At 42.1% G+C, this 115,343-nt stretch carries 117 protein-coding genes, 1 tRNA gene, 1 other RNA gene and 1 pseudogene (1 of these 120 running past the window's edge); 20 read left to right on the top strand and 100 right to left on the bottom strand.

The genetic code is table 11. The features are described 5' to 3' along the window. From ACTJJQ_RS07790 to ACTJJQ_RS07760, 7 genes are all read right to left on the bottom strand, one after another. Window positions 1-1,017: the 5' portion of a cation:dicarboxylate symporter family transporter gene (locus tag ACTJJQ_RS07790; protein ID WP_007500222.1), read on the bottom strand. It extends 261 nt beyond the left edge of the window; only the first 1,017 of its 1,278 coding nucleotides appear in the window; the start codon lies at window positions 1,015-1,017; its stop codon lies beyond the left edge, outside the window. A 241-nt stretch (window positions 1,018-1,258) separates the two neighbouring features. Further along, window positions 1,259-1,456 carry a hypothetical protein gene (locus ACTJJQ_RS07785; protein WP_056702742.1) on the bottom strand — a complete coding sequence of 66 codons (198 nt, stop codon included), beginning with the start codon at window positions 1,454-1,456 and terminating at the stop codon, window positions 1,259-1,261. Beyond that, a complete protein-coding gene (locus ACTJJQ_RS07780) occupies window positions 1,453-3,888 on the bottom strand; it encodes a heavy metal translocating P-type ATPase (protein WP_440600095.1) in 2,436 nt (811 codons plus the stop codon). The genes ACTJJQ_RS07785 and ACTJJQ_RS07780 overlap by 4 nt, the downstream gene beginning before the upstream one ends. A gap of 84 nt (window positions 3,889-3,972) precedes the next feature. After that, window positions 3,973-4,179 (bottom strand): copper chaperone CopZ, encoded by a 207-nt coding sequence (gene copZ / locus ACTJJQ_RS07775; protein ID WP_017368060.1) that lies wholly within the window; start codon window positions 4,177-4,179, stop codon window positions 3,973-3,975. Between the two features lie 82 nt (window positions 4,180-4,261). Further along, window positions 4,262-4,567 (bottom strand): metal-sensing transcriptional repressor, encoded by a 306-nt coding sequence (locus tag ACTJJQ_RS07770; protein WP_017359234.1) that lies wholly within the window; start codon window positions 4,565-4,567, stop codon window positions 4,262-4,264. A gap of 97 nt (window positions 4,568-4,664) precedes the next feature. Further along, on the bottom strand, window positions 4,665-5,120 hold the full coding sequence (locus ACTJJQ_RS07765) for a DUF6376 family protein (RefSeq protein ID WP_440600094.1): 456 nt from the start codon (window positions 5,118-5,120) through the stop codon (window positions 4,665-4,667). 255 nt (window positions 5,121-5,375) lie between these two features. Beyond that, window positions 5,376-6,974, bottom strand: coding sequence for a histidine kinase N-terminal 7TM domain-containing diguanylate cyclase (locus tag ACTJJQ_RS07760; RefSeq protein ID WP_058336929.1), 1,599 nt, complete (start codon window positions 6,972-6,974; stop codon window positions 5,376-5,378). Between the two features lie 239 nt (window positions 6,975-7,213). Here ACTJJQ_RS07760 and ACTJJQ_RS07755 point away from each other — a divergent pair, with 239 nt between their 5' ends. After that, a complete protein-coding gene (locus tag ACTJJQ_RS07755) occupies window positions 7,214-7,450 on the top strand; it encodes a hypothetical protein (protein WP_440600093.1) in 237 nt (78 codons plus the stop codon). A gap of 52 nt (window positions 7,451-7,502) precedes the next feature. On the opposite strand, the gene ACTJJQ_RS07750 is transcribed toward ACTJJQ_RS07755, so the two are convergent. From ACTJJQ_RS07750 to ACTJJQ_RS07715, 8 genes are all read right to left on the bottom strand, one after another. Continuing rightward, window positions 7,503-9,776, bottom strand: coding sequence for a CDP-glycerol glycerophosphotransferase family protein (locus tag ACTJJQ_RS07750; RefSeq protein WP_440600092.1), 2,274 nt, complete (start codon window positions 9,774-9,776; stop codon window positions 7,503-7,505). Window positions 9,777-10,206: 430 nt separating this feature from the next. Continuing rightward, window positions 10,207-10,569, bottom strand: a transfer-messenger RNA (tmRNA) gene (gene ssrA, locus ACTJJQ_RS07745). Between the two features lie 181 nt (window positions 10,570-10,750). Further along, a complete protein-coding gene (gene smpB / locus ACTJJQ_RS07740; RefSeq protein WP_008347658.1) occupies window positions 10,751-11,221 on the bottom strand; it encodes an SsrA-binding protein SmpB in 471 nt (156 codons plus the stop codon). A gap of 139 nt (window positions 11,222-11,360) precedes the next feature. Beyond that, window positions 11,361-13,700, bottom strand: a complete 2,340-nt coding sequence (gene rnr / locus ACTJJQ_RS07735) for a ribonuclease R (protein ID WP_046527453.1) — start codon at window positions 13,698-13,700, stop codon at window positions 11,361-11,363. 19 nt (window positions 13,701-13,719) lie between these two features. Beyond that, the gene (locus ACTJJQ_RS07730; protein WP_008347663.1) at window positions 13,720-14,466 is read right to left on the bottom strand and encodes an alpha/beta hydrolase; all 747 of its coding nucleotides are present in this window, start codon (window positions 14,464-14,466) and stop codon (window positions 13,720-13,722) included. Between the two features lie 123 nt (window positions 14,467-14,589). Continuing rightward, entirely contained in the window at window positions 14,590-14,823 is a 234-nt protein-coding gene (secG, locus tag ACTJJQ_RS07725; RefSeq protein ID WP_003212746.1) for a preprotein translocase subunit SecG, read from the bottom strand. Window positions 14,824-15,010: 187 nt separating this feature from the next. Continuing rightward, on the bottom strand, window positions 15,011-15,301 hold the full coding sequence (locus ACTJJQ_RS07720; protein ID WP_008347666.1) for an AbrB/MazE/SpoVT family DNA-binding domain-containing protein: 291 nt from the start codon (window positions 15,299-15,301) through the stop codon (window positions 15,011-15,013). Between the two features lie 37 nt (window positions 15,302-15,338). After that, window positions 15,339-15,572, bottom strand: a complete 234-nt coding sequence (locus tag ACTJJQ_RS07715; protein ID WP_008347669.1) for a helix-turn-helix domain-containing protein — start codon at window positions 15,570-15,572, stop codon at window positions 15,339-15,341. Window positions 15,573-15,726: 154 nt separating this feature from the next. Between ACTJJQ_RS07715 and ACTJJQ_RS07710 the strand changes: the two genes are divergently transcribed. From ACTJJQ_RS07710 to ACTJJQ_RS07700, 3 genes are all read left to right on the top strand, one after another. Continuing rightward, window positions 15,727-16,131, top strand: coding sequence for a helix-turn-helix domain-containing protein (locus ACTJJQ_RS07710; RefSeq protein WP_007500204.1), 405 nt, complete (start codon window positions 15,727-15,729; stop codon window positions 16,129-16,131). 130 nt (window positions 16,132-16,261) lie between these two features. Continuing rightward, window positions 16,262-16,663, top strand: a complete 402-nt coding sequence (locus tag ACTJJQ_RS07705; protein ID WP_008347673.1) for a helix-turn-helix domain-containing protein — start codon at window positions 16,262-16,264, stop codon at window positions 16,661-16,663. A gap of 82 nt (window positions 16,664-16,745) precedes the next feature. After that, window positions 16,746-17,066, top strand: a complete 321-nt coding sequence (locus ACTJJQ_RS07700; RefSeq protein WP_242731075.1) for a winged helix-turn-helix transcriptional regulator — start codon at window positions 16,746-16,748, stop codon at window positions 17,064-17,066. Between the two features lie 81 nt (window positions 17,067-17,147). Here the strand turns inward: ACTJJQ_RS07700 and ACTJJQ_RS07695 are convergent, their stop codons facing one another. Genes ACTJJQ_RS07695 through ACTJJQ_RS07680 form a run of 4 tightly spaced genes read right to left on the bottom strand, consistent with a single transcriptional unit; the run spans window position 17,148 to window position 20,605 of the window. After that, window positions 17,148-17,837 carry an ABC transporter permease gene (locus tag ACTJJQ_RS07695; RefSeq protein ID WP_008347676.1) on the bottom strand — a complete coding sequence of 230 codons (690 nt, stop codon included), beginning with the start codon at window positions 17,835-17,837 and terminating at the stop codon, window positions 17,148-17,150. Window positions 17,838-17,858: 21 nt separating this feature from the next. Beyond that, a complete protein-coding gene (locus tag ACTJJQ_RS07690; protein WP_008347678.1) occupies window positions 17,859-18,776 on the bottom strand; it encodes an osmoprotectant ABC transporter substrate-binding protein in 918 nt (305 codons plus the stop codon). A gap of 13 nt (window positions 18,777-18,789) precedes the next feature. Further along, window positions 18,790-19,443, bottom strand: a complete 654-nt coding sequence (locus tag ACTJJQ_RS07685; RefSeq protein WP_024719832.1) for an ABC transporter permease — start codon at window positions 19,441-19,443, stop codon at window positions 18,790-18,792. 13 nt (window positions 19,444-19,456) lie between these two features. Then, on the bottom strand, window positions 19,457-20,605 hold the full coding sequence (locus tag ACTJJQ_RS07680; RefSeq protein WP_113746972.1) for a betaine/proline/choline family ABC transporter ATP-binding protein: 1,149 nt from the start codon (window positions 20,603-20,605) through the stop codon (window positions 19,457-19,459). Window positions 20,606-20,874: 269 nt separating this feature from the next. On the opposite strand from ACTJJQ_RS07680, the gene ACTJJQ_RS07675 reads away from it, so the two are divergent. Continuing rightward, window positions 20,875-21,411, top strand: coding sequence for a GbsR/MarR family transcriptional regulator (locus ACTJJQ_RS07675; protein ID WP_017359221.1), 537 nt, complete (start codon window positions 20,875-20,877; stop codon window positions 21,409-21,411). Window positions 21,412-21,465: 54 nt separating this feature from the next. Here ACTJJQ_RS07675 and ACTJJQ_RS07670 read toward each other — a convergent pair whose 3' ends face one another. Beyond that, the gene (locus tag ACTJJQ_RS07670; protein WP_035389414.1) at window positions 21,466-22,101 is read right to left on the bottom strand and encodes a MarC family protein; all 636 of its coding nucleotides are present in this window, start codon (window positions 22,099-22,101) and stop codon (window positions 21,466-21,468) included. 118 nt (window positions 22,102-22,219) lie between these two features. On the opposite strand from ACTJJQ_RS07670, the gene ACTJJQ_RS07665 reads away from it, so the two are divergent. Then, the gene (locus ACTJJQ_RS07665; protein ID WP_025207987.1) at window positions 22,220-22,684 is read left to right on the top strand and encodes a hypothetical protein; all 465 of its coding nucleotides are present in this window, start codon (window positions 22,220-22,222) and stop codon (window positions 22,682-22,684) included. 15 nt (window positions 22,685-22,699) lie between these two features. After that, window positions 22,700-23,164: a GNAT family N-acetyltransferase gene (locus tag ACTJJQ_RS07660; protein WP_008347690.1), complete on the top strand. Its 465-nt coding sequence runs from the start codon at window positions 22,700-22,702 to the stop codon at window positions 23,162-23,164. Window positions 23,165-23,185: 21 nt separating this feature from the next. Here ACTJJQ_RS07660 and ACTJJQ_RS07655 read toward each other — a convergent pair whose 3' ends face one another. The 13 genes from ACTJJQ_RS07655 to ACTJJQ_RS07595 all read right to left on the bottom strand — a co-directional run bounded on the left by ACTJJQ_RS07655 (window position 23,186) and on the right by ACTJJQ_RS07595 (window position 36,698). Continuing rightward, window positions 23,186-23,467 (bottom strand): hypothetical protein, encoded by a 282-nt coding sequence (locus ACTJJQ_RS07655; RefSeq protein WP_008347692.1) that lies wholly within the window; start codon window positions 23,465-23,467, stop codon window positions 23,186-23,188. Further along, window positions 23,468-23,833, bottom strand: a complete 366-nt coding sequence (locus tag ACTJJQ_RS07650) for a hypothetical protein (protein WP_017368070.1) — start codon at window positions 23,831-23,833, stop codon at window positions 23,468-23,470. Beyond that, entirely contained in the window at window positions 23,830-25,227 is a 1,398-nt protein-coding gene (locus ACTJJQ_RS07645; RefSeq protein WP_242731077.1) for a hypothetical protein, read from the bottom strand. The genes ACTJJQ_RS07650 and ACTJJQ_RS07645 overlap by 4 nt, the downstream gene beginning before the upstream one ends. Then, window positions 25,199-25,966 (bottom strand): ATP-binding cassette domain-containing protein, encoded by a 768-nt coding sequence (locus ACTJJQ_RS07640; protein ID WP_242731079.1) that lies wholly within the window; start codon window positions 25,964-25,966, stop codon window positions 25,199-25,201. The genes ACTJJQ_RS07645 and ACTJJQ_RS07640 overlap by 29 nt, the downstream gene beginning before the upstream one ends. A gap of 59 nt (window positions 25,967-26,025) precedes the next feature. Continuing rightward, the gene (locus tag ACTJJQ_RS07635; protein ID WP_008347702.1) at window positions 26,026-26,295 is read right to left on the bottom strand and encodes a hypothetical protein; all 270 of its coding nucleotides are present in this window, start codon (window positions 26,293-26,295) and stop codon (window positions 26,026-26,028) included. Between the two features lie 280 nt (window positions 26,296-26,575). Next, on the bottom strand, window positions 26,576-27,868 hold the full coding sequence (gene eno, locus ACTJJQ_RS07630; protein WP_003212752.1) for a phosphopyruvate hydratase: 1,293 nt from the start codon (window positions 27,866-27,868) through the stop codon (window positions 26,576-26,578). Between the two features lie 29 nt (window positions 27,869-27,897). After that, window positions 27,898-29,433: a 2,3-bisphosphoglycerate-independent phosphoglycerate mutase gene (gpmI, locus tag ACTJJQ_RS07625; RefSeq protein WP_017359214.1), complete on the bottom strand. Its 1,536-nt coding sequence runs from the start codon at window positions 29,431-29,433 to the stop codon at window positions 27,898-27,900. Beyond that, window positions 29,426-30,187: a triose-phosphate isomerase gene (gene tpiA, locus ACTJJQ_RS07620; RefSeq protein ID WP_017359213.1), complete on the bottom strand. Its 762-nt coding sequence runs from the start codon at window positions 30,185-30,187 to the stop codon at window positions 29,426-29,428. The genes gpmI and tpiA overlap by 8 nt, the downstream gene beginning before the upstream one ends. 30 nt (window positions 30,188-30,217) lie before the next feature. Beyond that, window positions 30,218-31,402 carry a phosphoglycerate kinase gene (locus tag ACTJJQ_RS07615; protein ID WP_017359212.1) on the bottom strand — a complete coding sequence of 395 codons (1,185 nt, stop codon included), beginning with the start codon at window positions 31,400-31,402 and terminating at the stop codon, window positions 30,218-30,220. A gap of 213 nt (window positions 31,403-31,615) precedes the next feature. Further along, window positions 31,616-32,623 carry a type I glyceraldehyde-3-phosphate dehydrogenase gene (gene gap / locus ACTJJQ_RS07610; RefSeq protein ID WP_007500174.1) on the bottom strand — a complete coding sequence of 336 codons (1,008 nt, stop codon included), beginning with the start codon at window positions 32,621-32,623 and terminating at the stop codon, window positions 31,616-31,618. Window positions 32,624-32,654: 31 nt separating this feature from the next. Continuing rightward, window positions 32,655-33,692 carry a sugar-binding transcriptional regulator gene (locus ACTJJQ_RS07605; protein ID WP_008347711.1) on the bottom strand — a complete coding sequence of 346 codons (1,038 nt, stop codon included), beginning with the start codon at window positions 33,690-33,692 and terminating at the stop codon, window positions 32,655-32,657. Between the two features lie 288 nt (window positions 33,693-33,980). Beyond that, window positions 33,981-35,366 (bottom strand): amino acid permease, encoded by a 1,386-nt coding sequence (locus ACTJJQ_RS07600; RefSeq protein ID WP_052463368.1) that lies wholly within the window; start codon window positions 35,364-35,366, stop codon window positions 33,981-33,983. Window positions 35,367-35,504: 138 nt separating this feature from the next. Continuing rightward, window positions 35,505-36,698, bottom strand: coding sequence for an ornithine--oxo-acid transaminase (locus tag ACTJJQ_RS07595; RefSeq protein ID WP_008347715.1), 1,194 nt, complete (start codon window positions 36,696-36,698; stop codon window positions 35,505-35,507). Between the two features lie 209 nt (window positions 36,699-36,907). Here ACTJJQ_RS07595 and ACTJJQ_RS07590 point away from each other — a divergent pair, with 209 nt between their 5' ends. Further along, entirely contained in the window at window positions 36,908-38,350 is a 1,443-nt protein-coding gene (locus tag ACTJJQ_RS07590; RefSeq protein ID WP_278193010.1) for a sigma-54 interaction domain-containing protein, read from the top strand. Window positions 38,351-38,377: 27 nt separating this feature from the next. Here the strand turns inward: ACTJJQ_RS07590 and ACTJJQ_RS07585 are convergent, their stop codons facing one another. Continuing rightward, window positions 38,378-39,115, bottom strand: coding sequence for a FadR/GntR family transcriptional regulator (locus tag ACTJJQ_RS07585; RefSeq protein WP_242731081.1), 738 nt, complete (start codon window positions 39,113-39,115; stop codon window positions 38,378-38,380). A 173-nt stretch (window positions 39,116-39,288) separates the two neighbouring features. Next, entirely contained in the window at window positions 39,289-40,587 is a 1,299-nt protein-coding gene (gene rpoN, locus ACTJJQ_RS07580; protein WP_440600091.1) for an RNA polymerase factor sigma-54, read from the bottom strand. Window positions 40,588-40,657: 70 nt separating this feature from the next. Here rpoN and yvfG point away from each other — a divergent pair, with 70 nt between their 5' ends. Then, window positions 40,658-40,873, top strand: a complete 216-nt coding sequence (gene yvfG, locus ACTJJQ_RS07575; protein ID WP_017359206.1) for a protein YvfG — start codon at window positions 40,658-40,660, stop codon at window positions 40,871-40,873. Window positions 40,874-40,897: 24 nt separating this feature from the next. On the opposite strand, the gene ACTJJQ_RS07570 is transcribed toward yvfG, so the two are convergent. The 19 genes from ACTJJQ_RS07570 to ACTJJQ_RS07480 all read right to left on the bottom strand — a co-directional run bounded on the left by ACTJJQ_RS07570 (window position 40,898) and on the right by ACTJJQ_RS07480 (window position 61,217). Beyond that, a complete protein-coding gene (locus ACTJJQ_RS07570) occupies window positions 40,898-42,223 on the bottom strand; it encodes an MATE family efflux transporter (RefSeq protein WP_281215698.1) in 1,326 nt (441 codons plus the stop codon). 63 nt (window positions 42,224-42,286) lie between these two features. After that, window positions 42,287-43,102, bottom strand: coding sequence for an ABC transporter ATP-binding protein (locus ACTJJQ_RS07565; protein WP_281215699.1), 816 nt, complete (start codon window positions 43,100-43,102; stop codon window positions 42,287-42,289). 13 nt (window positions 43,103-43,115) lie between these two features. Further along, window positions 43,116-43,922: a nickel import ATP-binding protein NikD gene (gene nikD, locus ACTJJQ_RS07560; RefSeq protein WP_125589619.1), complete on the bottom strand. Its 807-nt coding sequence runs from the start codon at window positions 43,920-43,922 to the stop codon at window positions 43,116-43,118. A gap of 13 nt (window positions 43,923-43,935) precedes the next feature. Beyond that, window positions 43,936-44,769, bottom strand: a complete 834-nt coding sequence (gene nikC / locus ACTJJQ_RS07555) for a nickel ABC transporter permease subunit NikC (protein WP_060781433.1) — start codon at window positions 44,767-44,769, stop codon at window positions 43,936-43,938. Continuing rightward, window positions 44,766-45,710 carry a nickel ABC transporter permease subunit NikB gene (gene nikB, locus ACTJJQ_RS07550; protein ID WP_035389444.1) on the bottom strand — a complete coding sequence of 315 codons (945 nt, stop codon included), beginning with the start codon at window positions 45,708-45,710 and terminating at the stop codon, window positions 44,766-44,768. Before nikB ends, nikC begins: the two co-directional genes overlap by 4 nt. Window positions 45,711-45,728: 18 nt before the next feature. After that, the gene (nikA, locus tag ACTJJQ_RS07545) at window positions 45,729-47,348 is read right to left on the bottom strand and encodes a nickel ABC transporter substrate-binding protein (RefSeq protein ID WP_048002931.1); all 1,620 of its coding nucleotides are present in this window, start codon (window positions 47,346-47,348) and stop codon (window positions 45,729-45,731) included. A gap of 168 nt (window positions 47,349-47,516) precedes the next feature. Then, window positions 47,517-48,680: a DegT/DnrJ/EryC1/StrS family aminotransferase gene (locus ACTJJQ_RS07540; RefSeq protein WP_165379137.1), complete on the bottom strand. Its 1,164-nt coding sequence runs from the start codon at window positions 48,678-48,680 to the stop codon at window positions 47,517-47,519. Beyond that, window positions 48,677-49,366 (bottom strand): acetyltransferase, encoded by a 690-nt coding sequence (locus ACTJJQ_RS07535; protein ID WP_440600090.1) that lies wholly within the window; start codon window positions 49,364-49,366, stop codon window positions 48,677-48,679. The genes ACTJJQ_RS07540 and ACTJJQ_RS07535 overlap by 4 nt, the downstream gene beginning before the upstream one ends. Beyond that, on the bottom strand, window positions 49,329-49,922 hold the full coding sequence (locus ACTJJQ_RS07530; RefSeq protein ID WP_017359198.1) for a sugar transferase: 594 nt from the start codon (window positions 49,920-49,922) through the stop codon (window positions 49,329-49,331). The genes ACTJJQ_RS07535 and ACTJJQ_RS07530 overlap by 38 nt, the downstream gene beginning before the upstream one ends. 20 nt (window positions 49,923-49,942) lie before the next feature. Beyond that, on the bottom strand, window positions 49,943-51,472 hold the full coding sequence (locus ACTJJQ_RS07525; RefSeq protein WP_440600089.1) for an MATE family efflux transporter: 1,530 nt from the start codon (window positions 51,470-51,472) through the stop codon (window positions 49,943-49,945). 28 nt (window positions 51,473-51,500) lie between these two features. Further along, window positions 51,501-52,529: a polysaccharide pyruvyl transferase family protein gene (locus ACTJJQ_RS07520; RefSeq protein ID WP_440600088.1), complete on the bottom strand. Its 1,029-nt coding sequence runs from the start codon at window positions 52,527-52,529 to the stop codon at window positions 51,501-51,503. Next, window positions 52,529-53,557, bottom strand: coding sequence for a glycosyltransferase family 2 protein (locus tag ACTJJQ_RS07515; protein WP_440600087.1), 1,029 nt, complete (start codon window positions 53,555-53,557; stop codon window positions 52,529-52,531). The genes ACTJJQ_RS07520 and ACTJJQ_RS07515 overlap by 1 nt, the downstream gene beginning before the upstream one ends. A 27-nt stretch (window positions 53,558-53,584) precedes the next feature. After that, the gene (locus tag ACTJJQ_RS07510) at window positions 53,585-54,688 is read right to left on the bottom strand and encodes an EpsG family protein (RefSeq protein WP_008347751.1); all 1,104 of its coding nucleotides are present in this window, start codon (window positions 54,686-54,688) and stop codon (window positions 53,585-53,587) included. 14 nt (window positions 54,689-54,702) lie between these two features. Further along, on the bottom strand, window positions 54,703-55,833 hold the full coding sequence (locus ACTJJQ_RS07505) for a glycosyltransferase family 1 protein (protein ID WP_440600086.1): 1,131 nt from the start codon (window positions 55,831-55,833) through the stop codon (window positions 54,703-54,705). Further along, on the bottom strand, window positions 55,826-56,665 hold the full coding sequence (locus ACTJJQ_RS07500) for a glycosyltransferase family 2 protein (protein ID WP_440600085.1): 840 nt from the start codon (window positions 56,663-56,665) through the stop codon (window positions 55,826-55,828). Before ACTJJQ_RS07500 ends, ACTJJQ_RS07505 begins: the two co-directional genes overlap by 8 nt. Window positions 56,666-56,667: 2 nt before the next feature. Continuing rightward, window positions 56,668-57,807, bottom strand: a complete 1,140-nt coding sequence (locus tag ACTJJQ_RS07495; RefSeq protein WP_440600084.1) for a glycosyltransferase family 4 protein — start codon at window positions 57,805-57,807, stop codon at window positions 56,668-56,670. Further along, window positions 57,773-59,647, bottom strand: a complete 1,875-nt coding sequence (locus ACTJJQ_RS07490) for a polysaccharide biosynthesis protein (protein ID WP_268382114.1) — start codon at window positions 59,645-59,647, stop codon at window positions 57,773-57,775. The genes ACTJJQ_RS07495 and ACTJJQ_RS07490 overlap by 35 nt, the downstream gene beginning before the upstream one ends. A gap of 165 nt (window positions 59,648-59,812) precedes the next feature. Then, on the bottom strand, window positions 59,813-60,496 hold the full coding sequence (locus tag ACTJJQ_RS07485) for a CpsD/CapB family tyrosine-protein kinase (RefSeq protein WP_008347761.1): 684 nt from the start codon (window positions 60,494-60,496) through the stop codon (window positions 59,813-59,815). Beyond that, on the bottom strand, window positions 60,486-61,217 hold the full coding sequence (locus ACTJJQ_RS07480; protein ID WP_025208009.1) for a YveK family protein: 732 nt from the start codon (window positions 61,215-61,217) through the stop codon (window positions 60,486-60,488). The genes ACTJJQ_RS07485 and ACTJJQ_RS07480 overlap by 11 nt, the downstream gene beginning before the upstream one ends. A 257-nt stretch (window positions 61,218-61,474) precedes the next feature. Between ACTJJQ_RS07480 and slrR the strand changes: the two genes are divergently transcribed. After that, entirely contained in the window at window positions 61,475-61,945 is a 471-nt protein-coding gene (gene slrR / locus ACTJJQ_RS07475; protein WP_007500131.1) for an HTH-type transcriptional regulator SlrR, read from the top strand. Window positions 61,946-62,204: 259 nt separating this feature from the next. Here the strand turns inward: slrR and ACTJJQ_RS07470 are convergent, their stop codons facing one another. From ACTJJQ_RS07470 to ACTJJQ_RS07455, 4 genes are all read right to left on the bottom strand, one after another. Further along, on the bottom strand, window positions 62,205-62,429 hold the full coding sequence (locus tag ACTJJQ_RS07470; protein ID WP_008347764.1) for a phage holin: 225 nt from the start codon (window positions 62,427-62,429) through the stop codon (window positions 62,205-62,207). A 145-nt stretch (window positions 62,430-62,574) separates the two neighbouring features. After that, on the bottom strand, window positions 62,575-63,471 hold the full coding sequence (locus tag ACTJJQ_RS07465; protein ID WP_007500130.1) for an iron-hydroxamate ABC transporter substrate-binding protein: 897 nt from the start codon (window positions 63,469-63,471) through the stop codon (window positions 62,575-62,577). Between the two features lie 16 nt (window positions 63,472-63,487). Further along, complete coding sequence (locus tag ACTJJQ_RS07460; protein WP_025208010.1) at window positions 63,488-64,489, bottom strand: FecCD family ABC transporter permease; 1,002 nt, start codon at window positions 64,487-64,489, stop codon at window positions 63,488-63,490. After that, window positions 64,486-65,538, bottom strand: a complete 1,053-nt coding sequence (locus ACTJJQ_RS07455; protein ID WP_038475387.1) for a FecCD family ABC transporter permease — start codon at window positions 65,536-65,538, stop codon at window positions 64,486-64,488. The genes ACTJJQ_RS07460 and ACTJJQ_RS07455 overlap by 4 nt, the downstream gene beginning before the upstream one ends. Window positions 65,539-65,848: 310 nt before the next feature. Here ACTJJQ_RS07455 and ACTJJQ_RS07450 point away from each other — a divergent pair, with 310 nt between their 5' ends. Then, window positions 65,849-67,258: a polysaccharide deacetylase family protein gene (locus tag ACTJJQ_RS07450; RefSeq protein WP_440600083.1), complete on the top strand. Its 1,410-nt coding sequence runs from the start codon at window positions 65,849-65,851 to the stop codon at window positions 67,256-67,258. A gap of 16 nt (window positions 67,259-67,274) precedes the next feature. On the opposite strand, the gene abc-f is transcribed toward ACTJJQ_RS07450, so the two are convergent. From abc-f to ACTJJQ_RS07400, 10 genes are all read right to left on the bottom strand, one after another. Continuing rightward, window positions 67,275-68,834 (bottom strand): ribosomal protection-like ABC-F family protein, encoded by a 1,560-nt coding sequence (gene abc-f / locus ACTJJQ_RS07445; protein WP_440600082.1) that lies wholly within the window; start codon window positions 68,832-68,834, stop codon window positions 67,275-67,277. Between the two features lie 334 nt (window positions 68,835-69,168). Next, the gene (locus ACTJJQ_RS07440; protein WP_008347777.1) at window positions 69,169-69,939 is read right to left on the bottom strand and encodes an ABC transporter ATP-binding protein; all 771 of its coding nucleotides are present in this window, start codon (window positions 69,937-69,939) and stop codon (window positions 69,169-69,171) included. Beyond that, on the bottom strand, window positions 69,933-70,751 hold the full coding sequence (locus ACTJJQ_RS07435; RefSeq protein ID WP_008347779.1) for an ABC transporter ATP-binding protein: 819 nt from the start codon (window positions 70,749-70,751) through the stop codon (window positions 69,933-69,935). The genes ACTJJQ_RS07440 and ACTJJQ_RS07435 overlap by 7 nt, the downstream gene beginning before the upstream one ends. Continuing rightward, window positions 70,714-71,601 (bottom strand): nickel/cobalt ABC transporter permease, encoded by an 888-nt coding sequence (gene opp1C / locus ACTJJQ_RS07430; RefSeq protein WP_008347781.1) that lies wholly within the window; start codon window positions 71,599-71,601, stop codon window positions 70,714-70,716. Before opp1C ends, ACTJJQ_RS07435 begins: the two co-directional genes overlap by 38 nt. Window positions 71,602-71,606: 5 nt before the next feature. Next, window positions 71,607-72,536 (bottom strand): nickel/cobalt ABC transporter permease, encoded by a 930-nt coding sequence (gene opp1B, locus ACTJJQ_RS07425; RefSeq protein ID WP_008347783.1) that lies wholly within the window; start codon window positions 72,534-72,536, stop codon window positions 71,607-71,609. Window positions 72,537-72,551: 15 nt separating this feature from the next. Then, a complete protein-coding gene (gene nikA / locus ACTJJQ_RS07420; RefSeq protein WP_113746955.1) occupies window positions 72,552-74,195 on the bottom strand; it encodes a nickel ABC transporter substrate-binding protein in 1,644 nt (547 codons plus the stop codon). A 124-nt stretch (window positions 74,196-74,319) separates the two neighbouring features. Beyond that, complete coding sequence (locus ACTJJQ_RS07415; protein WP_129547833.1) at window positions 74,320-75,489, bottom strand: macrolide family glycosyltransferase; 1,170 nt, start codon at window positions 75,487-75,489, stop codon at window positions 74,320-74,322. A 167-nt stretch (window positions 75,490-75,656) separates the two neighbouring features. Continuing rightward, window positions 75,657-76,547 carry an ABC transporter substrate-binding protein gene (locus ACTJJQ_RS07410; protein WP_034657816.1) on the bottom strand — a complete coding sequence of 297 codons (891 nt, stop codon included), beginning with the start codon at window positions 76,545-76,547 and terminating at the stop codon, window positions 75,657-75,659. A gap of 233 nt (window positions 76,548-76,780) precedes the next feature. Then, window positions 76,781-77,245 (bottom strand): DinB family protein, encoded by a 465-nt coding sequence (locus ACTJJQ_RS07405; protein WP_440600081.1) that lies wholly within the window; start codon window positions 77,243-77,245, stop codon window positions 76,781-76,783. 293 nt (window positions 77,246-77,538) lie between these two features. Then, window positions 77,539-77,614: transfer RNA gene (locus ACTJJQ_RS07400), tRNA-Arg, on the bottom strand. Window positions 77,615-77,867: 253 nt separating this feature from the next. On the opposite strand from ACTJJQ_RS07400, the gene clpP reads away from it, so the two are divergent. After that, a complete protein-coding gene (clpP, locus tag ACTJJQ_RS07395) occupies window positions 77,868-78,464 on the top strand; it encodes an ATP-dependent Clp endopeptidase proteolytic subunit ClpP (RefSeq protein WP_007500118.1) in 597 nt (198 codons plus the stop codon). A gap of 55 nt (window positions 78,465-78,519) precedes the next feature. On the opposite strand, the gene ACTJJQ_RS07390 is transcribed toward clpP, so the two are convergent. Beyond that, entirely contained in the window at window positions 78,520-79,098 is a 579-nt protein-coding gene (locus ACTJJQ_RS07390) for a TIGR00730 family Rossman fold protein (RefSeq protein WP_440600080.1), read from the bottom strand. Between the two features lie 136 nt (window positions 79,099-79,234). Between ACTJJQ_RS07390 and ACTJJQ_RS07385 the strand changes: the two genes are divergently transcribed. Next, window positions 79,235-79,576 carry a MazG-like family protein gene (locus ACTJJQ_RS07385; protein ID WP_265153795.1) on the top strand — a complete coding sequence of 114 codons (342 nt, stop codon included), beginning with the start codon at window positions 79,235-79,237 and terminating at the stop codon, window positions 79,574-79,576. A gap of 29 nt (window positions 79,577-79,605) precedes the next feature. On the opposite strand, the gene ACTJJQ_RS07380 is transcribed toward ACTJJQ_RS07385, so the two are convergent. Continuing rightward, window positions 79,606-81,228 (bottom strand): SulP family inorganic anion transporter, encoded by a 1,623-nt coding sequence (locus ACTJJQ_RS07380; protein ID WP_440600079.1) that lies wholly within the window; start codon window positions 81,226-81,228, stop codon window positions 79,606-79,608. 37 nt (window positions 81,229-81,265) lie between these two features. Continuing rightward, entirely contained in the window at window positions 81,266-81,847 is a 582-nt protein-coding gene (locus ACTJJQ_RS07375; RefSeq protein WP_025208023.1) for a beta-class carbonic anhydrase, read from the bottom strand. 546 nt (window positions 81,848-82,393) lie between these two features. Here ACTJJQ_RS07375 and ACTJJQ_RS07370 point away from each other — a divergent pair. After that, window positions 82,394-83,371, top strand: coding sequence for a 2-hydroxyacid dehydrogenase (locus tag ACTJJQ_RS07370; RefSeq protein ID WP_440600078.1), 978 nt, complete (start codon window positions 82,394-82,396; stop codon window positions 83,369-83,371). A 342-nt stretch (window positions 83,372-83,713) separates the two neighbouring features. Continuing rightward, window positions 83,714-84,040, top strand: a pseudogene (locus ACTJJQ_RS07365) (ribonuclease); the annotation flags it as partial. 52 nt (window positions 84,041-84,092) lie between these two features. Here ACTJJQ_RS07365 and ACTJJQ_RS07360 read toward each other — a convergent pair. The 17 genes from ACTJJQ_RS07360 to ACTJJQ_RS07280 form a co-directional block, all read right to left on the bottom strand. Continuing rightward, window positions 84,093-84,836: an arylamine N-acetyltransferase family protein gene (locus ACTJJQ_RS07360; protein ID WP_046527626.1), complete on the bottom strand. Its 744-nt coding sequence runs from the start codon at window positions 84,834-84,836 to the stop codon at window positions 84,093-84,095. 39 nt (window positions 84,837-84,875) lie between these two features. Next, entirely contained in the window at window positions 84,876-85,133 is a 258-nt protein-coding gene (locus ACTJJQ_RS07355) for an HPr family phosphocarrier protein (protein ID WP_008348124.1), read from the bottom strand. A gap of 26 nt (window positions 85,134-85,159) precedes the next feature. Further along, entirely contained in the window at window positions 85,160-86,110 is a 951-nt protein-coding gene (gene whiA / locus ACTJJQ_RS07350; protein WP_008348125.1) for a DNA-binding protein WhiA, read from the bottom strand. Window positions 86,111-86,127: 17 nt separating this feature from the next. Next, window positions 86,128-87,087 carry a gluconeogenesis factor YvcK family protein gene (locus ACTJJQ_RS07345; RefSeq protein ID WP_008348128.1) on the bottom strand — a complete coding sequence of 320 codons (960 nt, stop codon included), beginning with the start codon at window positions 87,085-87,087 and terminating at the stop codon, window positions 86,128-86,130. Next, window positions 87,088-87,975, bottom strand: coding sequence for an RNase adapter RapZ (gene rapZ / locus ACTJJQ_RS07340; protein WP_024719879.1), 888 nt, complete (start codon window positions 87,973-87,975; stop codon window positions 87,088-87,090). A gap of 39 nt (window positions 87,976-88,014) precedes the next feature. Continuing rightward, entirely contained in the window at window positions 88,015-88,479 is a 465-nt protein-coding gene (locus ACTJJQ_RS07335) for an 8-oxo-dGTP diphosphatase (RefSeq protein ID WP_008348133.1), read from the bottom strand. A 358-nt stretch (window positions 88,480-88,837) separates the two neighbouring features. Next, window positions 88,838-89,788: a thioredoxin-disulfide reductase gene (trxB, locus tag ACTJJQ_RS07330; RefSeq protein ID WP_029575420.1), complete on the bottom strand. Its 951-nt coding sequence runs from the start codon at window positions 89,786-89,788 to the stop codon at window positions 88,838-88,840. Window positions 89,789-90,022: 234 nt separating this feature from the next. Beyond that, window positions 90,023-91,396, bottom strand: coding sequence for a C40 family peptidase (locus ACTJJQ_RS07325; RefSeq protein WP_024719881.1), 1,374 nt, complete (start codon window positions 91,394-91,396; stop codon window positions 90,023-90,025). Window positions 91,397-91,760: 364 nt separating this feature from the next. Then, a complete protein-coding gene (locus tag ACTJJQ_RS07320) occupies window positions 91,761-93,221 on the bottom strand; it encodes a tetratricopeptide repeat protein (protein ID WP_440600077.1) in 1,461 nt (486 codons plus the stop codon). A gap of 130 nt (window positions 93,222-93,351) precedes the next feature. After that, window positions 93,352-93,981, bottom strand: a complete 630-nt coding sequence (gene hisIE / locus ACTJJQ_RS07315) for a bifunctional phosphoribosyl-AMP cyclohydrolase/phosphoribosyl-ATP diphosphatase HisIE (protein WP_427213340.1) — start codon at window positions 93,979-93,981, stop codon at window positions 93,352-93,354. Next, window positions 93,978-94,736, bottom strand: a complete 759-nt coding sequence (hisF, locus tag ACTJJQ_RS07310; RefSeq protein ID WP_008348145.1) for an imidazole glycerol phosphate synthase subunit HisF — start codon at window positions 94,734-94,736, stop codon at window positions 93,978-93,980. The genes hisIE and hisF overlap by 4 nt, the downstream gene beginning before the upstream one ends. Beyond that, window positions 94,733-95,470: a 1-(5-phosphoribosyl)-5-[(5-phosphoribosylamino)methylideneamino]imidazole-4-carboxamide isomerase gene (gene hisA, locus ACTJJQ_RS07305; protein ID WP_041507813.1), complete on the bottom strand. Its 738-nt coding sequence runs from the start codon at window positions 95,468-95,470 to the stop codon at window positions 94,733-94,735. Before hisA ends, hisF begins: the two co-directional genes overlap by 4 nt. Next, on the bottom strand, window positions 95,467-96,105 hold the full coding sequence (gene hisH, locus ACTJJQ_RS07300; protein ID WP_440600076.1) for an imidazole glycerol phosphate synthase subunit HisH: 639 nt from the start codon (window positions 96,103-96,105) through the stop codon (window positions 95,467-95,469). The genes hisA and hisH overlap by 4 nt, the downstream gene beginning before the upstream one ends. Then, window positions 96,105-96,689: an imidazoleglycerol-phosphate dehydratase HisB gene (gene hisB, locus ACTJJQ_RS07295; RefSeq protein ID WP_017368110.1), complete on the bottom strand. Its 585-nt coding sequence runs from the start codon at window positions 96,687-96,689 to the stop codon at window positions 96,105-96,107. Before hisB ends, hisH begins: the two co-directional genes overlap by 1 nt. Further along, window positions 96,686-97,975: a histidinol dehydrogenase gene (gene hisD, locus ACTJJQ_RS07290; RefSeq protein WP_440600075.1), complete on the bottom strand. Its 1,290-nt coding sequence runs from the start codon at window positions 97,973-97,975 to the stop codon at window positions 96,686-96,688. The genes hisB and hisD overlap by 4 nt, the downstream gene beginning before the upstream one ends. After that, the gene (gene hisG / locus ACTJJQ_RS07285) at window positions 97,972-98,619 is read right to left on the bottom strand and encodes an ATP phosphoribosyltransferase (RefSeq protein ID WP_007500071.1); all 648 of its coding nucleotides are present in this window, start codon (window positions 98,617-98,619) and stop codon (window positions 97,972-97,974) included. Before hisG ends, hisD begins: the two co-directional genes overlap by 4 nt. After that, window positions 98,612-99,787: an ATP phosphoribosyltransferase regulatory subunit gene (locus ACTJJQ_RS07280; protein ID WP_017368113.1), complete on the bottom strand. Its 1,176-nt coding sequence runs from the start codon at window positions 99,785-99,787 to the stop codon at window positions 98,612-98,614. Before ACTJJQ_RS07280 ends, hisG begins: the two co-directional genes overlap by 8 nt. A gap of 230 nt (window positions 99,788-100,017) precedes the next feature. On the opposite strand from ACTJJQ_RS07280, the gene ACTJJQ_RS07275 reads away from it, so the two are divergent. Next, window positions 100,018-100,809 (top strand): C39 family peptidase, encoded by a 792-nt coding sequence (locus ACTJJQ_RS07275; RefSeq protein WP_024719888.1) that lies wholly within the window; start codon window positions 100,018-100,020, stop codon window positions 100,807-100,809. A gap of 31 nt (window positions 100,810-100,840) precedes the next feature. Here the strand turns inward: ACTJJQ_RS07275 and ACTJJQ_RS07270 are convergent, their stop codons facing one another. The 7 genes from ACTJJQ_RS07270 to hprK form a co-directional block, all read right to left on the bottom strand. Beyond that, window positions 100,841-101,482 carry an NAD(P)-dependent oxidoreductase gene (locus tag ACTJJQ_RS07270; protein ID WP_047945645.1) on the bottom strand — a complete coding sequence of 214 codons (642 nt, stop codon included), beginning with the start codon at window positions 101,480-101,482 and terminating at the stop codon, window positions 100,841-100,843. 87 nt (window positions 101,483-101,569) lie between these two features. Beyond that, window positions 101,570-101,998, bottom strand: coding sequence for an Rrf2 family transcriptional regulator (locus ACTJJQ_RS07265; RefSeq protein ID WP_024719891.1), 429 nt, complete (start codon window positions 101,996-101,998; stop codon window positions 101,570-101,572). A gap of 69 nt (window positions 101,999-102,067) precedes the next feature. Further along, window positions 102,068-102,586 carry an acyltransferase gene (locus ACTJJQ_RS07260; protein ID WP_024719892.1) on the bottom strand — a complete coding sequence of 173 codons (519 nt, stop codon included), beginning with the start codon at window positions 102,584-102,586 and terminating at the stop codon, window positions 102,068-102,070. 1 nt (window position 102,587) lies between these two features. Then, window positions 102,588-103,238: a pyrophosphatase PpaX gene (ppaX, locus tag ACTJJQ_RS07255; protein WP_007500058.1), complete on the bottom strand. Its 651-nt coding sequence runs from the start codon at window positions 103,236-103,238 to the stop codon at window positions 102,588-102,590. Next, window positions 103,235-104,179, bottom strand: a complete 945-nt coding sequence (locus ACTJJQ_RS07250) for a nucleoside recognition domain-containing protein (protein WP_440600074.1) — start codon at window positions 104,177-104,179, stop codon at window positions 103,235-103,237. The genes ppaX and ACTJJQ_RS07250 overlap by 4 nt, the downstream gene beginning before the upstream one ends. A 16-nt stretch (window positions 104,180-104,195) precedes the next feature. Next, window positions 104,196-105,020, bottom strand: a complete 825-nt coding sequence (gene lgt / locus ACTJJQ_RS07245; protein ID WP_440600073.1) for a prolipoprotein diacylglyceryl transferase — start codon at window positions 105,018-105,020, stop codon at window positions 104,196-104,198. An 11-nt stretch (window positions 105,021-105,031) separates the two neighbouring features. Beyond that, the gene (gene hprK, locus ACTJJQ_RS07240) at window positions 105,032-105,964 is read right to left on the bottom strand and encodes an HPr(Ser) kinase/phosphatase (RefSeq protein WP_003212943.1); all 933 of its coding nucleotides are present in this window, start codon (window positions 105,962-105,964) and stop codon (window positions 105,032-105,034) included. 176 nt (window positions 105,965-106,140) lie between these two features. On the opposite strand from hprK, the gene nagA reads away from it, so the two are divergent. From nagA to ACTJJQ_RS07225, 3 genes are read left to right on the top strand one after another with little or no spacing between them, the layout of a single operon-like run. Beyond that, a complete protein-coding gene (gene nagA, locus ACTJJQ_RS07235) occupies window positions 106,141-107,331 on the top strand; it encodes an N-acetylglucosamine-6-phosphate deacetylase (protein ID WP_440600072.1) in 1,191 nt (396 codons plus the stop codon). Continuing rightward, window positions 107,331-108,056: a glucosamine-6-phosphate deaminase gene (gene nagB, locus ACTJJQ_RS07230; RefSeq protein ID WP_100324740.1), complete on the top strand. Its 726-nt coding sequence runs from the start codon at window positions 107,331-107,333 to the stop codon at window positions 108,054-108,056. Before nagA ends, nagB begins: the two co-directional genes overlap by 1 nt. Before the next feature lie 18 nt (window positions 108,057-108,074). Further along, entirely contained in the window at window positions 108,075-108,800 is a 726-nt protein-coding gene (locus ACTJJQ_RS07225; protein WP_340958956.1) for a GntR family transcriptional regulator, read from the top strand. A 26-nt stretch (window positions 108,801-108,826) separates the two neighbouring features. On the opposite strand, the gene ACTJJQ_RS07220 is transcribed toward ACTJJQ_RS07225, so the two are convergent. The 5 genes from ACTJJQ_RS07220 to ACTJJQ_RS07200 form a co-directional block, all read right to left on the bottom strand. Further along, window positions 108,827-112,681, bottom strand: a complete 3,855-nt coding sequence (locus ACTJJQ_RS07220; RefSeq protein WP_440600071.1) for a metallophosphoesterase — start codon at window positions 112,679-112,681, stop codon at window positions 108,827-108,829. Between the two features lie 94 nt (window positions 112,682-112,775). After that, window positions 112,776-113,162 carry a phage holin family protein gene (locus ACTJJQ_RS07215; protein WP_007500042.1) on the bottom strand — a complete coding sequence of 129 codons (387 nt, stop codon included), beginning with the start codon at window positions 113,160-113,162 and terminating at the stop codon, window positions 112,776-112,778. Next, on the bottom strand, window positions 113,163-113,357 hold the full coding sequence (locus ACTJJQ_RS07210) for a PspC domain-containing protein (RefSeq protein ID WP_008348183.1): 195 nt from the start codon (window positions 113,355-113,357) through the stop codon (window positions 113,163-113,165). 6 nt (window positions 113,358-113,363) lie between these two features. Beyond that, entirely contained in the window at window positions 113,364-114,455 is a 1,092-nt protein-coding gene (locus ACTJJQ_RS07205; RefSeq protein WP_007500040.1) for a DUF4097 family beta strand repeat-containing protein, read from the bottom strand. An 11-nt stretch (window positions 114,456-114,466) separates the two neighbouring features. After that, window positions 114,467-114,802 carry a hypothetical protein gene (locus ACTJJQ_RS07200; protein ID WP_024719900.1) on the bottom strand — a complete coding sequence of 112 codons (336 nt, stop codon included), beginning with the start codon at window positions 114,800-114,802 and terminating at the stop codon, window positions 114,467-114,469. A 197-nt stretch (window positions 114,803-114,999) separates the two neighbouring features. Between ACTJJQ_RS07200 and ACTJJQ_RS07195 the strand changes: the two genes are divergently transcribed. Beyond that, window positions 115,000-115,230 carry a hypothetical protein gene (locus ACTJJQ_RS07195; protein WP_008348188.1) on the top strand — a complete coding sequence of 77 codons (231 nt, stop codon included), beginning with the start codon at window positions 115,000-115,002 and terminating at the stop codon, window positions 115,228-115,230. Window positions 115,231-115,343 lie beyond the last annotated feature (113 nt).

Below are 115,343 nucleotides of genomic sequence, written 5' to 3'. Positions count from 1 at the left end.
CATTAAGATTAATAGTAACGTAATTTGCTCATAGATGGAAAGAGGCATGCCGTACATTTGTGCAACAAATATGGCGGCAATGGATTGATAGATGGCACTTCCATCTAAGTTAAAGGTATAGCCTGTTGGGATAACGAACGACGTGATCGCTTTCGGGCAGCCGAACTTCTCCATTTTATCCATTAGTCTAGGCAGTACAGCTTCTGAACTTGCTGTTGAGAATGCAAGAATGATTTCTTCTTTTAACACTCTAAATAGTGTAAAGACGCTTGTTCCAGCTAATTTTGCGATAATGCCAAGTACGACAATAACGAAGAATGCCATTGTGCCGTAAACGACAAGTACCAGTTTACCTAGCGGGAGAAGCGCTCCGACCCCGAATTTGATCACCGTCACACTGATGAGCGCGAATACACCAAATGGTGCAAACTTCATCACTTTATTGGTCACCCAGAACATCGCTTCGAGGATGCCCTCAAAAAATCCCAACACTGGTTTTCCTTTGTCTCCAACTGCTGCAATTCCTAATCCGAATAACACTGTAAAGAAGATTGTTGGTAATAGATCACCTTCTGCAATGGATTGGAACACGTTTGTTGGCACAAGATGCACAATCGTTTCAGAGAAACTAGCTTTTTCGGCAGAAGACTTAGATGTCTCTTCATATTTAGAGATATCGCCTTTCTCCATGTTGCTCATATCAATTCCTGTACCAGGATGGAAAACGTTTGCTGCAAGCAGTCCAACTGCTAATGCAATCGTTGTCACAATTTCGAAGTAAAGAATCGTTTTCCCACCGAGTCTTCCGATGGTTTTCATATCGCCTACACCTGCAACGGCTACAATCAATGCAGCAATAACAATTGGAAGAACGATCATTTTAATTAAGTGGATGAATATATCGCCAATCGGCGTTAACACATTAATAACGGTTTCATTTTGATAAAATAGTGCTCCTACGACAACACCCAAAACAAGTGCGATGAGTATTTGAGAAGCTAACCCTAACTTTTTCATACGTGGACCCCCTTTTTTTGATAACGCTTTCTTTGTTGCCTAATCGCATCTTAACGATGAACCTACAAAAAACGACAAAAAGGAACAAAAAGAAGTGAATTTTTTATGAAAAATCTTTTAAAAGGTGGGTTTTTCCACAAAATTGTTAAAAAAAGACTTCGCTTTTGGCGAAGTCTCAGGTTGTTGAGAAGAGCTAAAATGAACTTTATGTTAGCTCTTTGTGACAGAAATCCATTGAAGTCTAGAAAGGACGAGCACCAAAGCGCAGGACTGACACCGAATGCGAGGACTTCGCTTCTGATGAAGTCTCATGTTGCATATGATCAGCTGGCGGCTCTTGAAGAGGAGAAAGTTCGACATAAATCGCATAGCCTATCAGTACAAAGGCTACATAAATCACAGCACTCAACGTCCACACCCATTTGACATTCAGCTTCATTTTGCCACACCCTCTCTGACAGGTTTCAATCGCTGTAATCTTAGTGCGTTCAGCACAACCGATACAGAACTAAAGGCCATTGCCGCTCCTGCAAGCCATGGTGCCAGGAACCCAAATGCGGCGACTGGTATGCCAATACAATTGTAAGCAAGTGCCCAAAATAGATTCTGTTTAATGTTTCTCATCGTTTTTCTGCTAAATTCAAGTGCATCTGCAATGGCATGGAGATCTCCTGTCATGAGCGTAATATCTGCCGCTTCCATGGCAACATCTGTACCTGTTCCGACAGCCATCCCGATATTTGCTGTTGCAAGGGCAGGGGCATCATTGATGCCGTCTCCAACCATCGCCACTTTTTTTCCTTGTTTCTGAAGCGCTGCAATATGAGCCGCTTTTTCCTCGGGAAGAACTTCAGCAATGACATGATCTATGCCTGCCTCACTCGCAATCGCTTCTGCTGTGCGTTTGTTATCTCCTGTCATCATCACGACGTGAATCCCTTGCTCTTTGAGACGAGCGACCGCTTGAGAAGAAGACGATTTGATTGTATCAGCAACGGCGACAATACCTGCTGGCTCGCTGTCAATGGCAATGAGCATCGCCGTTTTTCCTTGTTCTTCAAGCTCAGTCACAACTGCTTCTAGTGCTTCGCAGCTGATATGATGTTTCTTTAGGAGCTTCCGTGTGCCAATCAAAAGCTCATGTCCTGCAGCTCTTGCTTCAATTCCATGACCAGGATCTGCTTGAAAGGCTTCTACCTCGACCGCTTGGAGACCCCGATTCTTCATGCCTTCTGTAATCGCTCTGGCAAGTGGATGCTCTGACTGCTGTTCTGCCGATCCTGCTAACTGAAGCAGCGTATCTTCTGTCCAATTGGCAGACGCGATCACATCTGTAAGACTCGGCTCCCCTTTTGTCACAGTCCCTGTTTTATCTAGCACTACTGTATCTAGTGATTGGGTTACCTCTAAGTGTTCTCCGCCTTTAAACAAAATCCCTGATTCAGCTGCCCGGCCGCTGCCTGCCATAATAGAGGTCGGTGTAGCAAGGCCAAGCGCACAAGGACATGCGATGACGATGACTGCTATAAAGGTTTCAAGGGATGCTGTCACATTTCCTGGATCAACAAAGATATACCAAATCAGAAAAGTGAGCACAGCCAATCCTACAACAATGGGGACAAATATCCCTGAAATTTGATCTGCCATTCTTTGAATTGGTGCTTTTGAGCCTTGCGCTTGTTCGACGACTCGAATGATTTGTGAAAGAGCCGTTTCTTTTCCTACTTTTGTTGCTTTCACTTTCACAAATCCATTTTTATTGATGGTTGCCCCGATGACTGTATCTCCTGTGGTTTTATCAACCGGCAGACTTTCTCCTGTAATCATCGATTCGTCGATCGCTGTTGTTCCTTCGATGATTTCTCCGTCTATCGGGACTTTTTCACCCGGCTTGACGAACACAAGATCATTCACTTTCACTTCAGAAATAGGAACGGTCATTTCTTTCCCATCTCGCTCTATCACAGCTTCTTTCGCTTGTAAGCCCATCAGTTTTTGAATCGCTTCTGATGATCTCCCTTTCGCTCTTGCTTCCATTAACTTTCCGAGCACAATCAACGTAATCAGCACAGCACTCGTTTCATAATAGAGGGCCGCTTCATGTGTGCCTTGAACCGCTGACTGAATACTTTCATATAAACTATAGAAAAAAGCAGCCGATGTCCCTAGTGCCACAAGGACATCCATATTGGCACTTTTATTTTTCAACGCTTTATAAGCACCTACATAAAAAGGCCAGCCGACAATGAACTGGACGGGCGCTGCTAATGCGAGCTGAACCCATGGATTCATAAACGCTTGTGGCAACCAAATAAACGATGTGAAAGAAAAATGACTGACCATTGCCCAAAGAAGAGGCAATGACAAAATCATCGAGAACAAAAAGCGTGCCGTTTGTTTCTCAATCGCTACTTGGCGATGGTCTTTTTTCCCTTCCTCTGCATGCTCCTCGGCTGGTTCAATTAATGAATACCCAATGGATTTCACAGCCTCTTTTATGTCACTTGGAGATATTTTCCCTGGATGATATGTCACCTGAAGTGACTCAAGCGCAAAGTTCACTGATCCTTTATCAATACCATCCATCCGGTTGACTTTTTTCTCAATTCGGTTTGCACAAGCCGCACATGTCATTCCCTCTATATCAAATTCTGCTTGCTCCACCACCACATCATAGCCAAGAGATTGAATTTTTTGTTTTAGATCCTCTGTTGTGAGTTGTTCTGTTTCATACACAATGTGGGATGTTTCAAGTGCAAAGTTCACACTGGCGTCGTCCACACCTTCCAACCTGTTCAAGCCCTTTTCAATGCGGCCTGCACAGGCGGCGCAAGTCATTCCCGTAATTTGAAAATCAATTTCTTTTTTCATTTATCTCACCTCTCCACATACTCCATGGGGGTATTGTTATTTTTAAAAAAATACGTGCTGTCTTATGCAGCACGTATGCTCATTTTATACGACATCATATCCCTGTTCTTCAATGACATCAGAGATCTGGTGTAACGTGATTTGATCTGGGTGAAAGGAAACCTCCACCTGACCCTTATCTAAATGGACTTTCACAGATTCAACACCTGCTAATTCTCCTACATTTCCTTCGACTGCTTTCACACAATGTCCGCAAGACATGCCTTGCACTTGTAGTGTTGCTTGTTCCACTTCTCATCGCCTCCATCAATCATTTTATATTTTTACTATACCCTAGTAGGGTATCATTGTAAACATAAATGATCCGCTTTTGCTACGATTTTGTCAGCTTCGTGAAGACATTCATTAACTCCTCAATGGCTTCATCCCCATTACCGCTCTTAATGGCATCCGCTACGCAGTGATGTGTATGCTTTTCCATTAATTGAAGACTCACTTTTTTTAAAGCTGCATTGACAGCAGAAATTTGATTCACGACATCTATGCAGTAACGATCGTTTTCAATCATTTGCTGAATCCCTCGCACTTGGCCTTCCACTCGTTTTAAGCGATTGATTAATTGCTCTTTTTCCTTCTCAGCTCTAGGCGAAGCGATATGTCTTTCTTCATGTTCTGTCATCTGATCACCTTTTTTCTATCATACTTGTGTTACATTCAATTAAAGCATATCTTCACCTGAAAAGGCAAAGATATGCTGTGATCACCGTTTGCTTATCCTAGTTTGTTAGTTGTTCAATATCTTGCAAAAGGCTGACCGATTGCTGAAGCTGCTTCATGAGGCCTTGCTGATCCTCTAAAATAGCTGCAGCATCGAAGTTGTCCATTTTCAATTGCTGTAAATAGGTTTGAATCTCCTCTGACAGCACTTTATTTTTCTCCATGATTTGTGCATGCAGGTCTTCTGCTATTGATGGGGCTGTGAGTTCATTAAATTCTTGAATGTCTGCTTTCAATGATTCAAGTTGCTGCGTCAAATCTGCTCTTTTGGCAGCATCTTGTACAGCTTCTTCCGCAAGCTGTGGAAAATCCTCTGTGAATTGCTGAATATCCGTCACATACTCATTTGCCTCTGTGACATATGTCGTTGTATCGTTTACTTGGTCTAACAGTCCTGAACATCCACTTAACAAAAACGTACCGGTTAATAGAAACGCCATCACATATTGTTTCAAGATCCATCATCCTTTCATCTGCTATGTTGAAACCCCTCATTTGTCCAGCTTCCAACCACACAGATGCAAAAAGACCTTAAAAAAAGCCAGATCTTTGCCTCATGTGTGATAGGCAAAGGTCTGGCTAACATGTTCATGCCGGAATGGCCGAGAAACAAAGGATGTTTCTGTAATGACGACCAAACCGTAAAAGCTACTCCCCTTTAGGAAACCGTTCAAATGTTATGTTTATCATATCTAAATGAAGGACAACAGTCAATGAGAAGCAGGCGGAAGATCCTGCTTTTGGTACAGCATATAGTCCGAACCAGTTGATGCATAAATCCGATTACGTCCTTGGCGTTTTGACATATACAAGGCTTGATCTGCCTCAAATAGAAGCGTTTCTAATATAGAGGGATCATTCGCTGTATGGGCGACGCCAAAGCTTGCTGTCACTCTTACTTTTTTCTCATCTGTCTGAAAGAAACTCACTTCAAATGAATGTCTCATCTGTTCCGCAATATGACATGCCTCTTCAAATGAATGATGCGGCAGACAAATGGCGAACTCTTCTCCACCATATCGGCCAAATAAATCATCCATCTTCAAATGCTGCTGACAAATGGACACAACATGACGCAACGCCTCGTCTCCAATATGATGTCCATGCGTATCATTGATTTGTTTAAAGAAATCAATATCAAATAGCAATATCGCAGTATCCTGCGCATCCTCTTCCAATAACATCTGCGTTCGTTCAATAAAGGAAGACCGATTGAAGATATTCGTCAAACCATCAATATATGCTCGGCGCTCCAGCTCTTCCTGCAATAGTCGCTGCTCCGTAACATCGCTGATCACAATTTGCCTGCCCTCGACTTCGCCTCTTCTATTAAAAAGAGAAGAAGCAGTGAGATGATAATAGAAGGGCTGCTCTTTTTCCCACATTAAATCATACTGTGAATGATCCTGCGGAGAACGCAGCCACTGTATAAACGCTGGCTCTTTGATGATCCCTGAGAATATATCATCGATTTTATAGCCGATTCCCTTTTTAGCGAGCACAGGAATGATCAATGCAGCCGCAGGGTTATAATCAATCAGTGTTCGGTATCGATCCAATAGAAGAACACCTTCTGACATATGTTCAAACACACGCTCCATCGCAATGGGAGAGAGCTTAAAGAGATGAAAAGACATAATCGCCCATAAGTAGAGTGCGTTGGTTAAAAACATCACCACTGGTACTGGGTCAATGTGAAAAGGCGTGACACCTAATAAATAGATAAAAGAGGTCGTGATCGGCAATAATATTCCAACGAGCAAGATCAGAACCTGTTTCAAATATTCTTTCTTCACACGTAAAAACCAAAGCAGCATAAAAATAGCGAGCATAGAACAGCCAAATGTATAGACCCCATGAATGATATACCAATAACCAATGGTAAAATCAGCTAATAAAAACCCGTCTACTGTATTCATCGTGATGCTTCGGTAAAAGAGTGAATGAAAAGAGTTGGTGAACACCAGAATGGTGGTTAAAATTGGAATCAGTAAGAAGAGAAGCACGCGGCGCTTTGTTACATATTGATGGAAACCAGTAAACTGCAGCACAATCATCAGGCTGAACGGTGCAATAAACGGAAGACCTATGTATTGAAAACTAACCCAGAATGTAATTTCTTGAGGGGTGCGCGCCAATAATTCAAATGTATGTCCAAAAATATAAATCGCAGTTGCTCCAGACATATACATAAACAATTGACAGCCAATATACCGATGGCGATTTGCATGAGCAATGATTGATAATATTACGGACAGAATGCCAGAAACACTCATGATCACAATAAAATGTAAAACAATCGAATCCATGTAAACGCCCCAATTTCAGTTATTTAGAACTAGTCTAATCTTACTATATATGAGGACGTCTCAAATGGGAAGATGTGATTTTGATTTGGTTGGCGGTTTTTTGGAAAGCGTTCGTCATTTTACTAGTCGTGGCGCCCCATCTATTCATTACTTCTTACTTAATTTAAGGATAAAGCATATTGTTGCAAGTGAAATATCTGTACAATGTGGAGATGAATGAAAAGGAGGCTTGATAGGAGATGACTTTTTTGATCATCATGGCAGGTTTGTTTATGCTGATTCTTTTAGAGAAGCCATTTCAAAAGAAACGATCTGGGCTGTTATTTTTGATGAGTTATTTGCTGCTGCTTGCGGTTTATGTGATTCAGACAACATTTGTGGAGATCATGTCGGATGAGCTTTTGATGATGATGGCGTTGATTGTGGTTTGTCCTTTGTTTGTTCGAATGATCCAGTCTTTTCAGAAGAACGCTTGACTTAGTAATAGAAAAAACCTCTACTTGTCCCATCGCAAGTAGAGGTTTAACTTTAATGATTACGAGTAAATACTTCCTTCACCACTCGTTCACTTGCTTTTCCATCTTCTAGTGAACAGAATCTTTCATGGAATACATCGTATTTTTCCTTGTAAGCATCTTTTACGCTTTCAATGTTCTGAATGCTATGAAGCACTTCTTCAGACGTATACAATAACGGACCTGGCAGATCTTTTTCGACATCAATATAAAAACCTCTCAGCACATCTTTGTATTTATCAATATCATACGTAAAGAAAAGAATCGGCTGCCTTAGGTTTGCAAAATCAAAGAATACAGACGAGTAATCCGTGATAAGGATGTCACTTGAAATATATAAATCATTGATATCATTATATTTAGAATAGTCAAAGGCAAACCCTTCAAACCCTGTTAAATCAATATTATCTGAAATGAAATAATGCATTCGTAAAATGATGACATATTCTTCGCCTAACTTTTCTTTTAACAAATTTAAATCTAAAGTGAGATTAAATTTGTATTGCCCCGCTTTATGAAATTCATCATCTCTCCATGTTGGAGCATATAAAATGACTTTTTTATCAGCAGGTATACCAAGCTTCGATTTAATCTTCACTTTATCTGCATCTGTAAAGTTTTTCAGAATATCATTTCTTGGATAGCCATATGTTAATATTTTTTCTTTCGGATACATAAATGCACTTTCGAAGATTTTTTCAGAATATGGGTTTGCTGCAATTAGGTAATCCCATTTTCGAGATTGTAAATAAAATTCTTTTTTGTAATCTGGATTTGCAGATACTACATTATCCATATCAAATACTAATTTCTTAAGTGGTGTACCATGCCATGTAGATAAGATAATTTGTTCATCTTTTTTATAAAGTGACTTGGGCTGTCTCATGTTTAAAACAAAATATTTTGCCACTGTGACATAGTAAAAATAGCTCCAGCTAAATCGCTTAATTACTTTAACGTTCTTGTGCTGAAATTCTTCTTCATTTGCCACCATTTCTTTATCATTCAGAATCCAAACATGCTTCCATTGATTTGGCTCATGCTCAAGAAGATATTTAAATATCGCCTTAGGGCTATCCGAATAGTTTCTTCCTAAAAAGCTTTCATAGACAATGGTGTTAGGTTTAATAGGTAATCTTGAGAAGAATAATTGTTGAACGATTCTTTGTCTCGCTCTCTTCTTTTTCGGTTTTATGCCCTGATACAGATTATAATAGAGAACTCTCTTTTTACTCAGACGATATGCCTTATGATAATTCCCGACCTTAATTGCATTAATTTCTTTTGAATGTCTTTTCTTCAATTTGATTGGATTTGACTCTGCATTCAAAATGGTTTGACAGGACTGATAAATAGGCGTTAAACGTTGAATGCCCTCTTTAAACAATGGGCTTTTTACAACCTTATATAAATATTGGCTGATCGCTTCAAGCTTCACTTGTTTCACTAAAGCCAAATCGTCACATTGTTCGATTGATTTGCTTAATGTTCGGAACATTTCTTCAAATCGATGATCCTGTTCTTCCTGGGAAAGTGAAGGGAAATTGATAGGATCATTATGGATCAGCTTATAGTATAGACAAATTGATGTTTCCAAAATAGAGAATGCATCTTGATAAATTTTCATTAAGAACGGAATATCACTATACAATGGTGCGCTTTCATCAAACTGTATTTGATTGTTCAACAAATATTTCTTTTGAACAACGAACCCATGTGATTTTAATTGATAAGAAATCTTCTTAAAGAACTTTTCTTTTGCAATTTCATGATAATGAGCTGATACAACATTCTCCTCAAAAAGCATCTGCATGACTTCGTTTTCATTTGCATCCACATTTAATTTTTTCAAAACATGACTTAAGTTATCCAACGTATCATGCTGATACAAAGCCTGCTTCTTTTCCTTTAATGTTGTGTTTCTGTCTACAATTGTCTTTTTCACTTTCAGCTTAAAAACATTCAATTGTTCTTGATCAATGATTTGCTTCGCATATATCAGCGCATTGGGATGTAAGAAATCATCAGCATCTAAAAATAAGATGTACTCTCCTTGAGCTTCTTCTATGCCTTTATTTCTACTAATGCCTGCATTTGTATGAGGTCCCATATTGATTGTTCTATAATTAAAAGTATAAGGCGCTAAAATTTCTTCTAGGTGTTGACTATCTTGATGGACCAAAAGTACTTCGAAATCTTTAAAAATTTGATCATCTAAACTTTTCATGCAGTTATCAGTATACTTTTTATTGGTATCCTTATAAGGAATAACAATAGTAAATAACATAAGATCCCTCTTCCAAATTTTATATAAACAACAATGTTTGATCTTTTCATCACTTAATATGATTTAAAAAACAATAAATATTATAACAAAAACGTGTTTTTATTCAAAAAAAAGATTCGTCTAAAAAGACGACTCACTAGAAATTCGTTTATCCAAAATGTTTTCATCTATACTTCTATGATACAACAATTTATCATACTTAACATAAAAAAACCACTGTTCTAGCCGACTTGAAATAAAAATAATAAGAACGTATTTTGTCTGTATGATAACATCCAGTTTTGTTTAAAATTCAGATTGTTTAAGTTTCTAATAGCAAAGAAAAATGACGCTGTGATAGCGTCATTTCATATAACCATTCATTTTTTAAAGATGCCAGACCCGCACCAAGGGCTTTCAAACCCTTGATACGACTGCATTCTAAAAGTTTTGATGGAGACGGTGGGAGTCGAACCCACGTCCAGAGACATCGATTACTTAAGCGTCTACGAGCGTAGTCAACATATTTCGTGTTCACTCATCCTCATGCCTGCTGACGGGCGCTTGGAGAGCTAGTCTGATGGATCTCTTCTTACGTCCTCAGACGAAAACGTAAGCGTAGCCTACTTCATTGGGCTCCTCACAGACACATAGGCGATGTCAGGAAGAGCTCGCTGCGCTTATTAGGCAGCTAGTGCTAAGTTTTGGTTAAAACTTTTAGTTTTGCCAGTTACATTTAGGTGCGTGTTAACGAGATCGCCTCTCGGCTCGCAGCCTAAGCTCGAACCATCCCTGTCGAATCCGTAACGTCCCCTTGTAAAAGGGATATACGGGATGGAAACGTTCTTTAGCTTAACTGCTTCCGTATATGACTATTATAACAATCTCATCGCTCGAAACAACTGGTGGTTTCTGTAAAAAGACGACAATGATTGTTTACTGCATAACATATTGTAGCATAATGCTTCCGCTCTCAGCAAGCCATCTGCATGCGTCTAGAATTGCTTTTGCCGGTCACGGAAAGCACGCTCGATTTCACGTTTCGCATCTTTTTTCTTCAGATCTTCACGTTTATCATATTTTTTCTTCCCTTTACCGACTCCAATTAGCACTTTGGCAAAGCCATTTTTCAAATAGAGTTTAATGGGAACAAGTGAATAGCCCTCTTCCTTTGTCGCACCAATCAATTTACTGATTTGTTTGCGGTGAAGTAGCAGCTTTCTCGTTCTGAGCGGATCATGGTTATAACGGTTCCCCTGCTCGTATGGGCTTACGTGCATATTGTGAAGAAACACTTCTCCTCGTTCGATTTTGGCAAAGGAATCTTTTAAATTCACTTTTCCTGCTCGAATGGATTTGATTTCAGTTCCTTGTAATACAAGGCCGGCTTCGTATGTTTCTTCTATAAAATAATCATGATTGGCTTTTTTGTTTTGGGAAACAACCTTTCCCTCTCCCTTTGGCATTGGCGTACACCCTCCTTTTGACACAGACACGGTCCAAATCGTACGGATTATTTTATCAAACAATCCAGCTTTCGACAATGCTGATGCCACGTGGTCAAAAAGCAAATAGAGCATGGTGCCCTATTTGCTTTTTGTCACGTTACTTTTTCTTTTTGCGCTTTTGTTTCGGTGCGTTATCAAAAACGCGTTTTTTCTTTTTCTTCTTTTTACGACCTGTGAACCAGTCGCCGCCTTTATCCTCTTTGCCTTTTTCCCCAGAGGCCTTTTGACCTCCGCGTCCTTTTTTGGCTGGTGGATCTGTCCGTTTTTTGAACTTGAAGTCTTTTGGTGATTTACGGCGAGTGCCTTTCATCCCGACGATTTCAAAATCAATGGAATGCTCATCTTTATTCACACTCACCACTTTCACAGTGATTTCGTCACCGATACGGTAGACATTCCCTGTACGTTCACCGATCATCGCAAAGTGCTGTTCATCAAAACGATAGTAGTCGTCAGTCATGTAGCTCACATGGACAAGACCTTCTATCGTATTCGGCAGTTCAACGAATAGTCCGAAATTCGTGACGGAACTAATCATACCATCAAACTCTTCACCGATTTTATCAAGCATATACTCTGCCTTTTTCAGGTCATCTGTTTCGCGCTCAGCATCAACAGAGCGGCGCTCCATTGTAGATGCATGATCTGCGATTTCTGGCAGCAATTGACCCCATTTTTCAAGGGTCGCTTCGTCTGTCTTTTTCTCTATTAAATAGGTTCTGATCAGCCTATGCACGATTAAATCCGGGTAACGGCGGATCGGTGATGTGAAGTGTGTATAGAATTCCGTTGATAATCCAAAATGGCCAATGCTTTCTGGATCATACTTCGCCTGTTTCATTGAGCGAAGCATCACAGTTTGAATCACGACTTCTTCCGGCTGATCACGGACGGCATCAAGTACACTTTGAAGAGCACGCGGGTGAATATTCGTTGACGTCCCTTTCACAATGTAACCAAACGTCGTCACGAACTCTAAAAAGCGCTGAAGCTTCTCAGGATTTGGTTCTTCGTGAATTCGGTAAATGAACGGAACATTCATCCAGTGGAAATGCTCGGCAACTGTTTCGTTTGCCACCAGCATGAATTCTTCAATTAATTTCTCTGCAACGGAACGCTCACGAATGACTACGTCTTTCGCTGCGCCTTCATCATCTACAAGCACCTTTGCTTCCTTGAAATCAAAGTCGACTGCTCCGCGCTCCATTCGCTTGTCACGCAGAATTTCTGCAAGCTTCTCCATCTCTTGGAACATTGGTACTAACGGCTCGTATTTGTCTAAAAGCTCTTCATCTTGGTCAACTAAAATCTTATTCACATCGGAATAGGTCATTCTTTCCGTCGTTTTGATCACACTTTGGAAAATTTCGTGTTTGACGACTTTCCCACTACGATCAATGATCATTTCACAAGAGAGTGTGAGACGATCAACCTTCGGATTCAATGAGCAAATGCCATTTGACAGGCGATGAGGAATCATTGGAATGACGCGGTCGACAAGATACACACTCGTTCCGCGCTCATAGGCTTCCTGATCAATCGGCGAATTCTCTGTAACATAATGAGAAACGTCTGCAATGTGCACGCCGAGCTTATATTTGCCATCATCGAGCTTTTGCACGGTTACAGCATCATCTAAGTCCTTTGCATCTGCACCGTCAATCGTCACGATCGTTTCATTGCGCAGATCACGTCTGCCTTCTAAGTCTTTTTCATCAATCGTTTCAGGTGTGTCTGCTGCCTGCTGGAGCGCTTCTTCCGGAAACTCACCTGGTAGACCGTGTTTATGAATAATCGATAAAATATCGATGCCAGGGTCATTTTTGTGACCGAGAATTTCCGTCACTTCACCTTCTGCGCTCATTCTACCTTCTGGATAGCTTGTCAGCGTGACAACGACTTTATGACCTTCAACCGCTCCGTTTTTAGCGGATTTCGGAATGAAGATATCGTTTGTGATTTTTTTATCATCAGGAATGACAAAACCAAAGCTTTTCGTTTCTGTATAGGTACCGACAACCGTCTGAGTATTACGCTCCAGAATACGGATGACCGTTCCTTCTTTTTTGGTGCCATTTGATTTGTGGCTGACACGAACCATGACGGTGTCTCCATTCATTGCTGTGCCTAGCTCATTTGGCGGAATGAAAATATCATCCTGTCCAAACTCTTCTGGTGTCACAAATGCAAATCCTTTTGCATGCGCAGACAGCTTCCCTTTTACCAAGTTCATTTTTTCCGGTACACCATAGCGGTCGCTGCGGGTACGGACGATCAGTCCCTGATCCTCTAATATCACAAGTGCTTTGACGAGCTCTTTATAATCATCTGGATTGGTAATTTCCATCATGACTTCTAATTCCTGTACCGTTAATGGTTTGTACGCCTCTTCTTGCATAAACGCAAGTAATTCATCCATAAATTCTTCTTTTTGCACACTCTAACCCCCTATATATTTAAATTGACCAATCGAGTGATTCTAAGAATGCATATACATCCTGATGAACCTTCTCCCGCTCTTTATCAAGCGTGATAACATGGCCCGATTCTTCATACCACTTTAAATGTTTTTCATCTGTCTCTACTTCGTTATAAATAATGTTTGCACTGTCTGTATTAATCATATGATCATGACGTGCCTGAACAACAAAAGTAGGTGAATAAATCATGTCAACATTGTTTCTGACATCTGCAATGAGTTCTTGAAGAGCCTTGAGTGTACCCATTGGTGTTTTCTTGAACTCTTCCATCTCTTGCTCAATTTGATCCTCTGACTTACCCTCGAATTTTTTATAGTTACGGGCATAATCTAGTACACCCTGGTACATGACTTCTTCACTTTTTATGTACATAGGTGCACACATAGGTACAATTCCCTTTACAGGTACAGTGTAACCTAATTTCAATGAAAAAACTCCTCCGAGGGATAGTCCGCAGACCGCAATTTCCTCATAACCTTCGTCTTTTAAAAATTGATAGCCTTCTTCTACATCTTTCCACCAATCTGTAGGACCTGTATGAACAAGCTCCTCTGGCGGTACACCGTGTCCTTTGTATTGAGGTGCATGGCATGTATAGCCTCTTTCATTCAAATAACGCCCAAGCATACGAACATCGGCTGTATTCCCAGTAAAACCGTGAAGAAGAAGCACCGCCTTTTCTCCACCTTTAAACGTAAATGGTTTTGGTGTAACAACTTTCATGATGTGACTTCCTTTCCTTCTGATATGGTTTATATTTTCCACTTGTATGTATGAACCAAACACAAAAGAGTGCTGATAATAAAAAAAGGTCTGAAAAAAGATCAGACCTTCTGTTACTCGCGCCTACACGCCTAAATATGCCAATGCAAGTGTTAAGATGAAGAAAAGCACTGACAAAATGACAGTTAATCGGTGAAGAATCAAGTCAAGACCTCTCGCTTTTTGCTTACCGAAAAGCTGCTCGGCTCCACCTGAAATAGCGCCTGACAGTCCTGCACTTTTACTTGATTGTAATAATACAACGATGATAAGTGCGATACTGACAATTACGAGTAATGTGATAACAAATGCGTGCATGAAAACACCTCCAGACAAACTGGTACACATAACTTTATTTTACATGAAAACAAGGTGCATGTCACGAAACATCAAAATAAAGATTTCCTATATATTGTCGACTTTATTTGTCATTTTGATTCAATTTCGCTCCAATGGATTGTATGCAGCATTTTTTATATGCAATTTTTGAGGTTAAAAAACGTTTTTAGCGAGTTGCTTCTTCTTTTAAGAGCTGTTTTAATTCTACTAACAACCGTTCAGCTCCTTCAGGACTCAGCACGACGTTACCATTTCCATAGCTTTTGTTGTATTTCGTTATTTGGCCAGTTAATAAGCAGCTCTTATCTGCATCATATTTTTTCAGCATAATGGTTTGATCTTCGATGAAAATTTCTAACAGCTGCTCTTCTTTTATATTGAGTACCTTTCGCATTTCTGAAGGCAGAACAATTCTGCCAAGCGAATCGATGTGTCTTACCATTCCAGTTCTTTTCAATGAAGCCGCCTCCTTAATGATCATACAATGATTTCATTCATTGACTTTTGTCAACATCTTCATAGTAAAATAAATCTTCAAATTTTTTATCAAAGTAATGAATCATTTTACCAATGACAAGCTGTCCTGGCTTCCGGTGACCATTCAATACCCTGCTGAGTGTGGCAGGAGAGATGCCAATTTCATCTGCGAGCTGATTTAAAGACATATCGTTTTCAATCATATACTGCATCACAAAAGCCCGCCTGATCTGAATCTTTTCGACCATCATTACAACCTCCTATAGGATCAATATGTACAACATGTAGGATTCTCACATCTCCCGGATTCATTAACTTATGTCAACACTTTTACGCCCTTTCTATTTCCTTTGGTCAATGATCATACTAAAATAAGTCATATACTGAAATGTGAGGTTCGATGACATGAATCACTTTGGTGAACAATTACGCATTTTAAGAGAGAATAGAAAGATGTCTGTCAATCAACTCGCCATGTATTCAGGCGTAAGCGCTGCCGGTATTTCTCGGATTGAGAATGGAAAGCGTGGTGTGCCAAAGCCTTTAACCATAAAAAAATTAGCACGCGCTTTGAAGGTGCCTTATGAGGATTTAATGCTGCTTGCCGGTTATATTGAACAGGAAAAAGTGCATGAAATGAAACCGAAATATGAATCCATATTAAAAATCTATCAAACGGCGCTTCAAAAGGATGTAGAACATCTCCCTATTTTCGATGGAGACCAATGGGAAACACTCACCGCACAAGACATCAGCCAGCTGAATCAATACTTTCTCACGCTCATTAACCAAAAAAAGGCGAACAAATAGCGGGGCATAAACATAAGATACATCCACCATTAACTAATGTCAATATTTTCATGGTACACTTATTGCCAATAGTCAACAAATCGAGTACACTAGAGATAACTAATCTTTAACCATGTGAGGTTTTGAGTTGATGAACTTCGGTGCATATTTAAGAGCATTACGTGAGAAAAGGAAACTATCGGTGAACCAATTAGCGATGTATTCAGAGGTCAGCGCTGCTGGTATTTCTCGGATTGAAAACGGGAAACGCGGCATTCCGAAACCTCCTACAATTAAAAAACTAGCAGGTGCATTAAAAGTACCTTATGAGGACATGATGCAGGCTGCAGGGTATATTGAAGAAGCATCTTCTGCCTATGTCATAAAGGAAGAAGAAACGGCTTTTACCCAAATAAAAGAAGCAGCAGAGCAATATGAACTTGATGATCTTGAAATATTTAATGGCGACATATGGTCCACCCTTTCTAAACATGAAATAGAGGATTTAAACCGCTATTTGTTATTTCTACTAAACAGCCGTTCGTCATCGTAAAATGTTTTGATCATTGACAAGCTTTTTGCGCCGATTTTTGACAGAATTACGGTATAATGGGTTCAGATTGGAGTGAAGAAAGATGAATCAATCTGATATGTGCCCACGGTTTGAAAAAGCAGTTGAGTTATTAAGTAAACGCTGGGTGGCACTGATTGTTTTTCAGCTTCTCTCAGGTTCGCAGCGCTTTAGTGAAATCGAAGCAGCTCTGACCAATTTAAGCGGAAGGGTTTTATCTGAGAGATTAAAAGAGCTGGAAGCAGCAGGCATTGTAAAACGGGAGGTTTTTGCTGAAACACCCGTGCGTATTGAGTATTCATTAACTGATATGGGGCGCTCACTTGCACCCGTTTTTGAGGAAATTACGAAGTGGTCCTCTGAATGGATCACACTTGAATCATAAATGTCTCCTGATGTGAGCCGCCTAATCATGATAAAAAAACCTCCCCTACAGATGTAGAGGAGGTTTTGTCTTTTCAAGCATTTATGCGGACGTCATGTTTTTTTCAGCTAACGCCTTGCTTTCTTTTTTCTTGTTGGTTGGGCTTAAATAGCGTTCAAGCCAGCCCATGACAAGGTCGGCAATAATGGCCATGAGCGCAGTTGGAATAGCACCTGCTAAAATAATGGCTGTTCCGTTTGTCGCGTTTGATCCTCTGATGATAATATCACCAAGTCCTCCAGCACCAACAAATGTCCCAATCGCTGTAATACCGATTGCGATCACAAGTGCGGTTCTTAAACCAGCCATAATGACAGATAAAGCAAGCGGTAATTCAACCATTCTCAGCACTTGCCATTTCGTCATACCCATCGCTTTCCCCGATTCTAAATAGGCATGCTCAATGCTGACAATACCTGTGTACGTGTTACGGATAATCGGCAGAAGCGAATACAAAAAGAGTGATAAGATGACTGTATTTGCGCCAAGTCCTAATACAAGCATCAACACAGAAAGCATCGCTAACGCTGGAATGGTTTGAATGACATTGGTTATTGCGAACACCCAATTGCTCAGTTTGCGGTAATGCGCCACAAAGATGCCGACTGGTATTCCGACAATTGCCGCAAATAATACCCCATACGCTGACATGAGGAAATGCCGGTAAAATTCTTCTAACACATATGAACCGTTCTGTTGATAATACGCCCATAATTGCTGCAGTGTGTCCATCAGCTCTGACACCTCCCAATCTTACTCAAAGTAATTGTGTTTCTTTAAAAAATCTCTCGCAACAGTCGCTGGTTCTTTTAGTTCTCCATCGACTTGATAATTGAGCTCTTGCATTTGTTCGGTATCGATTTTTCCAATCAACCTGTTGATCACCTTGTCCAGTCCTGGATTTTCTTTTAATACCTTCTCAGGGACAACTGGTGATGCATCGTATGGTGGGAAGAATCGTTTATCATCTTTTAAGATTTTGAGATTATACGCTTTGATCCGGCCATCTGTTGAATAGGCAAGCACAATATCCATTTTTTCATTTTTCAATGCGTCATAGACTAGACCGATCTGCATCGGAAAAGTGCTTCCAAATTCAATTCCGTATGTTTTCACAAACCCTTCGTAACCGTCACCTTTCTTTTTCAGCCAAATATTATCTACACCGAAGCGATAATTTTTGGCATTCTTTTTTAAATCAGAGACTGTTTCTAGGTTGTTTTCCTTCGCCATCTTCTGCGTCACAGCAAAGGCATACGTATTATCAAACCCATAGGAATCAAACCATTTGTAATCATAGCGTTTTTTGAATTCTTTCTGGACGATTTCCATTGCACGCTTTGGATCTTTTTCTGCATCCATTCCTAGCGTACTTGTTAAATCCGTGCCTGTATATCGTGTTGCCGAAATGTCGACATCACCGTTTTCCATTGCTTTTTGCTGCACCGTATTTGAGCCTAAATTCTTCACAATGGTTGTCTTTTTATCTGTGTAATGCTCAATGATGTCTCCCACCATATAGGCCATAATTTCTGATTCTGTAAAGTTTTGTGCACCGATTCGCAGCGTGCTCCCTGAAGAGCCGGCTAGTCCAGGAAGTGAACAGCCACTTATGAATAGCAAGCATCCGGCAAGCAGTGCACTGATCCATTTTGTTTTTCGATTCTTCACATGAGCCAACTCCTTATGAAACTTCCTTCAATCCTTTTAAGCCTTCTGGTGTTACTTTTTTCTCAAGCTTCATCAATGTAAGGTCAATGATGACTGCTAAAATAGTGACAGGGATCGCACCCGCAATAATGTATTCCGGCTGGTAAAGCTGAAGCCCAATTAAAATGTAGTCACCAAGACCGCCTCCACCGATAAAAGCAGCAAGTGTTGTCCACCCAATTAAATAAATCGTTGAGGTTCTGACCCCTGCCATAATGACCGGAACAGCAAGCGGCAGTTCCACAAGACGAATTTGTTCCCATGTCGTCATGCCAATCCCTTTACCAGATTCAAGCAAGTTTTTGTTCACACCTTGAACACCGGCATACGTATTTCTTAAAATAGGCAAAACGGAATAGAAAAATAGCGCAACGATCGCAGGTATTTTTCCAACTCCCAAAATAGGAATAAAAAATGCAAGAATCGCTAAACTAGGGAGTGTTTGAAAGATATTCACGATGCCGATGACAAAACCGGCGCCTCTTTTCATTCGTGTAAGAATGACGCCTAAAGGAACGGCCACGATAATGCCTAACACAACGGCAATTAAAGAAATGTATAAATGCTCCCACATTTTTGTGAGGAGTTCCCCACCATTTTTCTCAAGAAAATCGATGATTTGATCCATGTGTACACCTCCCTTAGTTCATTTCAGTGACAGCCTCCGGGGTATCTTCTCCCCAAATAGAGTCATATACGACATCTACAAGACTTGCACGTGTGACGATACCTTTTAAGTGCCCTTTTGCATCGACAACCGGTACATATTTAATGCCGCGTATTAAGATCTTTCGGACAGTATCTCTAAGAAGCGCACCTTCTTGTACTGTATAAAATTCTGTATTTAAAATATCGCCAACGAAGGCTGCTTTTCTGCGGTTTGCATCGATGGTTTCAATATCGATATAGCCTTTCAGCACATGATTTTCATCAACGACAAGCAGGGAATCAACCCGCTTTTCTCTCATAATAAAGATGGCATCTGTCAATGTTTTTTCGACGGTAATTGTGACTGGAGACGTGTTCATCATTTGTTCCACACGTTCCATATTCGGGTTTGACTGAAGTAGACGTTCTTTCCCGATGAATTCTTCTACGAATTCGTTCACAGGGTTACGTAAAATGTCATCTGGTGTGCCCACTTGGACAATCTCTCCATCTTTTAAAATGACAATGCGGTCTGCAAGTTTAATCGCTTCATCCATGTCATGTGTGACGAATACGATTGTTTTATTTAACGTTTTTTGCAGTTTCTTAAATTCTTCCTGCAATGAATCTCTTGTGATCGGGTCAAGTGCTCCAAATGGTTCATCCATCAGGATTAAAGGGGGTTCTGCTGCGAGTGCGCGAAGAACGCCGATACGCTGCTGCTGTCCTCCACTGAGTTCATGCGGGTAACGCTCTAAGTATTCCGGCCCCATGTCGACGAGTTTGAGCAATTCACGCGCTCGTTCTTTTCGTTTTTCTTCCGGCCACTTCAGCAGCTTCGGCACAAGGGAAATGTTTTGTTCGATGGTCATATGAGGGAAAAGTCCAATTTGCTGAATCACATAACCAATTTCTCTTCTTAATTGGACTGGATCTTTTTTCATAATGTTTTCTCCCTCGATCAATATGTTTCCTGAGGAAGGTTCAATCAGTCGGTTAATCATCTTCATGGTTGTCGTTTTACCACAGCCACTCGGTCCAATAAAACAAATAAATTCTCCTTTTGCTATTTCTAAATCAATATTTTTGACAGCTTTTTTTCCGCCTTTATACGTCTTAGATACATTCTCTAGTTTCAGCAAATGAGACACCTCCAATTAGTCGGATATATATTTTCAGAAAATTTACACCTTATTTATTATAGTGCAAACTTTATAAAATAAAAAGTTTACAATGTGTTTGTATTGCATAAGATTTATTTAAAATTTTCAGTTAACGGCCTGATATGTAGCGATCCCTCCTTTTTCCTCCAACTTACGAGCAAATACTCAATATTTATTGTTTTCATCAACAAACAGGTATATGATATATTGTGTTACAAATTGTCAGTCGTGAAGGGATGAAGCGGGGAATGGACAAGCAAGCGTTAGGCGCCATTCAAAAAGCACAGGATCATTATATTGAAAAAGCTGCCGAGAACATGAATGCCTTTGGTCTTTCTGCCACAGTGGGTAGAGTGCTTGGTATCATTCATATGAACCGTAAACCAATGACACTCGGTGAGCTCTCAGAGGCGACCGGCATGAGCAAAACAAGAATGAGTCAAGTCGTTCGAGAAATGCTTGATCTGAATATTGCTGAAAAGGTTTATGAAAAAGGAATACGCAAAGATTTATATGACGTTGAGCAAGATCAATATCAAACCTTTATTTCATTGTTTGCAGCCAATTGGTCACGTGTTGTCAGCAAAAATCGCAAGGCACATAAGAAGACATGCAAAGAATTGCTGGAGCTGCTTGAACAAGATGACCTGCCAGAAGAAACAGTAGATAAAATCAATCTTCTTCTTTCAGAAATCAAGGAAAGTCTCGATTATTATGACTGGATTAGCCGTTTAATTGAGTTCTTTGAAAGTGAAGAAGTATTTCAACATGTGCCAAAACCTTAAAAAAGCTGTTTTATTTTACAATTTTGTAGAAAAAAACAGCTTTTTTATATACACTTATGACATCAGCATTGGGAACATCCCTTTGATCCCTGCGCCAATCATCTCAACTGCCACAACAGCTAGAATCAATCCCATTAATCGTGTCACGACATTCATCTCTGTTTTCCCCATTTTTCGCATAATGAAACTTGAATAATGAAATGCATAATAGGTCATGGCAAGTACAACCACAATGCCAATAAGAATCGCAAGCAGATGAAGCGTTACTTGGTGGCTTCCTGGCGTTAAGCTCATGACAGTCGCAATTGTACCAGGTCCGGCAATGATCGGAATGGCGAGCGGGGTCACCGAAACATCGGCCTTCTCTTTGCTCTCTGCCTTTTCATCCGAATGAGGGTTTTGAACATGTGATTCTTTTGCATTCAGTAAATTGTAAGCGATACCAAAAATAAAAATACCTCCGGCGATACGGAGTGCATGGATATCAATGCCAAACAATTTGAAAATGAGCCTGCCTGCCAAAAGAAAGGCAATCAAAATCATAAAAGACACAACAATCGCTTTTTTGGCCGTCTGGGCGCGTTCTTTTTCTGAGTAGCCTTCTGTTAAAGTGATGAAAAGAGGCACGTTTCCAATGGGGTTTGAGACAGCAAATAGTGACACAATGACATGAATCATAAAGGAAATCAACAGACACCCTCCTTTTTTCATAGTGTCTGCTAATCTGATGCGAATATTCCCTTGTTCTGTTAAAACCTGGTTTGTTTTAACCGATGATAATAGAGGTTTAACGAAAGGGGAATAGAACATGAAAAAAAACATCACGATCATTGTCTTGTCTGTGATCATCCTAGGTGCAACTGGCTGGATTGTGTGGCAGCAGCAGTCGCTCACCGCATCAGAGAATAAACACCAGCAAGAAATGAGAAAGAATGATGAGCAGCTGACACAATTAAAGTCAGAAGGAACGGATATGAAAGATGAAATGGATGGTCAAAAAAAGGAATTGTCCACCGTCACAAACAAGCTGAAGAAAGAAAAGAAGGCGCATCAAAAAGAAATCAAACAACGTAAAGCGCTTGAATTGAAAATAGACCAGCTTCAAAAAGAACTGGCAGCAGCGAAAGCAACGGCTCAAGCGAATAAGCAGGCAGCACAAACGACTAGGAAAGCAACTGTCAAAAAAGACCCAAATGTCACCCATCATCCTCCTTCTCAATGGGTGCAGGATCAATATGATTGGGGTGTTAAACAAGGGTATATCAAAGAATAGAGAGGATGAAATGATTTGATACAGATTCGGACATTGTCTCATGATCAATCTGTTCCTATGGATCTTTTACTATTAGCTGACCCTTCAACTGAAAAAGTCCTTGCCTATGTACAATCTGGTTCTTGTTATGTTGCTTTTCATAAACAGGACATGATTGGTGTGTATGTTCTGACGCCTCTGTCTCAGCAGACAGTGGAAATCATGAATGTCGCCGTGAAGGAGTCATGGCAAGGTAGAGGAATTGGGAAGCAGCTGATCCGCCATGCTATTTCAGAAGCCAAGGCAGCTGGCTTTCATACAATTGAAATTGGCACAGGCAACTCTAGTATTCAGCAGCTCGCCCTTTATCAAAAATGCGGTTTTCGTATGGCGTCTATCGATCACGATTTCTTTCTGAAGCACTATGATGAACCGATTTATGAGAACGGTATTCAGTGTATGGATATGGTGCGGTTGTCACTCGTTCTTCAAGCAGACTGACTTCATTCAGCCTGCTTTTTTTTATGTTCTGCTCTTTTTCACTGCATGAATCACATATTGAATCAAGAAGTAGAGAGCGGCACCCGCTAAAAAACAGACCACGCACCCAAAGAGCGTTGCCTCTGAGCTGAATTGATACTGTTCAATTTTCATGATATAAAATGGCATACCAAAGAGAGTTGGACTTGATTCAACATGATGAACCTCTAGCAGCATTAAAAATACTGGCGTCATAAACACAGCAAACACATAAAGCATCGCAAGCGTTAAGCCGCTAGAAAACGAATGAAATACTTTAACCATTTAGTTCTCTCCTTTCATCTCTTTTAAACTGGTGATGATATTTTTCCCGTCTGGGCAAGCTGGATGCAGCATCACTGTATTTAATAAAGAAAAAAGCAGCAATGGATGCGTCAATGGATGCCTCCACATGAAGAAAAGCACACCCGAGCAGATCACTGGAAACACAGGACCTGCAAGTGCCACCATCACATTAAAACCCGGCCGTGAAAATTTCTCATGGACAATCGACACGTGCTTCCAATCGATCATCACCACATAATCAAAGATGGGTCTTTTTTGAATTTTGTTGCACACCATCACCATCAGGATATGACCGAGTTCATGAATGAGCACAACTGCTATTAAGCAAAATAAAAGCGTCATCATCGCACAATCGGCCTCTTTAGCATGGCAGCATATATGAAGATGAAGAATGCGGCTGAACAAGCCATATAGGCAGTTGAGAGCCGCTGGATATTTGCTGAAAGCCACTGGACTAAAAGCATATCCAACATACTGAACACAGCAATCATCATCACGATCACAAACAGTTTATTAAATTCACTAATCTTCACGACAAACCCGACACATGCCGCCATGACAGTGATCAATAAAATGGACAAACTCGCCAAACCGTGCCCTTCACTTTCGACCCCTATCATGAAATAAGCAAGCCCGATATAGACAAAATAAATCAATATATTCATTGTGTAATAAAATAAAATTCTTGATAATAAATAGGCACCCTTTGATGTATTTAACATAAAAATGGCTCGCTGATGGAGATGATATTCCCTGCCAATCATCAGAGGAAGCATAATAAGGATCTCCTTTAAGGCAAACTGCACAATAAAAGCATACAGCCAGCCAGTCTCTGCCGGAGTAAAGATCAATGGGAGACCTATCGTGAAACAGACAAGAAACAGGAACAAAATACCTTGTTCTTTAAACACAGCTGATCGGCTAAAATAAACAAGCTCCTGCCGCAGATGTGTGAAAAATGAAGAATCCGATCTGATTTTTTGGTAAGAAAACGACTTCACCTCTACCTTTAGCTGCAAAAACATCCGATTGACATAACAAGCCGCCAAGCCCTTCAGCCAAAACCACCCTGCACATAGAAAGATCATCAGAAATACAAGATAGATAGACGGCCATACGTGAATCATCTCAACCGCTTTTTGAAAAAGGAGAAACACGAAAGCACCAAGCGTCACAAATCCGAGCGTTTGTAGCAGTAAATGCTCTTTTGTTTTTGATATAAAATGGCTCACACCAATGCGTATCAGCATCCAAGAAGCAAGCGTACAGAGCGCCAATCCACAGCAAGTGATCCCTACCACAATGATCCAATACAAAGATAGTGTAACGCCGCTAATGATCAGTCCTAATAGGATGGGTAAAAAAAGCAGACCAAGCATGATGAAACAAAACAGCACTGGAAAGAAATACACACAAAGGACAAATGAGACACTTTGCATCGCACTATTCAAAAAGAAGAACTGATACTCTTGACGCTTCATTTTATGACGGGAAAAGACAATACCTGCTCCCAAAAGCAGCAGGGTCATTTTCACAAATTGAAGGTATAAAGCAACTGGTTCGTTCTCCCCTACTTGCATAAAAAAACGCAGGCTCATGACAACGTATATGGCGTAGATCAGCAACATAAAAACGGCTGCGGCGAGAAGCTGCAAAGGATATTTTTTGCCGAGCTGCTTGATTTTCGTTGTGAGCATGCCCCATTCTATTTTATGAAGAACGTGTCGTGTCCAAGTCATTGAGCAACCTCTCCACCTGCATATAGTAATCTTGATTCACTTCTTTATAAATATCCTCAAGTGCTTGATGAGGAAATGTTTTGTTTGTTTCTTGACGTGACATATCCAGCTTGATATCACCGTTTCTTAAGATCATGAGGTGATCATACAATGTCTCACCAAAGCTCAAATGATGGGTTGAAATGAGGATGCCTGCCCCTTGATCTCTCAGCTTCATGAGCACCTTTTTTAAGATGATCATCATATCTGGATCAAGTCCATTTGTTGGCTCGTCGAATACATAATAATCACAAGGCCTAAGGAGCTGTGAAATGATTTGGGTTTTCTTTTGATTGCCATGAGACAGCTGGGCAATTGGCTGATCCATATAAGGTCTCAGCTCAAAAAGATCGATGAATGTCTCTTCTCGAGGTCCATTTAATTTATCTGGAAGCTGGAGTAAATGGAAATATTCTCTCGGCGTTAAATAATCAAACAAAGCATGATCATCAGGAATATAGGAAACATGTTCTTTCAAAAAGGAGATATGTGCTGAGGATTGAAAATTCAGCTGTTTACCATCTAAAGAGACAACCCCCTTAAATGGTGTCAGTCCAAACATAGACTGAATCATCGTGGTTTTTCCTGCACCATTATGCCCCAAAAGCAGAAGCATACGTCCTTTCTCTACATTTAACTGAATATCGCGGAGAGAAAAGGTGCGGCTATACGTTTTTTCTGTTAAGTGTAATGTCAGCATCATGTCCCTCCATTTATTTTAGATAGAACAGATGACCCCGCATCTGTTCTCACCATTTGTTAGAAGCCGCATTTGATTTTAATATACAGGCCTAAAAACTTGAACTCTCCTAAAAATTTCGAGCCTTTTCCAAATGTTTTGCATGCCCAAATCAAAGCGGCAGCTGTCACAATGCCTAAGATAGCGGCAAGGACATAAATCCAAAATGCATTTTTCTGTACGTTCTTAGAAGTTAGAATTCGTTGCTTCCTTTCATCATATGCCGCCAGTAGGTGAAGGACATACATGTACACGCCTACTGGAAAACGAAGGCTAAAAGGATTCAGCATCTCATCACCCCCTAATATATGTAAAATGATACCACCCCCATGCAAATAGCATAAGTTCAATTCAGATCATATTTTTAGTAGAGTTTTCATGATTTATTGCTTATAAATCGTCAAGTTCATCGTTTTTCCTCTGACTGAAGGATGATTTTTTACAAAAATAGGATATGACAAAGGAAGCAGAGCCTATTCGCTTGAGCCAGCTTTGCGTCTTTTTTTCAACATAAAAAAAGCGCTGCGATACGCTCTTTTCAAAAGAGCGCACGCAGCGCGTTACTTTACATTACTTATTCAAGTTGTAGAATGTAGCAATGCCGTGGTATTGAGCTGTTTCAGCCAATTGATCTTCGATGCGAAGTAATTGGTTGTATTTCGCCACACGGTCCGTACGAGACGGAGCACCTGTTTTGATTTGTCCAGCGTTAGTTGCAACAGCGATGTCTGCAATTGTGCTGTCTTCTGTTTCACCAGAACGGTGAGAGATAACAGCTGTATAGCCTGCACGTTTCGCCATTTCGATTGCATCAAATGTTTCAGTTAATGTACCGATTTGGTTTACTTTGATGAGGATTGAGTTACCAACGCCGTTTTTGATTCCTTCAGAAAGCTTCTTCGTATTTGTTACGAACAAGTCGTCTCCTACTAGCTGAACCTTGCTGCCAAGACGCTCAGTTAATAGTTTGTGACCTTCCCAGTCGTTTTCATCAAGACCGTCTTCGATTGAGATGATTGGGTATTTCGATACCATATCTTCATACCAGTCAACCATTTCAGCAGATGTTTTCACAACACCTTCACCTGATAAATGATATTTACCGTCTTCTTTGTTATAGAACTCAGAAGATGCAGCATCCATCGCAAGTTTCACTTCTTCACCTGGTTTGAAACCAGCTTTTTCAATCGCTTCTACGATTGTTTGAAGTGCTTCTTCGTTAGAACCAAGGTTTGGAGCGAATCCACCTTCGTCACCTACAGCTGTGTTTAAGCCTTTTGCGCTTAATACAGATTTCAGGCTATGGAAGATTTGTGCGCCCATGCGAAGTGCTTCACGGAAGTTTGGAGCACCTACAGGCATAATCATGAATTCTTGAATGTCTACGTTGTTATCCGCATGCTCTCCACCGTTGACGATGTTCATCATCGGTACTGGAAGCGTTTTGGAGTTGAATCCACCAAGGTATTGATAAAGTGGAATTTGTAAGAAATCAGCAGCCGCACGTGCTACAGCGATAGATACGCCAAGGATTGCGTTTGCACCTAATTTCCCTTTGTTTTCTGTTCCGTCAAGTTCGATTAACATTTTGTCGATCGCTACTTGTTCTGTTACATCAAAGCCTAAAAGCTCTGGTGCAATGATTTCGTTTACGTTGTTTACAGCTGTCAAAACACCTTTTCCAAGGTAACGGTCTTTGTCTCCGTCACGTAGTTCTACTGCTTCATATTCACCAGTAGAAGCACCACTTGGTACTAGTGCACGGCCAAAGCCGCCAGATTCTGTGTAAACTTCTACTTCAACTGTTGGGTTACCGCGAGAGTCTAATACTTCGCGTGCATATACGTCAACAATGTATGGCATCGTTATTTCTCTCCTTTTGAATCAATTTGTTATTTTTGAATCAATGATGTTCCTGTCATCTCTTTTGGTTTTTCAAGTCCAAGTAAGTCTAAAAGCGTTGGAGATAGATCAGCTAAAATGCCGCCTTCTCTAAGCGTCGCACCTTTTTTCGTTACGATGACTGGCACAGGATTCGTTGTATGTGCAGTATGCGGCTTTCCTTCTTCGGTAATGAGCACGTCTGCGTTACCGTGGTCTGCCGTGATGATGGCGTGTCCGCCTTTTGCAAGGATTGCGTCGACTACAGCTCCTAAGCACTCATCTACTGCTTCAATGGCTTTGATTGTTGGCTCAAGCATACCTGAATGCCCCACCATATCTGGGTTAGCAAAGTTCAGAATGATCGCATCATGCTTATCCGCATTGATGTCTGCAACAAGCGCATCCTTTACCTCATAAGCGCTCATTTCTGGCTTGAGGTCATAGGTTGCGACATCTGGTGAATTGATTAAGATGCGGTCTTCTCCAGGAAATTCTTCTTCACGTCCACCACTCATAAAGAACGTCACGTGAGGATATTTCTCTGTTTCAGCAATCCGCAGCTGCTTCAATCCATTTTGAGAAAGTACTTCTCCTACTGTGTTATCCAAATTCACTGGTTTGAAAGCCACATAGCCATCTACCGTTTCACTGAAGTGTGTAAAGCAGACGAAGTGTAAATCCTTCGGATGTGCTTCCCCGCGGTCAAACGAGCGGAAATCTTCATTTGTGAATGTGTTTGAAATTTGAATCGCACGGTCTGGACGGAAGTTATAGAAAATCACAGAGTCGCCGTCGTTTACTTTTGCAACCGGCTCACCATTTTCTCTCGTAATGACAGATGGAATAACAAACTCATCGTAGATTCCATTTTCATAGGAGTCATCAACGACATCATAGATGTTTTGATAACTTGGGCCTTCACCATACGCCATCGCGCGATATGCTTTCTCCACACGATCCCAGCGCTTGTCACGGTCCATTGAGTAATAGCGTCCAGAAAGTGTTGCCACTTCTCCGACACCGATTTCTTTGATTTGTTCTTCAAGCTGTTTTAAGTACACTTTCGCTGTCTTCTGACCAACATCACGTCCGTCTAAGAAGCCGTGAATGTATACTTTTGTTAAGCCTTCTTTTTTCGCTAGTTTCAGCAAGGCAAAAAGATGCTGGATGTGGCTATGCACACCGCCGTCTGACAAGAGACCGAATAGATGAAGGGCCTTGTCATTTTCTTTTGCATAAGTCATTGCATCTAGGAACGTTTCGTTTTTCTCAAATTCCCCATCACGAATGGCCACATTCACTCTTGTTAAGCTTTGGTACACGATGCGTCCTGCACCGATGTTCAAATGCCCAACTTCAGAGTTCCCCATTTGACCTTCTGGGAGGCCCACTGCCTCACCTGAAGCCGTTAAGGTTTGATGCGGGAATTCGTTCCAGTAGCGGTCGAAGTTCGGTTTCTTTGCTTGGGCAACAGCGTTACCGACTGTTTCGCCTCTTAAACCGAATCCATCTAAGATGATTAATGCAGCTGGTTTCTTACTCATATTGACCTTCCTCCAATAATTGAACGAAAGACTGAGGTTCTAAGCTTGCGCCGCCTACCAAAGCACCGTCAATATCGGATTCTGCCATATATTCTTTAATATTCGCAGGTTTCACGCTTCCGCCATACTGAATGCGAAGGCTGTCTGCCGCTTCTTGACCAAATTCGCTTGCAACCGTTTGGCGAATGTGCGCACAAACATCGTTTGCATCTTTCGCTGTAGAAGATTTACCTGTACCGATCGCCCAGATTGGCTCATAGGCAATGACAGATTCAGCGACTTGCTGCTTCGTTAAACCAGCTAGTGCTTTCTTCACTTGATCAGCGACAAGTTCGTTTGTTTTGCCTGCTTCACGTTCTTCAAGCGTTTCACCTACACAGATGATTGGAACGATGCCATGCTTGAATGCAGCATGTGCTTTTTTGTTCACTGTTTCATCTGTTTCAGCGAAGAATTCGCGGCGCTCTGAATGACCGATCACTGAGTAGCCGATGCCAAGATCTTTAAGCGCAGCAGGGCTGATTTCGCCAGTGAATGCACCGTTTTCTTCAAAGTGCATGTTTTGCGCACCAATTTTAAGGTCTGTTCCGTTAGAAAGACTGTTCAGCTTTTCAAGGAAAAGGGCTGGTGCACAGACAATAGATTCCACTTTGTCAGGAGATGGAATAGATGACTTGACTTCTTCAACGAAGCTTACAGCTTCACCAAGTGTTTTGTTCATCTTCCAGTTCCCAGCTATAATTGGTTTTCTCATGATTGACACTTCCTTATAGCAGTTTTGGTCTTATTTATCGTTTAATGCAGTCACACCTGGAAGTTCTTTGCCTTCCATAAATTCAAGTGAAGCGCCGCCGCCTGTAGAAATATGGCTCATCTGATCGGCAAGACCAAATTTCTCAACAGCTGCTGCTGAATCTCCACCGCCAATGACAGAATATGTATCTTTCGCTTCTGCCAGTGCTTCTGCGATTGCTTTTGTTCCTTTAGCGAATGCATCGATTTCAAATACACCCATTGGTCCGTTCCAGACAACAAGTTTGCTGTTTTTAATGACATCAGCATACTTCTCTCTTGTCTCTGTACCAATATCAAGTGCTTCTAGATCACTTGGAATTTCAGAGATTGGCACAATGCTTGTATTCGCATCATTTGAAAAGTCGTCGGCTACCAGAACATCTGTTGGAATCAGGAAGTTCACGCCTTTTTCTTTTGCACGGTCCATAAAGGATTTCGCTAAATCTACTTTGTCTTCTTCTAATAGAGATTTTCCTACTTCGTGGCCAAGTGCTTTGACAAATGTATAAGCAAGTCCGCCGCCGATGATCAGGTTGTCCACTTTATCAAGAAGACTTTCAATTACACCGATTTTATCCTTTACTTTTGCGCCACCGATAATCGCTGTAAATGGGCGATCAGGGTTTGAAATGGCTTTCCCTAGAACCTCAAGCTCTTTTTGCATGAGGAAGCCTGAAACAGCCGGAAGATACGCTGCAATACCAGCTGTGGATGCATGTGCACGGTGTGCAGCACCGAACGCATCATTGACATACACATCGGCTAAATCAGCAAACGCTTTTGATAATTCAGGATCGTTCTTTTCTTCACCAGGATAGAAACGAACGTTTTCAAGCACTAGCACATCTCCTTCTTTTAAGTCAGAGATTTGCTTTTTCACGTTGTCGCCGTAAGCTTCATCTGCTTTTTTCACTTCTTGTCCAAGAAGCTCTTGCAGACGTTTTGCTACAGGTGTCAGACGCAGTTCTTCAGTAACTTGACCTTTCGGACGACCCAAATGACTAGCTAGTAGTACCTTTGCGCCTTGTCCTGTTAAATACTCAATCGTTGGTAATGCTGCGCGAATACGAGTATCATCCGTCACTTTTCCGTCCTTCATTGGAACGTTAAAATCTACGCGGCAGAACACAACTTTACCTTTTACGTCAATGTCTTTTACTGATTTCTTATTCATGCTCGTCAGGAGATCCTCCTTTATTCTGGTTTCCTTACGCATTGGACAAGTCTCTCTTTATCCTTTTCCCATTTTGCCCTCATCAAAACGAGAAATCGTGCAGAACGGATAAATACAGAGAAAAAGGGAAAGGGATGCTTCCCCTTCCCTTGTCCGTCTTCATTATATCGTGTCTCTAGGAAAGAACCAAGTGAGTTCCTTCAGTGTGAGAAATTAAAGACCTTGTTTTGCAATGTAAGCTGCAAGGTCAACAACGCGGTGAGAATATCCACTCTCGTTATCGTACCAAGAAATGACTTTCACCATGCTGCCTTCCATTACCATTGTAGAAAGAGCATCGATTGTTGAAGAGTTTGCATTACCATTGTAGTCACCAGATACTAATGGCTCTTCGCTGTAGCCAAGGATTCCTTTAAGTTCTCCTTCAGCTGCTTCTTTAAGTGCTGCATTTACGTCTTCAGCTGTCACATCTTGATTTAATTCAGCAACAAGATCAACTAAAGAAACGTTAGGTGTTGGAACACGCATAGCGCCACCGTTTAATTTACCTTTAAGTTCAGGCAATACAAGTGAAACAGCTTTCGCAGCACCTGTAGAAGTTGGGATGATGTTTTCCGCAGCTGCACGAGCACGACGGTAGTCTTTGTGCGGAAGATCAAGAATTTGTTGGTCATTTGTGTATGAGTGAACAGTTGTCATCATACCGCGTTTGATACCAAATTTATCGTTAAGTACTTTTGCAAATGGAGCTAAGCAGTTTGTTGTACAAGATGCATTAGAGATGACATCGTGGCTAGCTGCATCGTATTTGTCTTCGTTTACACCCATAACGATTGTGATATCTTCTTCGTTAGCAGGAGCAGAGATGATGACTTTTTTAGCGCCAGCTTCTAAGTGTTTAGCAGCGTCTGCACGTTTTGTGAAGAATCCAGTAGATTCAACAACGATTTCTACGCCTTGTTTACCCCAGCTTAATTTCGCAGGGTCACGCTCAGCTGATACTTCGATTGTTTTACCGTTCACTACTAAGTTCGTACCGTCTACAGAAACCTCTGCATCTAGTTTTCCGTGAACAGAGTCATATTGTAAAAGGTGTGCAAGCATGTTAGCGTCTGTTAGATCGTTAACCGCTACTACCTCAACTTCAGGATTGTTTAATGCTGCACGAAATACGTTACGTCCAATACGTCCAAATCCGTTAATACCGACTTTTACTGCCATGATGTTTCCTCCTTTTATAGGTCACAATGTTTTATATTGAGGGATCGATTGACTCCCTTAATAACTCTTTTGCGGCTCCTTCGTCTGTGACGAGAACCGTTCGGCGGGGTTTTTTGAAATAAGCTTCAATGGCCCCAGCCTTTGATGATCCACCAGCAACAGCAATGATGTGTGGAATGCTTTCTAAATCATCTAGCTGCATGCCGACGGAGTGCACTTTGTGGACGACCTCGCCATCACGATTAAAGTAATAGCCAAAAGCCTCTGTCACTGCGTCATGCTCATCAATCTTTTTTAAATCTTCAGCGGGTGTGTTTCGTCTCATCGCCATTGTTTTTGCTTCACCGATTCCATGAATGAGCATCGTGGATGATTTAATCGTTTGAAGCACTTCTTTGACAGACGGCTCTTCAATAATGGAAGAGTAAGCACCTTCTGACAGCTGTCCTGGAACAAACAGCAGTTTGTAAGTACCGGAAGCTTTTTCAGCCATGTGGGCACAAATGGTGTTTGCCTGATTTTTTACATTCTCCCCAAGACCGCCTCTCGCAGGGACAAACATCATGTCTCTGTTTTTGGCATCAGGGGTCATCATTTCGGCAACAGCTTCCATCGTCGTTCCGCCAGTGACGGCGACGATATTATTTCCAGTAAACCTTTTTTTCATACATTGAACAGCAGCTCTTCCCATTTCTTGCTTCACCCACGGGGATTCATCGCTGTCACCAGAAACGATGATGACTTCTTCCAGGCCTAATTTCCTCTTTAATGTATTTTCCAAAAAGGTTAAACCTAAAACGTCCTTCATCATTCCTTCAAGCATTTCAAGCAAAGCATGACCTTCAGTCGTCAGCATCATACCGCTCGTTTTGACATCCAGCAGATTTTGTTCCTTTAAGAACTGAACCTCAGCTCTTAAGATACGTTCACTCAGACCAAGACTTGTCGCAAGACTTCTGCGACCAATTGGTTCAGCTAATCTGATGTACTGCAAAATGTCGTAGCGCTTTTGCATAACTGTGAGAAGATCTGGTAATAATTTTTTTTGAGCTTCCAATAAACGATTCATGGCTAACGACCCTTTCTTTTCACGTTGGACTAAAAACGTCCCACTGTGACAAAAAACGTCCCGCCACAGCCAAAAAAAATCAATCCCTGCTTTCTTTAATTATTTTAACAGGATAATCTTGCATTTTCAACTCTTACAAACACATTCAGACAAAAAATAGACACATTTTGACCGATAACCTGCTTGTCATCTAGCTTTCCGCCATTTTATTTTTTTAAAACTATTTATTTTCTTCTATATTGAATGCATTTGTCTTTGAAAAGGTGCAGGCGGTCAAAAGCCGCCTGCTTATGTTTTCGGTATCGTTTCTTTCTCTTCATTAAATCGTTTCGCATCTTCCTTCGGTTTAATCTTGAGGTAGTAAATGATGTAGCAGGCGGCCATAAATGGAACTCCGCAATAAAGACCAATCCGCTGATCCTCAATAAAGAATAAACTGATAAGAACAATGCCAAATGCGATAAAGCCTGCTAATGGCACAAATGGATAAAAAGGAGTTCGGAAGACAAGATCCTTTACATCTCCGCCCTCTTTTATGAATTGCCTCCTAAAGAAGTATTGGGATAAACAAATCGACATCCAAACCACGACAAGCACCATACCCGAAATGGAGATGAGCCAGACATATACCGTTTTTGGTGCTACAACACTCGTGAGCAGTGATAGAGCAGATACACCCATTGTCACCAATAAGGCATTGATCGGGATTTTTCGCTTGGATAATTTTTTCGTGAAAACAGGTCCTTTCCCGTCTTTTGAAAGCGCCCAAAGCATACGTGATGATGCATATAATCCAGAGTTCGCTACAGATAAAACGGCTGTAATGATAATAAAATTCATGATATCTGCAGCGTATGGTATGCCGACCTTGTCCAACACCACAACAAACGGACTATCCACTGCGCCGGCGGTCTGCCATGGAAGAAGTGCTGCAAGAACCGCAATCGATAAAACAAAAAAGACCATCGTCCGCCAAATAATATTTCGAATAGAGCGCGGGAGTGTTTTTTCTGGACTTTCACTCTCACCTGCTGCAATCCCTACAAGCTCTGTTCCTTGAAAGGAGAAATTGACTGTGACCATGGTTAATAAAATCGCAAAAAGACCATTAGGAAAAAGTCCACCATGATCCGTCAAATGACGAAATAGAGGGGCTGGTTCCCCACCTTTCAAGTGAATCATTCCGAAAATTGCGCCAATTCCAATGATAATAAACAATAAGATCGCAGCAACCTTGATGGCTGAAAACCAAAACTCTGTTTCAGCGAAGCTGCGTGCCGAGATGGCATTGATGGAAAATAAGATGACACTAAAGGCAAGACACCAAAGCCAAACAGGGATATCTGGGAACCACCTTTGGAGCAAAATGCCTGCTGACGTAAACTCCAGTCCAATTGTACATGCCCAGCTAAACCAATAAAGCCAGCCGATCATAAAGCCTGTGGACGGACCTATATATTTGGTTGCATACTCCTGAAAGGAACCAGCTGTCGGCATCGCCACTGCTAATTCACCAAGACAGAGCATGACCAAATACATGAGCAACCCGCCAATGATAAACGAAAGAATGGCTCCCCCTGGGCCTGCCTGATGAATAATGAGTCCTGATCCAAGGAAAAGGCCTGTTCCGATGACCCCACCTAAGGCAATCATAAAGAGATGTCTGCTTTTCATGGAACGCTCTAGTTCATTATGCTGTTCTGGCTTCAAATCCGTTTCCCCACTTTCACTCTTCTATTCATCAACCTTTGACAAAATACGCCGTTCATTGAAAGAGAAAGGGAGAATTTGAAGGATTCTCCCCTTGATCATTTATGCTTGAAATAACGCTTGGATATGAGCAATTGCCCAATCCAAGTCTTCTTTTGAAATGGTAAGCGGCGGTGCAAATCGAATCACTGTCTCATGGGTTTCTTTGCATAACAGCCCCTCTTGCTTGAGCTTCTCACAATAAGGTCTAGCTGCCTCAGTCAGTTCCATCCCAATAAATAGTCCACGCCCGCGGACTTCCTTAATGACAGGACTTTGAATGCGTGACAGTTTGTCTTTGAAATATTGCCCTAGCTCCAATGAGCGCTCGGCAAGCTTCTCATCGATTAACACATCTAGTGCAGCAAGTGATACTGCGCACGCAAGAGGATTCCCGCCGAAGGTAGACCCGTGAGACCCTGGATTAAATACACCTAAAATATCACGGTTTGCTACAACACATGAGATCGGGAATACCCCACCGCCAAGTGCTTTACCAAGAATCAGCATATCCGGCTCAATGTCTTCCCAGTCGCATGCAAACATCTTGCCAGTCCGCGCTAAGCCCACTTGAATTTCATCTGCGATCAATAACACATGTTCCTTCTCACAAATCGCTTTTGCCTCTTTTATAAAGCCCTCAGGCGGCATGACAATGCCCGCTTCTCCTTGAATCGGTTCAAAGAGAAAAGCTGCTGTTTGCGGAGTGATCGCTTCGCGTAACGCCTCAATATCTCCATAAGGGATGAGCTTTATGCCTGGAAGCATCGGACCGAAACCTCTTTGATATTCTGCTTCCGAAGAAAGTGACACAGCCGTCATTGTACGACCATGAAAATTCCCGGTACATGCAATGATTTCTGCGCGATTCTCTTCGATTCCCTTGACATCATAGCCCCATCGTCTCGCTGCCTTTATCGCCGTTTCCACAGCCTCGGCACCTGTATTCATTGGCAATGCCATCTCTTTATTCGTTAATTTGCAGATTTTCTCATACCATGGGCCAAGCTGATCATTATGGAAGGCCCTTGATGTGAGTGTCACGCGGTCAGCTTGTGTTTTAAGCGCTTCAATAATGCGGGGATGGCGATGTCCTTGGTTCACTGCAGAATATGCACTGAGCATATCCATGTAGCGGTTGCCCTCAGGATCAGTCACCCACACTCCCTCAGCCTCTGAAATCACAATTGGCAACGGATGATAATTCGCCGCACCGTATTGTTCTGTTTGATGAATCAATGCTTTTGTCTGTGTCATCGTGTATTCCTCCTTCTATAAGCTTGCCTCTTTTGATTGGGTTCATCTTCACTCTTATGTTATGCAAGGATCATGCCAACTTAGTGATCGCTCTGTGCCTAGGATTGTGCTCATCTTTAACGCAAAATAATTTTGCATATGCAAAATTATTTAGAGGAAACCGCAAAATTTTTCATGTAAAATAGAGGTAATGTCTGGAGGTGGCGCAAGTGAAAAAAGATCAGCATACCGCAAAGCTCGAAAATGAGATTGATCTATATAAACAAATGCTCGATTTAATTGATGTTGGGGTTCACGCCATTGACGAAAATGGCAATACCATTGTTTATAACAAAAAAATGATGGAGATCGAATCTTTAAAACGTTCTGATGTCCTTTATAAAAATGTCTTAGACCTCTTTGTGTTTCAGGACGAGATGCACAGTACACTTGTCCAAGCGCTGCGAACCGGGAAACAGACGGTTCATGCAAAGCAGACGTATCACAACTACAATAGTAAAGAAATCACAACGATTAACCATACATACCCGCTCGTACGAGACGGTCTGATTCAAGGAGCGGTTGAAATTTCGAATGATGTCACGAAACTGGAACGGCTCATTCATCACAATATGAAGAAAAAAGGAAACACACGCTTTACATTTGATTCAATCATTGGGGAGAGTCCTGCCTTTTTAGAAGTGATTGAACATGCGAAACGAGCCACACGTACCTCTTCTTATGTGCTGATTGTTGGTGAGACAGGGACGGGGAAAGAGCTATTTGCACAAAGCATTCATAATGGCAGCAGCCGTTCATCTGGACCATTTATTACGCAGAATTGTGCAGCACTGCCTGATAACCTGATTGAAAGTCTGCTTTTTGGAACACAAAAAGGGGCTTTTACAGGGGCAACAGATCAGCCCGGTCTATTCGAACAAGCACAAGGAGGTACACTGCTTTTAGATGAGATCAACTCATTACACCCAGCTCTTCAAGCAAAACTATTGCGCGTCTTGCAAGAGAAACGTGTAAGAAGGTTAGGCAGTACAAAGGAAATCGCCATTGATGTGAGAGTGATTGCTAATATGAATGAGGACCCTGTAGATGCGATCGCAGGTGGACGGATGCGAAAGGATTTATTTTACCGGCTTGGCATTGTCACCTTGTTTATCCCGCCACTCTCTGAGCGAAAAGAAGACATCCCCACATTTGTCATGCATTTTATTCAAAAATATAATGAACTGTTTCAAATGAATGTGAAGGCGGCTGATGAAGAGGTACTTGCCCTGTTCCAAACGTATCATTGGCCAGGTAATGTAAGAGAACTGGAGCATGTGATTGAGGCTGGAATGAATATGATGATGGACGAAACATCCTTAAGCTTGCATCACCTTCCTTACCATTTCCGATTCAAGCAAGGAGAAGGTCATCCTAGTGAACACATGCAGATGAGTCCGGTGCAGCCTACAGCTGCAGCTGATACCTTCGTCTACACGAGCTCAGATCATACAACTGACTTCCAAACCCAAATGGAACGATTTGAAAAACAATACATCGTCCATTACTTAAATAAAATGGACGACAATATTTCACAGACTGCAAAGATATTGGGCATGAGCAGGCAAAGTTTGCAATATCGAATGAAAAAGCTGCATATTTCTCTTCAATAATAGAGCTGTGCCGTTATGCGGCACAGCTTATTGTATATCTGGCTTTCCTTCCTGTTCTTGCAGCACCTCACCAAGAAGTTGTTCTACTTTTTCCAAATGTGTAAGCATCGCCCTCTCCGCTTCTTCTGGCTGCTTGTCCATGACAGCTTGATAAATACGTTCATGGTCTTTATAAAGCTGACGTATGGACGCTTTTCTTGAAAATAACACGATTTTTCTCGTTTCCCGCATCGTTTCCATTAATAAGGATGAGACCTGATTCATTAACGCCGCTAGTAAATGATTCTTTGAGGCTTTGGCGATGGCAAGATGAAATGTGAGGTCTGCCTCCTCACCAATTTCTTTATGCGCTTCTGCACGCTTCATTTGTTCTAGTGCCTCCTGCAGTCGATGGAGGTCATCGTCTGTCCGCAGCAATGCTGCCTTTTTGACAGCACCTGATTCAATGATTGATCTCACTTCAAGAAGCAGCACGATATCCTGCTGCTTCATCAAAAAAGCAGGAGATAAACAAAATGTGAGCTGCTCAGGATCGAACTGCTTCACATATGTGCCTTCTCCTTGCTTCATCTCTATTAATCCGATCGCTTTCAGAGCGGACAGCGCCTCTCTCACAGCGGAACGGCTGACTTGAAAATTTTCAGAAAGTGCTTGAACCGAGTCTAATTTTTCGCCCGGAAGTAGCTCCCCCGTTCGAATGGATTCGATTAATGCATCCGCAATTTCTTCATATATTTTTTTCGTTTTGATTTGTTTATATTTCAATTGGTCTCACCTCATCACTGTTGTCTACCCTATCGGCTCATGCCCTATCTTATACTTTACCCCAAAATTCAGATCACACGTCTTCCCTTTTTTCAATTCTCAAGAAATCTTCTATCACTCTTCCACTCATCAAAAAAGAAGCACGTGCCATTGTTTCTGGCATGTGCTTCTTTTTAATCATATCGCTTCCGCAGCGTGGAAGACGGAAGGTTCATTTGTTCACGATATTTGGCAATGGTTCTGCGAGAGACGCGGATACCAAAGGTTTGCTGAAGCTGCGTCATGATTTGCTGATCCGAATACGGTTTTTTCTTATTTTCTGATTGAATCAGCTCCGCAATGTGGGTCTTCACTGTGTAGCTGGATGCTTCTTCTAGCGAATGCCCTTCTAGTTTCGCTTGAAAAAACTGTTTCATTTCCATTAATCCGTATGGGGTCTGCACCATTTTCCCTTTGACTGTTCGACTCACTGTCGACTCATGCACTTGTAATATATCTGCAACCCGCTTCATCGTAAGCGGTTTCATTTTATGCTTCCCGGTCAGGAAAAAATCAGTCTGTTGTAAGATAATCTCACGAACGACATTTGTCATCGTTTGTTTTCTCTGCTTCAGCGCTTGAACAAGCCAATTGTACTGCTGCTGCTTTTCCTTTAGATACGTGTATGCTTCATGCCGCTTTTGATCTTGAATCATGGCGAAATACCCTTCATTCATTTCAATGTCCGGAAAAGCACGCTGGTTCAACTCGAATGTGATGTGACCTCCCGCAGCTGTAATCAACACATCTGGTTCTATATACACATCCTGGTCTTCATAAGAGAAATGAAGGCCTGGTCTTGGTTCGAGAAGCGACACCTCATCTTGTATGGCTTGCAGGGTTTTCAACGGCATACCTGTTTTAGCTGCGATTTCCTTCCAAGCCTTCCTTGCGAAAAGAAAGAAATGCCCTTCGATGATCAGCTCTGCTTCATACCAGCGATCTTTTTTTCGTCTAAGCTGGAGCAGGATGCATTCTTGCAATGATCTAGCGCCAATACCGGCAGGCTCTAATGATTGAAGCTGATGAAGAACGGCCTCTACTTCTTCTGCCGAAGCCTGTAACACAGCGGCCATTTGGTCAACCGGTTCATTTAAATAGCCATTGGAATCAATGGACTCAATCATGAATTGAAAAATCCTTTGATTCTTTTCACTTAAATTCAAATCAATGGCCTGTCTCTTTAAATACATTTGCAGGCTTTCTTTTTGATGCGTACGATACGGCTCTGTCATTCGATCTTGCGTTTTTTTATGATAAACTGGTTGATAGCTGTCCGTGTCTTTCCGCTCAATCAGAGGGTTCTCAAGCGCTAACTGATCAAGATACTCACCCAGCTCTGCACAATTCAATTGCAGCAGCGTAATCGCCTGCCTGAGTTCTTGCGTGAGTACCTGCTTTAATACTAGTTCTTGTTGCAGTTTAAGGCTCATTGTCTCCCCTCCCTCTCATCATTTTACATGAAGATTGACGGACCGTATATACGAAATAGGAGTGATTTCCATGTCTGAACTTTTTTCCGTTCCATACTTTATCGACAATTTAAAACAGCACATTGCCATGAATCAACATGAAGACAAGATTCATGCCATGAACGCTTATTATCGGTCGGTGGTTTCTACACTTGTGCAGGACCAATTGACGAAAAATGCTGTTGTCTTGAAGCGAATTCAGCATCTCGATGAAGCGTACCAAAAGGTGAAAAAAGAAAGCGAATAAATGGACGAAAAACAACACCCTTTCTCATGATTGCAAAGGGTGTTTTTCATGCAGGAAAAGCTTTTGATCCAGCTTCGATTTGTACATCATCAAAAAGCCGGACCGCCCTACAGTATAAATGATAAAGGCAAACCATAGTCCGTGATTGTGCCATATCGGAATGACTGCCGCCTGAACAGCCACAAACAAAATCATCGCAAACAGCATTGAATTCCTAACAGGAGCAATTTCTGTCGCACCTGTGAATACACCATAAATCACCAAGCCAAAGCAAGCAGCAAACGGATAAAGAACGAGCCAATCGGCATATTGCAGTGTCACATCAAGAAGCTGAGGCAAATTTGTAAACAGGCTCAAAATCGGTACTTTAAAGAAAAAGTAACCTGCCGCAATAGCACATGCCATCACAACTGCCCATTGTCTCGAAAGGGTTAATGTTTTATCATAAAGCGCTCGGTCGTTCGCACCTACTGATCTACCGACAAGGATGCTGGACGCATTGGCAAATCCATCGAACAAATAGGCCATGATGTAGTGAATTTGAAATAAAATGGCATTCGCCGCCAATTGCTCCGTTCCGAAAGAAGCTCCCTTTGCTGTAAACATGTTGATCACAACAAGCAGACAGATCGTTCGGATAAACAAGTCTTTATTCACATGAAACATTTTCTTTACTGCACGTGTGTCCATCATCTGCTGGATAGACGGCATCCGAAAACCGTTTGACGTATGCTTCAAGATAATCCAGACCCCTAACACAAAAGCAGTGAGTTCAGAGATCAATGTCGCCGCTGCCACACCTTTGACGGCAAAAGAAAACGCATGAACTAAGATCAATGCCAAGATCATATTCATGACATTGATCAAAATTTGTAAAGAAAGGGCTTCTTTCATTTTTGCCATCCCCATCAGCCAGCCGAGTATGACGTAATTCATCAAGGTAAATGGCGCTCCCCAGATCCGAATATGAAAATAGTCCGCTGCATATTCGCGCACATCAGCAGCAGGAGAGATGATCCATAATGCGGATTGAATAATGGGCCATTGAAGAGCAATAAAACAAAGTCCGACGATAATAGCTAGCAAAAAAGGCCTTAGAAAAGCAAGAACACCCTGCTCCTCGTTCTGCGCTCCGTTTGCTTGGGCGGCAAAAGCAGATGTACTTACCCGTAAAAAGCCAAACAGCCAGTACAATGTACTAAAAATGAGACTGCCGACTGCGACGCCTCCTATATAAGCGGGGTTGGCAAGCTGGCCAACAACTGCTGTATCGACAGCTCCAAGTAATGGCGTGGTCATCGTTGAAATGGTTAAAGGGATCGCCAAAGCTAAATATGCTCGATGGTTCACGATGCCACCTGCCTTTCATGAAAAATAGCCTCTCTTAAAAGAGGCATTGAGGGAATGAAAAAGTTAACGAACCGGCCTGCCAATCGTTCGAGACAAAGGGTGGCTGGCGAGCGTTGCCTCCTTCATTTTCAGCACAGCTTCGTGCTCTGATATAAAGAAATCATCCTTCGATTGAAACTGAGCCACAAGTTCACCTTGATCAAGAATCGCTAATTGATCACTTAAATGATAGGCCGCTGTCAAATCATGTGTGATAAATAAGTATGCAAGCTTCAGCTCTTTCTTTAATTCGACTAACAAATCTAAAATGACAGCCTGCGTAACCATATCTAAGCTACTGACTGATTCATCCAGCACAATGAGCTTTGGCTGAAGCACCAGTGCTCTGGCGATGTTGATCCGCTGTAGCTGGCCACCGCTAAATTGGTATGGGTACTTGGACAAATCTTGCTCACTGAGCCCTACTCTTTCTAACCAGTGAATCAGTATATGCTGACGTTTTTTTCGGGTCATTGGTTCATAGTTTTCAAGCGGCTCAGATAAGATTTGTTCCACTGTCCACCTTGGATTCACCGCTGAATATGAATCTTGAAATACCGCTTGTACATGTCGGCGGAAATGCTGATGTGTCCGCTGATCTGCACGAATGATATCCTGACCTTCAAACAGAACTTGTCCGCTACTTGGCTTCTCTAGTCCAAGGATGATGCGGCCGAGTGTACTTTTCCCTGCACCACTTTGACCTAATAATCCAAGACAAGTGCCTTCTTCAATGGTCAAATGGACGTTTTTCAAGACAGGGGTTCTCCCTTTTGTCCTCATCATAAACGATCGGTTGCCATATGAATGACTCACTGCTTTCACTTCTATTAAATGCAACGGTTTTCTCACCTCAAATCGGGCAAACAGCTGGAATGGATGGACGAGCTGCTAAAAGTTTCTTTGTATAATCATGCTTCGGGTGTTCAAAAAGCTCAAGAACTTCAGCCTTTTCAACGATTTTTCCTTGTTTCATCACCACGACCTCGTCTGCCATTTCTGCAATCACACTAAGATCGTGGGTAATGAGCAAAATCGCCGTTCCGTATTCATGACGAATTTGATTCAAGTGCTCAAGCACCAGCTTCTGATTGTGTACATCTAATGCGGTTGTCGGTTCATCTGCGATGATCAGAGGCGGATGCATACAGGCAGCCATAGCAATCATGACACGCTGGAGCATCCCCCCGCTTAATTCAAAAGGGTATTTACTCAGTAATTGATCTGGATGCGGCAGGTTCATTTTCTCTAAGGCTTTAATTGCCTGGACCCGTGCCTGCCTTTTACTGACAGCTGTATGCCGGCGGATTGTTTCAATCAATTGATGTCCAATCGTCCATACAGGCGTAAAGCTATTCATTGGATTTTGCATAATATATGAGAGATCTTTGCCACGAATAGACCGCATATGCTGTTCACTCAAACCGATCAATTCTCGACCTTGTAGAGTGATACTGCCAGTCACTTCCGTTGTTTTTCGATCAAGCATGTTTAAGATCGACATACTTGTCACCGTTTTTCCGCATCCGCTCTCACCAATTAATCCAACAATTTGACCGTGCTTTACCTCAAATGCTATTTCCTGAACGAGAGAAATGGTTCCTTGCGGCGTTTTCGTATGCACATGCAGGTTCTCTATGTTTAAAATAGACTCTTCCATCTGACTCATTCCTTTACACACGACGTTTGACGCCATATTTCTCTGAAAGGGCTTCTCCCAGTAAGTTGAATAGAATGACCACAGCCATAATCACAAGACCCGGATAAAGCATCAGCTGAGGATTTGTTTGAATATACGATTTTCCTTCATGGATCATCGCTCCCCATTCAGGCGTAGGGGGCTGAACCCCTAAGCCTAGAAAAGACATGGCGGAAATGTCCATAATCGCCCAGCCCATTTCAAGTGTGCCCACAACCGCGAGTGGCGGCAGTACATTCGGAATCATATGCTTTCTCATGATATTCCAATGGGAAGTACCACTAATCTTCGCAGCTGCAATAAAGTTTTGTTCTTTTAAACTAAGCACCATCCCTCGAAAGACGCGAGCATAATACACCCACTGCACAAGCATCAAAGCCAGCACCACTTGAGAAAGCCCCGGTCCAAAAATACCGACTAATCCAAGGATCAGTACCAAATTCGGAAATGCCATGACCCCGTCGCACAATCTCATCAATACGTGATCGATCCAGCCGCCTTTATATCCAGATATCAGCCCTACGATTAAACCGATAGATAGAGAGGAAACAAAGATTAACAACGCACAGCCTAGTGAAATACGAGCACCATATAGAATACGAGATAAATTGCACCTTCCCAATTGGTCGGTGCCTAGAGGATACTCCCATGAAGAACCCTTTAGCTTCATTGCAAGATTGACAGCCGCTGGGTCATGCGGAGCGATCCATGGTGCACATATCGTCACAATGAGCAGGAGACCGAGCAGCAGCACACAGATCGAGATCATCTTTTGATGATAGAAAAGATGTTTTACTTTTGTCATCATGGCTGGCGGCCTTCCTTTCTAGAAATACGGGGGTCAATGAGCAGCTGAAGGAGATCAACTATCAAGCTACTTAAGATAAAGATACACGCCGCCATCAACACATAAAATTGAATGACCGGCAGATCCCGGTTAAAGATCGCTTCAATAAAAAATCGTCCAAATCCAGGCCATGAAAAAACAGCCTCTACAATAATAGTCCCTGTGAGCAGCTTGCCAAGATTCACGCCAAGTCCTGTCAGCATCGGTGATATCGCCATTCTGAAGACATGTTTGAACATAATCGATTGTTCCTTTAACCCTCTCATTCTCGCATATTGAACAAAAGGCTCGTGAAGCGTCTCACTCACACTCGCTCGCAATAATCTCGTATACATCGCAATTAACGGCACAGCCAGTGTAATGGATGGCAGTACAAGATGTTCCCATGTACCAACACCTTCAACAGGTAAAAGATCGAGTTTCACTGAAAAAAAGAAGATGAGCAAATACCCCAAAACAAAGGTCGGGATAGATGCTCCTAGGAAGGAAATCATCCGGCTCACATGATCTACAACGCCGTTTTTTCTCAACCCGCTGAAAAAGCCTAGTGGAATACTGACGCAAATTGCGATCAGCAGACTAGTGAACGCCAATTGAATCGTCGCAGGTATTCGATAGATCACCTCATCAAGCACAGGCTGATTGGTCATATACGACCGCCCAAAATCAAGACGGACGACTTTTTCAATCGTATGAAGGTACTGCATGTAAAAAGGTTCATCTAAACCAAATTCACTTCGTTTTTGGGCTAATACCTCATCAGTAGGCTGAATATGAGCCGCTGCTAAATATGCCTCCGCTGGATCAACTGGTGACAGATGAATCATGCCAGTTGTGAACAGTGTGGCTAGTAGAAATACAGGAATGATAGATAACATTCGTTTGATGATATAGCGGCTCATTTGCTTACCTTCCTTCTGTTACTTCAGCTTGATGCCTGTGAAAGGGTGTTCATCTCGATTCGCAGGGAAATCAAAGTCCTTCACATCTTTTTGATAAACAGCTGTCTTTTTAAAATAAGAGATTGGCACAATCGCCCCTTGATCTTGCAAGGAAGATAAGACGGACGAATAAAGTGCTTTGCGTTTGTTTTCATTTGTTGTCGATGGAATCTCCGTCATTTCTTTGATCAGCTTATCTTTATTCGGATACGCTGAGATCGCCTCTTTGAATCCAAAACCATCTGATGAGACAACGTTCATAAATGTATGCGGATCATACGGCGCTCCGTAATTGCTAAAGAAGTTCATATCAAATTTGTTCGCTTTAAACCGCTGAACCTGCGTCGCCAGCTCGACACCTTCAAGTTTGACACCAACCCCAATGGCTGCCCATTCTGCCTGCAGTGTTTCAGCCATTGTTTTTTGAATCGATTCTGCTGAGTCATACATCATACTAAACTCAAGCGTTTTTCCGTCTTTTTCCCGTATGGTTTTTCCTTTTGGAAGTGTCCAGCCCGCTTCATCCAGTAAAGCCTTCGCTTTGTCCACATCATACTGGAAAGATTTCACCCGGATGCCTGACGTATATGGCATGTTTGTCGGCAAGATGTGATCTGCTACATCCTCTAATCCAGAGGTCACACCTTCCACCAATGATGTTTTATTGATCGCATACTGAAGGGCGTGACGCACTTTCTCATCTGACAGCTGATCGACTTTTGTGTTCATGACAAGCTGTCTTGTGGCTACAGGCTCTGACATCTTCGTTTCATACTTGCCGCTCGCCTCTAGTTGTTTAAAAGCATCAAGGCTAATCGTTCCTTCTCCGTAAAGTAGATCTACATCGCCTTTTTCAAATGCCATCACTCTTGTTTCGGCATCTGGAATGACCTTCACTTTGATTTCTTTGACCTTTGGTTTCTCTCCCCAGTAGTGGTCATTTCGTTCAAAAATCGCGTAATCATCTTTTTTGTACGTCTTTAATACCCAAGGACCTGTCCCCACTGGTTTTTCGATTCCTTTTGATGTATCTCCGTTTTTCGGAAAACCTGCTTCGCCTAGGAAACGAACGGGGCGCACAACAGCTAGCTCTTGAACAGTTGGATAATAAGGCTCAGTTAATGTGAGTTTAAACGTTTGCTTGTCCACTGCTTCTGTCTTTTTGATTTTCTTTATGACACCTAACCAGCTATGTACTTCTTTGTTTTTTAAAATCGTATCAAAATTCTTTTTCACAATATTCGCATTAAATTTAGATCCATCTGAGAACGTGACATTGTCTCTAAGATGGAACGTATACACCTTGCCATCCTTGGAAACATCCCATGATTTTGCTAATTCAGGTTTAAGCTTTCCATTTTTTTGATAGCTCACCAATGGTTCGTAAATCATGGATTGGGCAAACAATTGTGATGGATTGTATATGTGCGGATTCATTTCGCCAATATCTCTTGGCCATGCCATGGTGATCATATCGGGATGATCCTTGTCTCCACCTGCTCCATTATTTGCTTGAGAACAGCCTACTAGTAAGAAGATCAGTAGGATAGGTAATATTGTATTTATTTTAATTTTCGGAAAATTACTCCAAATCGACATAAGTTGGTTGCTCCTCCTAATTGATGCTGATAATCATTTTCATTTTAAGGAGGAAGGACTCTGTTGTCAATATCATATTTGAAACGAAATAACAATATATATTCCTTATTATTCCACAAATTAAAGGATTTGTTAAAAAGAGAGGCAGGCTGCTGATGAACGAGCAGCCTATGAGGAGGGTAATGCTTTCTTTTGCAGGGCGTTGTACAGTGTATCAATGACAAGCTCCTGTTCCGCGTCTGTCATGCTTGTACCAGATGGCAGGCAAAGACCTGTCTCAAATAACAACTCAGATGCAGGGACTTCATCGGCTGTTGTATAAAAAGGATAACCATGAAAGAGCGGCTGCTGGTGCAGTGGCTTCCATACACGCCTTGCTTCAATCTGCTTTTGTTCTAAAGCATCTATCATCTCTACTGGAGACATCTGTGCATGATGATCCATGGTGAATGTGGTCAGCCAGCGGTTTGATGTGGTTTCTTGATATTCTGGCATAAATTGAAGGCCCTCAATATCGGCTAAAGCATCTTGATAACGCTCGAAAATGCGACGTTTTTGCTGAACACGCTCCTCTAACACTTCCATTTGTGCAATTCCTACACCTGCGAGCAGGTTGCTCATCCGATAGTTATATCCCTCCTCTTGATGCTCATAGTGTAGGGCATGTTCTCTTGCCTGTGACGCGAGAAATCGGCAGCGGTCGATGGCTGATTCATCATCACTGACAAGCATTCCGCCTCCTGATGTTGTAATGATTTTATTTCCGTTAAAAGAGTACACACCGAACCTGCCCATTGAACCGCTTTTTCTTCCTTTATATATACTGCCTAACGATTCAGCCGCATCTTCAATGATTGGCACATCATATGCCTCACACACCGCTATGATTTCATCCATTTTTGCACTTTGTCCGTATAAATGAACGACAATAACCGCACGGGGTCTTTTCCCAAGTCGTTTTGTTTCAGCAAAGGCTTTCTCTAACGCCAGCGGACACATATTCCATGTCTCTTTTTCTGAATCAATAAAAACAGGCGTCGCTTGTTCATATAAAATAGGATTTGCACTGGCAACAAATGTGAGAGTGGAACAAAAGACCATATCTCCCTTTTGAACGCCAATGAGTTTTAAGGCAAGGTGAATGGCTGCTGTACCTGAAGACAATGCCGCTCCACTCTTCACGCCTGCATAATCCGCGACCACTTGCTCAAATTCATTTACAAGCGGTCCTAATGGTGCAATCCAATTGCTCTTAAATGCCTCCTCTATTTTCTTCTGTTCTTTTCCACTCATATGAGGAGGAGATAAGTAGATTCGTTTCCTGTCTCTCATGATTTCCCACCTTCTCTTCGATCTTTGATCTCAATTGCAGGAACGCCTACGGCGACTTTCTGATCATGTATATCTCGGGTCACTGCCGCTCCTGCGCCGATCACTGCCCAGCTTCCAATGGTTCTGCCAGGTATGACAGCAGCCCCAGCTCCAATATGAGCACCCTCTCGCACAGAGACACAGCCGGTGAGCACGGCTCCCGGGGATAGGTGCGTAAAGGATTCGAGAAAGCAGTCATGCTCCACGATAGAACCGGTGTTGATAATGGCATGCTCACCAATTACTGCATCTGCTTGCACAACAGCCCTTGCCATCACAACCGTTCCTCGGCCAACCTTCGTTGACGAGCTCACAACTGCCTCTGGATGAATCAGTGTGGCAAATGCCCTCTCTTCAAATGCGAGACGTTCTTTAATCCTCTGTCTGATTTCGTTTTGTCCAATGGCAATCAGCCATTGCATATCAGGTATTTCCTCTCTTACCTTTTGACTCATAGAAATCGGACCATACAAAGTGCCGTTTTGAGGGTCAGCCTCCTCAAATCGATCGTCTAATACAGCGCACAATGAGTAATCAGGATGCAAAAAAATCAACTCCTGAATGACCTTACTGTGTCCGCCAGCCCCTATTAAGCCAATGGGCTGCTCTTTACGTATCGGTTCCTTTGAATTTTTCAGCTGTTGCATGATTTGGCTGCTGCACCCCTTCTGTTTTGATGACTTTCAGCAAGGTCATCCATAAGATTTTCATATCGAGCCAAAACGATTGGTGCTCTACATACCAGAGGTCATAGGTGAATTTCTCCTCCCAAGAGAGAGTATTCCTCCCATTCACCTGGGCCCATCCAGTGATACCAGGCTTCACAAGATGACGCTTCGCTTGCTCCTCTGTGTACATTTGTAAATACTCCATTAAAAGCGGTCTTGGTCCAACGAGACTGATTTCCCCTTTGAGTACATTGACAAGCTGCGGCAATTCATCAAGACTGAGCTTACGAATAAAGGCGCCGGTTTTTGTTAATCGAAGATGGTCTGGAAGCAGTACGCCATGTTCATCGCGTTCCTCGGTCATCGTCCGAAATTTATAAAGCATAAACGGCTGTCCGTACAGACCAGGCCGTTCTTGTCGAAACACCACAGGAGCTCCGATTTTCCACCGAATGAGTCCATAGATGAGAAGGAAAAGGGGGCTGCCTGCGATGAGCAGGGTCAAAGCCACGACCACATCTATTATTCTTTTCATCATTGCTTCTCCTTTCCACACTAGCGAGAGACAGAGCGTTCAATAGCAGTTTGTTTCACCTTACGCATGAGCTGTATCCGCTCTTGTTTTGTTCCTGCAAATTGATACAAATAGCCTAAGTAGAGAACGAAACATATTCCGCCAATACAAAATAGCTCCCACCATCTCGTCACATCATACACAGCCTGAATGCCGGCACAGATCCCCCATATGAACAAAGCCCCAAACAGCGGAACGACTGTATGTTTGTAAAAGATGGTACTTTTCTGTTTCGTGATCTTGGCTGTATACAATGGGAGAAAGACGATATTTTTCATCAATAAAACAACGGCCCCTGCTGATGCAATGCCATATAACCCAAGCTGAAGTAGGTGAGTCAGTCCATAGGCGAACAGGACATTGGAACCGCCTAATATGAATGTCACAACCGCCGGCACTTTAAATCGGTTAAAGGCAGTCGGTACATAGGTCAGCGGTAAAAACATCAACGTGAAACACAAATAAGCCGCATGAATCATCAGCAGCCATTTCAGTTCCTCAAAGGCTGGTCCAAGCCATAACAGCATGAGCGGACCGGCAAGACCTCCTAACAGAGCTGCGGGGAATGCCACAAATAAACCACTCCATTTCATGGCATTGGCAGCGTATTGAATAAGCCCCTTCTCGTCTTGATTTGAATATAATTTTGTGATCGTTGGCGCAAACACAACCGCAAGTGTCCCTGCAAGGGTGCGCAATAATAATGGAAATTGTAAAATGGCGGCATACTGTCCAGTCGCTTCTGCCCCAATCAGTAAGTTGGTCATCAATAAATCGATTTGTAAAAACAACAAAATCCCCATCTGCTCAAATGAATGCCATACCCCTGATCGAACCAGCGTGAGACTTGAAGATAAAGAAACGTACCGCCACTTAAACGAAAACCAAGGAATGAGTTTCTTAAAATAATAGAGACCCATTCCCAAAGCGGCGAAACTCCCCATAACGGCTGCAAGCGGAATATGCCAAATGGCTGGTGTCGTCACGGTAAATAACAGCACAATCATAAGCGCCCTGCCAAACATCTGAATGGCCTGTCCAACACTCGATACATATAATTTGTTCGCATAAAACGGTGCCGCCCCAATACCAGACATGACGAAATTGAGCATAAATAAAAGACCCCCTAACACAAAGGCGATCTGTGTATCTTTTGCAAGATGAGCAGGCACATGGAGCCAGTCAACCAGCTGCTGAGACATGAATAGACAAAGTAAAAAAAGACAGATGGATAAAAAAAGAGAACTGACAAAATAGGAAGCGAGATAGCGCTGCGCTTGTTCCATCTCTCCTTTATGAGCCGCAACAGAAAAAAAACGCACCACCACAGCACTTAATGAAGCCGTAATGACCGATAAATAATTGATCATATTTTGCGTCAGATGAATCAGACCAAACGCTTCCACTCCAAGTGTATGAACAATGTAAGGCGTTAAACAAACAGACATCAGCATCATCAAGAAAAACGTCATCACATTTGCACTGACATTGTAAAAAAACGCACGGTTCATGGTGATTTCACGCAGTGTTTAAGGGCCTTCATCCAACTTCTTCTCCCTTTTGTCCGCTTGTTTTCATATGCTGATGAATGGCCTTTTCCACCGCTTCCTCCGTTGGTTCCTTCAACAGGGTCATAAACGGCAAGTGCGCTACCCATTCATATCCTTCCATGACTTTATGATCAAACGACCTGATGACAACACACGGTGTATGTGTGATCGCACAAAAGATCATGCCATGCAGTCGATCTGTCACGACGACTTGTGCCTGTCTCAACTGCGTCCATAGCGTGGATAATTCCTCTAAACGAGTCGTTCGATTCACTCGCTTCCCAATGGTCGTTGTGATAAAACCAACTTGATCATACGTTTCTTTGATATGCTCCTGCAGTTGTTTTCGTTTCTCTTTCGTGAGATACGCCTCCTTATCCTCACGCAGACAAAGCAGCACTCCTTTACGGGTTTGCCTCTTTGATGTTTCGTCTAATGTCAGGACCATATCAGGCTGTTTCCACACCTCTTTATTAGGAAAATGCTTCTTCATCCATTGATAGGTGGTTTGATCTCTTGCCATCAAGAGAAGCCTCGGGTGTTGCTGATATGCTTGAATAGCGCGGCGTTCTTCTCTTTTCCCTCTCTTTGTTTCTGTAAAATGAGCAGTAGCGGGCAGCTGAATGACGGGATAAGACTTAAAGGCGTTCATGATAAATTGTCTTGTCCATTCTTCATATCGATATAAATCGCCCATGTTGCCCCCGCCGATGATACAGACAATGTCCTCTGGGTGCCGTGCGTGCTTCAGCGGACGTGCTAGACGATACATCTCCTGCATGTCTACTTCTATGATTTGATAGTCTGGAAAGTGCTTTTGTAGAAAACAGCAGCTGGCATAGGCAATCGCGTGATCACCTAAGTTGTCATGTGCCGGCAGCAGCGTGAGAATGATTTTCTTCTGATGACGCAGCTCTGGCAGTCTTTGGCGGCTCAACCTATATTGAAGTGGATACTTGACCTTTAAGAGCAGCCACTCTGCGGTATGTGCTTTTAATTGCTGCAATGTCACACTCATCACCCCGATTTTCTCGTTTGATATTCAATCCATTTTTGATAGCTTGAAGCTGCGGCAGAGAGCGGATACACCCACTGCATCCTAGCAAGGAATAAGATCATTCGCTTTCGCACAGTCAGCTTCGATGGTTCCACTTGTTTCACAGCCTTCTGAAAAGCTTCATGTGTCACCATTTCACGCATATGACCAAGCTTTTTTTTAAAGGAAAGGGAATTTTGGCTCTTCCATTCATTGAGCATACAATGCAGCGTATGATTCACGATAAAAAAATAAAAAGCCTTCTCATATGGTGTCAGCTCATCATGCTCTTTTAAAAACAAACGCTGCGCGTCATAAAATGCCAGTCCATGCTGAAAATACTGCTTTTGATATCGCTGGACAATGGATGATAAATGAACCCGGTAATAATAAAGCGGCTCATGAACAAAGGCAATGACACGTGATAAAGAAAAACAGCGCAGCGTGACATATTGATCTTCAATATTCTCAAGCTCACCTCTCAACGGAAAACGGATATGATGCTTTTCGATAAACGCCCGCCGATACAGCTTATTCCATGAGAATCCCGTGATCTCACCATGTAATAACGATTCTATTAAACTTGTCTTATCGGCTTCCTGCTGAGCTAACAGCGTCGTCGGTATGATCCGTTTTGACTGTTCAAACTGAATCCAATATTCACTGACAACAAGATCGGCACCGGTGTTTTCGGCTTTTTGATATAAAGCCTCACAGTATTGAGGAGCGAGAACATCGTCTGAATCAACAAAGGCAAGATACGTTCCTGTTGCTTCTTCTATGCCCCTGTTCCTCACCGCTCCCAGCCCTTGATTGGTTTGGTGAATCACCCGAAATCGCTCATCACGCGCAGCAAACGCTTCAAGGATGTCTCCACTGTGATCGGTAGATCCATCGTTAATAAGGATGACCTCTATATCTGAAAAGCTTTGGTCTGCAATCGATTGAAGACACTGCTCCACATATTGACTAGTGTTATAGACTGCGACCAATAGACTGATAGCTGGCATGACAGCAAGCCCCACCTTTCTTCAAATCTACTTTGTAAAAATCGTTCGGTACGGTAAAACAGAAGAATCAAACGGCATCAGCATGATGCTGTACAAAATATAGCAAACCGCAATTCCGATATACATAAAGAAATTGGTTCGCTGATCAAAAATCCGTGTGAAATAAGGCAGTAAAATGAGCTGATACAGACCAAAGTAAATATGAAATCTTGCATAAATGACATCCTTCGTTGCAAGGATGCCAAACAAAAATCCAAGCAAGCAAAAATTCACAATATAATCACTCTCTGGCGTCAGCTCACGAAGTCGTTTTCGACAAAAGAACGCAAGCAATAACGGCAAAATCAAGACACCAATTTTCGTCACATTCATTCCATTCGTATTCGTTGTCAGCCACTCCTCGTAATGACCATAAGAACTCCCTTGCAGCATCACCACAAACACGGAGACAAAGCGGTCATACAGAGCGGTTAAGCCTAGAAAAATCATACATAACACAAACATCATCCAAGACCATGCCTTTGTTCTGACAATGAAATAGACTGGAATCATAATGAGTGCCGATGAATGAAACAGCGCGCATACAAGCACGAGCGGAAAATACCATTTCCACTGACCTTTGATGACAAACCGGATGGCATAAAAAAGAATCGCCGCCACCATATACTGCCGCATGCCATTAAACGAAGCGTAATAATGAAATGTGCCGAGAAATAGCAGCATACTAAGCTCAAATGGTCGTCCATATCGCACAAGTGTTTTGATAATAAAAAAATAGGTGATGATCCCAACTGTGATATACATGATTTGCGGCTCATGTGATAGTTGATTGAGCATCCATAAGATCAATGTAAAGCCCGGATCAGTGGCGGCCTTGTCTACACCGAATCCGAAAATATGCCAAGGCTTGTCATAGTTGACAGAGAACTCATACATTTGTCCATAGGTTACAAAATCAGTTCCTACTTTGTAACGTATGCCCGCCACAATACAAAGAAATAAAAATGGAAAAAACACCAGAAGCTTGTTCGGCCGCCAGCCGCTTTGTATGGTATCATCACGTCTGCCATAAAATGCAGCAAAGCTCGACCATAAATAGACCATGATCATGTTCACCAAATAAACCGCCATCTGCCAATCCTTCCTTACAATCCATACACATTCATCACACGGGTGATGTTCTGTTTTACATCAAATCCTCTAAGGCCAAGCTGAGAAATAATCGTCTCCTGAAGAGGAGGGTCTGCATGGTAGGCTTCTAGTATGGCTTTCATCCACTCATGTGCTGAATCTTGCAAGGATTTCCGTTTCACAAGCCCACAGCCTAAATCGACTTCCTTTGTGATATGATCTGAAATCACACATGGGAGTCCAGATGCCTGCGCTTCCACTAATACGAGAGGAAGACCTTCAAACAAAGACGGCATCACAAACACATCAAATGCTTTCATATACTGCGGAACCTCTGAGACAACGCCCGTAAACACAATGTCTTCCATTAATCCTGCTTTCTCTGCATATGATTCAACCACTGGCCGGAGCGGCCCATCTCCTATGAGAACTAGCTGAAAGGAGACCCCTTGTTTTTTCAGTGTCTGCGCTAACTCGATGAAAAAAACATGATTTTTCTGCTCATGAAATCGGCCAATATGCCCAATGATCAGTTTTCTCTCATGAAGATGGAGGTCTTTTTTCATCTTCACCTTCGCTTCTGGCTCCAACTGAAAAAAAAGGTCCAAATCAATCCCATTTGGCAAAATGTCCACTCGTCCATCGTGCATTCTTTTTTGCCCAAATAAAAAGACACCGGCATCTTCACCGCATGCAACAAGCTGCGTAGAAAAGGCAAAGATCAGCTGACGAAACCCTTTGAGCATCAAATGATCAACCCGGCTAGGAGACTGTTTCCAAGCCGTATTATGTGAATGGCAAATGCGTATCTTCACACCTGCCAGTTTCGCAGCAAGGGCAGAAAAGCCCGTTTGAAAATCTGTATGTGCATGCACCGCCTGATAAGGTCCCGTTTGCTTGATCGTCTTCGTCAACGTTTTGACAAACGTCCATGGAGAGGATGCTCCAATACTTGGGACATAAAAAATCCGCCCGCCAAGCTGACGAATTTCCTCATCGTAATCACAGACATCCTCCCGGTGGGTAATGAAATCAAATTGAAGAACATTCCGGTCGATTGCACGATAGATATTCATGATCATCGTTTCTGCTCCGCCTCTGTTCATTCCGCCCACAACATGAAGTACACGCTTTGGCTCACTCATCCCGAATCGTCCTCCTTTTCACCATAGATCCTCCAAGTTTCCGCTGATGATAAAACCTCATGATCTTTGGTGACATACAGGCACGGATGACCGGCTTAAGCGCAAAGAGATAATCAAACGGCGACAATTTTAATTGCTTGCATGCTTTTAACACAAGCCAAGCATTATCCATTGAATATCGGAATTTCCGGCGCTGAAAGGCCGCTTCATCCTCCCTTACAAGGTATAAGGGCTCTTGCAGATTAAAGCCTTTTCTCCCCGCAGCAAAAAAACGAATCCAAAGATCGATATCTTCCATCCGTCTGGTTGTTTTTACAGAACGATAGCCATTTAAAGCCTTGTAGGCAGACGCTCTCATCATAATCGTCCCATGACAAAAAGGCGTTCCTCTTGCTAGCACCCTTCGATTAGGCTCTGAGACAAGGGCTCGAACGCCCTTCGCCCCTGACTCATCAAACACCGTCATCGCCGTACCAACCACATCATATTCTGGATGTGTTTCAAGGAAATGAACCTGTTTTTCTAATCGTGTAGACACTGATATATCGTCGCCATCCTGTCTTGCAATCAGTTCTCCATTCGCTTCAGTGAGACAACGATTTAAACTGGCGGCAAGTCTTTGATTGTGTTCGTTTTGAATGAGGCGAATTCTATCTGGATCACGTATGGTATAGTGCAGCACTTTTTCATAGGTGCCATCTGTTGATGCATCATCACATATGATGAGCTCCCAGTTTTCATAGGTTTGACGGAGAATCGATTCAATGCTTTCTTCTACTGTCTCTTGGCAATTGTAAACACCCATGATAATCGATACTTTCGGCTGACGCATGCTCACATCACCTTCTCTTTTTGGTCCATATACGTTGTGTAAATTTCCTCCATTGCACTTACCGTCTGCTCCTGTGCAAATGCGTGAGCCATAGAACGTCCCGCTTTCCCCATTAGGTGAAGCTGGTCCTTTTTATGATAGAGCTGCTGTAAATAAACGGCTAAACCATTCACATCATTCGGTTTGACTAAAAAGCCGTTCACTCCATGTTTGACGAGCTCACAATGCCCTCTATTTTCTGTTGCAATCACCGGCTTTTCAGCAGACATCGCTTCAAGAAGATTCATCCCAAGTCCTTCTCTCAAGCTGGTTGATACACAGACATCGCTCAGATGCATCCAATCTTCGATGTGTTTGCAAAATCCCGCAAACTGTACATGTTCCTCAAGATTCAGCTGACAGACCAGCTTTTCATAGGACGACCGACTTGTCCCTTCTCCAGCAAATACAATTTTCACATGTGGTATATTCCGATACACCTGAGCGCAAGCTTTGATGAGCATTCCTTGATTTTTATTGTCATTTAATTCACCAGCACACAGCACGATAAAATCTTGCGTGGTAAAACCATATGCTTTACGAAGGCGGTCTTTTTCTTTGTCATCAACTGGTGCAAATCGCTTCATATCGACACCCATACCGGGAACATAATGCACAGCCGCCTTCTCTTTTGACAGACGATCGGCTCTTTCATAGTCTTCTCCATTAATGGTGATGAGTGCATCCGTATATTGAACGAGCCATCTCTCAACTGGATAATAAAGCAGCCAATTTTGAAGCGGTGCCCCCTTCCAAAAGTGAAACCCATGCGCTGTGTAAAGAACTTTCGTCCCTTTTTTGCGCGTCCCTTTGGCCGCTAGCCTGCCAATGACACTCCCCATCGGTGTGTGACAATGGATGAACTGATAATGCTCTTTTTCTAACAGCTTTTTCAGCTCCACATAAGCGAGCCGGTTGTGCAAATGAAAAGGGGAACGCTGAATCGGAATGGAATGCGTTTGATCCACATACGGTAGCTCCAGCTGGCCATTTGCCGCTGTATGCACTTCCCATCCTTGTTCCTGAAACCATCTGAAATACGGGAGATGGAACGCCTTAAAATGATAATCAACCGTTGCGCAAAACAAGACTTTTTTCTTCATTAGCAAGTGGCTCCTCCTCTCGTTGCATCGGTTCAGGCAATACATCATGCGACTCAATGGCGGCAAACAAGGCCTGTCTTAATTGATCGTCACTCATCATATTAAATTCGTGAATAAAGCGGTTCAGCACATACGGATCACCATCCAAGGCATGCCCGATATGGATTTTCGGGAAAATTTGCTCCTGTGCTTTTTCATGCTGGTTGAGTAACTCCTCGTACATTTTCTCTCCGGGACGAATCCCCGTAAATGTGATTGGAATCTGGTCTGTGGTGTAGCCTGAGAGGTGAATGAGGTTTTCTGCGAGGTCGACAATTTTGACTGGCTCCCCCATGTCTAAAACAAAAATCTGCCTTCCTTCTGCTAGTGCACCAGCTTGAATAACAAGCCTTGATGCTTCTGGTATCGTCATAAAATATCTTGTCATGGCTGGGTGCGTGACGGTCACTGGCCCGCCTTTTTCAATTTGTTTTTTAAAGATCGGAATGACGCTCCCCCTGCTTCCGAGTACATTCCCAAACCGGACGGCGACAAATTTCGTTTCACTGCTTGCCCCCATTTGCATAATCACCATTTCAGCAAACCGCTTTGTCGCTCCCATCACATTGGCAGGGTTGACCGCTTTGTCAGATGAGATGAGGACAAATGTTTCAACTCCGTGCTCATGTGCAGCTTCTGCCACATTTTTTGTCCCGATGATATTGTTTTTCACCGCTTCTTTCGGGCTGATTTCCATGAGCGGGACATGTTTATGCGCAGCGGCATGATAAATCATATCCGGCTGAAAATGACCAACGATTTCACTCATTTTTTGTTTATCTTGAATATCCGCAATTTGTGGATATAGGCTAATGCTGTCTCCATACAATTCTTTCAGCTCTAGTAAAATAGAATGAATGCTAAATTCTCCATGTCCCACAAGCACAATCGCCCGAGGGGAAAATACACAAATTTGACGACAGATTTCTGACCCGATAGACCCGCCAGCTCCTGTCACCATAATCGTTTTTCCTTTTAGGTGAACGGATAGACTGCTTGTATCTAATTGAATCGGCTCTCTTCCAAGCAAATCCTCTGGCTGTACATCCCGCAATTGATTCAGCGCATGGGTTCCTTTTAAAATCTGTTCCATTTCCGGCATAATCTGTGTTTTGATTCCAGTCGCTACACATTCCTTATATAGTCCTTTTAATGTGTGACTGCTTTTGGATGGAATAGCAATAATGATTTTTTGAATATCCATCATCGCAACAGCCGTTTGAATATGTTCTTTTCCCCCAAGAACAGGCAGCCCCATAATTTCAAGCTTATGCTTTGTTTTGTCATCATCAATGAAAGCGACCGGCTCAATATGTACATCACTCGACTGCTGAAGCTGACGAACGATAATGGTCCCGGCTGATCCAGCGCCAATGATTAGTGCCCGCTCCTTTTCAACTTGAAACCGCTTGGCACCATCATGAAACAGCCTGGATGCCATTCGTGATGCACCGATGAATAACACATGGAAAAGCCAGACAATAAATAAAAAGCGAAATGGCCATGTCTGCACAAAAATGTACAGCATCGTCATGGAAAATAAAAATGAACACGCAAAGGTCTTCATTAAAGAAAATAGCTCTCTAACCCCTGTATAGGCCCATACTTGCTTGTACACGTGAAAAATATACGAAAACAAATGGTGCCCGATCAGTAGACTGAGCGAAGAAATGACGAGCATTTCAAATGTATATACGGTTAACGCCGCCTCTTGGACAAATTGAAAGCCAAAAAAGACGGCAACTAAGATGAGATATGAATCTAGTGCCACGATGATTGATAATCTTTGGGCGTAAGTCAACGCTCCTCCCCCTTTTTAAAACATCACTATTCTTACGTAAAATGGGCATCAAACCCGTCCTCACATCCCACTACCGATGACGAGCATCTAAGGCATATGTCATGCCCACAGCAGGATCGAGTGCCTCCGTTGTTAAAGATTAGGAGACATCACCTATCAATCTCTTTAATACATATAGTGCCTTCCCTTTTTCACTTTCTTGCCATTTAGCATCGCCCCAAGCAGTTTCCCTGTCGTCCCCTCTAATACTTCTTTTGATTTCTTCACAGCGGCAATCTTCGTTTTACCGCTTAAAACCACAAGAATGCTTCCATCCGTTCGGTTCGCTAATATTTTTGCATCGGCTACAGGCAGAAGCGGTGTGGAATCAACAATCACCATGTCATACTGCTGCTCAATCTCGTAAAATAGCTGCTTCATCACAGAGGAGGAAAGCAGCTCAGCGGGATTTGGCGGAATGGTCCCACTCGGAAGCAGCTCTAAATGCTCAATCGGAGTAGGCAAAATAGCTTCCTCCAAACTGCAATTATTTAATAGCACATTGGTCAAACCGGTGTGCGGACTCAGATCAAAATATTCATGAATGGCTGGTTTACGTAAATCAGCATCCATGAGCAAAACCCGTTTTTTCTGCTGTGCAAAAACAGCTGCCAAGTTTGCAGCCGTAAATGATTTTCCTTCCTTCGGCAAGGAGGATGTGACCAATATCGACTTCAGCCTCGTTTGAATCGACGTGAATTCGATGTTCGTTCGGATCGTTCGGAATTGTTCCGCAATGACAGAGTGAGGATTTAATACAGAAATACAGGATAAATCTCTTTTTTCTCGTTTTTTCCTCTTAAAAATCAATGTTCTGTCCTCCCGTTATGACGGACTGCTTGTCTTTTTTTGCCCTCCTGTCTGCATGCATCTGATAGACACTACCGAGCGACGGCAATCCGATCTCTTCTCTTATTTGATGTGTTCGTTTCACCGTATCATCGAGTAAATTCATTAAGAAAATGAGTGTCATTCCCCCTAATACAGAGGCGCCTAGTGCCAGAACGATGTGAACGAATTTACGTGAGTTCATTAGTATCGTGTTGGACAGCTTGGCTTCAGACAAAACATTAATGCGATCCATATTCATGGTTTTTTTGATTTCTTCTTGCAGCACCTCTGTGGCTGTATTCGCAATGGCTACTGCCTTCGCTCGGTCCTCATCTTGTACAGAAATATTTATGACCTCTGACTCATTTTCTGTACTTGTGGCAATTTTGTGTTTTAATCCTTCCGCCGATTCTGTAAGATTGAGTGTTTCTTTTACTTTTTCAATAACGATTGGACTTTTTAATAGGACTTGAAAGGTACGTGTATATTGAAGGTTCATCTGAATATCGTTTAAATTCGCTTGTGCATCATTGCTTCGTTTATGAACAAGAATTTGAGTGGTTGCCTGATATACAGGAGTCGAGACATAGAACTGATAGTAGGCTGAAATGCCCGTTACGATCAGGACAATCAGGATCAGAAGGGCCATTTTCTCTTTTATGACAGAAAACAGCTGCTTAAAACCTATATTCTCATTCATAGATACCTCCCGATTTCATCATAAAAAGGTTATATATGGTTTCTTTTTGTTAATGATTGGATTATAAAAGATAATACCCGCAAAGAAAAATGTCATAATAGGTCTTATAGTTCTTTTTAAAGAACGAAATCGTTCGTTTTCTTTTGTTTACTTCCTGTTTCTTACGTTTTTGAATTTTATAAAGAACAATTTATTTCTTATAATGAACGAAAAGGTCGCAGAACGATTCGCCGGGGAGAAGGGAGATCATATATCGAATGATAGGAAAGGTGATACGCATTTACCGAAAGAGGAAAGGATACTCAATCCAGCAGCTGGCTGAAGATGCCCATGTCTCTAAATCGTATTTGAGTAAAATTGAGCGTGGTGTCCATCGTAATCCATCTGTCCAGTTTTTAAAAAAGGTATCCTCATCACTAGACATTGATTTACAAGAGCTGTTTGATGCAGAAACGATGATGTTTCATTACGCTGAGGGCGGTGAACAGGAGTGGCGGGATCATATCGTTCATGCCGTCCAATCTGGCATGCCTAAAGAAGAACTGTATCAGCTGCTCCAAACCTACAGAAAGGAGCAGGAAGGAAAGACGTTACATGTCCATCATAGAAAGCTGACCGACTCAAATATGTCAGAATGGAAGCGTCTCATGAGTGAAGCAAAGGCCATTGGCTTAACCATCGAGGAAGTGAAAGCGTTTCTTACCAATATGGGAGAACACCGGGCGTAAGCCACTGAGATCAAACCAATTTGCGGGGAGAGGCGCTTGTCGCTTCGATGAAATAGAGCCTTTTTATATGAAAAGGCTCTTTTCAGTTTATGGACAAAGGGCTAAAATGAACTTATTTTAGCCCTTTGTCTTCTTTTCAGCGTGATAGAAAACCTTTGCAGTCTAGTAAGGACGAGCACCAGCGCGCAGGACTGACACCGAATGCGAGGGTTTGTCTACATGCTGAGAGCCTTTTTGCATGAAAAGGCTCTGTTTTCTGTTATTCTTCTTTTTTGGTTCGTGCTTTTTTCGTAATATCATTGTTCTTCCAATAGGCCCATAGTGATGTGATGCCAAGAAAGGCTAACGTAATGAATTGCTGCACACCTTCTTCATCAATTGGAATTGGGCTTTTTCCTGCAGCAGTGAGAGCGCTGTTCACAAGTGCCAATAAAAGCAGCACAAGCCTCGCAATAGTGCCTGCACTAATTTTTTGAACCTTCAACTGTAACCCCTCCCCTTATCCTTTCATACGGGCGATACTGCTCGTTCCCTCTCATATGTATGCAAAAAGCGAATGAATAGAAGAACGAATCAAAAAAAGAGACATCATTCCTAGATGCGGAATGATGCCTTGATTTATCTGCTGTTTATTTAGAGAACATCTTTTTTGCTTCATCCATTGCCATTTTGTTTCCTAGAGCTGAATAATCTAACCATGGCTGATCTGCAATCGGATACACTTGGTTTTTCTTCACGGCTTTTAGGCCTTTCCAAATCGGCGTCTGCTCTAACTGTTTGAATGCCTGTTGCGCCTTATCATCACGGTTCACGACGACAAAAATAGCATCTGCATCAAAGTCAGGAAGCACTTCTTGAGAAATGACTTCAAATGGACGTTTGCTGTCCAGTTTTTTCACACCATCTACAGGTGTCAGTCCTAAATCATCGTATAAAATTGGACCCATCGGACGTTTCATACTAAATACTCGAAGCTCTTTTGCTGTTACACGAATCGCCATCACTTTTCCATTTCCAATCTTTTTCTGGATGAGTGATTTGACTTCTTTTGCTTCTTGATTGTAGTCCTTAATATATTGATCGGCTTCTTTTTCTTTATTGACGAGCTTGCCGATTTTTTTCAAATGATCACGCCATGTGCCATCATTTAAATTAAACACTTCGGTTTTGGCGATTTTCTTGTATTTTGATAAGTCTTGTCCAGCCAGTTCTTCATCGACGTAAATGACATCTGGTTTTAAAGCAAGCAATGACTCCATATCAGGATCTGCTGCGATGCCCAGCTTTTTCGTTTGGCTAAGCTGCTTTTTCGCATGTGGAAGGAAATCTTTTAAGTCTCCCCCTACAACAGAGCCAGCAGGTTTTATCCCGAGTGCTAATAAGTCATTTGTTAAATGAATCGACAAGGACGCAATCTTAGGTGTTCCGTTTTCATCTTGATTTGTTGTCTTCTTTGTTTCCTGTTGACCACAAGCGGCCAGAATCAAGAAACAGAGCGTTAAACCAAACACAAGTACTTTTTTCATGATGAGTTCCTCTTTCTTATTTTGTTTTTGTTAGTAAATAGAGAAAATAAGGTGCTCCGATAAAAGCCACAACCACACCCGCTGGGATGGCATTTGGGGCAAATATGGAACGTCCGAGTGTATCAGCACTGACCAAAATCAACAATCCGAGCAAGGCGCTCACTGGTAAAAAATATTGGTGCAGTGAGCCGACAAGACGCCTTGCCAAATGAGGTGCAACAAGGCCAATAAAACCAATTCCGCCTGTCATCGATACACTTGCACTCGCTAGACCAACAGCTAAGGTGAGAAGAAAAAGTCGTTTGCGCTCTACACGTACTCCGACACTTGAGGCGACGGCATCACCTAATGTTAACGCATTGAGTGTGCTGGACTGCATGAGCGTAAGCGGGACAAGACATACGATCCAAGGTAGGAGCGCAAGCACATGAATCCAGTCTCTTCCCCATACATTTCCCACAAGCCACCTTGAAGCGAAGGTGTATGTATCTTCATCCAGTTTCAATGACAAATATAACGTCAATGCACTAAACCCCGCAGCTACGGCAATTCCAACAAGGATCAGCCGGATAGGCACAAGCCCTTCATGCCTGTCGTACGCAAGAAGAACGATGACTGCCGCCGCAAGCAGACCTCCACCAAACGTAAAGAGCGGAATGAGTAAAGATGGATTTCCTTCTAGTACGTGAAAATACGTCACAAAGATGATTAAGCCGAATGCGGCTCCTGCATTCAGACCAATAATCCCAGGGTCAGCCAGTGGATTGCGGGATAAACTCTGCAAAATGCCACCTGCGATACCTAGACCTATTCCAGCTAGTATCGTCACGACGATTCGAGGCAGACGATAATCAAACAGCACCGTCTCACTTTGGAAATCTCCAAAGCCAAATAACGTTTTGACGACAACGAGAGGACTGAGTTTCAGCGTGCCGGTATTTAAACTATACAGCACGACAGCCGCACTCAGACAAAGCAAAACGGCTGTCACGACAAGAGCACGTCGTTTCTCTTTCATGACAGGTTCCTCCCTTCTTTTCTGGCAATATATAAGAAGAAAGGAACACCAACAAGTGCCACCATGACGCCAATGGCAAGCTCTCTTGGCGGATTTACTGTCCGGCTGGCAAGATCAGCGAAGACGAGAAGCATTGCGCCTAAAATCGCTGACATCGGAATGACGAAACGATAATTGACCCCAACCAGCTTTCGTGCAATATGCGGAATGACAAGTCCGACAAACCCAATAGACCCAACCGCCGATACAGAAACGCCTGCCAGCAGAACCGCAGCTGCCATACCTAGTATTCGCACTTGCCGGGTTTTCACCCCTAAATTCGCAGCTACATCTTCACCAAGTGATAATAACGAGAGGGATCGTCCTAATAACATCGCCCAAACGATGACAATGAGAATGACTGGAGCAAGGATCATCAGCTGCGGCCATTTGACACCTGCCACACCCCCTGCATACCAAAAAGCCAGATCCTGACTGAGATCAAAGTAAATGGCGATACCTGAGCTTAGCGCATGCAGCAATGCGGCAACAACAGCTCCAGCTACAGTGAGCCGAAGTGGGGTCAGCACGCCGCCAGCCGCCCCAATGGCAAAGATCAGCAGTGTACTGAGAACGGCACCAAAAAAAGAAAATAACATCAATGCCGAATAAGGCATTCCTGGAAAAAAAGCAAAACAGAGAGCAACTACAAACATCGCACCGCCGTTAATGCCTAATATCCCCGCATCTGCCAGCGGATTTCTTGTAATGCCTTGCATGAGCGCACCTGCCACAGCAAACGCCGCTCCAACAAGCGCCGCTCCTAGCACACGAGGAAGCCTTAATTCATGAATGATCTGCTGCTCTGTTACATGAGACTGATAGTCAAACACAGCTGTCCAGACCGTTTGCAAAGACAATGACTTTGCACCGTAGGAAACAGCCAAAAACATAGCCGCCAATAAACCAATGACAGCGAGAAAAAACAATAAAAAGAACAAAATAGGTGATGATCGTTTTTGTTGAGATGTTCGCTTATCCGGCAAAATCGGTGTCATCCTTTTCTTCATTAAAAGTCAGTTTGAAAATGAGAATCATAATCATCAAAATTATAGCCGTCAGCCTCTGAAAAATCAATGTACGGCTCATTTTTTTAATTATTGAAGGTATTGGTAGACGGCAAATAAGAGAATTCTTTCCTTCTGCTTTTTATCGTTCTGAAAGACCTATCAATTTTTACAGTATTTTAATAGGAAAATAGTTGACATTCCGCATGAAAATCCCCTAAAATTACAAAAGTAAGTCAAATGTTATAAAAATATTACAAACAGATGTCAAAAGGATAAAGAATGACCCGTCATGAGAGGAGAATTGAAAGTTGTGTCAGTAAAGGGAAAATGGAGTATCATCCTATTTGCGCTTGCCATCGTCATTGGAGCAGTTGCATTCTTTCAAAATCAGCAAGCAAGCGGTACAGAGAAGAAAAATGTGAAGCAGGATACGAATTATAAAAATGTTGAAATTGTCACTCTTGTAAATGACGGGAAGTTTATGAGATATGCGGTGAACTATCCACTTTTTCATCAAAAAAAGCTAGATGACAAGATTCAAAGCTATGCGAATTCAGCATTAGAACATTTCAAAAAGACATTTAGTGAAGCAAAGGACATTGATGAAAACAAACGGTTTGAACTGAATATTGACTATGACATGGTGCACTATGCAAAACAATCTGCGGCCATTTATTTTACGACCTACACATATACAGGTCAGCAAAATGGAACCACTCATCACGTCACAATCAATTTCGATTTTCAGAAAAAAGACTTTCTTGACACAAAAGATTTATTTCAACCAAAAAAGGACTATTTGAAAAAATTATCCTATATTACATACACGGAGCTTAAAAAAGATAAAACCTTGTCTAAGGATCTATCACTCCTTCAAAAAGGAACAGCCCCTACTGATCAAAACTTCAGTCAATTCGCCTTAAAAGAGAAATATATAGAGTTCTATTTCCCAGCTTCTCAAGTAGCCGCAAAGGACTTAGGTCCGCAAACGCTGGCGATCAAAAAGACGCTACTAAAAGATATCTTGAAGCCGGAATATATGAATAAGACCAAAAATCAGAATGAAATCAAAGAACCAAATCCAAAAAGAAAAGCCGTCAAGCTGCCGCAAAAGCCAAAGCTTGATCCGAATAAAAAAGCCATCGCACTCACATTTGATGACGGTCCAAACCCAGCCACAACTTCAACCATTTTAGCAGCGCTGAAGGAAAATAAAGGACACGCCACCTTTTTCGTATTAGGAAGCAGGGTTCAGTATTATCCTGGAATGCTTGCCGACATTTTAAAGGGCGGAAATGAGATCGGAAACCATTCATATAATCATCCTTTATTAACGAGACTCCCTCTAAAAGAAGCGGTCAAACAAGTAAAAGACACGCAGAAACTGATTGAAAAGGCCAGCGGTTATACTCCTACGCACTTTAGACCGCCATATGGAGGAACAAATCCCGACATCAATCAAGCGGTTGGCATGAACGTTTCATTGTGGGATGTCGATCCTGAAGACTGGAAAATTCGCAACAGCCAGCAGATCACAAACCATGTTCTCTCACATGTAGCAGATGGCAAAACCGTACTCATGCACGATATTTATGACAGCTCTGCTCGAGCAGCAGTGAAGATCATACATGAACTCACCAAACAAGGCTACCAGCTTGTCACAGTCAGCGAACTTGAACAATTGAAAAAAGAACGAAACGAACAGACCCCTGTACAGTAAACACAGGGGCTTTTTTTTATGACTCTAACAACTTCTTTCTTTTTAACAATGCTTGAAACGTCTCTTCAAGCTCACGAGAAGGCTCGATGCTTAAACGACTGAGCACTTCAGACAGCTGCATATCAATCAGCAGGAGCTCTTCTTCTTTCTTTGTAGCAACTGGCTTTTCTTCCTTTTGTTTATATTCTTCATAGGTGCCATCAAAGCGTTCAATGGTCCCCTCGTGCACATGAAGAATACGAGTAGCCACCTGCTCAATGAGCCTCCTGTCGTGGGAGACAAACACAACTGTGCCCGGGTAATCTTTTAAAAGTCCTTCAAGCGCTTCAACTGCCGCAAGGTCTAAAAAGTTCGTCGGTTCATCAAGCATCAGAACATTGGCATCACTGACGAGCAGCTTGGCAAGCATCGTCTTCACCCGTTCCCCGCCGCTTAATACGTTCGTCAGCTTATACACATCGTCTCCCCGAAACCCAAGTCTCGCTAAAACGGTGCGAACGATCGTCTCATCTTGAATCGCCTGTTCCAGTGCATTTTGTAAGATCGATTCATCTAGATTCAGTCCTGAAAGATCTTGGCTGAAATAACCAATCTTCACGGCTTCTGAACGAAAAATCCCGGGATGTCCGTTTACAAGCATTCGGAGAAATGTCGTTTTACCGCTCCCATTCTTCCCAATGATCGCGACTTTGTCTCCGCCTCTCACTTCTACATTCGCCTTTTTCCAAAGGACTTTATCTCCTGCCTTGCCATCTACATGTTCGACACGAAAAATGGTGCGGCTTGCCACTTCCTTCATGGTGTGCTGCGTCATTTGAAGAGACTGGGCTTCCTTTACCTTCTCCACCTTTTCTAATTTCTCCATTCTTGTTTCGATGGATTTGGCTGTTTTTTGAAGCTTTTTTTGCTTGTTTGCATAATAAGGCTTTGCAATTTTAGGCCCCGAGGATTTCAGCTTTGGAGATGGCTTTGTCGCTTTGTCGGCTTTTTTCATTTTCTTTTGCAGTGCATGTTCTAACTGTTTTTTCTTCTGGGTATACGCCTCGTACGCCTCCACGTGCTGACGATGTTCGAGTTCTTTTTGCCGGGCAAAATCGCTGTAGTTGCCTTTGTATAGTTTGAGCTTCCCATCTTCTAATTCCCAAATGTCTGTACATAACGCATCTAAAAAAGCACGGTCATGCGAGACGACAATCAGAGCACCTTGATGATAACGAAGCTTTTCTTCTAGCCACTCAATATGCTCCGTATCTAAGTGAGTCGTGGGTTCATCGGCTAATAAAAGGGCAGAAGGCCGGCTTAAAGCTCTCTCAATATAAGCTTGAGTCATCTCTCCGCCACTTTGTCTGCCATCTCCTGTCTTTAGTTGAGGAAGCAGCGTACAAGTTGTAGTGTGTGCAAATGTGCCGCTATCTGGTTTTTCCCTCCCCGCCAGTACATGGAGCAATGTCGTTTTCCCACTGCCATTCGTCCCTACAAGGCCGATTCGGTCCCCTTGATGAATGGCCAGCTCCTCTATATCAAATAACAAGCGATCCTTTCGAAATACTTTTAATTGGTGGGCTCTCAGTAACATCCAACCCTCTCCTTTCGTATCAGGAGACATGAAAAAGCCTCCCATTCTCAGAATAGGAGGCAAAATGGTGTACAAAAATAAGCGTATCGATACAGAATGACATGCGGTTCATCAAATGAGCACACATCTCCCCCGTATCCATCACTTCAATCTTTGATTCCCAAGCTGTACCATCCTATTCCGAAGCTAAAAAATGAAAACGCAGCAAACATAGCAACACATATCGTTTGCTCACTGCCTTCGTTCTTTCATTTTGCTTACAGGTCATAGGATTAGTACTTCATTGCATTGGGTCACCCTTCCGTCGTTTGTTACGTATACGATAAAAGATTGGTTATTTTTTGTCAAGTTGAAAAGGCATGAGTGAGTCTATTAGCTTGAGCGTAAATGGATGAGTCGCTTCAAACAGCTGGTCACTTTTACATTCTTCCACAAGTTTTCCCTCATGTAAAAAAAGAAGTCGATCACATAAAAAAACGGCTGCCTCTAGATCATGGGTAATCATGAGAATGGTCATATCTAACTCTTGCTTTAATGTCTCAAGAAGCTCCAATATTTGAACTTGGACAGAAACGTCAAGTGAGCTAAGGACTTCATCTAAGATGAGAATGGCTGGATTCGTCGATATGGCTCTTGCTATGCATACACGCTGGAGCTGACCGCCGCTTAGCTGATGAGCATATTGATTTAGCAAAGACGATGGAAGTCTTACTTGCTTGAGCAGGGACAACACTTTTTGGTTCACATCCATGTTTCGCTTTATTATTTGCATGGGTTCTGCTATGATCTCTTTCACTGTAAAGGAAGGATGGACAGAAGATAGATAATCCTGAAAAACAACACTCATTCCCCCCCGGTTCATCTTACGCCATGTATGAGCTGGCCATCCACCTATCTTTATCTCTCCGCCGTCTAATGTTTCTAAACCAAGCAGCGTACGTGCTATTGTACTTTTACCACTGCCGCTCTCACCGACTAACCCGACACATTCACCCTCTCCAATCTGAAATGAAACCTGAGCTATGCGTGCTATGGATTCCTCTTTATGAAAAAAGCGCCCTTTATCTTCTCCATGTTTAAGTAGTTGATTTGCTGTGATCAGCATGGGAATGCCCTCACTCTCTTCTGCTGCCTCAGTGCTTCAAGGGGTGCCGATAAGCGAAGCCTCGTTTCTAGTAAATGCCTCGTTTGAGGATGCTCAGGTGATGTAAATATCTCTTTTGCATGACGATGCTCAAGCATCTCCCCTTGGTGCATCACCAACAATTCATCAGCGATTGCCTGAACGACGCCTAAATCATGCGAAATGATGATCAAGGCAGCTCCTGTTTCTTCTTTCAGCGTCTGTAATTGCGTGATGACTTCACGCCGGTTATATGCATCTAATGATGCTGTAGGCTCATCGGCAATGATCACGTCAGGAGAAAGCATGATCGTAATGGCAATCATGACACGTTGAAGCATCCCTCCCGACAGCTCATGAGGATATTTTTTCATTAACATATGCGAATTGTTTAAATGGACACGTTCTAGCCCAGTAATCGCATGTGCTGTTCCTTCTTTGCCACGTAAGCCCAAATGCCGCTGGAACGTTTCAAGTATTTGATGACCAATTGTTTCAATTGGATTGAACGCATTCATAGCATCTTGTGGAATGTAGCCAATTCGCTTTCCTCTCCACTGCTGTGAAGTCTGACTTGTCAATTTTTCACCGTCAAACAAAATGGTCCCAATCATCTCTAGCGAAGGAGGGATAAGGCCAATTAATGCTTTTGCAACGGTTGATTTTCCGCTTCCACTTTCTCCAATAACGCCTAAACAACGTTGTCTATGTAATGTAAACGTGATATTTGCCGCCAAATCCTTTTGTTGAATCGGATCATGTACGGACAGGTTTTTTATCTCGATGAAAGGCAAATCGTCTCCCCCTTTTTTTGTTGCTAAGATGCATGGCAGGGTTCATGACCTGCTGAAGACTGTCTCCTAAAAAATTCAGTGCCATGACCACAAATAAGATCGCAAGTCCAGGCGGGAGCATATGAGCCGGGTGCGTCACCATGACATTCTTCGCCTCGTTGAGCATCATGCCCCATTCCGGTGTAGGTGCACTCACACCTAATCCAAGAAAAGACAGAGCAGAAATATTTAAAATGACCCAGCCTGCGTCAAGTGTAGCAAAGACAGCTATCTCTCCTGAGATGCGAGGAAATAGATGTTTTCGAAGGATATAAAAAGGTGAACCTCCAGATACTTTCGCAAACTGAACAGATGGTTCATTCGTATATTGCAGGACTGACGAACGAATCATCCTTGTATACCAAGCCCATTTTGCAAGGACATTGGCCAAAATAATATTGAAAAGCCCAGGTCCCATAATGCCCACAACAGCCAAAATCATCACCTCTGCTGGAAATGACAGCATGACATCACATATTCTCATCAACACTTCATCAACTTTCCCTCTAAAAAAGCCAGCTACGAGTCCAAGTATCGTGCCAATGAGCATCGTGATACACATTGTCAGCACGGCAGCAAGCATCGTTGTCCGAATACCATATAAGAGCCGGGACAATACGCATCTCCCCAGCTGATCGGTTCCGAGGGGATATGTTAGACTCACACCAGCATATTTTTGAAGAATGTTCGTGTCAGTTGGGTCATGCGGAGATAGAAACGGTGCAAACAGCCCAGCTAATGTGACAAGTACCAAAAGCCAGATAGACAGAATAGCCATTCGATCTTTTCTTAATTGATTCCATACGATCAAATTTTTTAGACCTCCTTTCTTAACTGCGGGTTCATGATCATTTGTATGACATCAGCAACAAGGTTGCACACAACGAACAGGCATCCCATCACAAACAAATAGGCTTGAATAATAGGGAAATCGGCGTGAAAAATAGCTGTTACACACAAACGGCCAACCCCTGGCCAAGCAAAGAGATTTTCAATAATAACGGTTCCTGCAATGAGCTTTGGTATTGACATACCGAGTGCTGTTACCGCTAGTTGAAGGGCATGTCTCATCACCTTCAATTGAATGGTTCGTTCCTTTAAACCACGAGCTCTTGCATAAAAAACAAAGGGCTCGTGCTGAAACTTTAGGATTTGATTTCGAATGAGTCTCACATAGGTCGATAAGTAGCCAAGTGATAAAGTCATCGCTGGCAAAAGAATCGATTTAAATCCTTCCATTCCACTCGTGTTGACCCAGTTAAATTTGACTGAAAAAAGCCAGATAAACAAAATGCCCAACCAAAAACTAGGCATGGAAGCTGCAATAAACACAAATGCTCTCACGATTCGATCCAACCATGTATGTGCCGCATATGCACACACCATTCCGAATAACAAACTCAGCACAATAATAAACAAAAGGGACATCCCTGCAAGCTGTAAAGTCGCAGGAAGTGCCTCCATCATCAGGTCAAGTACAGGCTCATGTGTGACATAACTACTGCCAAAATCACCTGTTAATCCGTCTTTAAGCCATGTGACATAGCGTATGAAAAACGGTTGATCTAAGCCTAGCTCTTGACGCATAGATTCAATCATCTCTTCCGTTGGGGTTACTTGGTTCACACGTAAAGCGACCTCAGCTGGATCACTCGCACGCATCGCAAGTAGCACAAACGCAAAAAACGTAATGAATACAATGAGCGGCAAAAGAAGCAATAATCGTTTTATGATATAGCGTGTCATGTCTCAGCCTCCGATTTATGACGAAAAATACATTCGATCAAAGGGAATTTCATACTGAGATACATGAAAATCTACACCTTTGAGGCGCTTATTATAAACGGCCTTTGTCACAGAATAGGAAATAGGGATATACACATTTTCATCATGAATATACGTCAAAATATCTCGGTACATTTGTGCCCTCTTTTGCTCATCCGGCTCCACCAATACTTTCGTAATGGTCTCATCCAGCCACTTTTTCTTTTTCAATCCTAACTGAGCTTGATAATCAGCATGGGATGCAACACGAAATGAAGAGACGTATGTTTGAGGGTCATAAGGAAGTCCCCAAGATAGAGAGTACATAAGATCAAACTTTCCTGTTTTTTGACGATCTAAAAATGCCTGTTTTTCTTCACCTCTAATATCAAGCTTGATTCCAACCTGCTTGAAGTCCTGCTGAATCGATTCACTAATCGTTCTTTCACCTGCATTATCCGAATTATAATAAATGGTCACGCTGAGCGGCTTGTCTTCTTGATAGCGATAGCCGTCTTCTTTTAGCTTCCAGCCTGCCTCATCTAATAATGCCTCTGCTTTCTTTTTTTGATAGGTTTTCTTTTTAAGCGGAATATTTGCGTAAGGGACTGATGGGGCGAGCAGTGTATGTGCCACCTGTTCAGTTCCATTTAAAATCCCTTCTGTAATCATCTCTTTTTGAATGGCATATTGAAATGCTTCTCTTACTTTTGGATCTTGTGTTATTGGTTGATTGGAGTTGATTACAATAGATCTTGAACCAACAGGAGGACTCACAGTCACACCATATTGACCAGCTTCTTTTAAAGCCTGAAATGAATCTCCATCAATCATGTCACCATCTGCTCCAAATAAGAGATCAACCTCCCCTTTTTGAAGAGCGAGTAAAATGGTTTGATGATCTGGCATGACCTTCCATTTCACCGTTGAAATCTTTGGATTCTTTCCCCAATAGTGATGATTCACTTCAAAAATGGCATATTGATTTTTCTTATGTTCCTTTAACACATAAGGACCTGTACCTGCATAACCTTTTACGCCTTTTGATGTGGTGCCATCAATAAAGCTTTTGGGAGAAATAAAACGGAATGGACGTGTTAAACCAAGTTCTTCTAATGTTGGATAATAGGGCTCCTTCAATGTGAGAACAAAAGTATGTTCATCTACAGCCTTTGTGGATTTAATTTCTGACACGAGATTGAGCCAAGCATTTTTTTCAATATTTTTGACAACTGCATCAATATTCATTTTGACAGCCTTCGCATTAAATGGCTCACCATCTGAAAAAGTCACGTTTTCTCGAAGATGAAATGTGTAGGTTTTTCCATCTTTAGAAATATCCCAGCTTTGGGCCAGGGCAGGTTGAATGCCTTTTTCCGTATTCACAACAAGCGATTCAAACACCATATTTTGAGCGGCCATCTCCCCGCCATATAGATGGGGATTAATGTCTCTTATATCTTTTGTACTTGCATACACCAGTTCATCATCTTCTCTTCCACTTAAACTGGAAGAGGTCTTATTTTCAGAACAAGATGCCAATAGAAAACAAGCCATGACTGAAAACAGCATCAAGGTATATGTCACAAAGGACTGCTTTTTCTCGTCCTTTTTCTTTATGTAATCAGGTTGATGATTCATATGTACTTCCCCCAAATGTTCATTTTATCGTAATCATTACGATTATTAATCGAAATGATTACGAATTGAATATTAGCATACAGATCTGGGAAATACAATGGCTTTTTTCACCGAAAAAACAGACTCATGATTGAGTCTGTTTCGCTTGCATAAACTGATCAATGACACGTAATGCTTTTTCTGTTCCACCTGCTGTTTGGAAACTTTCTTCAATCTTTTCAATCCCAGCACGATATGTGTCACTTCCGAGTACACTCTCTACAGTATCTCTCAGCTGTTTTGCTGTCAGCTGGTCTTTATCGAGTGCACGAGCAGCAGAGAGATCAGTCAGTCTTTTTGCCACCATCGGCTGATCTTTGTCAACCGGGATGACAACCATTGGAACATGATAATGAATACCTTCATTGACACTGTTCATCCCGCCGTGGGTCACAAACACATCTGTCAGTTCAAGGACTTCAAGCTGCGGCACATAAGGCTCGATAAGAAAATGAGATGGCGCTTCTTTTAGGAGAGACATGTCGATTTTTTCACCAGTTGCGAGAATCACTTTTCCATCAAAGTCGGCAAAAGCATCAATACACATATTAAAGAATGCTTCAGTATCTCCAAGAACCGTTCCCATTGAAATAAAGACGACCTTCTCTCGCTCAAGCGCTTCTAACGGGAAATCATGCTGGTCAGCACGTTTTAGAAAGCTCGGTCCAATGAAGACAAACGAATCATCCAATGCATCAACAGACGGCTGAAAATATTCACTTGTATACACCATATTCAGTTCTCCGCGGTTTTTCATGAATTGCATCAAATGTGTTGGCTGAACGCCAAAACGTTCATGTATTTCTTCTAACAGATGAGCCGCCTTCTCATCTTTTCTGTATAAAGGTGTATCAAAATGCGCCTCCTGCAGCACAAAAGAAGGATTCGAACCAATGCCTGGAATTTGTAAGTAATCCCGCACAAGCTCACCTGCTCCAAACATATCAAAATAGACCAAATCAAATGAATGCTGTTGAGAAAGAGTTTCCACCACTTCTAAAATGTCTAATGACGTTTGCAGCATGGCATGGAAAAATGGCTGCATGGACTCTAAATCGCTTTCTTCGACACTTAATGTGCGAATATAATCTGGATGTATATGTACGTGAGCGCCTAAGCGTTTGATCCGCTTTTGATAATGTTCAGTTGTGACCACATGCACTTCATCACCTCGATCAACAAATGCTCTTATCATTCCTAACATTGGGTTCACATGTCCTTCAGCTGGGAACGTAATCATTAAAACCTTCGCCACAAGAATCCTCTCCTTATTGTCAATTCTCTACCATGTTAATCTTATACAGTGATCGGGCTCAACAAATACGCCTGAAAAGGGGATAAATGAGACTTATGGCTAGTATTTTAAGAGGATAGCAGAAAAAAAGACAAAGCCTCCTGTTTAAGTGCTTTGTCTTTTTTCTATTAATTTTTGAGCAGCATTTGTTTAAACGCAGCAGACTGTTTTTCAATTGAGATTGGATCAGCATAGATAAATTCTTTGATTGAATAGGATAAAACATGTCCTTGTTTCACTGCTTTATTCTTCTTCCATACACCGCTACCTGTGATATCTAGATTAGGTGCTTTTCCATCCTTTGTTGGTACAAGTAAATAGTCACCTGTATACTCATTCATCTCTTCTAATGAAATACCGAGATACCCTTCTTTCGGAAGAGCCTTATCCGCTTTTTCAGGCAGGCTAAATCCATACCCTTGATAGATGACCTCCCCACCGCGGCCAAAGTCTGTACCAAATAAGTATACCTGCTTAGGCTGCACATCCATAATGGAGAACGTCTTGTCTTCACCAATTTTTGCTTTGACCTCTTTGCCGTCTTTTTTCAGTTGCTCGTCCATTTCTTGTATTTGTTTTTTCGCTAACGATTCTTTTCCAAGAATCTTTCCGATTTCAATATGCATCTCTTTGAAGCTATGCTCACTTGTTGTGAAAGTAATTGTTTTTGCGATCTTTTTATATTTCTCAACTTGATCATTTTGTGAATAAGCAATGATGAGATCAGGCTTCAGTTTGGCGATTGCCTCCACATTTTCTATCGGCACCCTCTTCACACCTGTTTCATCTAAAAAGGATGATTTAGGATAAACATCTGTCATGCCAACAGGTGTCACACCTAACTTTTTAAAATTTCCAAGCTGCGCTGTTAACACAACAATACGCTTTGGCTTGTCAGGAATGGTGATCTTTTCACCCGTTTCAGTTGTATATGTACGAGTATTTGATTCTTGTTCTTTATTGTCTTTCTGCCCGCAAGCCACCAACAATACTGCCAGCAGACTCATAAGCCAAATCATTTTTTTCACTGACGAAACCACCTTTAATTGAGAATGATTATTAATTATAACATAAATAGTTTGGTATAGATGTAAAGTTTTAGAAGTGAACGCCACACAAAAACCCCTCTCTTAATGGAGAAGGGTTTGAGAGACCTTGTTCTATCGTGAACTAGGTCGAGCATGAACTCGAAGAACGTATAATTGACATTACTTGAACCAACACGATGGATGGTTATTTGAATTGAGGACAGTTATTCAAACATAGAAATTTTAGGGTCTTTATCGTAACAGTGAACAAGCATAGCGTGTACTTGCCCCCTATGATGATAAACATGTGCTAAAATCTCTAACAACCATTCATACCTTGTATATGTCACACCCCAATAGGAAGTGGTACGAGACAGTAGTTCTGTGTCCGATAATTTCATATAATGATTTTTTAATGAATGGAAATTAGTCATTAAGCCTTTTTCTATCGTCTTTACAGTTTTATATGATACATTAGCATAAAATGTTTCCATCTCTTCTTGGGTCGCCTCATTTGCAATACGCCAGTCAGCTTCACAAATGATCGCAATGTGTTCCAGCAACTCTCCGATAGACTGCTTATGAGGTGTTGGTCTTTTTTGTAAATCAGTTTCTTCTAATTGCCTTACTATTTTTATCAATGTTTTAACAGCTACTTCAATTTGATGTAAAACACTTTCACAATTCATTAGTGCCTCCTTATGAATGAATTCTGCCCTTTTCGTTGAACAAGCTTTGAGAATATTGATGAACTGACTTTATACTCCAATAATAGATTAAGTTGACTTGATTGCCTATCATCAAGAAAATTTGTCTTTTTAACAATATTAATCTGTGTTTTTCGATACAAAATGAACTCTCTAATAAATAGTGAAGTTCCTCTCAATTTACTCACACAATACCACTCATAAAAAAACAAAAAAACCCTTTATTTCAAAGGGTTTTCAAGTTCTTTCATAAATGATCCATCGGATCCTATAGACGCGCTCGGAGGGATTCGAACCCCCGGCAGACGTGGTACCGGAAACCACCGCTCTATCCAACTGAGCTACGAGCGCACGATATGTTTTTTGAACGTCAGCATATCAAATTATAAGGGAAATGCTGCAAGAAAGCAATGATTAATCGCTATCCCTGTCGATGCATTTTCTTCATTCCCATACATATACTCATATGATGGTTTGAAGTGGAAGAGTTTTGGGGAAAATGGATAGGGGTATTTGATTTTAGGTCAGCATTTTGTTTGACCTTTATTGACCAAAAATGTATCATTGAATTACATACTTACCTAAAAGGTGAAGGAGGAACATTATGAATTTAATACCTACAGTCATTGAGCAAACAAATCGTGGGGAAAGAGCTTACGACATTTATTCTCGTCTTTTAAAAGACCGTATTATCATGCTTGGTTCTGCGATCGATGACAATGTTGCCAACTCCATCGTATCACAGCTTCTCTTCTTAGAAGCCGAGGATCCAGAAAAAGATATCTCTATCTACATTAACAGCCCTGGCGGTTCGATCACAGCTGGTATGGCCATTTATGATACGATGCAATTTATTAAACCAAAGGTATCAACTATTTGTATTGGTATGGCTGCATCTATGGGTGCGTTCCTGCTTGCTGCTGGTGAAAAAGGTAAGCGTTATGCCCTTCCAAATAGTGAAGTGATGATTCACCAACCACTAGGTGGTGCGCAAGGTCAAGCAACAGAAATTGAAATTGCGGCAAAACGAATCCTTTCTTTACGCGATAAACTGAACCAAGTACTTGCTGAACGTACTGGTCAGCCAATTGAAGTCATTGAGCGCGATACAGATCGTGACAACTTCAAAACAGCGGAAGAAGCACTTCAATACGGACTCATTGACAAAGTCTTGACCCGTAATACAGAAGAACAAAAATAATCACAAAACAAACCGCCTGCTCTTTGAACAGGCGGTTTTTTGTTATGCATTTGTTTTAAGATAGCTCCGTCCATTTCTGCTGTAGAGACGGTGTTTGATAGGAAGCCATCTGAGAAATCAATTCTTCTGGTTCTCCAGAGGCATGCAGCAATTGAAGGTGTGATTCATTCGAAAAACCTTCCTGTACACTAAACGTCACCATGTCGAGGAGCGGTTTGAAATACTGATTCACTTGATACAATCCGATTGGCTTTTGATGGATGCCAATTTGTGCCCAGCATAGCACCTCAAATAATTCTTCATATGTACCAAAACCACCTGGCATGGCAATAAACCCATCGGCCAGCTCGCTCATTTTCGCTTTTCGTTCATGCATTCCTTTGACTTCAATGAGTTCAGTGAGCTCTTGATGCACAACCTCTCCTCTAAAAAGCCCTTTTGGCATGACTCCGATCACTTGCCCGCCGTTTTTTAATACCTCATCCGCTATAGCGCCCATTAAGCCAATTCGTGAGCCTCCGTATACAAGACGGATTCCTTGCTCTGCCATATAAGCCCCTAGCTCGACAGCTTTTTGTTTGTAGAGGTCATTCACACCTGGATTCGAACCAGCAAACACACAAATCGTTTTCATCAAAACAGCTCCATCTCTCTCTATGATTTCTTCCCCCACTCATTCTACTATAATTCATTGTAAAGAAACAGCCGCTCCATCTATATATAGTGTAAAATCAGAAGGTGAACACCATATAAGGAGCTGTATAAAGAGAATGCAAACAACTGAAATGGAAAAATGGATCAAAGATTTCTACAAAATGAGAAATTGGACAGAATACGGGCCGTTTATCAGGTTAGGTTTCCTGATGGAAGAAACAGGTGAACTCGCTCGCGCAGTCAGGGCGGTCGAAATTGGACACGATCGACCTGATGAGAAAACACAGGAGGACGCCGCGTTAAGAAAGGACCTTATTGAAGAAATGGGAGATGTCTTAGGAAATCTACTTGTTCTAGCTGATCTCTATGATGTAACAGTAGAAGAGATCTTCTCTTCCCATCAACAGAAACTCACACAACGGTTTTCTAGTGAAAAAGAGCAGGTAAAAAGCACGTGACCGACATGTCACGTGCTTTTTTTAGCCTTTTATAGCTGCTGTGGTGAAATATCATCCGTTCGTTCAAAGAAATGCTGCTTTCCAATGTGATGGAAAAGACCGGTACGATGCAAAAGCTCTTTTGGCTGTGATTGAAGCCCTACAATCATCAATTTTCCATCGTGATGCTTTAATCGATTGGAAATGTTCATCAGAACCGCTTCTGCTGAGGTGTCCATATAATTCACTTTGTTCATAAGCAAAATGAGTGTTTTCGGCTTTGTCTGAACATGATCCAAAATCGAATTTTCCAATGAATCGGTTGTACCGAAAAAGAGTGGCCCTTCAATCGAATACATACTAATCCCTTTCTGATCGGTCTCCCTTTCTAAGGCAGCCGCCGTGTCGATTTGAGGAACAGCGACATTTGTGTGGATATTCGTTGTCTGGCTCATTTTTTTGATAAAGGCGATAAACGCTAAAATGAGACCTGCAGTCACGCCAATAATCAAATCACCGATGACCGTCAGCAGGAAGGTCACGACGAGCACAAGGGAATCCGCATTTTTGACTTTGACAATATTGATAAACTCTTTTTTCTCACTCATATTCCACGCCACAAACATCAAAATCGGTGCCATGGCAGCAAGCGGAATCATCGATGCATATGGTGCAAATAACATTAAGATGAGCAAGACGACGACACCATGCACAACTCCTGAAATGGGGCTTGCTCCACCATTTTTAATGTTTGTTGCCGTACGAGCAATCGCTCCAGTCGCTGGGATCCCTCCGAAAAGCGGTGCCGCCATATTGGCAATTCCTTGCCCGACAAGCTCCTTGTCGCTGTCATGCTTTGAGCCTTTCATATTATCAGCAACCATAGCTGACAAGATCGACTCCACGCCGCCCAAAAGCGCAATGACAATAGCCGGCGGCAGCAGATAAATTATTTTTTCAATCGTTAATTCAGGAAAAGCGAAAGTTGGCAGCTGACGAGGGATTTCACCATATGCAGAGCCGATGGTTTCAACTTGTCCTTGAAAAAAGAGAACAGCTATAAATGTTGAAACGAGTAGACCTAATAGAGCACCAGGTATTTTGGGAATGTATTTTTGTGCCGCCAAAATCACGATGAGCCCAACAATCGCTGTGAGAATGGCGAGACTGTTTGCGGTACCGAGATGGACCACGATTTCTCTCATATTGAGGAAAAAGCTTTCATGCTTTTCAACACCCTTTAATCCGAGGAAGTTGGCAATCTGTCCTGAAAAAATAATGACAGCAATGCCGGCAGTAAAGCCGATGATAACCGGACGAGGAATAAATTTCATGAGCTTCCCTAGTTTGAATATTCCGAATAAGACAAGCATACAGCCTGCCATAAAACCAGCAATGAGTAAGTTTTCAATACCGTACTGGCTGACGATCCCGAATAAAATTGGAACAAATGCCCCGGTCGGTCCGCCGATCTGATACTTTGAACCACCAAACAATGAAATCAAAATGCCGGCAACGATGACTGTGTACAATCCGTATTCTGGTCCGACACCAGATGCAATGGCAAAAGCCATGCCTAAAGGAATTGCCACAACGCCCACGACAAGCCCAGCGATTAAATCGCGTCTAAACTTTGATGAATCATAACCTTCAAATCTTCCATAAAAACGCATGGTATGTGTTGGCCTCCTTCAAGTATGTGTAGATGATTTAGGTATACTGTGGGTCGATCTGTTTATCTTTTATAACGACATCCAGCTTTCCTGTTGCCGGATGAATCACTAGTCCATGAACAGCTACATCACTTGGCATGAGCGGGTGCTCTTTGACTAATTTCACACTTTGGGATACGCTCTCTTCCACTGAATCAAAGCCTGTCAGCCAGCCCTTTAAATCGACACCTGCGCTTTTCACAATGCTCAAACACTTTTCCTCAATTCCCCGTGCTTTTGCCTTTTCAAGTAAAGGGTCTGCCGCAAGGCCTGCCATTCCGCATTCATGATGGCCGACAATGCATACTTCCTCTGCTTTCAGCTCATAAATGGCTAGTAAAATACTCCGCATGACACTGCCAAATGGATGTGTGACGATGGCTCCTGCATTTTTAATGATCTTCGCATCACCATTACGAAGCCCCATGGATTGCGGTAATAATTCCAACAGGCGTGTATCCATACAAGTTAATATAACCAATTTCTTCTCAGGAAATTTTCCCGCCTTGAAAGGCTCATACTGTCTCTCTTTCACAAAATCTGCATTGTGCTGAAGAATCTGTTCTAATGTTGATCCCATCCTGTCATCTCCTATCTTTTTTAAGTGATTGTAACGCCTTACCTGGCCTCCTTTTCCCTTGTGTGTTCTCAAGCATAGAGAAGAAAAATGATAGAAAAAAAAGAAAAAAATGAGAAAACGATGAGAGAATATGTAAGCATTTTCTCTATTTTGCTCTTTGTTCCGCTTCAGCACAGGGGATATGCGGCTTTTGCTTACAAACGATAGCTCTCATTTCACCAAAAGACGATGAAAAGGTTTAGTAGAAAATGACCATCCCGTTTAATACACTGCAAATATAATAAATTTTCTATCAAAAAGTCTCGATCTATTTTCCAGTTTGTCAGATTATCTCTCGCTATGACTCATCTACTAATCACTCGTTTTTCTACATCGTAAAAAGACATCAGATGGCCATGTCATTTACTCTTTCACTATAAAAATCTCTTCTTTTCCGTTATTTCAGTATATTAAATATTGAGCAGCTCATATTCAAACGTGTACTGCCAAAATGGTTGCTTTATAATAAAAAGAGAAAGATGACCATGTGAAAGGAGCGAGTTGATGATGAAACCACATATTTTTGTCGCCAAACCCTTACCTGCCTCTTTTGAAGACATGCTAAAGGAACATTGTACATATGAGGTATGGCAGTCAAAGGACCCGATCCCAAGAGATCTGTTATTTGAGAAGCTGCATAAGGCTGATGGCCTTTTAACATCTGGTACGAAAATTGATCAAGATTTATTAGATCACGCCCCCCAACTCAAGGTGGTGAGCAATAATTCAGTCGGCTATGACAATTTTGATCTAGAAGCCATGAGACAAAGAGGCGTGATTGGTACGCACACGCCTTATACACTCGATCATACCGTTGCTGATCTTGCCTTTTCGCTCATTCTCTCTTCTGCGAGGAGAATTGCCGAGCTTGATCGTTTTATCCGCAAGGGAAAATGGACAAAATTTGTTCAAGAGGAAGATATATTCGGCATTGATGTCCATCATCAAACGCTTGGGATCATTGGGATGGGACGAATCGGTGAGCAAGTAGCCAAACGAGCCGCTCATGGTTTTGATATGAACGTCCTCTATCACAACCGGAGCCGAAACGAGAAAGCCGAATCGGCCTACGGCGCTGTATATTGTGCACTGGATGACTTGCTGAAGCAAGCTGATATCATTGTGTTAATCACACCGCTGACTGATGAGACATACCATATGATAGGAGAGCGGGAATTGAAATTAATGAAGCCGACAGCTTTATTCGTGAACATCTCCCGCGGAAAAACCGTCGATGAGAAAAGCCTCATTCAAGCACTGCAGGAAGGGTGGATTAAAGGAGCTGGTCTGGATGTGTATGAGCAAGAACCGCTTCAGGAAGATCATCCTTTCAAAGAGATGGACAATGTCACGCTTGCCCCGCATATCGGTTCCGCTACTGAAACGACAAGAGATCTTATGCTGAAACGAGCCATTCATAATGTGCTTCATGGAATTGATGGCAAAGCCCCTGTTGATATTGTGAAGGAGCTTGCCTCATCTTAATTGAAAAAAGGCGCAGGGAACTGCGTCTTTTTGTTTACGTCATCTAGAGACAGTAGGTCAAAAAGCCCCATTTTTTCCAATCTCCTGATTCTTTACATTCTCTTCATATGCCGGTGCTATAATATGAGGTAGACAAGCATCAAGAGGACGGCATCCCATTTCCTTTTGAGGAGGATCAAGATGAAAAAAATAAGTTCGATTTTTACTCTGTTCGCTCTGATTGCTGCCATTCTGTTTTCTGGATTTATCCCGCAGCAAGTCCATGCAGAAACACCACTTACACCAACAGCCACAAATGAGACTGCTTCCGTACAGCTTGCACCAGACCTTCGTACCCTTGCCGTCATTAATACCTTTGATGGTGTAGCAGATTACTTAATCCGCTATAAACGACTACCTGATAATTACATCACCAAATCACAAGCGAGCGCCCTCGGATGGGTGGCATCAAAAGGAAATTTAGCTGAAGTCGCGCCGGGCAAAAGCATCGGTGGAGACGTATTCTCTAATCGGGAGGGACGCCTTCCATCCGCTAGTGGCCGTACATGGCGTGAAGCCGACATCAACTACGTCTCCGGTTTCCGTAATGCTGACCGCCTAGTATACTCAAGTGACTGGCTCATTTATAAAACAACCGATCACTATGCAACATTTACGAGGATTCGTTAATCATTGTAAAAAGACAGCCCTAAGTCAAAAGGGCTGTCTTTTTTCATACTGTTTACGGAAGCAGTTTTTGTACGTACTCTTCAAACGGTTGTGAGAGTGGTTTCTTCGATACTTCGTCCTGTTCATGTATCGTGACATGATCCTCTGTCACGATCACACGACCTGTTGGTGTCAGTTTGGATGCAAGCAGCCTTTTGTTAAAAGGAGAGGCTTCATTTTCATAAATCTCATGCCGCAATTGCACAAGTGTATCTTCACCGACTTCTTTTAATGTGAAAGCATAACCTGTTTCAGCACCTGCTCCCCTATCCAATTGGAGTAGATGGGTTCCTTTTTCTGTTTCCTCTGCGTTCACGTGAAAACGAAGGGACGGTGCTTCCACCCATTCACCTGTAAAAGGGACGGGCTGAAGGGGTAAATTCACACCAAATCCTGCATCAATGAGGTAGCACTCATGGTGATGTTGAAGGACGATGGCTACATGCGTCCCATCCAGTGCCCACTTCTCTGCTTCTTTGTTATATACGGTCCCTTGAACGAGCTTTACGGCGAGACCTGCCTCTTTTAAGACATAATATAAGAGCGGATTGAGGTCATAGCAAAGCCCACCTCTGCTGCCTTCCAGAAGATGATGCTTCAAACCTTCTTGATCCAAAGCATAGGCGTGTTTACCCACCACAGATCTATTTTCAAAAGGAAAGGTATAAGCCATCTTCCTTAGTAAATCCGGTAATTGATCAAACGTAATGGACGCAGCTTCGTATCCAATTTTCTGTAAAAAGGCTGATTGAATCACAACTTTCCCTCCTAAAAAAACTGAGCCCTTGAAAGAGACTCAGTTTTCTTGATTGATAAAATCCGTTAACGCATCGATGGCTTCTTGTTCATCTGCTCCATCAGCTATTAGTTTGACGGTGACCCCAGAGCTGATCGCAAGACTCATTAGTCCCATAATACTCTTCGCATTGACCTTTTTCCCATCTTTCTCTAGAAAAATATCAGCACCAAAACGATTGGCTTCTTGAACGAACAAAGCAGCCGGACGTGCCTGCAAACCCGTTTTCAGCTGAATTGTGACCGTTTTTTCCACCATATGATCTGCCTCCCTTTTTTATTTCCCTATTTGAGTGTAACAGCTTGTCCGTTTCTTAATTGTTCTGCAATTTGATCTAGCTTTCTTAAACGGTGATTAATGCCTGATTTGCTGATCTTGCCGCTTTCCACCATTTCGCCAAGTTCCTTTAGTGTGACTTCTTGGTAGTCAATACGCAGTTGCGCAATTTCACGCAGCTTATCTGGCAGGGCGTCTAGTCCAATCTTTTCGTCAATGAATTGAATATTTTCAACCTGGCGCAGTGAGGCACCGATCGTTTTATTCAAGTTTGCTGTTTCACAATTGACGAGCCGGTTCACAGAATTCCTCATATCTCGGACGATGCGCACGTCTTCAAAACGAAGCAATGAGTTATGAGCACCCACAACACTTAAGAATTCCGTAATTTTCTCCGCTTCCTTCATGTATGTGATAAATCCTTTTTTGCGTTCAAGTGTTTTACTGTTAAGATGGAATTGATTCATGAGCTCACAAAGGGCATCATTATGTTCTTTGTATAGTGAAAAAATCTCAAGGTGATACGAAGAGGTTTCTGGATTATTCACAGAACCTCCTGCTAAAAAAGCACCTCTCATATAGGAACGCTTGCAGCATCTTTTCTTCACAAGTTCTTCTGAAATGTTGCGTTCAAATACAAATTGTTCACCTAATATCTTCAGGTCCTCTAAAATGGTTTTCGCTCGTTCTACCAGTCTGACAATATACACATTATTCTTTTTTAATCTCATTTTTTTACGAACGAGCAGCTCAACGGTCACATCGTATTTCTTTTTCAAAAGGGTATAAATACGTCTTGCAATGGCTGCGTTCTCTGTCTGTATATCTAAAATCAATTTTCGATTAGAAAAAGATAATGAACCGTTCATACGGATGAGGGCAGAAAGCTCTGCTTTTGTGCAGCAGTCCTTCACTTCCAGATTAGTCAGCTCTTTTTTTGTTTCGGATGCAAATGACATCCTTGCCACCCCCATTCCTATTTTTTCTGATGCAGCAAATCGACAAGCAGCGCGGCTACTTTCAGCGTATCATGACGAATCACATGCTGGTCATATGTAATAATTTCCCCAGGGATGACTTCTAGTCCCATGGCTTTGAGTACATCTGTGTCGAACTGTACAGGCTGCGCCTGTTCTTCTGCATATTTTGCTTTGATTTCTTCTGGAATTTCTTTATTGTTCACAAATATCGTATCGATAAATGGTCGGTCCATATGATCGTTTAGTGCCTGCACATGATCAGCTGCACTGTAGGAAAGCGTTTCCCCCGGCTGTGTCATGACATTGCAAATATAGACTTTTTTCGCCTTAGAACGAATCACTTCTTCGCCAATATGCGGTACAAGCAAGTTTGGCAAGATACTTGTATACAAGCTGCCAGGTCCAAGGACGATCAAGTCGGCTTCACGAATGACTTGAATCGATTCTGGGAGCGGCTCAATCGTATCGGGTGTGAGGAACACTCGTTTAATTCGCTCACCATAGGTTGGGATTTTTGATTCTCCTGTTACCACTTGCCCGTTTTCTAATTCCGCATGAAGAACAACACTTGAATTCGCTGCTGGCAATACTTTTCCTCTCACATTTAAGACCTTGCTCATTTCTGTGACGGCATGAAAAAAATCACCGGTTATATTCGTCATAGCCGCAAGAATGAGATTGCCGAGAGAGTGGCCTGTTAAGTCATTCCCTTTATTAAAACGGTGCTGAAATAAATCTTCTACAAGCGGTTCAACATCAGAGAGAGCTGCAAGGACATTCCGAATATCGCCTGGAGGCGGAATATTCAAATCATGTCGCAGTCTGCCTGAGCTGCCTCCATCATCAGCTACCGTCACAATGGCGGTAATGTCCACTGGCTTTGTCTTTAATCCTCTAAGTAAAACAGATAAGCCAGTGCCTCCGCCAAGAATGACAACCTTTGGTAGTGTCGTCATCTATTTTCTACTTCTCTTTTCAATGTCCCGGTGAGTGACATGTGTATAGTAGTCATTTTTAAAATACTCCGATAAGTAGTTCGCTAGCGTCACTGATCGGTGCTGTCCGCCTGTACAGCCAATAGCGATCACCAGCTGACTTTTCCCTTCTCGTTTATAGGACGGAAGCATAAAACTGAGAAGGTCAATTAATTTCTCTGTGAATTTTTGTGTCTCGCTCCATTTCATGACATAGGAGCGCACTTCTTCATCGTTTCCGGTCTGTGGACGCATACTCTCAATATAGTAAGGATTCGGCAGGAATCTCACATCAAATACAAGATCAGCATCAATTGGCAGACCGTATTTAAAACCGAAGGACATCACATTCACTGTAAACACCTGTCCTTGGCTCGTGGCAAAGTGTGCAACAATTTTTTCTCGAAGCTGTTTCGGTTTTAAATCCGATGTATCAAAAATCATTTGAGCCCGGCCTTTTAACTCTTCTAACAGATCGCGTTCCATCTCAATTCCTTCGAGCGGCAAACCTGTTGTCGCAAGGGGATGAGAACGTCTCGTTTCTTTATATCTTGAGACTAGCACCTTATCGTTTGCATCTAAAAATAGAATCCTTGGTGTGATCCAGCCGATATCACTCATCTCATCTAAGGCAGCAATTAAGCTATCAAAGAATTCGCGTCCGCGCAAATCCATCACAAGGGCCACCTTGCTCATCTTTGAATTGGATTCCTTCATAAGCTCTAGAAACTTCGGTAAAAGTGATGGCGGTAAGTTATCCACACAAAAGTAACCTAAGTCTTCAAAGCTTTGGATGGCAACGGTTTTCCCCGCACCTGACATCCCTGTAATAATCACAAGCTGAATATCATCTTGTTTGTGCGTATTCATGCCTGCTCCCTCTCCTTCTTTATGAAAACGGTTCATTTATTAGTCTCCTTGAGGATCTAATCGATAAGCAATCAGCTCAAAATCTGGTGTATACGTAAAAGTGCCGTGGAGAAGTCCTTTCCCTTTCAACATGAAGTCAAGGATATGGGAATCTCCTGGAGCCATCGGCAAGCTGGGCACATCTTTTACATCATGCCATTTTAAAATGCCTTCCTCCGACTCTGATACGTTTTTTCCTGTAAAGGAATCTGCCATAAAGGTGAACATCATCCACTCTTGAACGATTTGATCGCCTTCTTTTATGATAAAGGTAAACACGCCTTTTAGCTGCGGATTTAAAATATAAATGCCTGTTTCTTCTCTAAATTCTCGAACGACTGAATCCTTGACCGATTCTCCGCTCTCCATTTTGCCGCCAGGTGCTACCCACCAGCCTCGTCTTGGCTTTTGCAGCAAGAGAACTTGATCTTCGTGATGCAGCACACAATTGGTTACTCGTTGCATCAGCTGTCACCTACTCTTTTATGTCTTTTTCTTATTATACAGGTTCATCATGACTCCCACAATGAACATGCCCGTTCTTCACTGAAAACAGACAGGTTTTCGTATGAATATGGTGACGGGCAGTTTCTCTATTCTTTATTTTACAACATCTAACGGTTCTCCATGCGTCATTTGTGAACATCTCGTGAATTTCTGATTTTAAGCAAAAAAAAAGGACACGGATTCACATCCGTGCCAAACATGTATTCCTTATAAAAGGGGGTCAATTACTAGTTTCATCATAACGGATAATTGTTTCACCCGTGTTACATTCCAGTTAAAAGCCCGTGACGCAATATTAAGGATTTACGACAGCTGTTTATTTCATTGCTTTTAGCTTTTCAGCAAGCTCTTCTACATAATGCTGTGCACTCTGTGCTGCAATACTTCCATCACCTGTTGCTGTGACGATTTGACGAAGTGTTTTCTCACGAATGTCTCCAGCTGCGAAGATTCCTTCAACTTTTGTTTCCATTCTTTCGTTCGTCTCAATGTAGCCCTCTGCATTTGTAATCCCTAGATTTTCAAATGGTTTAGACAGCGGCAGCATACCGATGTAGATAAAGACGCCATCTGTTTTGAAGTCTTCTTCCTCACCTGTCACGGTATCAATTAATGTCACACTGCCGACTTTCCCGTTCTCTTCATTGATTTCTTTAACGGTTTTGTTCCACATAAAGTCGATTTTTTCATTATCAAATGCACGTGCTTGTAAGATGCTTTGGGCACGTAGTTTGTCGCGTCTATGGACAATAGTGACTTTAGACGCAAAGCGAGTGAGGTAAACACCCTCTTCTACTGCTGAGTCTCCTCCGCCAATCACGACAAGCTCTTTGTTTTTAAAGAAGGCACCGTCACATACCGCGCAGTATGATACGCCGCGGCCGCCAAGTTCTTTTTCGCCTGGTGCACCGATTTTTTTGTATTCAGCACCTGCCGCAATAATGACAGAGCGTCCTTTGTATTCTTTTGAACCAGCTTTGACGGTTTTGTACTCTTCACCATCTACAATTTCTTTAATATCGCCATACGCATACTCGGCACCGAATTTCTTTGCATGCTCAAACATTTTATTTGAAAGTTCCGGCCCTAAGATGCTTTCAAAGCCCGGATAGTTCTCGACATCTTCCGTATTAGCCATTTGGCCGCCTGGAATTCCTCTTTCAATCATCAGTGTTGAAAGATTTCCCCGTGATGTATAAACAGCGGCTGTCATTCCGGCAGGACCCGCTCCAATGATGATCGTATCGTAGATTTTTTCTTCTGACACAACTGTCACTCCCTCTTCAATTGCTGCTAGCATTTCTTATTAGAATGCCCTTGGGTGATGCTTCCATTCATGACAGAGAGCATCATTTCCACTCTTAGCTTTTATTCCTTACCCATATCCTATTAAATCTGCGGATAATAAGCGAATCATTTGCTCATATCTTCAAAAAAAGAAAAAGCTTCCTTAAACTGCTGTTTAAGGAAGCCTGTTTACGGTTATATAGTAAGTAATGATTTATTCAACGACTCTTCTTACAACGCCATTGAATGCTTTTTTCCAGTAAACGTTGCTCATAGAGTCAACTGAAACACCGCGAGAGCTATTATCGTTCAAGAATGTACCGTTTCCTAAGTAAATACCAACGTGTCCATTTACTTTATACGTATCAAAGAACACAAGGTCTCCGCGTTTCATGTCAGATGCACTTACAGCTCTTCCTTTACCTACAAGCGTATCTGTTGTTGTACCGCCAACTGGTCCAAGGTTGATGCCTGCTGATGCAAATGCCCAGCGAACGAATGAAGAACAGTCAAAACGACGTGCGTCAATATCGGCTTGTGATCTGCCGCCGCCCCATTTATATGGAGATTGTCCTACAATGGTAGAACCTGTGCTGATTGCACCTTCGATTCCGCCTACGTTATTGCTGACAGGTGATCCACCGCCAGAAGATGGCTTTTTGCTTGGTGAACTGCTGCTATTGTTATTTGAAGATCCACTGTTATTTGAAGAAGAACCACTGTCGTTATTAGAGCTGTTGTCTTCAGCTTGAACACTAGCTTGACGCTGCTGTTGTCTTTGTGCTTTTTCTTCTTTTGCTTTTTGAGCAGCTTCTCTTGCTTCTTTTTCAGCTTGTTTTTGAGCAGCGATTGTTGCGTCTTTTTCAGATGCAATGCTGTTTGCCTCAGTGTTTAACTCGCTGATTTGAGAAGAAGCACTTCCTTTTTGCTTTTTCACTTGCTTGAATAGCTTGTCTTTCTCATCAAGCTGTTTATTTAAATCTGTTTGAAGTGTTTCAAGCTTTGCAAGCGTCTTTTGAACATCTTCAAGCTTTGTGTTTAATTCGTTTTCAGACTTTTGTAATTCCGCTTTGTCTCTTTCTTGTTCTTTAATGATTTCGCTGTCTGCGTTGATTAATGTAGATACAGCACCTGCACGGCTGATGAAATCGCTAAAGCTTTTTGCTCCTAGTAATACATCTATGTATTTCGTAGAACCACCGCTTTCTTGAAGCGCACGTACACGCTTTTTCAAGAATTCGTTTCTTTCTTCGATACGTTTTTCTGTATCAGCAATTTCTTTTTTCAGTGCTTTGATTTCTTTTTTTGTTTTTTCGTTTTCTTTTTGTTTTTCTTCGATTTGATCACTTGTTTTTAAAGCTTTTTCGTCAATTTCTTTTAGCTTTAGCGCAAGTGCCTCTTGTTTTGCCTCAAGCTTTGAAAGCTCTTCTTTTTTCTTTTGAAGATTCTTGTTTACCTCTGACTGCTTGCTGTCTAGTTCTTGTTTCTTTTGTTCAAAGTTCTGTGCATTTGCTTCATGAGTAAATGGAATAAATAAACCGCTCGCTCCAATCACCGAAGCTAAACCGAAAGTAATAAACTTTTTCACGTATAGTTCCTCCTTTGACAATTTCCCAAGCGACATGAGAAAGCAGCAAATTCTCTGCGACCAATCTGTGCTTCCTGTGTCTTTCTTCCTGATGATTCAGTCAGATGTTGACCAGATTGTTTCTATCACTAGGTGTTGCATTATGTATAGTAAAATATTTAAATATATGTCTTTGTTTTAATCCACGAGTTTCATTATACATGACACATCGACAAAATGAGCTAATATTTTTATTACATTTATGTTTCAAATAGATGTCGAGATTGTCATACTTCGCCAAATCCTAGCAAATCCCACCTTTTTATCCAAGAAAAAAGCATGACCTTTTCGGCCATGCTGCTGTTATCTGAATCTATTTACCTATTCAAACCATGAACGCACAAATAATATTCTCATATTTTGACAGCGTTTGAACGCTGATCTGAAAAGAAGCTGAGATCTCTTTTTTGCTGACAGCTGATTCTTCTTGTTCATTCATCCATAGATAATAAGAAGCTGCTGCCCATGCAATGGCATTTTTCTTCTTTACGCCTGAAGCGCGTGCTTGCTGAATAATATGGAATAACCAAAAATATGGCATGTGGCTATCAGGCTGCACCGCTTCTTCCAAAGCAGATGCCGCCTGTTTTGCGAAGACCGCATCTTCTGAAAACGATCGTTCTTCCATTTGATCTTCAAATAAAAGTAACTCAATAAACTGCTGTTCAAAGGCCGTTTTCGCAGCGCGGGAATCAAGAACAGATTGCAAGACGTCACGTTCACCTTTTTGTTTGCTGACATAGTAGGCAGTGAGTCGTTCCTCAATTGAAACCATTGACTCAGACTCCTCTGGTTTATCTTGCCACGGCTTGATTTCATCTGCATCAATATCTTCTTCCACCATCTTATCCCAAACGGTTTGCGCCAGCGTTTTGTGGCCCGTATAATAGGCTGCACTTGCCAGCCAGTATAAAAACGTACTATCACCTTGGAAACCTGTTTTATACAAAGAATAAAGCCATTTAAATGCCCATTCAAATTCTCCAACAAGGGCAAATGTTGCGCCAAGCTTATAACGCTGTTCACTTAATATTGGATACACGTGCGTTAATTGCTTCGCTAACAGATTGACCTTTTCTTCTTCTTTTTCATAATGATAGAAAACAAGCTGATTACAAAGGGCATGCAGATTACCGGGATTTTCATGAAGGACCCGGTTCAACATTTCTTTTGCCTGATCGATTTGGCCAGAATAAAAATAGGCCAAAGCGAGATTATTATACGCTGACCAAAACTCTGGATACTCAACAATCATCTGTTCCAGCATCTCGATTGCTTCATCCAGCCTGCCGCTTTCTAGCAAATGGTTGGCTTGATCCTGCTTTACAATCAGATCATCCTGATCATAAGGGAAATCTTCATCAACATCGTCACTCATATCAAGCAGATCGAGGAGATCGTCATTTTCATCTGCAAATTCCCCGTCTTCTTCCAGCGCAGCATAAGCAGTGGCGCATCTATATGCCTCTTGAAACAAACCGAGATTCGCATAATTATTGGCTTTAAAGTAGTGACACTCTGACATATTCTCATCCAAGTGTTCAAGGATAAAATCAAGCAGTTCATTTGATTGTTGGTAATGACCCATTTCAGTATAAATAATGGCAAGCTGCGACAGCATTTCTACATTTTCAGGCTCAAGAACGATGGCCCGCTGTATCAGCTTACTTGCCCTAGACAGATTTCTTTCTCTATATGCTTTTAGACCTTTATGAAAAAAGTAATGCCCATCTTGGAATAGCTGGACGACTTGTGTGTGATTATTTTGAGAAGTGTATTTACTCACCGATACCCTCCATTTCGAACAGTGTACCGTGTGTAGTATAACATACTTCATGAGTCGTCACATAGAACAAAAGGAAAGGAAGGATTTGTTTTTCATTTAAAAGCAAAAAGCCGGGGATACCCCAAGCTTTTCATTCCCCTTGATGGCGCTTTTTCAATACCTTTAATACATTATCAAGAGGCAGCTGCTGTTCACGTAATAACACAAGAAGGTGATACAGGAGATCTGCTGTTTCCCATTTCAATTCTTCTTGATCACGGTTCTTCGCCGCAATGATCACTTCAGAAGCTTCTTCCCCTACCTTTTTCAGGATTTTGTCGACTCCTTTTTCAAAAAGATAGGTCGTATAAGCTCCTTCTGGCATTTCCATCTGCCGTTTCGCAATGACCTGTTCCAGTTCATTTAAAATGGCAAAGCGGTCTTGTTCTCCCCTTGGCTGTTTCACGCCATCTTCTGAAAAACAGCTATAGCTGCCTGTATGGCAGGCTGGGCCGCTTGGTGTCACTAGAACAAGCAGGGCATCTTGATCACAGTCATAGCGAATAGATGTAACACGCTGGGTGTGTCCAGATGTAGCTCCTTTGTGCCAAAGCTCATTTCTCGATCTGCTAAAAAACCATGTTTCCCCTGTCTCTAATGTTTTTTCATAGGATTCTTGATTCATATACGCCAAAGTAAGAACTTCCTTGCTTTGAGCATCCTGTACAATGGCAGGAATGAGACCTGCATCATTAAAGGTTAATTCGTTTGCCTGTTTCATCTTACCTTCACCCCGTGTTCTCTCAAATATGTCTTCACCTCTTGAATGGAGGTTTCTTTATAATGGAAAATAGAGGCTGCGAGTGCGGCATCAGCTTCACCTTTTGTAAAAGCCTCCAGCATATGCTGCGCATTGCCAGCACCTCCTGAAGCAATAACTGGCACTGTGACTGCTTCTGATACAAGCTTCGTCAAACGATGCTCAAAGCCCGTTTTCTCACCATCGGCATCCATGCTAGTCAGCAAGATCTCGCCTGCTCCTCTTCGCACGGCTTCTTTCGCCCAGTCACTCACTTCTAAATCCGTTTGACGGCGTCCTCCGTGCGTATAGACCATGTATGCTTGTTTCTCTTCATCGTATTTCGCATCAATCGCAACAACTATGCACTGTGAACCAAAAAAGTCGGCTCCTTCTGTTATTAGCTCCGGTCTTAAAACAGCCGCTGTGTTCACAGACACCTTGTCTGCCCCCGCTCTTAATATACGCTTCATGTCATCAAGGTGGTTAATCCCGCCCCCCACCGTGAACGGGATAGCGAGAGTGGATGCCACTTGTTTGACCACATCCACCATCGTTTTTCGGCCTTCATGAGAGGCAGATATATCAAGAAAGACGAGTTCATCCGCACCTTCCTCGTCATAGATCTGCGCTAATTCGACCGGATCACCAGCATCCTTCAACCCTAGAAATTGGATCCCTTTGACCACACGCCCTTCCTTTACATCAAGACATGGAATGATTCGTTTTGTCATCATATGCTGTCAAGCCCTTCAAACGCTTCTGCTAAAGTAAATTGCTTTGTGTACAGCGCCTTGCCAATGATTGCACCAGACACACCTGTCTGCTTTTGTGCTGATAGCTTTTGCAGATCACCTACTGCACTGACACCACCTGAGGCAATGACTTGTTTGCCAGTTGCTTCTGCTAATCGAACCGTACTTTCCACATTTGGACCAGACAGCATGCCGTCCATTTGAATATCCGTGAAAATGAAGACCTCTGCGCCTTCCTTTGCCAGTTCCCTACCGAGTTCCTCCGCCTTCACTTCCGATGTTTCAAGCCACCCTTCAGTCGATACAAAACCGTTTCGTGCATCAATGCCAATGGCGATTTTCTCCCCATATTGCGCCAACATTTTTTTCACAAAAACCGGGTTTGACACCGCTGAACTGCCAAGAATGACTCTCGATACGCCATTGTTTAAATAGAATGCAACATCTTCTTCTGTCCGAATGCCGCCGCCAATTTGGACATTCACATCTAATGAGGAAGCAATCGCCAGCACATGCTCGTGATTCACGCGTTTTCCTGCTTTTGCGCCATCTAAATCAACGAGATGTATCCATTTCGCTCCTTCATTTGCAAACCGTCTCGCCATGTCTAACGGTGAATCTCCATAAATGGTTTCTTGGTCATAGTCTCCTTGCACAAGTCGTACACATTTGCCATTTCTCATATCAATTGCTGGATATAATGTAAAATCACTCATTTGCTCACCCTCTGTTCGTTTGCTAATTGAATAAACTGTTTCAGCAGTGCCATTCCTGTTGTACTGCTTTTTTCAGGGTGAAACTGCGTTCCAAACACATTCCCCTTTCCAACAATGGCAGGTACTTGAACGCCATAGGGCGCACTTGCCAATAGATCTTCTGGATTCATGCCGCTCACATAATAAGAGTGAACAAAGTATGCAAATCCTTCCGGCACACCGTCAAATAATGGTGACGGCTGATGAAATGTGAGCTCATTCCAGCCCATATGAGGCACCTTCAGCCTTTGTCCATCCGAATCACGATCCTTCAAAAGAACGACACGTCCTTTTAAAAGGCCTAACCCTTTTGTTTTTCCTGCTTCTTCACTTTCTTCAAACAACAACTGCATGCCAAGGCAAATGCCAAATAACAGCTTTCCTTCCTGTACGACTTGGTGGATAAACGCCTCAAGTCCTGTCTGTCTTAACAGCTGCATCGCATCACGAAATGAACCGACTCCTGGCAAAATATACGCATCTGCCTTTTTCAGCTCCTCTGCTTCAGAAGACACGATATAAGACGCTCCTGCTCGTTCCAGTGCTTTTGATACGCTAAACAAATTTCCCATTCCATAGTCAATGACGCCAATCATTAGAGCATCCCCTTTGTCGACGGAATCCCTTTCACACGCGGATCAATGGTTGTTGCTTCATCTAAGGCGCGTGCCATCGCTTTAAAAATGGCTTCAATCATATGGTGGGTATTGGTTCCATAGTGAACGATCACATGAAGATTTATTCGTGCTTCAAGGGCAAATTTCCAAAGAAACTCATGAACCAGCTCCGTATCAAAGGTGCCGACCTTCTGACTAGGGAAATCGGCTCTCATTTCCAAATGAGGACGATTGCTTAAATCCACGACTACTTGAGCGAGTGTTTCATCCATTGGAACAAAACTAGAGCCGTAGCGCTTGATTCCTTTTTTATCACCAAGCGCTTCTTTAAACATCTGCCCAAGCACAATGCCAATATCTTCTGTTGTGTGGTGATCATCGACATCTGTGTCTCCTTTTGCATCTACAGTTAAGTTAAAATGTCCATGCTTCGTGAATAAGTCGAGCATGTGCGTCATAAAAGGGACATCTGTCTGAATATCTGCTTTTCCTTCGCCATCAATCTCTAGCGCTAACGAAATGTTCGTTTCATTTGTCTGTCTCGCTGTTTCCGCCTGTCTCATTTTGATTCCTCCCGCTTTCTCGCTTCAATCGATCTGGCATGTGCTTCAAGCCCTTCTAATCTTGCAAAAGCCGCAATGCTTTCCCTATGTGTTTCAAAGGCTTCTTTGCTATATGAAATGATGCTCGTTTTCTTTTGGAAATCTGTGACGCCGAGCGGACTAGAAAATCTTGCCGTCCCGTTTGTTGGCAGCACATGGTTCGGTCCTGCGAAGTAATCCCCTACCGGCTCTGGACTGTAACGCCCTAAGAAAATTGCTCCAGCATGCTTGATTTGACCAAGTAGTGATGCTGGATACGCCGTCAGCACTTCTAAATGCTCTGGGGCTAACTGGTTCACGATATCAACTGCACGATCCAAAGATTCTGTCACGTAAATATAACCATGGTCTTGAATAGATTGTGCTGCAATTGATTTCCTTGGCAAAGTATCAAGCTGCGCTTGCACCTCCGCTTGCACTCTTTCAGCCAATCCTTTAGATGGTGTCACCAAAATACTGGATGCCAATGCATCATGCTCTGCCTGTGAAAGCAAATCAGCTGCCACCTCATGTGCAGTTGCCGTTTCATCTGCTAAAACAGCAATTTCACTTGGACCCGCAATCATATCAATGTCTACTTGACCAAATACTTCCCGTTTGGCAAGTGCTACATAAATATTTCCTGGACCGGTGATTTTATCAACAGGCTGAATACTTTCCGTTCCATATGCAAGAGCGGCTATCGCCTGAGCACCGCCCATTTTGTACATTTCTGAAATGCCCAGCTCCTTCGCAGCTACTAGCACAGCGTCAGACAGACGGCCGTCATTTCCTGGCGGTGTCACAAGGACAATTCGCTCAACGCCGGCAACAAGTGCCGGGATGACATTCATTAAAACAGATGATGGATAAGCGGCCGTTCCCCCTGGGACATATACACCGACCGCATCAAGCGGTGTTACTTTCTGACCTAGCATTGAGCCGTCCTTTTGGTGATAAAACCAAGAGGAGGTCAGCTGACGCTCGTGGTATGTTCGAATATTCCGGATCGCCGTTTGGATGATTTGGATCATCTCCGGGTCCAAACGTTCGTAGGCTTTTGTCTTTTCATCCTCCGTCACAAGTGGCTGTTCAATAGAGACACCGTCAAATTGCTTCGTGAAAGACCGTACGGCTTCGTCACCATTTTTTCTCACTTCTTCGATAATCCGCTGAACAGCCAGTCGCTGCTCTTCCGTTCCTGTATCTAGAGAACGCTTGAGTGAGAGAGTGTCTGTCTCACCTTCTTGTATGTAGGTGATGTTCATGATGTTTCCTCCCCTTCTCCTTCGATGATTCTTGCCAGACGCTGCGCCATTTCATCGATTACCGCATCCTTCATTCGATAGCTCACAGGATTGACAATAAAACGTGACGTAATGTCACAAATATGTTCCGTTTCGACAAGCCCATTTTCCTTAAGTGTTTGACCGGTGGAGACAATGTCAACAATTCGATCGGCAAGTCCGATGAGCGGTGCTAATTCAATGGAACCATTTAGCTTAATGATCTCCACCTGCTCACCTTGTTCTCTAAAATAAGAAGAAGCGACATTTGGGTACTTTGTGGCCACACGCGGTGCGACACCGCCCCAGCTGGCTCCCGGCAAGCCCGCTACAGCTAAATGACATTTGCTAATGTTTAAATCGAGCACTTCGTACACATCCCGTGCTTCTTCAAGCATGACGTCTTTCCCTGCAATGCCCACATCCGCTACACCGTGCTCTACATATGTCGTCACATCCATTGGCTTCGCTAAAATAAAGCGGAGATTTTCTTCCGGTACATCAATGATTAATTTTCTTGAATCTTCGAATTCCTCCGGCAGCTGATATCCAGCCTGTCTTAATAGCCCTGCTGCTTCTTCAAATATCCGCCCCTTTGGCATTGCCATTGTCAACACTTTACCCATTTTGCTCTTCCTTTCTAGCGCCGATAAAATAAGTCACTTGCTCAAATGCCTTGGTCATGGCATCAATATTTTCAATACCCGCTAAGTCTTGGAGAACAATCCTTTTGCCCTTTGTCCGCTCTTTTTCTGCAAAATCAAATGCTTCAAGCCGCTGTTCTTTACTAAAAATCACAGCCTCTTGGGGCTCATTTATTTCTTTTGCGTCGAGTGCCTCAAGAAGACGGTCTAATCGAAGTCCAAAGCCTGTAGCTGGTGCGGGTGCATCAAAGTGAGCAAGCAATTGATCATACCTTCCTCCACTTCCGATCACAGACCCAACATGATCTGCAAATACTTCAAACAAAATCCCAGTATAGTAGCTCATATGACTAACCATGCTTAAATCCAAACGGATATATTCTGTACAGCCGTAATCTTCAAGTGTCTCCCACAGCGCCTTTAACTCCGCCAGCACTTCTTTGCCCTCTTGTGACACCACAATTTCTTCAGCCTGCTGGGTCACTTCTTGACCGCCGCGCAGCTCTAAAAGCTGGAGCAGCCTTGTTTTATCGATGGATGAGAGCGGCAATTGTTTGACATGCTGCCTGTATCCCACATAATTCTTTTCATATAAAAATCGGCGCAATACGTTCGCCCGCTCTGTATTCCCTAGTACATCTAAAAACAAGGTCTCAGCCAAAGCCACATGCCCGATCGCAATTTTGAAGGATTGAAGTCCAGCATTTTTTAATGCAAACACGACAAGCGCTATGACTTCAGCATCTGCACTAATCGAACCATCACCGATCAACTCAATACCGACCTGCTCAAATTCAGAAGGTCTTCCCCCTTCTCTTTCCTGTGCCCGAAACACGTTGGCTGCATAACCGACTCGAAGCGGATACGCCTGTTCGTGAAGCTTTGAAGCCGCCACTCTCGCAATTGGTCCCGTCATATCAGGTCTAAGCACAAGGGTTTGACCATTTTGATCAAGAAGCTTAAACAGCTGCGTATCTGTAATCGCCGATTGAACACCGACTGTATCGTAAAATTCAAGCGTTGGCGTTTCCATTAAACGATAACCCCAACCATTCATGACCTCTGTTAAAGAATGCCTAACTCTTTTCTTCGTCTCATACAATCCTGGTAATGAATCTCGCATACCATATGGTTTTTCAAACATGAACATGTTCCGCACCTCCAACACATTAAAACAAAAAATTCCGAATCCTTTAGTTCGCTAATATGATAATATGCTAACAAAATAAAGTGATTAAATCAATCATTTTTATTTTCCCCTTTTTTTCCTTAATCATTTGTTCATATATTACATTAAAATGACACCTAATCCTTTTTGATCTCTTTGCTTTAGGAACATGCTATAATACTTAAAAATATTGAATAACACAGGAGATTACAGTGAAATTCATCCAGACATTAATCTTAACTTTGTTGTGCGCATGTCTTGTTTATTTCGGCTTTATTTACATTTCACAATTCGACCAAGTCAAGAAAACAACGTCACCGCAAGAAGCCAAAGAAAAAGAAAATGATACCGCACTAGCAGCAGAAGAAACACGTTCTACGAAAAAAACAGAAACAACACATTCTAGTTTAAAAGGAAATAAAAAAGCCATGGACGTCATCCTCTTTAATCAAATGGATGCACCAAAGCTTTATAACGGATGCGAAGTCACGAGCTTAGCCATGCTTCTTCATTACAGCGGCTATGAGCATATAACGAAAAACGCATTGGCAAACGAGATTAAGCGTGTCCCGCTCAATTATGAGAATGGCTTAAAAGGAGACCCTCATGACGGGTTTGTAGGCGATATGGAGAATGGGCCAGGTCTTGGTGTGTACCACGAACCCATTTATCAGCTTGCGAAAAAATATGTAGGTAATCAAGCCGTTGACTTAACCGGCAAGCCAGTTAAAAAGGCCATTTACCAATCACTTGAAAAAGGTTATCCTGTCTGGGTCATTACCACTTCGACCTTTGCCAAAACAGATAACATTGAAACATGGAATACACCAAATGGGAAAATAGATATCAGCTTTAATATGCATAGCGTCGTCATCACTGGCTATGACAAAGATCATGTCTACTTAAATAACCCTTACGGAGAGAAGAATCAAAAAGTAGATCGTGAACAGTTTGAGGATTCTTGGAAACAGATGGGCAGCCAGGCGATTATCATTAAAGCATAAAACCCCGCTAAATAGCGGGGTTTTTAATTTCTTATTCTGCTTCAGAAACCACAGTAAAACGTTCTCCAACATGAGCAGCTTGTTCTATCTCATCGACAAGCGCAACGGCGTAGTCAGCATAACTCACATAGCTGTCACCCTTTGAATTGACGATAAGATGGTCTTTGCCTTTCACATAAGCACCTGTCCGTTTGCCTGCTGGATTAAAGAAGGCTGCTGGACTTAAAAATGTCCATTTTAATCCTTCGGTCTTTTGAAGATCTATTAAATTTTCTCCTTGGTGTGAAGCAGTAGCAAGGTATTCCTTTGGAAACTCCGGTGTGTCCATCAGTCTAGTTGTTTTGGCCTCATCTACAAATAAACTTCCAGCACCTCCCACAACGATTAAACGCGTTTCTGGTGTCTCTTTCAAGAGATGAATGAGTTTTTTCCCTGCTTCTACATGAAGGTGCTCTTGTCCTGCTGGTGCACCAAATGCGTTTACGATCACATCAAAACCTTTGACGTCTCCTGCCTCTAAGTGAAAAACATCCTTTTCTAAAACAGCTGCTGATGAATTGGTCACTTTTTGTGCATCTCGAACGATTGCCGTTACTTCGTGCCCTCTCGATTGAGCTTCTTTTAAAATGTGTTGTCCTGCTTTACCTGTTGCGCCAATGATTCCAATGTTCATGTAAATTCCTCCTACAATATATTGTTATTTTGATCACTTAAGATGTAACCACGATAGTTACAACAGAGGTAAAAAAAATTGAATAGATCATCCAATTTTTTTGATTAAAACCTGCGTTAGTTCACTTAATTTGATCTCAGCAAGCACTTGCTCCATCGCACTTTGAGCACGGCACAAAATTAATTCTAATACAGCTTGAATATTTGCACCGATCGGACAGTCAGGGTTAGGGCTTTCATGAATTTGAAACAACTCTCCCTCATCCACAACTTCAACCGCTTTATACACATCAAGCAGTGTCATGTCATCTTCACTGCGATTCAATTGAGAACCGCCTTTGCCAAGACTCGTTGAGATTAGGCCTGCTTTTTTGAGCTTACTCATGATACGGCGAATCACCACTGGATTTGTATTGACACTTCCTGCGATATCCTCCGATGTCTGTAAAGAACCTTTTTCAAGTGATAGCAAGGCCAGAATATGGACAGCGACAGTAAATCTGCTGCTGATTTTCATGTTTTCTCACCTCTGTTGTAATCATTATAGTTACACCATGTTAGAATGTCAACAAAAAAGTCTGCCGAGCTACTCAGCAGACGAAGATTGACGTGCTTCCATTTCCTCTTTCGTATAAATCATCCGCATTGGATTTCCTCCAACAAAGGAGCCTGCCGGAACATCTTTGTTCACAAGAGTTCCTGCCGATACAATCGCACCATCACCAATTGTCACTCCAGGTAGAATCGTTGAATTTGCCCCAATTAACACTTCATCACCAATATAGACTTCCCCAAGCCTATACTCTTTAATCAAATACTCATGGGACAGAATGGTTGTGTTATAACCAATCACACTATTTCGACCGACAGTGATTTTCTCAGGAAACATGAGATCGACCATCACCATTAAAGCAAACGCCGTATCCTCCCCGACTTTCATTCGAAGGAAGGTGCGATAAATCCAATTTTTCATTCCCATAAAAGGCGTATACCTTGCCATTTGAATAAAGATAAAGTTTTTCACAACCTTGAGAAAGGGGACCGTTCGATAGACTTGTCTAAGCGAATTGACCCCTTTGACAGGATAACGATCTGTTTTTCTCAACTTAATCAGCTCCAACAATCGCCAAGAGATCACTCATTTTCTGCAGCATATAATCTGGGCGATGCTTTAACAGGGCTTCTTCTCCCTTAATAGACCAAGCAACACCTGCTGTTTTTGTCCCTGCCGCTTGACCAGATAAAATGTCGTGATAATTATCACCAACCATGATCGCCTCATGCGGATCACTGCCGAGCTTGGATAATGCCAGTTGAACTGGTTCTGGATGCGGCTTTTCATTTTGTACATCATCAAGTGTGACAATGACCTCAAAAAATGGCTCCAATCCAGTCAGCTTTAATCCCATTAAGACCGTATCACGGATTTTTGTTGTCACAATTCCGAGCTTAAATCCCTGATCCTGAAGAATTTTCAACGTATCTAACACCGTCTCGTACTCCGTCACAAGCAGGTCATGCTGTTCATGATTAAACGTTCGATACATCTGGATCATGTCATCTGTCAGATTCGGATCCATTGCAGAGAATGTATCAAATAATGATGGACCAATGAAATGAAGGATATCCTCACGGCTGTATTGACCAGGGTAATAATGATCAAGCGTATGCTGAAATGAAGCAATAATTAATTCATTTGTATTGATTAATGTGCCATCTAAATCAAATAACACTGTGTTAATAGTTGATTGGTTCATATAGCTTCCTTTCTAACAGCTGCATGTTCCCGCCTCCGCCAAATATAGCTGATGGCAGCTGTCAATAAAATAGCAGAAATAAGGCGAATAAGAAGAAGCGGCCAGACTGGAATACCTAAAGGAATGAAAATCAGTGTATCTTCGACCACCGCATGACACGCCACAAGGAAAATGAAAGCAAGCGTTAAATCCTTTTTGCTGACACCGTCCTCTTCCACTGCCTTCATCATGACGCCTGCCCCGTAGGCAAGACCAATGGTCAAACCAGCCACCATCGTCATAGACGTATTTTCTTTCATTCCAAGCATTCTCGTAAAAGGAGACAGCCACTTTGACAGCGTATGGAGCCACCCTAAGTCTCTCATGAATTGAATGATGACCATGAGAGGAATGACAATACAAGCCAGCTGCAGCACACCAAGAACAGCTTTCTGTAAAGCAAGAAGTACGATCATATACCAGCTAGAAGGCACATCAGCCGACTGAGCAGCTGTCAGCAAACCATATTGCGCCGGCTCCTCGCCTCCCTGCCAAACGAGGTGAATGACAATTGCTGACACGACGGCAAGACTGATTCTCACCAGCAAAATGACAGACACCCGTAGCCCAACCTTCGCCGCCACTGTTGATTCGATGATCAAGTTGTGACAAAAGGAGAGCATGACCGCTAAAATGAACACTTCCTTCACAGGCAGCTCTAATGTCAAGATGGCTGCAATACCCGCATACAAGTTCAGCATATTTCCTAAAACAAGCGGAATGGCCGCTTCCCCTGAAAGACCAAACAGGCCCATAAATGGACGGATGAATTGTATAATCCAATCCATTACAGGTGTATGCTGCAAGATACTAACGAGAATGGTAACCGGAAAAATGACTTTTCCAAGTGTCCAAGTTGTCGATAACCCTGCTTTCAAGCCGTTTTTCCATGTCTCCCTCATCTCTTATCCCCCTTGCTTAATTTGATGAGTTGTTCTCTTTATACGGTATAGATGCATATCCTTTGATTCTTCTAAACACAATCAACAAGATAGCCACTGCAAATATAGCAATTGAAATCATCTGTGCAATTCGAAGATGCTCGGTCAGCATTAAGCTGTCTGTTCTCATTCCTTCAATGAAGAAACGACCGATTGAATACCAGATTAAATAAGACAAGAACATTTCGCCTCGACGCAATGATGTTCTACGTAATAAGATTAATATCAAAACGCCTGCGATATTCCATAATGATTCATATAAGAACGTAGGGTGATAGTAAGTCCCGTCAATGTACATCTGATTAATAATAAACTCAGGCAGGTGCAAATTTTCTAAAAAGGCTCTTGAAACAGCCTCACCATGCGCTTCCTGATTAATAAAGTTCCCCCAGCGCCCGATGGCTTGCCCTAGTAAAATACTAGGCGCTGCGACATCGGCGATTTTCCAAAAGGACACCTTTCTCACTTTAGTAAAGACAATCGCTGTCAGCACCGCCCCTATCAGTCCGCCATGTATGGCAATTCCGCCATTCCAAATCTTGATGATTTCATTTGGGTGCTGCTGATAATAATCCCATTCAAAGGATACATAATAAATTCGTGCACAAATAATAGCTATAGGAATGGCAAATAAGATGAGATCAATAAACATATCTTTATTGATGCCTCTTTTTTCACACTCCCTTAATGCGAGCCAGAGTCCAAGCAGGGCTCCGACCCCAATAATCACACCATACCAATGAACCGAAAGAGGTCCGAGCTGAAAAGCAATCGGATCAATTGGTTGAATTGCTTCATTCATATAGACAGCTCCTATTCATCCTGGCCATTGTCTTCAATGACATCGGCAAGTTTACTTGTAAATTGTTCCGCTGCATTATGTCCCATTCGTTTCAATCTGAAGTTCATTGCAGCTACCTCGATGATGACCGCTAAATTTCGTCCCGGACGTACAGGGATGGTCAGTTTTGGTACATCTGTATCGATGATCCGCATTTTTTCTTCCTCAAGTCCTAAACGGTCATACTGTTTGCCTTGTTCCCAAAGCTCAAGGTTCATAACAATCGTAATTCTCTTATAGCTTCTGACAGCGCCCGCTCCAAATAAGGTCATCACATTAATAATGCCTAATCCACGGATTTCTAGAAGGTGCTCAATCAGCTCTGGTGCGCTTCCAACTAACGTATCCTGATCCTCTTGCCTAATTTCCACGCAATCGTCTGCAACCAGCCTGTGTCCTCTCTTCACTAATTCTAAAGCCGTTTCACTTTTACCTACGCCACTTTTTCCAATTAACAGCACACCTACACCATATACATCTACGAGTACGCCATGAATCGCAGTCGTTGGTGCAAGCTTGCTTTCTAAGAAGTTCGTTAATCGACTCGAAAGTCTTGTCGTTTTTAAGCTTGAGCGTAAAACCGGCACTCCATTTTCGTTTGATGCTTCGATCAATTCTTTTGGGACTTCACGATCTCGTGACAAAATGATGGCAGGGGTAATATCTGTACAAAGAGACATCATTCTCTGCTTTCGTTCGCGTTCTGGGAGCTGTTCAAAAAAAGAAAGCTCTGTCTTCCCTAAAAGTTGAACTCTTTCTTTTGGGTAATATGTAAAATATCCAGCCATTTCAATACCTGGTCTGGAAAGATCACTGATTGTAATGGGACGATTAATCCCTTCTTCCCCACTTACCAGTTCAAGATGAAATTGTTCCATTATGTCCTTCGTACGAACTTTCGGCACGCTTCTTCCTCCTTTTATCACAGGCGTTTCAGAAATACAGCTCTATTTTATCACTTTCAATGATGAACCCAAAATAGTATTTTATCCTGATCCTGTTTCATCACATTTACTGGTATAGACAACTATACTTAAAAAAGGTAAACTGAATCTAACGACGAGAATAAGGGGGCACAATCATGAGCAGTTCTTTATTGCTCTCCAATATTCATATTGTGACAAAGACAGAAATCATTGAAAACGGTTTTGTCGGTTTACGCGATGGCAAGATCGACTATATTTCAACATCACCGCCGACAGGAAATTATGAAAAAGTATATATTTCCCGGGAAAACTTTTATTTACTCCCCGGAATGATTGATATTCACATCCATGGGGGATATGGTGCAGATATGATGGATGCGACACCAGAAGCCATGAATACACTTGCTGATCACTTACCCGCAGAAGGAACGACAAGCTTTTTAGCAACAACCATTACACAAAATCACCAAGAGATTGAGCAAGCACTTAAAAATGTCGCACAGTGGAGACCCTATAATAAAAAGCAGGCTGGAAGTCAGGCACAATGTTTAGGCATTCATCTAGAAGGTCCTTTTATTTCTAAAGATAAAGCTGGAGCGCAGCCTGCTCAATGGATTACACAGGCTAACCTTCCTCTTTTTGAGAAATGGCTGAGTGCAGCAGATCAGCTGATTCGAATTGTCACTTTTGCACCTGAGGAAGATACTGATTTTGCATTCCTTTCCCTGCTAAAAGAAAAAAATATCATTCCTTCTATTGGACATACAAATGCCAATCATGACATGATTGAACTAGTAGCAAAGCACGGCGCGCGTCATGTCACGCATCTTTATAATGCGATGAGTTCATTTCAGCATCGTGAGCCAAATGTTGCAGGTGCTGCGCTTACAAACGAAAAGCTTTTGACTGAGCTGATTACAGATGGCATTCATTCACATCCTCTTTCCGTAAAGCTTGCGTATTTGGCAAAGGGGAGTGAACGTTTGATCATGATTACAGACTCAATGCGTGCAAAAGGACTTGGAGAGGGAACCTACGAATTTGGCGGACAGACTGTGACAGTCAGCGGTGAAAAAGCATTGCTGGCAGATGGAACACTTGCAGGATCGATTTTACAAATGAAAGATGGGGTCAAACGTATGAGACAGATCACACAATGTGGATGGACAGAAATTGCTCAAATGACCTCAACAAATGCAGCCACTCAGCTCGGGATCGATCATCAGCTCGGTTCGATCGAAGTTGGAAAACTAGCAGACTTGGTCATTTGGGATGAATCTGGCGAACTCATGATGACGATCTGCCATGGACAAATCGTTTATGAAAAAAAGGAGGCCACACACTGATGAACATCATCGAATTTGCAGATAAAGATCAATTAGGAAAAGCAGCAGCTGCTTTCATTGCACGTACCATTAAATCAAAAACAGATGCGGTTCTCGGTCTGGCAACTGGCGGTACACCAATTGAGACTTATAAAGAGTTAATTCATTTGCATCAAACAGAACAATTATCTTTCAAACAAGCAAGAACAGTGAATCTGGATGAGTACGTGGGAATTGATCCAAATCATGAAAATAGTTATATGACTTACATGAAGCGTCATTTATTCGACCATATTGATCTCCCATCAGATCAATATTTCCTCCCCAATGGTGCTGCTTCTCACTTGGAGGAAGAGTGCTTAAGGTATGATCAGCTCATTGAAGATTTAGGGGGTATTGATCTTCAGCTACTTGGTATCGGACAAAATGGACATATCGGGTTTAATGAACCTGGTACTCCCTTTGATTCAAAGACGCATGTCGTCCAATTAGATGAACACACTCGTCAAGCCAATGCAAGATACTTTTCTTCTATTGATGAGGTGCCTACACATGCCATTACAATGGGAATTGCAAGCATTCTTTCAAGTAAAAAAATTCTCCTTCTCGCATCAGGAAAATCAAAAGCGGACGTGATACAATATTTAGAACGAACAGAGATTCACCCAGACTTCCCTGCATCTGCTCTGAAACTTCATGAAGATGTGACGATTTTTATTGATCGAGAAGCTGGTTCACTACGCTAAATACGAGAGGATTTTCACATGTTTATTGATAAGCAGTCACCTATCCCCATGTACCATCAGATTATGGAGAACTTGAAAAAGCAGATTGAGGATGGAACGTTAGCACCTGATACACTCATTCCTTCTGAAAGAGAATATGCCGAACGCTTTGGTATTAGCCGAATGACTGTCAGACAAGCCTTATCGAACCTTGTGAACGAAGGATATTTATACCGGCAAAAAGGAAAAGGAACATTTGTTAGCCGAAAGAAATTTGAACAACCGCTTCAGGGCTTAACAAGCTTTACAGAAGATATGCGTCAACGTGGGCTCAAAGCTTCAAGTCAGTTGATTGATTTCAAAAAAGTCGCATGCCCAGAGCACTTGCTGCAACCATTACAGCTGTCGAACAGTGAAGATGTCTATGAATTAAAACGAATCCGCCTTGCAAACAATGAACCAATGGCTATTGAAACGAGTTATATACCTGAAAAATTTGCTGGCGAGCTCACAAAGGACCATTTAGCTGGATCTTTATATGAATATATAGAAGCGAACACAGGTCTAACCATTGCCCATGCCAAGCAGGAGCTTGAAGCCAATGTTGCTTCAAAGGAAGAAGCTAACGTGCTGTCTATTTCATTAGGGGACCCTGTTCTCTCCATTGCAAGAACAACTTATTTTCAAAATGACCTTCCATTCGAGTATGTCATGTCCGTTTATAGAGGGGATCGATACAAGCTCACTCACACAATGGAAAGATAAAACTGTGCTCCTGAAAGCACAGTTTTTTATTTCCTAAGAAATGTTGATTGATCATCATTTTTTGTTTGAATTTTCCATATAGGAGAAATCGCTTTCCCTTCGAAACGGTCTTTTGCGACAGTGTACCAATAATATTCTTGATTTGGCTTTAACCCTTTCCATTCAAAGGTTGCTTTTTTACCACTTTTCACACCTTTGACTTCTCCAAGAAGAACGTTTGTGTAGACATTCAATTCAAAATAATTGGTTTTAACGGATTTCATTTTTGGTGTTAAATCGACATCAATTGAAAATTCATCTTGATCTCCATACGTTTTTGGATCATAAAAATGTTCTTGATTCAAGTAGGGTGAGTATGTGGTGAAATGAAGCTTATTTTTTTCTTGATCCGCAGTGATCAGCCGCATAAAACCTTGACCGCCTTCAGGACCTGACTGGTAATCTGCAAGGATTTGATATACTTTTCTGTCCACTTTTCCATCATGATCATCGTCAATCTCATCTACTTTTCGACTGGCTCCGTGGTAGTGGCCACTAAATACTGCGACAATATTCGGGTGACGCTTTACCACTTGATGGAAGATCAAATCTCCAATTGGGCTTCGATTGCCGCTCACTAACAAATACTCATGGAAATTTAAAATGACAATGCGATCTGGATGTTCAGAAATAACTCGATTTAACCAGTCAATCTCATTTTGCTTGATCCCCCAGCCCATATACACCATCATATAATCATTGCCACCAGCAGAGATAAGATCATAATGACCTCGATTGTTTTGATAGGATTCACCGTAATACGGCTTGTCTTCAAAGCGTTTCGCTCCAAAATATCTCCCATATTCCCTATAATGGCCGTCTTTGTGCCTGACATCATGATTACCAGCTAATACACCGTAAGGAATCTGATGCTGATCTAACACACGCATAAATGTATCGGCACGATTCCACTGCTTGTCCTTTGAATCATCCACAATATCACCTGTATGGAACACATATTGAATATTTAATGGGTCCCTTTGATCTCTGATCCACTCGACCATTTTTTTGAAGATGTGAGGATAACTTCTGGCATAATATTGAGTATCAGACATCCACACCATCTTATAAGGCTTTAACGTCTGACTGATCTCATCTTGTACAAGCAAATCAAACGTTTGATTTTTCATATACTGTCTGACTGACAGCAGCCCTTTCAGGTAAAATTCCTTTTCATCCTTGGCAAAGTGATGAGTGATTTTATCCCACTTTTCTTGCTGATGATTCCAAGCATACATCGTTACCTTTCTCCCTGATAATGAGCTTCCTTTCCATACAGCCTCGACAACATCCTTTTCACGTACATCGTGATGAACCTTGATTTGAAAGCGATGATAAGGAAAATGCTGTAGATCTTTCGTTTCCACTGATTTACCATCAGCAAATGCAATGCGATTTCTTTCTCGATCAGAAAAAATCATTTCCCTTGTTTCATTTAAATGTTTTGGCGGCTCTGTTTCCGCTGCATATTTGAAAATCTTCATGGACGGATGCAGCGATGTATATTGATAGGCACGGTAAAAGGAGTAATCTAACTGATCATTAGTAGGATCATTGGTTAGCACTGTTTGCTTAGATGATTCCTTTTTTGTCCTATCTGACACTCTCTCTGGCGTTTCAGGGTGTTCATGTACCGTCTTAAAAACCTTTTTCAAAGTTGATTTGTTTCCAGCGGCATCTTTTGCTTTTATCTTCAATGTGTGCTCCCCAGGTTCTAATTCGCTAGAGGACGTCTGATAAGGTAAAGAGATCGGTTTTCCATCTAAATATGCCTTCATCTCCGCTATGTCACTCCAACGATCCGTCACCTTTGCCTTTAACGTAAAGACGCCTTTATATTGGTCATTTTCCTGTATATTACTCTTGATTTTCGGACCCGTGTTATCGACTTTCACACGTACAGATTGAGATTCGTCTGCGGTTTTAGCCTGAACAACATGTACTCCTTCTTTCAGCCTTCTTGTATCCCACTGAATATAGCTTGAAGCATATGCTTGCTTCGGGATTTGAAACTGAAATGCTCTTACTTTCTTAGCGCTTCCACCGTCGCCCATTTTCCATTCCTCATGCCGGCTCGCATTTAGAGGCAGAATTTGAGTTCCATTCGATAAAATCATCTGGACATTTTTCAATTCAAAATCATCGTGATTTTCTCCAGGAAATCGGTCAAACGGCGATGACTTCGTCCCAGCATGGAATGATATCGTTTGTGGACCTGCCTTTTCTAAGTGTTTTTCTGGTATTGGTATCGTATAGGTGCGATACACTTTTGTCGAATCATCAAAAATGGAAAGTAAGTGCTTACCTATAGACACACCATTCTTAAAATATAAATTTGTCCCTTTGACATCAAATGCAAGATATGGATCTGCTTCAAGTGCAGGGAATACTTGTCGAATCGGTTTTCCATCTATCATTAATTGTATGCTTTTTTTCTGATCTGCTGTTGCTTTTAAGTGAAATACGCCTGAAACCGTATCTCCTTCTTCTACATTCAATCGAAGGCCGTGAGCCTTGCTTACTTGTTCCACATCAATTGTTTTTTTCATTGTCATTGCTTGATTTTCGCCGTCAGACGCTTCAATCTGATATTCCAATCGATCTTTACCGATGAGCTCAGGTGAATAAATAATATAGTGAAACAGCCGATCATTATGATCCTTTTGAAGCAGCACCTCTTTAAAATCTTCATGACGATTGGTTCGATATCGCAATTTGACCGTTTTGACGGACTGATCATCCTGCACATCTGCTCTCATTTCAATGCCTTCAGTTGGTTTTATCGGTTGATTGTCTGTCATATCTTCGATCACAGGTTTATGAACATCTTGTGATATTTCTTTTTTTTCAGTTGGAATTTGTGCTTTTAACACTTTTCCGGGTGTCGGCTCTTCCTCCACTTTCGAGATCAGCTTCATTTGTGTCGTACCATCCATTGGGTACTTGAACAGTAACGATCTGTGCTCGCTAAACAATGAAGGCTTTAAACGATAGGATGCCGACGATACCTCTTCTCCTATATTTGTTGTGATAGAAACAAGGCGGGATTTAGAATTGGACAATCCTTTACTCTCAATGACCGATAGATGCTCGCCCTCTTTTAAATGACTTTTGTACATCGCATTAAAGTCCGCTACCGTTAAATGCTCCTGCCCTTTTTTTCTAAGCCAAAATACATACGGTTTTCCAGGAGAAATGGTGATCGGACTTGTGTGGAATGAATATATATCATCCATCTCCACGCCTTGCGCTGGATTGCGATAGCGAAGCTGGTAATGTCGAAGTGAAATAGGTGCATGTGTTGTGTTATACACCTCGATGAATTCAAAAGCATCCTTGCCTTTGCGGTTTTTTGAATTCACGACGATTTCTGTCATCAATAGCTCAGGAATTTGTGAGAGGTCCTCTTCAAATCCGTTTAAGTGAACTGCTTGTTCGGTTGTTTTGATGACAGACTTCTGCGTCAAGAATTCTGTATAGTAATGAACTGTTGGATTCCACAATTGATCTGTCGGGATTTTCGCTGTGAATTCTGGTTTCACCCCCGGCAATCGTTCCATTGGGATCAATCGATATCCTAGTTCATCACTCTGTTTATAGTACAAGTTTGCAGACAAAATTTGCTCTGACTGACTAATAGATGCCCGAAATTGAAGATCACGTTTTTTTCCTTGAACCGGACGTACATCTACTTGAAATTGATCAAAGATAAAAGGTGAAAAGGGCTTATTTCGTATGTTCACTTGTGTTTGTGTCAAAGATCCTGCTGAAGCAGGCTGACTGAAACAAAAAAGAATGCTCAAAAAAAGCAAAAGAATGATTTGTCTGCTCACATTCACCATCGTGCACCGCCTCCCTTCGGATATTGTGTCTCCTGAAGACGGTTTTTATGACAGATGGAACGGGGAAACGATATAAATTCACACAAAAAAACCGTTAGCTTTTTTTCGCTAACGGTTCCACGATTCCTTTCTGTATGAGCAGATGGAAAATGGATAAAATGACAGCCATCCAAATGGCCGTTCCAAACCCATCAATGTTAAAACTATCTCCCATAAAGCTTGAGGTCATCATCAGTGTGATGGCATTAATGACAAAGAGGAACAATCCTAGTGAAAGTACTGTCACTGGCAGCGTTAAAATGATCAAAAACGGCTTTACTAAAATATTGAGCAAGGACAAAATAATACTTGCTACAATCGCTGCGCCAAAGCCTTCAATATACACACTACCAAGGCCTGGCAGAATGCCTGAATCAAAATATCCAGCAATGACGATTAAAAGTAATGCATTGACGAAAATACTAACGATCCATCTAAGCATTTAGTTAGTGCCTTCTTCCGGAACAACAAAATACCAGATGAAGTAGATCAAGAAGATCGGCATAAATGCTGTCATAAATCCGATGATCACCGTTAAAATACGAAGCAGGGATGCATCGACACTTAAGTATTCAGCAAGTCCACCGACAACACCCGCTATTTTTTTATCTGTCGCTGAACGATAAAGCTTCTTCATGTAGAATCACTCCTTGTCTGATTGGTGCTTTACTTGGATTGAGCCTGTTTTTGTTTCTGCAAAAATGGATATATTGTGCTCCGCCTGTTGATTGGCTTTGATCATTTTCTCTTTTTGCAGCGTTTCATTTTTCTCTTTAATCATATTTGCATCAAGCAGCTCATGAGAGATCGATCCGAGATTGCTTTTCAGCTCCGCAGTCACTGCACAAGCACGCGGAATCTGAACGTCCACACTGCCTGTTGTCGTTTTTGCATAGATCGAACGGCATTTCTCATCTGACAGCTGAACAGCAATGTTCCCATTGAAGCTCTGTGCATCAATTGATTCACTTTTCCCGCGCAGGTCAATGAGCCCATTAATGGTTTCTACTTCAATCATACCACACTCGTGATCAGCCAGTTTGATTTGTCCATTTGCTGTTTCAATTCCGACTTTTTCTGCTTGTAAAGAGGCAAAAGAGACGACGCCATTTGTTGTTTTTGCAGCCAGTTCTTTTGTCTTTAGCTTTTCCCCGCGAATCGGTCCATTAAACAGTTTGACTTTGATCTTATCGTATTGGATACGTGGTACATACAGGGTGACATTGACCTTCATGGTCTTCTTTTCAGTTCGGATAAAAAATTTGTCCCCTTCAAGTCCGCAATCCAGATGTTGAAGAAATTGCTGTCTTGCCTGCTCTCCATCCTCTGCACGGTAAATTTTCGCATGACACTCTGCCCGAACATCCCCATCATCCCAAGGCATCAAATTGAGACTGCCGTTTGCCAATTGAATATCTAAATGAGACAGTGCCGCGTCTTTGAATTGAAAAATGTGTTCAACGTCGACGGACTGTCCAAAGTTCAAATCAAGATCTACATCTTTGACCTTTTTCACCGCCGAATCTAACCATCCAAACAGCTTTGCACCGAGGTTTTCAGTACCAGTTCCTTTATTCTCTGTGCCAGCTTTTTCTTCATGAAAGGTGTGATCAGCCGTTGATTTTTCTAGTGAAATAGACTGATTTTCTTCTAGTTTTTCAAGCAGCGTAATCGCTTCTTTTGCAGATAATGTCCCGTCTTCTACTAATTTTAAAATGCGTTCTTTTTCATTCATACAAAGCCCTCCTACGATTTGATGGATTGAAGCACTTTAATACCTTGAATGATATTCCAAATGACAGAGATCAAAAAGCCAATGGCGACTAAAAAGGACAAGATAAGTACAGTGAACACTGGAACGAGTGAGTCGCTTGCCTGTGTCGTCAATAAAAAGGGGATAGATCCAAAAACCAGCAGCACACAAGCTGCGACTGGCAAAACATGTGACCACAATGCACGCAGCGAATGCCGTTTCGTTTCCTTTTGATCCACTACAAAATATGCCACGATCGGTACAATAAACGGCATGAAAAATACACTAAAATAACAAATAGATGCAATGATCGACTGATCTCTGTTCATATATATTCGCTCCTTCATGATGAAAATTCCTTTCTAACTCATACGTTTATGGCGTATAAAAAGTTTCAAACTCATTCGATTTACATATGACCTTAGACACAAATTATTTCTTTTTGCACCTAAGTGTAGATTCTTCATGGATTACCCTTTAAAATATGTTGAAAAGATGGTGATTATCATTATAGGGGGTAATTATTTTGACAGATCATCATAATGCTAACCACACGGCGCAAACGCTTTTAGACCTTATACAGAAACAGAAAAGCATGAACAGCGATATGATCAAGGAGCTAGAGGCCATTCATCCGTCTCATCCGAAGTATGGTGATATCCGTTATTTAAAAGTACTGCTCGATAGTAGCAGCACTCATATTTTAAAGGATTTAACGCACCTCAGTAACTTAATGCCAAAGGAAGATGTGCAATAAAAGGAAAACCCCTCTTTCGGAGGGGTTTCAAATTGTTGACAAAGGGCTAAAATGAACTTGATTTTAGCCCTTTGTCTTCTTTTCAACGTGATAGAAAACCTTTGCAGTCTAGG

Source organism: Bacillus sp. 22483 (genome assembly GCF_052044605.1).
Lineage (GTDB): Bacteria > Bacillota > Bacilli > Bacillales > Bacillaceae > Bacillus > Bacillus altitudinis.
Note: the sequence above shows the minus strand (reverse complement) of the source record. Positions and strands in the feature narration are given on the sequence as shown.

Bases quoted from the DNA above. Each gene is read 5' to 3' on its own strand.
- ACTJJQ_RS07600 (WP_052463368.1), bottom strand. From the start codon at position 35,366: ATGAAAAGCAGACATCTCTTTATGATTGCCTTAGGTGGGGTCATCGGA.
- ACTJJQ_RS07465 (WP_007500130.1), bottom strand. From the start codon at position 63,471: ATGAAAAAAGTACTTGTGTTTGGTTTAACGCTCTGTTTCTTGATTCTG.
- ACTJJQ_RS07785 (WP_056702742.1), bottom strand. From the start codon at position 1,456: ATGAAGCTGAATGTCAAATGGGTGTGGACGTTGAGTGCTGTGATTTAT.
- ACTJJQ_RS07605 (WP_008347711.1), bottom strand. From the start codon at position 33,692: ATGAATCGTTTATTGGAAGCTCAAAAAAAATTATTACCAGATCTTCTC.
- ACTJJQ_RS07495 (WP_440600084.1), bottom strand. From the start codon at position 57,807: ATGAAGAAAAAAGTCTTGTTTTGCGCAACGGTTGATTATCATTTTAAG.
- ACTJJQ_RS07540 (WP_165379137.1), bottom strand. From the start codon at position 48,680: ATGAGAGACAGGAAACGAATCTACTTATCTCCTCCTCATATGAGTGGA.
- ACTJJQ_RS07455 (WP_038475387.1), bottom strand. From the start codon at position 65,538: ATGAAGAAAAGGATGACACCGATTTTGCCGGATAAGCGAACATCTCAA.
- ACTJJQ_RS07510 (WP_008347751.1), bottom strand. From the start codon at position 54,688: ATGGCGGTTTATTTGGTGAACATGATCATGGTCTATTTATGGTCGAGC.
- ACTJJQ_RS07535 (WP_440600090.1), bottom strand. From the start codon at position 49,366: ATGCAACAGCTGAAAAATTCAAAGGAACCGATACGTAAAGAGCAGCCC.
- ACTJJQ_RS07595 (WP_008347715.1), bottom strand. From the start codon at position 36,698: ATGACACAGACAAAAGCATTGATTCATCAAACAGAACAATACGGTGCG.
- ACTJJQ_RS07210 (WP_008348183.1), bottom strand. From the start codon at position 113,357: ATGAAGAAGCTTTATCGTTCAGCGACAGATAAAAAAATAGCGGGTGTT.
- hisF (WP_008348145.1), bottom strand. From the start codon at position 94,736: ATGATGACAAAACGAATCATTCCATGTCTTGATGTAAAGGAAGGGCGT.
- abc-f (WP_440600082.1), bottom strand. From the start codon at position 68,834: ATGTTACTGAGAGCCCACCAATTAAAAGTATTTCGAAAGGATCGCTTG.
- ACTJJQ_RS07385 (WP_265153795.1), top strand. From the start codon at position 79,235: ATGCAAACAACTGAAATGGAAAAATGGATCAAAGATTTCTACAAAATG.
- ACTJJQ_RS07770 (WP_017359234.1), bottom strand. From the start codon at position 4,567: ATGACAGAACATGAAGAAAGACATATCGCTTCGCCTAGAGCTGAGAAG.
- ACTJJQ_RS07760 (WP_058336929.1), bottom strand. From the start codon at position 6,974: ATGGATTCGATTGTTTTACATTTTATTGTGATCATGAGTGTTTCTGGC.
- ACTJJQ_RS07700 (WP_242731075.1), top strand. From the start codon at position 16,746: ATGAATCAATCTGATATGTGCCCACGGTTTGAAAAAGCAGTTGAGTTA.
- ACTJJQ_RS07280 (WP_017368113.1), bottom strand. From the start codon at position 99,787: ATGTTCATGTTTGAAAAACCATATGGTATGCGAGATTCATTACCAGGA.
- ACTJJQ_RS07530 (WP_017359198.1), bottom strand. From the start codon at position 49,922: ATGAAAAGAATAATAGATGTGGTCGTGGCTTTGACCCTGCTCATCGCA.
- tpiA (WP_017359213.1), bottom strand. From the start codon at position 30,187: ATGAGAAAACCAATTATAGCTGGGAACTGGAAGATGAACAAAACACTT.
- ACTJJQ_RS07460 (WP_025208010.1), bottom strand. From the start codon at position 64,489: ATGAAAGAGAAACGACGTGCTCTTGTCGTGACAGCCGTTTTGCTTTGT.
- ACTJJQ_RS07525 (WP_440600089.1), bottom strand. From the start codon at position 51,472: ATGAACCGTGCGTTTTTTTACAATGTCAGTGCAAATGTGATGACGTTT.
- opp1B (WP_008347783.1), bottom strand. From the start codon at position 72,536: ATGACACGCTATATCATAAAACGATTATTGCTTCTTTTGCCGCTCATT.
- ACTJJQ_RS07480 (WP_025208009.1), bottom strand. From the start codon at position 61,217: ATGAATGAGAATATAGGTTTTAAGCAGCTGTTTTCTGTCATAAAAGAG.
- ACTJJQ_RS07335 (WP_008348133.1), bottom strand. From the start codon at position 88,479: ATGCAACGAGTAACCAATTGTGTGCTGCATCACGAAGATCAAGTTCTC.
- ACTJJQ_RS07665 (WP_025207987.1), top strand. From the start codon at position 22,220: ATGAAAAAAAACATCACGATCATTGTCTTGTCTGTGATCATCCTAGGT.
- ACTJJQ_RS07505 (WP_440600086.1), bottom strand. From the start codon at position 55,833: ATGAGTGAGCCAAAGCGTGTACTTCATGTTGTGGGCGGAATGAACAGA.
- ACTJJQ_RS07225 (WP_340958956.1), top strand. From the start codon at position 108,075: ATGTTTATTGATAAGCAGTCACCTATCCCCATGTACCATCAGATTATG.
- ACTJJQ_RS07405 (WP_440600081.1), bottom strand. From the start codon at position 77,245: ATGAATTGTGAAAGTGTTTTACATCAAATTGAAGTAGCTGTTAAAACA.
- ACTJJQ_RS07650 (WP_017368070.1), bottom strand. From the start codon at position 23,833: ATGATGACGCTTTTATTTTGCTTAATAGCAGTTGTGCTCATTCATGAA.
- secG (WP_003212746.1), bottom strand. From the start codon at position 14,823: ATGCACGCATTTGTTATCACATTACTCGTAATTGTCAGTATCGCACTT.
- lgt (WP_440600073.1), bottom strand. From the start codon at position 105,020: ATGAATGAAGCAATTCAACCAATTGATCCGATTGCTTTTCAGCTCGGA.
- ACTJJQ_RS07200 (WP_024719900.1), bottom strand. From the start codon at position 114,802: ATGAACAGAGATCAGTCGATCATTGCATCTATTTGTTATTTTAGTGTA.
- ACTJJQ_RS07515 (WP_440600087.1), bottom strand. From the start codon at position 53,557: ATGCCAGCTATCAGTCTATTGGTCGCAGTCTATAACACTAGTCAATAT.
- ACTJJQ_RS07640 (WP_242731079.1), bottom strand. From the start codon at position 25,966: ATGCTGACATTACACTTAACAGAAAAAACGTATAGCCGCACCTTTTCT.
- nagB (WP_100324740.1), top strand. From the start codon at position 107,331: ATGAACATCATCGAATTTGCAGATAAAGATCAATTAGGAAAAGCAGCA.
- ACTJJQ_RS07270 (WP_047945645.1), bottom strand. From the start codon at position 101,482: ATGAACATTGGAATCATTGGCGCAACAGGTAAAGCAGGACAACACATT.
- eno (WP_003212752.1), bottom strand. From the start codon at position 27,868: ATGCCATACATTGTTGACGTATATGCACGCGAAGTATTAGACTCTCGC.
- ACTJJQ_RS07380 (WP_440600079.1), bottom strand. From the start codon at position 81,228: ATGCGTTTTTATGGAAGATTTGAAGGTTATGATTCATCAAAGTTTAGA.
- ACTJJQ_RS07755 (WP_440600093.1), top strand. From the start codon at position 7,214: ATGACTTTTTTGATCATCATGGCAGGTTTGTTTATGCTGATTCTTTTA.
- ACTJJQ_RS07345 (WP_008348128.1), bottom strand. From the start codon at position 87,087: ATGACGACACTACCAAAGGTTGTCATTCTTGGCGGAGGCACTGGCTTA.
- rpoN (WP_440600091.1), bottom strand. From the start codon at position 40,587: ATGAGCCTTAAACTGCAACAAGAACTAGTATTAAAGCAGGTACTCACG.
- ACTJJQ_RS07410 (WP_034657816.1), bottom strand. From the start codon at position 76,547: ATGATTTGGCTTATGAGTCTGCTGGCAGTATTGTTGGTGGCTTGCGGG.
- slrR (WP_007500131.1), top strand. From the start codon at position 61,475: ATGATAGGAAAGGTGATACGCATTTACCGAAAGAGGAAAGGATACTCA.
- ACTJJQ_RS07355 (WP_008348124.1), bottom strand. From the start codon at position 85,133: ATGGTGGAAAAAACGGTCACAATTCAGCTGAAAACGGGTTTGCAGGCA.
- gap (WP_007500174.1), bottom strand. From the start codon at position 32,623: ATGGCAGTAAAAGTCGGTATTAACGGATTTGGACGTATTGGACGTAAC.
- ACTJJQ_RS07655 (WP_008347692.1), bottom strand. From the start codon at position 23,467: ATGGTTAAAGTATTTCATTCGTTTTCTAGCGGCTTAACGCTTGCGATG.
- clpP (WP_007500118.1), top strand. From the start codon at position 77,868: ATGAATTTAATACCTACAGTCATTGAGCAAACAAATCGTGGGGAAAGA.
- nikA (WP_048002931.1), bottom strand. From the start codon at position 47,348: ATGTCGATTTGGAGTAATTTTCCGAAAATTAAAATAAATACAATATTA.
- ACTJJQ_RS07375 (WP_025208023.1), bottom strand. From the start codon at position 81,847: ATGGGATCAACATTAGAACAGATTCTTCAGCACAATGCAGATTTTGTG.
- ACTJJQ_RS07370 (WP_440600078.1), top strand. From the start codon at position 82,394: ATGAAACCACATATTTTTGTCGCCAAACCCTTACCTGCCTCTTTTGAA.
- hisH (WP_440600076.1), bottom strand. From the start codon at position 96,105: ATGATTGGCGTCATTGACTATGGAATGGGAAATTTGTTTAGCGTATCA.
- ACTJJQ_RS07685 (WP_024719832.1), bottom strand. From the start codon at position 19,443: ATGGATCAAATCATCGATTTTCTTGAGAAAAATGGTGGGGAACTCCTC.
- smpB (WP_008347658.1), bottom strand. From the start codon at position 11,221: ATGCCAAAGGGAGAGGGAAAGGTTGTTTCCCAAAACAAAAAAGCCAAT.
- nikB (WP_035389444.1), bottom strand. From the start codon at position 45,710: ATGAGCCGCTATATCATCAAACGAATGTTATCTATCATTCCTGTATTT.
- ACTJJQ_RS07675 (WP_017359221.1), top strand. From the start codon at position 20,875: ATGGACAAGCAAGCGTTAGGCGCCATTCAAAAAGCACAGGATCATTAT.
- ACTJJQ_RS07635 (WP_008347702.1), bottom strand. From the start codon at position 26,295: ATGCTGAATCCTTTTAGCCTTCGTTTTCCAGTAGGCGTGTACATGTAT.
- ACTJJQ_RS07645 (WP_242731077.1), bottom strand. From the start codon at position 25,227: ATGACTTGGACACGACACGTTCTTCATAAAATAGAATGGGGCATGCTC.
- hisG (WP_007500071.1), bottom strand. From the start codon at position 98,619: ATGGGTAAAGTGTTGACAATGGCAATGCCAAAGGGGCGGATATTTGAA.
- ACTJJQ_RS07750 (WP_440600092.1), bottom strand. From the start codon at position 9,776: ATGTTATTTACTATTGTTATTCCTTATAAGGATACCAATAAAAAGTAT.
- ACTJJQ_RS07500 (WP_440600085.1), bottom strand. From the start codon at position 56,665: ATGCGTCAGCCGAAAGTATCGATTATCATGGGTGTTTACAATTGCCAA.
- yvfG (WP_017359206.1), top strand. From the start codon at position 40,658: ATGTCTGAACTTTTTTCCGTTCCATACTTTATCGACAATTTAAAACAG.
- nikA (WP_113746955.1), bottom strand. From the start codon at position 74,195: ATGAATCATCAACCTGATTACATAAAGAAAAAGGACGAGAAAAAGCAG.
- rapZ (WP_024719879.1), bottom strand. From the start codon at position 87,975: ATGAATACGCACAAACAAGATGATATTCAGCTTGTGATTATTACAGGG.
- ACTJJQ_RS07715 (WP_008347669.1), bottom strand. From the start codon at position 15,572: ATGATGGTCGAAAAGATTCAGATCAGGCGGGCTTTTGTGATGCAGTAT.
- ACTJJQ_RS07265 (WP_024719891.1), bottom strand. From the start codon at position 101,998: ATGAAAATCAGCAGCAGATTTACTGTCGCTGTCCATATTCTGGCCTTG.
- hisIE (WP_427213340.1), bottom strand. From the start codon at position 93,981: ATGAAACAGGCAAACGAATTAACCTTTAATGATGCAGGTCTCATTCCT.
- nikC (WP_060781433.1), bottom strand. From the start codon at position 44,769: ATGATGACAAAAGTAAAACATCTTTTCTATCATCAAAAGATGATCTCG.
- ACTJJQ_RS07615 (WP_017359212.1), bottom strand. From the start codon at position 31,402: ATGAATAAGAAATCAGTAAAAGACATTGACGTAAAAGGTAAAGTTGTG.
- ACTJJQ_RS07705 (WP_008347673.1), top strand. From the start codon at position 16,262: ATGAACTTCGGTGCATATTTAAGAGCATTACGTGAGAAAAGGAAACTA.
- gpmI (WP_017359214.1), bottom strand. From the start codon at position 29,433: ATGAGTAAGAAACCAGCTGCATTAATCATCTTAGATGGATTCGGTTTA.
- ACTJJQ_RS07730 (WP_008347663.1), bottom strand. From the start codon at position 14,466: ATGAAAGTTGTTACACCAAAACCATTTACGTTTAAAGGTGGAGAAAAG.
- whiA (WP_008348125.1), bottom strand. From the start codon at position 86,110: ATGTCATTTGCATCCGAAACAAAAAAAGAGCTGACTAATCTGGAAGTG.
- nikD (WP_125589619.1), bottom strand. From the start codon at position 43,922: ATGGAAGAGTCTATTTTAAACATAGAGAACCTGCATGTGCATACGAAA.
- hisB (WP_017368110.1), bottom strand. From the start codon at position 96,689: ATGAGACAGGCGGAAACAGCGAGACAGACAAATGAAACGAACATTTCG.
- hisD (WP_440600075.1), bottom strand. From the start codon at position 97,975: ATGAACATCACCTACATACAAGAAGGTGAGACAGACACTCTCTCACTC.
- ACTJJQ_RS07205 (WP_007500040.1), bottom strand. From the start codon at position 114,455: ATGAATGAAAAAGAACGCATTTTAAAATTAGTAGAAGACGGGACATTA.
- hisA (WP_041507813.1), bottom strand. From the start codon at position 95,470: ATGAGTGATTTTACATTATATCCAGCAATTGATATGAGAAATGGCAAA.
- ACTJJQ_RS07220 (WP_440600071.1), bottom strand. From the start codon at position 112,681: ATGGTGAATGTGAGCAGACAAATCATTCTTTTGCTTTTTTTGAGCATT.
- ACTJJQ_RS07780 (WP_440600095.1), bottom strand. From the start codon at position 3,888: ATGAAAAAAGAAATTGATTTTCAAATTACGGGAATGACTTGCGCCGCC.
- ACTJJQ_RS07520 (WP_440600088.1), bottom strand. From the start codon at position 52,529: ATGAGTGTGACATTGCAGCAATTAAAAGCACATACCGCAGAGTGGCTG.
- ppaX (WP_007500058.1), bottom strand. From the start codon at position 103,238: ATGAACCAATCAACTATTAACACAGTGTTATTTGATTTAGATGGCACA.
- ACTJJQ_RS07250 (WP_440600074.1), bottom strand. From the start codon at position 104,179: ATGAGGGAGACATGGAAAAACGGCTTGAAAGCAGGGTTATCGACAACT.
- ACTJJQ_RS07710 (WP_007500204.1), top strand. From the start codon at position 15,727: ATGAATCACTTTGGTGAACAATTACGCATTTTAAGAGAGAATAGAAAG.
- ACTJJQ_RS07390 (WP_440600080.1), bottom strand. From the start codon at position 79,098: ATGAAAACGATTTGTGTGTTTGCTGGTTCGAATCCAGGTGTGAATGAC.
- ACTJJQ_RS07440 (WP_008347777.1), bottom strand. From the start codon at position 69,939: ATGCTGATCACAGCAAATCAACTACTTAAACATGGAGAAGATAAAGGG.
- ACTJJQ_RS07215 (WP_007500042.1), bottom strand. From the start codon at position 113,162: ATGCTTAGATGGATCGTTAGTATTTTCGTCAATGCATTACTTTTAATC.
- ACTJJQ_RS07695 (WP_008347676.1), bottom strand. From the start codon at position 17,837: ATGGACACACTGCAGCAATTATGGGCGTATTATCAACAGAACGGTTCA.
- nagA (WP_440600072.1), top strand. From the start codon at position 106,141: ATGAGCAGTTCTTTATTGCTCTCCAATATTCATATTGTGACAAAGACA.